This is a genomic window from Xenorhabdus sp. KJ12.1, assembly GCF_963876495.1.
In the GTDB taxonomy this organism is placed as follows: Bacteria; Pseudomonadota; Gammaproteobacteria; order Enterobacterales; family Enterobacteriaceae; genus Xenorhabdus; species Xenorhabdus stockiae.
Genome location: NZ_CAWNQH010000001.1, coordinates 22,574 through 137,916, shown reverse-complemented (window position 1 = coordinate 137,916; position 115,343 = coordinate 22,574). Strand labels below are relative to the sequence as shown.

Annotated in this window: 97 protein-coding genes, 2 tRNA genes and 1 pseudogene (1 of these 100 cut by a window edge); 43 read left to right on the top strand and 57 right to left on the bottom strand. The window is 42.9% G+C overall.

Annotated features, from left to right (window positions below; translation table 11 throughout):
• From pheT to AACS92_RS00550, 13 genes are all read left to right on the top strand, one after another.
• A protein-coding gene (gene pheT / locus AACS92_RS00610) for a phenylalanine--tRNA ligase subunit beta (protein ID WP_099108185.1) crosses the window boundary here: on the top strand, positions 1-1,990 show its 3' portion. The gene continues 398 nt to the left of window position 1, outside the view; 1,990 of the gene's 2,388 nt are visible here — the last part of the coding sequence; its start codon lies beyond the left edge, outside the window; it ends in the stop codon at positions 1,988-1,990.
• Positions 1,991-1,994: 4 nt separating this feature from the next.
• Positions 1,995-2,291: an integration host factor subunit alpha gene (gene ihfA / locus AACS92_RS00605; RefSeq protein ID WP_086953402.1), complete on the top strand. Its 297-nt coding sequence runs from the start codon at positions 1,995-1,997 to the stop codon at positions 2,289-2,291.
• A 65-nt stretch (positions 2,292-2,356) separates the two neighbouring features.
• Entirely contained in the window at positions 2,357-3,376 is a 1,020-nt protein-coding gene (gene btuC, locus AACS92_RS00600) for a vitamin B12 ABC transporter permease BtuC (RefSeq protein WP_099108184.1), read from the top strand.
• Between the two features lie 54 nt (positions 3,377-3,430).
• Positions 3,431-4,198 carry a vitamin B12 ABC transporter ATP-binding protein BtuD gene (gene btuD, locus AACS92_RS00595; RefSeq protein WP_099108183.1) on the top strand — a complete coding sequence of 256 codons (768 nt, stop codon included), beginning with the start codon at positions 3,431-3,433 and terminating at the stop codon, positions 4,196-4,198.
• A 152-nt stretch (positions 4,199-4,350) separates the two neighbouring features.
• Complete coding sequence (arnB, locus tag AACS92_RS00590) at positions 4,351-5,490, top strand: UDP-4-amino-4-deoxy-L-arabinose aminotransferase (RefSeq protein ID WP_099108182.1); 1,140 nt, start codon at positions 4,351-4,353, stop codon at positions 5,488-5,490.
• A 5-nt stretch (positions 5,491-5,495) separates the two neighbouring features.
• Positions 5,496-6,476, top strand: coding sequence for an undecaprenyl-phosphate 4-deoxy-4-formamido-L-arabinose transferase (gene arnC, locus AACS92_RS00585; RefSeq protein ID WP_099108181.1), 981 nt, complete (start codon positions 5,496-5,498; stop codon positions 6,474-6,476).
• A complete protein-coding gene (arnA, locus tag AACS92_RS00580) occupies positions 6,473-8,470 on the top strand; it encodes a bifunctional UDP-4-amino-4-deoxy-L-arabinose formyltransferase/UDP-glucuronic acid oxidase ArnA (protein ID WP_099108180.1) in 1,998 nt (665 codons plus the stop codon). Before arnC ends, arnA begins: the two co-directional genes overlap by 4 nt.
• 5 nt (positions 8,471-8,475) lie before the next feature.
• Positions 8,476-9,369: a 4-deoxy-4-formamido-L-arabinose-phosphoundecaprenol deformylase gene (gene arnD / locus AACS92_RS00575; RefSeq protein ID WP_099108308.1), complete on the top strand. Its 894-nt coding sequence runs from the start codon at positions 8,476-8,478 to the stop codon at positions 9,367-9,369.
• Positions 9,370-9,375: 6 nt separating this feature from the next.
• Positions 9,376-11,037 (top strand): lipid IV(A) 4-amino-4-deoxy-L-arabinosyltransferase, encoded by a 1,662-nt coding sequence (gene arnT, locus AACS92_RS00570; protein WP_099108179.1) that lies wholly within the window; start codon positions 9,376-9,378, stop codon positions 11,035-11,037.
• Positions 11,037-11,384: a 4-amino-4-deoxy-L-arabinose-phosphoundecaprenol flippase subunit ArnE gene (gene arnE, locus AACS92_RS00565; protein ID WP_099108307.1), complete on the top strand. Its 348-nt coding sequence runs from the start codon at positions 11,037-11,039 to the stop codon at positions 11,382-11,384. The genes arnT and arnE overlap by 1 nt, the downstream gene beginning before the upstream one ends.
• Positions 11,381-11,776, top strand: coding sequence for a 4-amino-4-deoxy-L-arabinose-phosphoundecaprenol flippase subunit ArnF (arnF, locus tag AACS92_RS00560; protein ID WP_099108178.1), 396 nt, complete (start codon positions 11,381-11,383; stop codon positions 11,774-11,776). The genes arnE and arnF overlap by 4 nt, the downstream gene beginning before the upstream one ends.
• Positions 11,776-12,261 (top strand): C40 family peptidase, encoded by a 486-nt coding sequence (locus AACS92_RS00555; protein WP_099108177.1) that lies wholly within the window; start codon positions 11,776-11,778, stop codon positions 12,259-12,261. Before arnF ends, AACS92_RS00555 begins: the two co-directional genes overlap by 1 nt.
• 77 nt (positions 12,262-12,338) lie before the next feature.
• Complete coding sequence (locus AACS92_RS00550) at positions 12,339-13,355, top strand: lipoate--protein ligase A (RefSeq protein ID WP_099108176.1); 1,017 nt, start codon at positions 12,339-12,341, stop codon at positions 13,353-13,355.
• 79 nt (positions 13,356-13,434) lie between these two features.
• Here AACS92_RS00550 and AACS92_RS00545 read toward each other — a convergent pair whose 3' ends face one another.
• Positions 13,435-13,800, bottom strand: coding sequence for a helix-turn-helix domain-containing protein (locus AACS92_RS00545; protein ID WP_099108175.1), 366 nt, complete (start codon positions 13,798-13,800; stop codon positions 13,435-13,437).
• 561 nt (positions 13,801-14,361) lie between these two features.
• On the opposite strand from AACS92_RS00545, the gene AACS92_RS00540 reads away from it, so the two are divergent.
• Positions 14,362-14,979: a hypothetical protein gene (locus tag AACS92_RS00540; protein ID WP_099108173.1), complete on the top strand. Its 618-nt coding sequence runs from the start codon at positions 14,362-14,364 to the stop codon at positions 14,977-14,979.
• Positions 14,980-15,065: 86 nt separating this feature from the next.
• Here AACS92_RS00540 and AACS92_RS00535 read toward each other — a convergent pair whose 3' ends face one another.
• The 7 genes from AACS92_RS00535 to ppsR all read right to left on the bottom strand — a co-directional run bounded on the left by AACS92_RS00535 (position 15,066) and on the right by ppsR (position 23,253).
• A complete protein-coding gene (locus tag AACS92_RS00535; protein ID WP_369800366.1) occupies positions 15,066-15,851 on the bottom strand; it encodes a heme ABC transporter ATP-binding protein in 786 nt (261 codons plus the stop codon).
• 8 nt (positions 15,852-15,859) lie between these two features.
• The gene (locus tag AACS92_RS00530; protein WP_099108171.1) at positions 15,860-16,861 is read right to left on the bottom strand and encodes a FecCD family ABC transporter permease; all 1,002 of its coding nucleotides are present in this window, start codon (positions 16,859-16,861) and stop codon (positions 15,860-15,862) included.
• On the bottom strand, positions 16,858-17,676 hold the full coding sequence (locus AACS92_RS00525; protein WP_099108170.1) for a heme/hemin ABC transporter substrate-binding protein: 819 nt from the start codon (positions 17,674-17,676) through the stop codon (positions 16,858-16,860). Before AACS92_RS00525 ends, AACS92_RS00530 begins: the two co-directional genes overlap by 4 nt.
• A complete protein-coding gene (locus AACS92_RS00520) occupies positions 17,673-18,746 on the bottom strand; it encodes a hemin-degrading factor (RefSeq protein ID WP_099108169.1) in 1,074 nt (357 codons plus the stop codon). The genes AACS92_RS00525 and AACS92_RS00520 overlap by 4 nt, the downstream gene beginning before the upstream one ends.
• A gap of 55 nt (positions 18,747-18,801) precedes the next feature.
• On the bottom strand, positions 18,802-20,811 hold the full coding sequence (locus tag AACS92_RS00515; protein ID WP_099108168.1) for a TonB-dependent hemoglobin/transferrin/lactoferrin family receptor: 2,010 nt from the start codon (positions 20,809-20,811) through the stop codon (positions 18,802-18,804).
• A gap of 371 nt (positions 20,812-21,182) precedes the next feature.
• Complete coding sequence (locus tag AACS92_RS00510; protein WP_099108167.1) at positions 21,183-22,229, bottom strand: 3-deoxy-7-phosphoheptulonate synthase; 1,047 nt, start codon at positions 22,227-22,229, stop codon at positions 21,183-21,185.
• Positions 22,230-22,389: 160 nt separating this feature from the next.
• The gene (gene ppsR, locus AACS92_RS00505) at positions 22,390-23,253 is read right to left on the bottom strand and encodes a posphoenolpyruvate synthetase regulatory kinase/phosphorylase PpsR (protein ID WP_193756827.1); all 864 of its coding nucleotides are present in this window, start codon (positions 23,251-23,253) and stop codon (positions 22,390-22,392) included.
• A 236-nt stretch (positions 23,254-23,489) separates the two neighbouring features.
• Between ppsR and ppsA the strand changes: the two genes are divergently transcribed.
• Positions 23,490-25,868 (top strand): phosphoenolpyruvate synthase, encoded by a 2,379-nt coding sequence (gene ppsA / locus AACS92_RS00500; protein WP_099108166.1) that lies wholly within the window; start codon positions 23,490-23,492, stop codon positions 25,866-25,868.
• A 503-nt stretch (positions 25,869-26,371) separates the two neighbouring features.
• Here ppsA and ydiK read toward each other — a convergent pair.
• Positions 26,372-27,439, bottom strand: a complete 1,068-nt coding sequence (gene ydiK / locus AACS92_RS00495) for an AI-2E family transporter YdiK (protein ID WP_099108165.1) — start codon at positions 27,437-27,439, stop codon at positions 26,372-26,374.
• Between the two features lie 206 nt (positions 27,440-27,645).
• Here ydiK and ydiJ point away from each other — a divergent pair, with 206 nt between their 5' ends.
• From ydiJ to AACS92_RS00480, 3 genes are all read left to right on the top strand, one after another.
• The gene (gene ydiJ / locus AACS92_RS00490; RefSeq protein ID WP_099108164.1) at positions 27,646-30,714 is read left to right on the top strand and encodes a D-2-hydroxyglutarate dehydrogenase YdiJ; all 3,069 of its coding nucleotides are present in this window, start codon (positions 27,646-27,648) and stop codon (positions 30,712-30,714) included.
• A 71-nt stretch (positions 30,715-30,785) separates the two neighbouring features.
• Positions 30,786-31,142, top strand: coding sequence for a hotdog fold thioesterase (locus AACS92_RS00485; protein ID WP_211284283.1), 357 nt, complete (start codon positions 30,786-30,788; stop codon positions 31,140-31,142).
• A 116-nt stretch (positions 31,143-31,258) separates the two neighbouring features.
• Positions 31,259-32,323, top strand: coding sequence for a L,D-transpeptidase family protein (locus AACS92_RS00480; RefSeq protein ID WP_099108163.1), 1,065 nt, complete (start codon positions 31,259-31,261; stop codon positions 32,321-32,323).
• A gap of 79 nt (positions 32,324-32,402) precedes the next feature.
• Here the strand turns inward: AACS92_RS00480 and AACS92_RS00475 are convergent, their stop codons facing one another.
• The gene (locus tag AACS92_RS00475; protein WP_099108162.1) at positions 32,403-32,642 is read right to left on the bottom strand and encodes a major outer membrane lipoprotein; all 240 of its coding nucleotides are present in this window, start codon (positions 32,640-32,642) and stop codon (positions 32,403-32,405) included.
• Between the two features lie 510 nt (positions 32,643-33,152).
• Complete coding sequence (gene pykF / locus AACS92_RS00470) at positions 33,153-34,562, bottom strand: pyruvate kinase PykF (RefSeq protein WP_099108161.1); 1,410 nt, start codon at positions 34,560-34,562, stop codon at positions 33,153-33,155.
• A 295-nt stretch (positions 34,563-34,857) separates the two neighbouring features.
• On the opposite strand from pykF, the gene AACS92_RS00465 reads away from it, so the two are divergent.
• Positions 34,858-35,076: a hypothetical protein gene (locus tag AACS92_RS00465; RefSeq protein WP_099108160.1), complete on the top strand. Its 219-nt coding sequence runs from the start codon at positions 34,858-34,860 to the stop codon at positions 35,074-35,076.
• A gap of 2 nt (positions 35,077-35,078) precedes the next feature.
• Here the strand turns inward: AACS92_RS00465 and AACS92_RS00460 are convergent.
• From AACS92_RS00460 to AACS92_RS00450, 3 genes are all read right to left on the bottom strand, one after another.
• Positions 35,079-35,155: transfer RNA gene (locus AACS92_RS00460), tRNA-Val, on the bottom strand.
• 34 nt (positions 35,156-35,189) lie between these two features.
• Positions 35,190-35,266 (bottom strand) — tRNA-Val (locus AACS92_RS00455).
• 160 nt (positions 35,267-35,426) lie between these two features.
• Positions 35,427-36,800 carry an MATE family efflux transporter gene (locus AACS92_RS00450; RefSeq protein ID WP_099108159.1) on the bottom strand — a complete coding sequence of 458 codons (1,374 nt, stop codon included), beginning with the start codon at positions 36,798-36,800 and terminating at the stop codon, positions 35,427-35,429.
• A 243-nt stretch (positions 36,801-37,043) separates the two neighbouring features.
• Here AACS92_RS00450 and AACS92_RS00445 point away from each other — a divergent pair, with 243 nt between their 5' ends.
• A complete protein-coding gene (locus tag AACS92_RS00445) occupies positions 37,044-37,688 on the top strand; it encodes a riboflavin synthase subunit alpha (RefSeq protein ID WP_099108158.1) in 645 nt (214 codons plus the stop codon).
• A gap of 73 nt (positions 37,689-37,761) precedes the next feature.
• On the opposite strand, the gene cfa is transcribed toward AACS92_RS00445, so the two are convergent.
• Both cfa and punC read right to left on the bottom strand, forming a co-directional pair.
• Positions 37,762-38,913, bottom strand: coding sequence for a cyclopropane fatty acyl phospholipid synthase (cfa, locus tag AACS92_RS00440; protein WP_099108157.1), 1,152 nt, complete (start codon positions 38,911-38,913; stop codon positions 37,762-37,764).
• A 352-nt stretch (positions 38,914-39,265) separates the two neighbouring features.
• Complete coding sequence (punC, locus tag AACS92_RS00435) at positions 39,266-40,444, bottom strand: purine nucleoside transporter PunC (protein ID WP_099108156.1); 1,179 nt, start codon at positions 40,442-40,444, stop codon at positions 39,266-39,268.
• Positions 40,445-40,580: 136 nt separating this feature from the next.
• Between punC and punR the strand changes: the two genes are divergently transcribed.
• Positions 40,581-41,489, top strand: coding sequence for a DNA-binding transcriptional activator PunR (punR, locus tag AACS92_RS00430; RefSeq protein ID WP_099108155.1), 909 nt, complete (start codon positions 40,581-40,583; stop codon positions 41,487-41,489).
• A 3-nt stretch (positions 41,490-41,492) separates the two neighbouring features.
• Here punR and purR read toward each other — a convergent pair whose 3' ends face one another.
• Together purR and sodB are read right to left on the bottom strand one after the other, a co-directional pair.
• Positions 41,493-42,518, bottom strand: coding sequence for an HTH-type transcriptional repressor PurR (gene purR, locus AACS92_RS00425; protein ID WP_099108154.1), 1,026 nt, complete (start codon positions 42,516-42,518; stop codon positions 41,493-41,495).
• A 530-nt stretch (positions 42,519-43,048) separates the two neighbouring features.
• On the bottom strand, positions 43,049-43,627 hold the full coding sequence (gene sodB / locus AACS92_RS00420) for a superoxide dismutase [Fe] (protein WP_099108153.1): 579 nt from the start codon (positions 43,625-43,627) through the stop codon (positions 43,049-43,051).
• 359 nt (positions 43,628-43,986) lie between these two features.
• Here sodB and AACS92_RS00415 point away from each other — a divergent pair, with 359 nt between their 5' ends.
• On the top strand, positions 43,987-44,328 hold the full coding sequence (locus tag AACS92_RS00415) for a Grx4 family monothiol glutaredoxin (protein WP_099108152.1): 342 nt from the start codon (positions 43,987-43,989) through the stop codon (positions 44,326-44,328).
• Between the two features lie 54 nt (positions 44,329-44,382).
• Here the strand turns inward: AACS92_RS00415 and rnt are convergent, their stop codons facing one another.
• Both rnt and gloA read right to left on the bottom strand, forming a co-directional pair.
• Positions 44,383-45,033 carry a ribonuclease T gene (rnt, locus tag AACS92_RS00410; protein WP_099108151.1) on the bottom strand — a complete coding sequence of 217 codons (651 nt, stop codon included), beginning with the start codon at positions 45,031-45,033 and terminating at the stop codon, positions 44,383-44,385.
• Between the two features lie 138 nt (positions 45,034-45,171).
• Positions 45,172-45,579, bottom strand: coding sequence for a lactoylglutathione lyase (gene gloA, locus AACS92_RS00405; RefSeq protein WP_099108150.1), 408 nt, complete (start codon positions 45,577-45,579; stop codon positions 45,172-45,174).
• Positions 45,580-45,832: 253 nt separating this feature from the next.
• On the opposite strand from gloA, the gene AACS92_RS00400 reads away from it, so the two are divergent.
• Both AACS92_RS00400 and slyA read left to right on the top strand, forming a co-directional pair.
• Entirely contained in the window at positions 45,833-46,072 is a 240-nt protein-coding gene (locus tag AACS92_RS00400) for a DUF1289 domain-containing protein (protein ID WP_099108149.1), read from the top strand.
• 679 nt (positions 46,073-46,751) lie between these two features.
• Entirely contained in the window at positions 46,752-47,189 is a 438-nt protein-coding gene (slyA, locus tag AACS92_RS00395) for a transcriptional regulator SlyA (protein ID WP_099108148.1), read from the top strand.
• A gap of 79 nt (positions 47,190-47,268) precedes the next feature.
• Here slyA and AACS92_RS00390 read toward each other — a convergent pair whose 3' ends face one another.
• A complete protein-coding gene (locus tag AACS92_RS00390; protein WP_099108147.1) occupies positions 47,269-47,742 on the bottom strand; it encodes an outer membrane lipoprotein in 474 nt (157 codons plus the stop codon).
• A gap of 334 nt (positions 47,743-48,076) precedes the next feature.
• On the opposite strand from AACS92_RS00390, the gene anmK reads away from it, so the two are divergent.
• From anmK to pdxY, 4 genes are all read left to right on the top strand, one after another.
• Positions 48,077-49,186: an anhydro-N-acetylmuramic acid kinase gene (gene anmK, locus AACS92_RS00385; RefSeq protein ID WP_099108146.1), complete on the top strand. Its 1,110-nt coding sequence runs from the start codon at positions 48,077-48,079 to the stop codon at positions 49,184-49,186.
• Positions 49,187-49,230: 44 nt separating this feature from the next.
• The gene (pdxH, locus tag AACS92_RS00380; protein WP_099108145.1) at positions 49,231-49,884 is read left to right on the top strand and encodes a pyridoxamine 5'-phosphate oxidase; all 654 of its coding nucleotides are present in this window, start codon (positions 49,231-49,233) and stop codon (positions 49,882-49,884) included.
• A 218-nt stretch (positions 49,885-50,102) separates the two neighbouring features.
• Positions 50,103-51,374 (top strand): tyrosine--tRNA ligase, encoded by a 1,272-nt coding sequence (gene tyrS, locus AACS92_RS00375; protein ID WP_099108144.1) that lies wholly within the window; start codon positions 50,103-50,105, stop codon positions 51,372-51,374.
• Positions 51,375-51,476: 102 nt separating this feature from the next.
• A complete protein-coding gene (pdxY, locus tag AACS92_RS00370) occupies positions 51,477-52,355 on the top strand; it encodes a pyridoxal kinase PdxY (RefSeq protein ID WP_099108143.1) in 879 nt (292 codons plus the stop codon).
• 142 nt (positions 52,356-52,497) lie between these two features.
• Here the strand turns inward: pdxY and fabI are convergent, their stop codons facing one another.
• The 7 genes from fabI to pspF form a co-directional block, all read right to left on the bottom strand.
• Positions 52,498-53,286 carry an enoyl-ACP reductase FabI gene (gene fabI, locus AACS92_RS00365; protein ID WP_099108142.1) on the bottom strand — a complete coding sequence of 263 codons (789 nt, stop codon included), beginning with the start codon at positions 53,284-53,286 and terminating at the stop codon, positions 52,498-52,500.
• Between the two features lie 184 nt (positions 53,287-53,470).
• Positions 53,471-54,280: a putrescine export ABC transporter ATP-binding protein SapF gene (sapF, locus tag AACS92_RS00360; protein ID WP_099108141.1), complete on the bottom strand. Its 810-nt coding sequence runs from the start codon at positions 54,278-54,280 to the stop codon at positions 53,471-53,473.
• A complete protein-coding gene (gene sapD / locus AACS92_RS00355; RefSeq protein ID WP_099108140.1) occupies positions 54,281-55,273 on the bottom strand; it encodes a putrescine export ABC transporter ATP-binding protein SapD in 993 nt (330 codons plus the stop codon).
• A complete protein-coding gene (sapC, locus tag AACS92_RS00350) occupies positions 55,273-56,160 on the bottom strand; it encodes a putrescine export ABC transporter permease SapC (protein WP_099108139.1) in 888 nt (295 codons plus the stop codon). Before sapC ends, sapD begins: the two co-directional genes overlap by 1 nt.
• The gene (gene sapB / locus AACS92_RS00345; RefSeq protein WP_099108138.1) at positions 56,147-57,112 is read right to left on the bottom strand and encodes a putrescine export ABC transporter permease SapB; all 966 of its coding nucleotides are present in this window, start codon (positions 57,110-57,112) and stop codon (positions 56,147-56,149) included. Before sapB ends, sapC begins: the two co-directional genes overlap by 14 nt.
• Entirely contained in the window at positions 57,109-58,854 is a 1,746-nt protein-coding gene (gene sapA / locus AACS92_RS00340) for an ABC transporter substrate-binding protein SapA (protein WP_099108137.1), read from the bottom strand. The genes sapB and sapA overlap by 4 nt, the downstream gene beginning before the upstream one ends.
• A 325-nt stretch (positions 58,855-59,179) precedes the next feature.
• Positions 59,180-60,196, bottom strand: a complete 1,017-nt coding sequence (gene pspF / locus AACS92_RS00335; RefSeq protein WP_099108136.1) for a phage shock protein operon transcriptional activator — start codon at positions 60,194-60,196, stop codon at positions 59,180-59,182.
• Between the two features lie 235 nt (positions 60,197-60,431).
• Here pspF and pspA point away from each other — a divergent pair, with 235 nt between their 5' ends.
• The 6 genes from pspA (at position 60,432) to tyrR (ending at position 66,062) form a co-directional block, all read left to right on the top strand.
• On the top strand, positions 60,432-61,103 hold the full coding sequence (gene pspA, locus AACS92_RS00330) for a phage shock protein PspA (RefSeq protein ID WP_099108135.1): 672 nt from the start codon (positions 60,432-60,434) through the stop codon (positions 61,101-61,103).
• A 44-nt stretch (positions 61,104-61,147) separates the two neighbouring features.
• Positions 61,148-61,369 carry an envelope stress response membrane protein PspB gene (pspB, locus tag AACS92_RS00325; protein ID WP_099108134.1) on the top strand — a complete coding sequence of 74 codons (222 nt, stop codon included), beginning with the start codon at positions 61,148-61,150 and terminating at the stop codon, positions 61,367-61,369.
• The gene (gene pspC / locus AACS92_RS00320) at positions 61,369-61,728 is read left to right on the top strand and encodes an envelope stress response membrane protein PspC (protein WP_099108133.1); all 360 of its coding nucleotides are present in this window, start codon (positions 61,369-61,371) and stop codon (positions 61,726-61,728) included. The genes pspB and pspC overlap by 1 nt, the downstream gene beginning before the upstream one ends.
• A gap of 120 nt (positions 61,729-61,848) precedes the next feature.
• Complete coding sequence (locus AACS92_RS00315) at positions 61,849-63,246, top strand: YcjX family protein (RefSeq protein WP_099108132.1); 1,398 nt, start codon at positions 61,849-61,851, stop codon at positions 63,244-63,246.
• Positions 63,243-64,352, top strand: a complete 1,110-nt coding sequence (locus AACS92_RS00310) for a YcjF family protein (protein WP_099108131.1) — start codon at positions 63,243-63,245, stop codon at positions 64,350-64,352. Before AACS92_RS00315 ends, AACS92_RS00310 begins: the two co-directional genes overlap by 4 nt.
• Before the next feature lie 135 nt (positions 64,353-64,487).
• Positions 64,488-66,062, top strand: coding sequence for a transcriptional regulator TyrR (gene tyrR / locus AACS92_RS00305; protein ID WP_099108130.1), 1,575 nt, complete (start codon positions 64,488-64,490; stop codon positions 66,060-66,062).
• Between the two features lie 49 nt (positions 66,063-66,111).
• Here the strand turns inward: tyrR and AACS92_RS00300 are convergent, their stop codons facing one another.
• The 20 genes from AACS92_RS00300 to tpx form a co-directional block, all read right to left on the bottom strand.
• Complete coding sequence (locus AACS92_RS00300) at positions 66,112-67,113, bottom strand: serine/threonine protein kinase (protein WP_169926582.1); 1,002 nt, start codon at positions 67,111-67,113, stop codon at positions 66,112-66,114.
• A 206-nt stretch (positions 67,114-67,319) separates the two neighbouring features.
• Entirely contained in the window at positions 67,320-69,977 is a 2,658-nt protein-coding gene (tssH, locus tag AACS92_RS00295; RefSeq protein ID WP_099108128.1) for a type VI secretion system ATPase TssH, read from the bottom strand.
• Positions 69,978-70,108: 131 nt separating this feature from the next.
• Positions 70,109-71,140 carry a type VI secretion system baseplate subunit TssG gene (gene tssG / locus AACS92_RS00290; protein WP_099108127.1) on the bottom strand — a complete coding sequence of 344 codons (1,032 nt, stop codon included), beginning with the start codon at positions 71,138-71,140 and terminating at the stop codon, positions 70,109-70,111.
• Positions 71,141-71,155: 15 nt separating this feature from the next.
• Complete coding sequence (tssF, locus tag AACS92_RS00285; RefSeq protein ID WP_099108126.1) at positions 71,156-73,030, bottom strand: type VI secretion system baseplate subunit TssF; 1,875 nt, start codon at positions 73,028-73,030, stop codon at positions 71,156-71,158.
• A gap of 26 nt (positions 73,031-73,056) precedes the next feature.
• The gene (gene tssE / locus AACS92_RS00280; RefSeq protein WP_099108125.1) at positions 73,057-73,611 is read right to left on the bottom strand and encodes a type VI secretion system baseplate subunit TssE; all 555 of its coding nucleotides are present in this window, start codon (positions 73,609-73,611) and stop codon (positions 73,057-73,059) included.
• A gap of 155 nt (positions 73,612-73,766) precedes the next feature.
• On the bottom strand, positions 73,767-75,587 hold the full coding sequence (locus tag AACS92_RS00275; protein WP_099108124.1) for a type VI secretion system-associated FHA domain protein: 1,821 nt from the start codon (positions 75,585-75,587) through the stop codon (positions 73,767-73,769).
• Between the two features lie 88 nt (positions 75,588-75,675).
• On the bottom strand, positions 75,676-76,167 hold the full coding sequence (locus AACS92_RS00270) for an Hcp family type VI secretion system effector (protein WP_099108123.1): 492 nt from the start codon (positions 76,165-76,167) through the stop codon (positions 75,676-75,678).
• Positions 76,168-76,332: 165 nt separating this feature from the next.
• Positions 76,333-77,835, bottom strand: a complete 1,503-nt coding sequence (gene tssC / locus AACS92_RS00265; RefSeq protein WP_099108122.1) for a type VI secretion system contractile sheath large subunit — start codon at positions 77,833-77,835, stop codon at positions 76,333-76,335.
• A 3-nt stretch (positions 77,836-77,838) separates the two neighbouring features.
• Positions 77,839-78,393: a type VI secretion system contractile sheath small subunit gene (gene tssB, locus AACS92_RS00260; protein ID WP_099108121.1), complete on the bottom strand. Its 555-nt coding sequence runs from the start codon at positions 78,391-78,393 to the stop codon at positions 77,839-77,841.
• Positions 78,394-78,474: 81 nt separating this feature from the next.
• Entirely contained in the window at positions 78,475-79,593 is a 1,119-nt protein-coding gene (gene tssA / locus AACS92_RS00255) for a type VI secretion system protein TssA (RefSeq protein WP_099108120.1), read from the bottom strand.
• Between the two features lie 5 nt (positions 79,594-79,598).
• On the bottom strand, positions 79,599-83,291 hold the full coding sequence (tssM, locus tag AACS92_RS00250) for a type VI secretion system membrane subunit TssM (RefSeq protein ID WP_099108119.1): 3,693 nt from the start codon (positions 83,289-83,291) through the stop codon (positions 79,599-79,601).
• A gap of 10 nt (positions 83,292-83,301) precedes the next feature.
• Complete coding sequence (locus AACS92_RS00245; RefSeq protein WP_099108304.1) at positions 83,302-84,528, bottom strand: DotU family type VI secretion system protein; 1,227 nt, start codon at positions 84,526-84,528, stop codon at positions 83,302-83,304.
• An 11-nt stretch (positions 84,529-84,539) separates the two neighbouring features.
• Positions 84,540-85,895, bottom strand: coding sequence for a type VI secretion system baseplate subunit TssK (gene tssK, locus AACS92_RS00240; protein ID WP_099108118.1), 1,356 nt, complete (start codon positions 85,893-85,895; stop codon positions 84,540-84,542).
• Between the two features lie 13 nt (positions 85,896-85,908).
• Positions 85,909-86,397: a type VI secretion system lipoprotein TssJ gene (tssJ, locus tag AACS92_RS00235; RefSeq protein WP_099108117.1), complete on the bottom strand. Its 489-nt coding sequence runs from the start codon at positions 86,395-86,397 to the stop codon at positions 85,909-85,911.
• Positions 86,398-86,557: 160 nt separating this feature from the next.
• Positions 86,558-86,947, bottom strand: a complete 390-nt coding sequence (locus AACS92_RS00230; RefSeq protein WP_099108116.1) for a DUF4150 domain-containing protein — start codon at positions 86,945-86,947, stop codon at positions 86,558-86,560.
• A 9-nt stretch (positions 86,948-86,956) separates the two neighbouring features.
• Positions 86,957-87,583 (bottom strand): DUF3540 domain-containing protein, encoded by a 627-nt coding sequence (locus tag AACS92_RS00225; protein ID WP_099108115.1) that lies wholly within the window; start codon positions 87,581-87,583, stop codon positions 86,957-86,959.
• Positions 87,584-87,597: 14 nt separating this feature from the next.
• Positions 87,598-88,662: a pentapeptide repeat-containing protein gene (locus tag AACS92_RS00220; protein WP_099108114.1), complete on the bottom strand. Its 1,065-nt coding sequence runs from the start codon at positions 88,660-88,662 to the stop codon at positions 87,598-87,600.
• Positions 88,659-91,238 carry a DUF2169 family type VI secretion system accessory protein gene (locus tag AACS92_RS00215; RefSeq protein WP_099108113.1) on the bottom strand — a complete coding sequence of 860 codons (2,580 nt, stop codon included), beginning with the start codon at positions 91,236-91,238 and terminating at the stop codon, positions 88,659-88,661. The genes AACS92_RS00220 and AACS92_RS00215 overlap by 4 nt, the downstream gene beginning before the upstream one ends.
• Positions 91,239-91,261: 23 nt before the next feature.
• The gene (locus tag AACS92_RS00210) at positions 91,262-93,430 is read right to left on the bottom strand and encodes a type VI secretion system Vgr family protein (RefSeq protein WP_099108112.1); all 2,169 of its coding nucleotides are present in this window, start codon (positions 93,428-93,430) and stop codon (positions 91,262-91,264) included.
• A gap of 672 nt (positions 93,431-94,102) precedes the next feature.
• The gene (gene tpx / locus AACS92_RS00205) at positions 94,103-94,606 is read right to left on the bottom strand and encodes a thiol peroxidase (RefSeq protein ID WP_099108111.1); all 504 of its coding nucleotides are present in this window, start codon (positions 94,604-94,606) and stop codon (positions 94,103-94,105) included.
• 165 nt (positions 94,607-94,771) lie between these two features.
• On the opposite strand from tpx, the gene AACS92_RS00200 reads away from it, so the two are divergent.
• Both AACS92_RS00200 and zntB read left to right on the top strand, forming a co-directional pair.
• The gene (locus AACS92_RS00200) at positions 94,772-96,397 is read left to right on the top strand and encodes a peptide ABC transporter substrate-binding protein (RefSeq protein WP_099108110.1); all 1,626 of its coding nucleotides are present in this window, start codon (positions 94,772-94,774) and stop codon (positions 96,395-96,397) included.
• A gap of 19 nt (positions 96,398-96,416) precedes the next feature.
• Positions 96,417-97,400, top strand: coding sequence for a zinc transporter ZntB (gene zntB, locus AACS92_RS00195; protein ID WP_099108109.1), 984 nt, complete (start codon positions 96,417-96,419; stop codon positions 97,398-97,400).
• 246 nt (positions 97,401-97,646) lie between these two features.
• Here the strand turns inward: zntB and ttcA are convergent, their stop codons facing one another.
• The 3 genes from ttcA to nhaB form a co-directional block, all read right to left on the bottom strand.
• Complete coding sequence (gene ttcA / locus AACS92_RS00190) at positions 97,647-98,588, bottom strand: tRNA 2-thiocytidine(32) synthetase TtcA (RefSeq protein WP_255398356.1); 942 nt, start codon at positions 98,586-98,588, stop codon at positions 97,647-97,649.
• Between the two features lie 152 nt (positions 98,589-98,740).
• Positions 98,741-99,259: a disulfide bond formation protein DsbB gene (dsbB, locus tag AACS92_RS00185; RefSeq protein WP_099108107.1), complete on the bottom strand. Its 519-nt coding sequence runs from the start codon at positions 99,257-99,259 to the stop codon at positions 98,741-98,743.
• A gap of 264 nt (positions 99,260-99,523) precedes the next feature.
• Complete coding sequence (gene nhaB, locus AACS92_RS00180; protein WP_099108106.1) at positions 99,524-101,074, bottom strand: sodium/proton antiporter NhaB; 1,551 nt, start codon at positions 101,072-101,074, stop codon at positions 99,524-99,526.
• A 360-nt stretch (positions 101,075-101,434) separates the two neighbouring features.
• On the opposite strand from nhaB, the gene fadR reads away from it, so the two are divergent.
• The 3 genes from fadR to dadX all read left to right on the top strand — a co-directional run bounded on the left by fadR (position 101,435) and on the right by dadX (position 105,091).
• Positions 101,435-102,157 (top strand): fatty acid metabolism transcriptional regulator FadR, encoded by a 723-nt coding sequence (fadR, locus tag AACS92_RS00175; RefSeq protein WP_099108105.1) that lies wholly within the window; start codon positions 101,435-101,437, stop codon positions 102,155-102,157.
• 543 nt (positions 102,158-102,700) lie between these two features.
• Positions 102,701-104,002, top strand: a complete 1,302-nt coding sequence (locus AACS92_RS00170; protein WP_099108104.1) for a D-amino acid dehydrogenase — start codon at positions 102,701-102,703, stop codon at positions 104,000-104,002.
• Positions 104,003-104,023: 21 nt separating this feature from the next.
• Positions 104,024-105,091, top strand: coding sequence for a catabolic alanine racemase DadX (dadX, locus tag AACS92_RS00165; RefSeq protein WP_099108103.1), 1,068 nt, complete (start codon positions 104,024-104,026; stop codon positions 105,089-105,091).
• 104 nt (positions 105,092-105,195) lie between these two features.
• Here dadX and AACS92_RS00160 read toward each other — a convergent pair whose 3' ends face one another.
• Entirely contained in the window at positions 105,196-106,071 is an 876-nt protein-coding gene (locus AACS92_RS00160; RefSeq protein ID WP_099108102.1) for a D-hexose-6-phosphate mutarotase, read from the bottom strand.
• 182 nt (positions 106,072-106,253) lie between these two features.
• On the bottom strand, positions 106,254-107,249 hold the full coding sequence (gene gapA / locus AACS92_RS00155; RefSeq protein ID WP_099108101.1) for a glyceraldehyde-3-phosphate dehydrogenase: 996 nt from the start codon (positions 107,247-107,249) through the stop codon (positions 106,254-106,256).
• 341 nt (positions 107,250-107,590) lie between these two features.
• Here gapA and msrB point away from each other — a divergent pair, with 341 nt between their 5' ends.
• The gene (gene msrB, locus AACS92_RS00150; RefSeq protein WP_099108100.1) at positions 107,591-107,998 is read left to right on the top strand and encodes a peptide-methionine (R)-S-oxide reductase MsrB; all 408 of its coding nucleotides are present in this window, start codon (positions 107,591-107,593) and stop codon (positions 107,996-107,998) included.
• Positions 107,999-108,119: 121 nt separating this feature from the next.
• Positions 108,120-108,401 (top strand): YeaC family protein, encoded by a 282-nt coding sequence (locus AACS92_RS00145; RefSeq protein ID WP_099108099.1) that lies wholly within the window; start codon positions 108,120-108,122, stop codon positions 108,399-108,401.
• Positions 108,402-108,525: 124 nt separating this feature from the next.
• Here the strand turns inward: AACS92_RS00145 and pncA are convergent, their stop codons facing one another.
• The 3 genes from pncA to sppA all read right to left on the bottom strand — a co-directional run bounded on the left by pncA (position 108,526) and on the right by sppA (position 112,417).
• Positions 108,526-109,161 (bottom strand): bifunctional nicotinamidase/pyrazinamidase, encoded by a 636-nt coding sequence (gene pncA, locus AACS92_RS00140; protein ID WP_099108098.1) that lies wholly within the window; start codon positions 109,159-109,161, stop codon positions 108,526-108,528.
• 61 nt (positions 109,162-109,222) lie between these two features.
• On the bottom strand, positions 109,223-110,242 hold the full coding sequence (gene ansA / locus AACS92_RS00135; protein WP_099108303.1) for an asparaginase: 1,020 nt from the start codon (positions 110,240-110,242) through the stop codon (positions 109,223-109,225).
• A 276-nt stretch (positions 110,243-110,518) separates the two neighbouring features.
• Positions 110,519-112,417 carry a signal peptide peptidase SppA gene (gene sppA, locus AACS92_RS00130; protein WP_099108097.1) on the bottom strand — a complete coding sequence of 633 codons (1,899 nt, stop codon included), beginning with the start codon at positions 112,415-112,417 and terminating at the stop codon, positions 110,519-110,521.
• Between the two features lie 167 nt (positions 112,418-112,584).
• Here sppA and AACS92_RS00125 point away from each other — a divergent pair, with 167 nt between their 5' ends.
• Both AACS92_RS00125 and AACS92_RS00120 read left to right on the top strand, forming a co-directional pair.
• On the top strand, positions 112,585-113,136 hold the full coding sequence (locus AACS92_RS00125) for an NAD(P)H nitroreductase (protein ID WP_099108096.1): 552 nt from the start codon (positions 112,585-112,587) through the stop codon (positions 113,134-113,136).
• Positions 113,137-113,287: 151 nt separating this feature from the next.
• Positions 113,288-115,216, top strand: a complete 1,929-nt coding sequence (locus AACS92_RS00120) for a DNA topoisomerase III (protein WP_099108302.1) — start codon at positions 113,288-113,290, stop codon at positions 115,214-115,216.
• Between the two features lie 17 nt (positions 115,217-115,233).
• Here the strand turns inward: AACS92_RS00120 and AACS92_RS00115 are convergent.
• Positions 115,234-115,343: pseudogene (locus AACS92_RS00115) on the bottom strand (IS982 family transposase); the annotation flags it as partial.

Sequence of the window (115,343 nt, the reverse complement as noted above, 5' to 3'; positions counted from 1 at the left end):
TATTATTGAATTACCAGCTGATGCGCCAATTGGTGCCGATTTGCGCGACTACATGAAATTGGATGATAGTGCGATTGAAATCAGCATTACGCCGAACCGCGCAGACTGCTTGAGCATTCAGGGCGTTGCCCGCGATGTTGCCGTTATCAATAAATTGTCCATGAATGAGCCGGAAATTGAGCCTGTTAAACCGGCTACAGATGCGACATTCTCTATTCGTGTTGACGCACCAGAAGCTTGTCCGCGTTATTTAGGGCGAGTTATCAATAACGTCAATGTCGAAGCAGAAACGCCACTGTGGATGCGCGAAAAACTGCGTCGTGGTGGTGTTCGTTCTATCGATCCTGTTGTTGATGTCACTAATTACGTGTTGCTTGAGCTGGGTCAGCCATTGCACGCGTTCGATTTAGAGCGTTTAGACGGTTCTATTATTGTTCGTCTGGCAGAACAGGGTGAAAAATTAACCCTGCTGGATGGAAATGAAGTGGAACTTTCTGCTGATACGCTTGTGATTGCTGATGAAAAGCAACCACTTGCAATGGCAGGGATTTTTGGCGGCGAATATTCTGGTGTTAGTGCAAAAACACAGCATATTCTGCTGGAGTGTGCTTTCTTTGCACCATTGGCAATTACTGGCCGTGCCCGTCGTTATGGTTTGCATACAGATGCCTCTCATCGTTTCGAGCGTGGCGTTGATCCACAGTTGCAATTTAAAGCAATGGAATACGCAACACAGTTATTAGTTGCTATCTGTGGTGGGGAAGCTGGTGAGATTATCGATGTTACCAGTGACTCTCATTTACCAAAGCCAGCAACTATTACACTGACTCGTAATAAATTGGATCGTTTGATTGGTCATCATATTGCTGATGAGCAGGTAATGGACATCCTGAGCCGTCTGGGCTGTCAGGTAACAGTTCAGAATGGTAATTGGGAAGCAGTAGCTCCGAGCTGGCGTTTCGACATGCAGATTGAAGAAGATCTGGTTGAAGAAGTTGCCCGTATTTATGGCTACAACAATATTCCTGATGTACCTGTACGCGCTGATTTGATTATGACTTCACACCGTGAAGCTGATTTATCTCTTAAGCGCGTCAAAACTATGTTGGTGGACAAAGGTTATCAGGAAGTTATCACCTATAGCTTTGTTGATCCGAAGCTCCAGCAGCAATTACACCCGCAACAGGAAGCATTAATTCTGCCAAATCCAATTTCGGCTGATATGTCAGCAATGCGCTTGTCTTTGCTAACCGGATTGCTGACGACAGTTGCTTATAATCAGAACCGTCAGCAACACCGAGTGCGATTATTTGAATCAGGTCTACGTTTTGTGCCTGATGAAAGCGCAGAATATGGTATTCGTCAGGAATTGATGCTTGGTGGTGTAATCACCGGAAATCGTTTCGATGAGCATTGGTCGATTGAAAAACAAGCAGTTGACTTCTTCGATTTGAAAGGTGATTTAGAATCCGTTTTAGAATTGACGGGTAAACTATCCGAGATTTCCTTTAAAGCAGAAGAACATCCTGCCTTGCATCCCGGACAAAGTGCTGGGATTTATCTGGGAAATAAATACATTGGTTACATCGGGGTCGTTCATCCAGAGTTGGAACGTAAACTTGACTTGAATGGCCGCACCGTGGTATTCGAATTGTTGTGGGACAAACTTGCGGACCGCATAATTCCTGAAATGAAGGAAGTTTCTCGCTTCCCATCCAATCGCCGTGATATCGCGATAGTTGTGCCGGAAAATGTAGCTGCAGAAGATATTCTGGTTGAATGTAAGAAAGTTGGCGTAAATCATATAGTTGGCATAAACTTATTTGACGTGTATTGTGGTAAAGGTGTCGCGGAAGGCTATAAAAGCCTTGCTATTAGCTTAATCTTGCAGGATACCTCGCGTACACTGGAAGAAGAAGAGATTGCTGCGACCGTTAGCAAATGCGTTGCTGCATTAGAACAGCGATTCCAAGCATCCTTGAGGGACTGAACTTATGGCGCTTACTAAAGCTGAAATGTCAGAAAATCTGTTTGAAAAACTGGGTATTAGCAAACGTGACGCTAAAGATCTAGTGGAAATGTTCTTTGAAGAAGTGCGTCGTTCTTTGGAGAATGGGGAGCAGGTTAAGTTATCTGGATTTGGTAACTTTGATTTGAGAGATAAAAATCAACGTCCAGGTCGTAATCCGAAAACTGGCGAGGATATACCTATTACTGCTCGTCGGGTCGTCACCTTTCGCCCTGGGCAAAAGTTGAAGAGTCGGGTAGAAAAAGCGTTACCAAAAGAATAAAATATGAAAAGGCCGCGATTAAGCGGTCTTTTTCTTGCTCTTTATCCTGAATATTTTCACTTCTCATGTTATCAAAACATCGTTTACCGATTTATTCTGTCTCTGAACTTCTCATTCGTCAGAAAAAACGTGACTACCGAGTAATAGCTCTCCTGCTTATTTTATCTATTGGATTATTTATTTTATCGCTGTCTGCCGGTGAAATATGGTTTTGGCCAACTCAATGGCTGTCTGATTCCGCCCAGTTGTTTATTTGGCAGTTGAGATTGCCCAGGGCATTGGCAGTATTTGTCGTTGGCGCCAGTCTGGCGGTGTCAGGTGCAGTTATGCAGGCGTTATTTGAGAATCCTTTGGCCGAACCCGGATTATTGGGTGTCAGTAATGGGGCAGGGGTAGTGGTTGTTTTTTTGATCCTCATTTTTCATGGTATTGCCCCATTATGGCTATTAAGTGCTGGTGCGGTTTTAGGGGCACTTTTTATGACGGCAATTCTGTTGGGATTTGCTAAAAAGCACCAAATGACCAATGCACGTTTATTACTAATCGGGGTTGCTTTCGGAGTAGTATTTGGTGCTGTAATGACATGGATGGTTTATTTCAGTACCAGTCTCGACTTACGCCAATTGATGTATTGGATGATGGGTAGTTTCAGTGGTATTGACTGGCGCCAAATATGGCTGGTGATTGCATTGTGCCCGCTGATCCTTTGGTTAAGTAGAACAGGAAAAACACTTAATTACCTTTCTCTGGGTGAATTACAGGCACAGCAATTAGGGATCTCGCATTATAAGTGGCGTAATTTATTTGTATCCGCAGTGGGATTACTGGTTGGTTTGAGTGTGGCGCTTGCCGGAGCGATTAGTTTTATCGGATTAGTCATTCCCCATATTTTAAGGCTGATTGGTTTGACGGATCATAAAACGTTATTACCTGCCTGCACATTAGCCGGTGGCAGTTGTTTATTACTGGCAGATTTATTCTCTCGTTTATCTTTATCCCATGCTGAAATACCGATAGGGGTTGTTACAGCAACTCTGGGAGCACCTGTTTTTATCTGGTTATTATTGAAAGCGCCACGGATATAAAAAGCTTTAAAAAATGATGGGGAAGTACCAAAAAACGAGAATAGGGAAGATAGTATGATTCAGCTACCGCTTTTAATATTGGATAATGTTACTGTCAACAACAGACTGACTTCGCTGTCTGCTTCCGTCAAGGCTGGAGAGAAAGTTCATTTGGTCGGGCTGAATGGCTCAGGAAAAAGTACTTTGCTTGCGGCTATTGCCGGTGTTTTACCTCATGATGGCACGATTCACCTTAACGGCAAAAAATTAAGTGATTATCGGCAGAGGGAACTGGCGCAGTGTCGGGCGTGGTTCTCTCAGTCGGTTTCAGCTCCCGCCATGCCTGTTTTTCAATATCTGGATATGTATCGCCCTGAGTCGGCCTCCCTGCCTGAAGGTGAAAAGGTATTACATGAAATTTGTCAGCAACTGAAACTGACGGCGTTACTGGCTTCAACGATTGGACAATTATCTGGAGGTGAGTGGCAGCGGGTGAGATTAGCGGGCGCTTTTTTGCAGGTATGGCCTGAACTTAATCCGGTAGGGAAATTGCTGTTGCTTGATGAGCCGACTAATAATCTTGATATCACACAGCAAGCTATTTTAGATAAATTAATTAACCAATTTTGTGTATTGGGTGGGACAGTTTTATTGAGTAGCCATGATCTTAATCACACTTATGAACAGGCCGACAATGTATGGTTGCTCGCTCGTGGTGAGTTGATTATGTCTGGTCGACCACATAATGTGATGAATGAAAGAAATTTATCCGAAATTTTTGAAGTAAATATTAGACATATCCAAAATACTGGCTATAAATTATGGAGGGTAGATCATCTCTAATCTTCAAAGGTAGAAATCACTTTGGATGATTGTTTTTTTCACTCTTTTTTTGTTGATTGCCCTCAGTTTGTTTGCTTGTTGATATTTTGTTTATGAAGTGTTCGTCAGAATGTCTTCCAATTATAATATGAGTCAGGCTACGCAAGGCGATTATGAATAATTCTTTACCATTCTCCCGTCCATCGATTGGGCGTGAAGAGATTGAGGCAGTAGAACAGGTTTTACGTTCAGGTTGGATTACTACGGGGCCACAAAACCAGCAACTAGAACAGAATTTTGCCCAAATGTTTGGTTGCAGGCATGCTATTGCCCTGTATTCTGCTACGGCCGGGATGCACTTGGCATTATTGGCATTGAAAATAGGCCCCGGCGATGAAGTTATCACACCTTCCCAAACCTGGGTTTCTACCATTAATATGATTTGCCTGTCAGGCGCTGAACCGGTCATGGTCGATGTTGATCGTGATACATTGATGGTCAGTGCGGAAACGGTTAGACAGGCGATTACTCCGAAAACTAAAGCGATTATTCCAGTCCACTATGCTGGTGCTCCCTGTGACCTTGATGCTTTACGTGTGGTTGCAGAAGAGGCGGGCATTCCCTTAATTGAAGATGCGGCTCATGCAGTAGGAACCCGCTATAAAAATGAATGGGTAGGTGAGCGAGGAACCGCTATTTTCTCTTTCCACGCTATCAAAAACATGACATGCGCTGAAGGTGGCATGTTTGTTACAGATAATGATGAGCTGGCGCAAAAAATCCGCAGTCTGAAATTCCACGGTCTGGCTGTTGATGCGTTTGATCGGCAGATTCAGGGCCGGAAGCCACAGGCTGAGGTCATTGAACCAGGTTTCAAATACAACCTGTCAGATATTCATGCGGCCATAGCGGTTGTTCAGTTAGGGAAACTGGCATCTATGAATGCCCGCCGTCGGGAGCTGGTGGCCCGTTATACCTCTGCTCTTCATGATTCTCCTCTAAAAATACTGAGTGTTCCTGAATATGAACACCAGCATTCTCATCACTTATTTATGGTACGAGTTGATCAAACAGTCTGCGGTATTGACCGTGACACTTTCATGGCTCGTTTGAAAGAACGCAATATTGGCTCAGGGTTACATTTCAGAGCGGCACATACACAAAAATATTATCGGGAACGCTATCCAACTCTGTCTCTGCCTGAATCTGAATGGAATTCAGCGACACTTTGTTCGTTACCCCTTTTTCCAGATATGAGTAACGACGATGTGGATCGGGTTGTTAATGCGGTATTGGAAATTATTGCGGAGTAAAAACAGTGGGATTTGAAGAAATTAGAAAAGTTTCGGTGGTTATTCCTGTTTATAACGAAGAAGAAAGTCTGCCTCAATTATTAAAAAGAACTATCTCTGCCTGCCAGCAACTCAATCAGGAATATGAATTAATTCTGGTGGATGATGGCAGCCGTGACAGCTCTGTGGAGATTTTAACCCGGGCAGCTGAAGATCCCGAAAGTTATGTCATTGCAATTTTGCTGAACCGTAATTATGGGCAACATTCTGCAATTATGGCGGGGTTCCATCAGGCAAGCGGTGATCTTGTTATCACACTTGATGCGGATTTGCAGAACCCGCCAGAAGAGATCCCCCGTTTAGTGAAGGTTGCTGAGGAGGGATATGATGTTGTCGGTACACGCCGTGCCAACCGACAGGATTCATGGTTCCGTAAAACGGCCTCTAAAATGATCAACGCAATGATAACGAAAGTGACGGGGCGCTCTATGGGCGACTACGGCTGTATGTTGCGTGCATATCGCCGCCATATTGTGCGAGCGATGTTGCAATGCCATGAGCGCAGTACATTTATTCCTATTCTTGCCAATACATTCGCTCGCCGAACGACTGAAATTGATGTAACTCATGCAGAACGCGAATTCGGTGATTCCAAATACAGTTTTATGAAGTTGATAAATCTGATGTATGACCTGCTGACCTGCCTGACGACAGCACCGTTACGGTTATTGAGTGTAGTGGGAAGTATTATTGCCGTAACGGGTTTTCTGTTGGCTGTATTACTGATCGCTTTGCGCCTGATTTTTGGTGCTATATGGGCTGCTGAAGGCGTCTTTACCCTATTTGCTATTCTTTTTATGTTTATTGGCGCTCAATTCGTCGCAATGGGGTTACTCGGAGAATATATCGGTCGCATATATAACGATGTTCGTGCCCGCCCACGTTACTTTATTCAAAAAGTGGTCGGAGATAAAAAGACCAACGATAATCAGGAAGAAAAAGAATGAAAGCAGTGATTTTTGCCTACCATGATATTGGTTGCGCCGGACTTAATGCATTAGTGAAAGCAGGTTTCGATATTCGGGCTATCTTTACACATGTAGATGATCCAAATGAAAATAATTTTTTCTCTTCTGTAGCTCGTGCAGGTGCGGATCTAGGTTTATCTGTATTTGCGCCGGAAAATGTGAATCACCCGCTTTGGGTTGAACATATTCGTGAAATGCAGCCGGATATTATCTTTTCATTTTATTATCGCGATATGCTCAGCCAGGATATTTTATCATTGGCAAAAAAAGGCGCGTTTAATCTGCATGGCTCTTTGCTACCAAAATATCGTGGTCGTGCCCCGGTTAACTGGGCTATCTTAAATGGTGAGACAGAAACCGGTGTGACATTACATAAAATGTCTGCAAAGGCCGATGCCGGAGATGTTGTTGCACAACAGGCCGTACAGATTGAGAAAACTGATACTTCATTGATCGTACATGGGAAAATCCGTGAAGCAGCAACTGAATTACTGAATGATATTCTGCCTCGCTTTAAAGCAGATAATTACCTTTCAATCCCACAGGATGAAAGTCAGGCTACTTATTTTGGTCGCAGAACCGCTGAAGATGGTGAAATTTTCTGGCATAAATCGGCTGAAGAGATCAATAACCTTGTCCGGGCAGTGACAGAACCTTATCCCGGTGCATTTACTTTTCTCGGTGAGCGAAAAATTACGATCTGGCGCTCAGCTCCACTGAATACAACACACGATAAACAGGCCGGAACAGTGCTCTCCACCGACCCGCTGGTTATTGCGTGTGGAACAGGCGCTCTGGAAATTGTTAGTGGGCAGAGCGAATCAGGCATCTACGTCCAGGGTAGCCGACTTGCTCAGGAGATGGGTATAGTTACCGGTGTTCAGGTTGGGCAGAAAGCCACCGCACAGACCCCCCGCCGTAAGCGAGTTTTGATTCTGGGAGTAAATGGCTTTATCGGTAATCATTTGACAGAACGTCTGCTGAATGATGGTAATTATGATATTTACGGCATGGATATTGGCTCTTCTGCGATAGAGCGCTTTATTGGTAGCCCTCATTTTCATTTTATTGAAGGTGATGTCAGTATTCACACTGAGTGGATTGAATATCACATCAAAAAATGTGATGTTATTCTGCCGTTAGTCGCCATCGCTACGCCTATCGAATATACCCGTAATCCACTGCGTGTATTTGAGTTGGATTTTGAAGAAAACCTGAAAATTGTTCGTTATTGTGTGAAATATAACAAGCGGATTATTTTCCCGTCTACTTCCGAAGTTTATGGCATGTGTGATGATAAGGAATTCGATGAGGACACGTCACGCCTTATCGTGGGACCAATTAATAAACAACGCTGGATCTATTCCGTATCCAAACAATTACTTGATCGTGTTATCTGGGCATACGGCGAAAAAGAAGGTTTGAAATTTACCCTGTTCCGCCCATTTAACTGGATGGGACCTCGGTTGGATAATTTAAACTCAGCACGTATTGGCAGCTCCAGAGCAATTACTCAGTTAATTTTAAATCTGGTTGAAGGCTCCCCGATAAAATTAGTTGATGGCGGAGAGCAAAAACGCTGTTTTACTGATATTCATGATGGGATTGAAGCGCTGTTCAGAATTATTGAAAACAAAAATGGCTTATGTGATGGGCGGATTATTAATATCGGTAATCCGACGAATGAAGCCAGTATTCGTCAATTAGCTGAAATATTGCTGAATAGTTTTGAAAAACACGAATTACGCGGGAATTTTCCTCCTTTTGCCGGATTTAAAAAAATCGAAAGCAGCAGTTATTACGGCCAAGGCTATCAGGATGTTGAGCATCGTAAGCCCAGTATTAAAAATGCGGAACGCCTGCTGGGGTGGAAGCCCACTATCGGTATGGAACAGACGATCGATGAGACACTGGATTTCTTCTTGCGTGATGCTGTGCAGGAACTGAAAAGGAAAAAGCAACATACAGGATAAATATGATGCAAAAAGTGGGCTTAAGAATTGACGTAGACACTTATCAGGGCACCAAGGAAGGTGTACCGCGTTTACTTAAAATTTTACAGCGTCATTATATTCAGGCCAGTTTTTTTTTCAGTGTTGGCCCGGATAATATGGGGCGTCATTTGTGGCGGCTGCTGAAACCTAAATTTTTGTGGAAGATGTTGAGATCAAACGCTGTTTCTCTGTATGGCCCGGATATTCTATTAGCGGGTACCGCTTGGCCGGGAAAGAAAATTGCAAAAGATTTGGGTCATTTGATGAAACAGACGATAGAGGAAGGTCATGAGGTGGGTCTGCATGCCTGGGATCATCAAAGCTGGCAGGCGAAAGTAGGTCGTTGGTCAGGATCAGAATTAGCAGAACAGATACAGCTTGGTGTTGATGCCTTAGAAAAGGAGACAGGGCAGGCTGTAACATGTTCGGCTGTTGCTGGCTGGCGCGCAGATGAGCGGGTGCTGGTGGCTAAACAGCAATTTGGTTTTGATTACAACAGTGATTGCCGTGGAACACATCCATTCAGGCCACTTTTGCCTGATGGAAGTTTAGGAACCGTTCAAATCCCGGTGACATTGCCAACTTATGATGAAGTTATCGGCACACAGGTCAGTGATATCAATTTTAACCATTTTATTCTGGATTCCATTCAAAATGCCCGCGGTGTTCCTGTTTATACCATTCACGCAGAAGTTGAAGGAATGTCTAAATCATCACAATTTGAGGCACTATTGGATATGCTGCATCAGCAAGATATTCAGTTTTGTAAATTAGGTCATTTACTACCTGAAAACCCGGAAACATTGCCAGTTGGGAGAATTGTTCGTTCCGATTTTCCTGGCCGTGAAGGCTGGTTAGGTTGCCAACAAGAGGTATAAAGAAATATGTCGAATGTTCGAATGAGTAGAGCCGGGGCCGTTTTAATGGCTCTTTTTTTTATCTTTACTTACTTGCTCCCTTTGAATGGACGTCTTTTATGGCAACCAGATGAAACTCGATATGCTGAAATCAGCCGGGATATGTTACAGCGTGGTGATTGGATCGTGCCTCATTTTCTGGGTATCCGTTATTTTGAAAAACCAGTAGCAGGATATTGGATAAATAACATTAGCCAGTGGATTTTTGGCGATAGCAATTTCGCAGTGCGTTTTGGCTCAGTATTCAGCATTATGCTCAGCGCATTTTTTCTTTATCGATTAGCCATGATGATGTGGCAGTGCCGTCAGACAGCCTTTATCTCCTGTCTGATTTATATCTCCATGTTCATTGTGTTTTCTATAGGGACTTATAGTGTTCTCGATCCTATGTTTTCATTGTGGGTCACGGCAGGAATTGTCAGCTGCTATTGGGCACTGAAAGCCAGCAGTAGCCGAGAGCGGTTTTTTGCCTGGTTTGTGCTGGGTATAACCTGTGGTATGGCTTTTATGACAAAAGGCTTTCTGGCATTGGTTCTGCCGGTGATCTCGATGATACCAGTCACGATATACCAAAAACGTTTTCTGGAGATGCTCCGTTTTGGTCCGATTGCCGTTATCGGCGCTGTTTTAATTAGTCTGCCATGGGTGATTGCGGTTGCTGTTCGGGAGCCTGATTATTGGCATTATTTTTTCTGGATAGAACATATACAGCGTTTTGCTTCCGAGAATGCACAACATGCATCACCATTCTGGTTTTATCTGCCGATAGTGATTTTGGGTGTCATCCCGTGGTTAGGATTATTACCCGGTGCATTATTTACCGGCTGGAAAGCGAAGAAAAATCATCCTGAAATGTTTTTTCTTTTATGCTGGTTCTGTATTCCTTTGATATTTTTCAGTATATCGAGAGGGAAATTACTGACCTATATCTTGCCATGTATGGGGCCTTTAGCATTGATGATGGCAAAATACGCCGTTGATAGTATGAGGAATGGCAAAATAAAGGCATTGAAGTTTAATGGGTTAGTCAATGTTTTCATTGGACTGATTGCAATACTGGCACTGGTATTTTTGGAGATATTTCCCAAAAATCCTCTTTATCAGTCTAATGAATTACATAAATGGGTATTAGGAATTTTGACATTTGCTGTCTGGGGTATCGTCGGATATTTCTGTTTCAGACATAACGGTAAGCACTGGCAATGGGCCGCAGCATGTTCAATTATGCTTAGCTTATCAATAGGTAGCGCACTGCCTGATAAAACGATTAATTCCAAACTTCCACAGGATTTCATCCAACAATACGAAAAAGAATTAGCAGAAAGTAAATATATTTTATCGGCATCCGTTGGGGTAGGGGCGGCACTGGCGTGGGAATTAAAACGCAATGATATCTATTTATTCCAAAACAAGGGTGAACTGGCGTATGGATTGGATTATCCAGATAGCCAAAACCGATATATAACACTAGAGCAATTCCCCGTTTGGCTGGCCAGCGCACGGAAAGATGGTCAGGTTGCCGTTGTTTTTTTATTATCGTCAAAAGGGAAACTGCCTGAGTTACCCAAACCGGATCTTGTACAGCGAAAATCCCGTTTTGTTCTTGTTATTTATAAGAAGCAACCATGATGAACAGTAGTGCAGGATTATTGATACTCGTTAGTTTATTAACCTGTGCAGGACAAATTTGTCAGAAACAAGCGGTTATCTGCTGGGGAAAAAAGACTCCCTATAAAACATCACTCGTGGCGGTATGGCTAGTGGCTGCTATGCTTCTTTTGGGAGCCGGAATGGTATTCTGGCTGCGATTACTACAATTTTTACCGCTCAGCATCGCCTATCCGATGCTGAGCATTAATTTTGTGGTAATAACATCGATCGGGCAATTTTTGTATAAGGAGAAAGTAGGGTTAAAACACTGGATCGGTGTTTTAGCCATTATGTCGGGGATCTTGTTAATGAGTCTGAATCAATGAAGGGGTATTTTTGGGGAGTAGCAAATGTTTTACTAGTTACGGGCGCGCAGCTATTTTTGAAGTGGGGAATGGCTCGGTTACCTGAACTATCCTTATTGCTACATTGGTTCAATATAGACTGGTTGTGGCTGAATCTTAATCCTTTGCTGGTAGTGATGGCAGGGCTTGCCAGTTACGCATTATCTATGTTCTGCTGGTTTTTTACTTTGAAATATCTGCCATTGAATAAAGCGTATCCACTGTTAAGCCTGAGTTACATTTTTGTTTATTTAATGGCGGTATTATTACCTTGGTTTAATGAAAATACCTCACCATTAAAAACGATAGGCATCTTGCTCATTCTATTCGGTGTTTGGTTTATTAGCAGGCCAGAAAGCAGGAGGGCTGATTGATGTCACTAAAAATCAGGCATTTATGTCTGCTACTGAGTCTGTTACTTATTGGTTGTTCTAACCCTGTTTCGCAATCGAATCTACCCCCATTGCGAGCAGCTTTGTCTGATCCAATTATGGTTATCGCAAAATTAAAAGAGCAGCTTGAACAATGGCAGGGGACACCTTACCGCTATGGAGGTATGGATCGGCGAGGGGTGGATTGCTCAGGTTTTGTTTATCGTACTTTTCATGATCGCTTTAATATCCTCCTTCCACGGACAACAAATCAGCAAACTCAACTGGGAACCCGGATCAGCAAAAAGGATTTGATGCCGGGTGATCTGGTATTTTTCAAAACCGGTAGTGGCGCTAACGGATTACATGTTGGGATTTATGATATCAATAATGAATTTATTCATGCCTCTACCAGCAATGGTGTTATGCGTTCCTCTCTTGATAATGTTTATTGGCAGCGTGTATTTTGGCAAGCCCGCAGAATATGACCACGACCTGAATCACCAATTTAATCTGAGCGTTATGATATCCTAAAGCATTGTTTTTCTTTGTCTGGAGACAAATAATGTCTAGATTACGATTGCTGCTGTCTGATTCTTATGATCCCTGGTTTAATCTCGCTGTTGAAGAATGTATTTTTCGGCAAATGTCACCAGAGCAGAGTGTTTTGTTCCTATGGCGCAATGCCAATACAGTTGTCATAGGGCGTGCGCAAAATCCGTGGAAGGAATGTAATACGCGGCGCATGGAGCAGGATGGTGTAAAGCTAGCCCGGCGCAGTAGTGGCGGTGGTGCCGTTTTTCATGATTTGGGGAATACCTGTTTTACCTTTATGGCTGGTAAGCCAGCCTATAACAAAGAGATTTCTACTCAGATTATTCTGGACGGACTAAAAAAATCAGGTATTCATGCGATGGTTTCTGGTCGTAATGATCTGGTTTTATCATCTCCGGAAGGAGAGCGTAAAATTTCAGGCTCTGCATATCGGGAAACTAAAGATCGCGGATTTCATCATGGGACGTTGCTGATTAATGCAGATTTGAACCGCCTTGCTGATTATCTCAACCCTGATCCTAAAAAATTACAGGCTAAAGGCATTACTTCTGTTCGTTCCAGAGTGGCAAACCTGTCAGATTTGTTGCCAGACATCACACATGAAAAAATATGTGCGGGGATCACCGATGCGTTTTTTGAGTATTTTGGTGAAGTGGTAGAGCCGGAAATTATTTCACCGCAAGAGTTACCAAATTTACCCAGTTTTGTTGATGTTTTTAAGAAGCAAAGTAGCTGGGAATGGAACTTCGGGCAGGCCCCCGCATTCAGCCATACACTGGATACCCGGTTTTCTTGGGGAGGTGTTGAGTTACATGTTGATATTGAGCATGGAGTTATCAGTCGTTGCCAAATTTTCACTGACAGTCTCGAACCCGCACCACTTGAAGTACTGGCAGAAAAACTGACAGGTGTGCTATATCAGTCAGAAGCTGTTGAGCAGATAATTCAAGCTATCAGAGAACAATACCCCTTACTGGATGCGGAGTTGCAGCAATTTTCATATTGGTTGGTGAATGAACTGAGATAGGAAATAATTGGCAGAGGTTAGACCTAAAAGAAGGTCAACAACAGGGATGTTGACCATAAAGAATGATAATGACTGTGAGTTATTCTTCGCAAAATAAGAATGTCTTTAACTCAGGTAATTTGCCATTTTCTCGAAATTTAGCGGGTGTGGTATTAAAGTGCTTTTTAAAGATCCGTGTAAATGTAGCCTGAGAACTGAAACCATATTGCAGGGCAATATCCAGAATCGGCAAGTCATCCTCGTGTAACGACTTGGCGGCTTCATGAAGGCGGCGCCGACGTACATACTGACCCAATGTACAGCCTTTCAATTCTTTAAAAATGCGTTGTAAATGCCATTTTGAATAACCACTTTTATGGGCAATGGCATCTATTTTAATACCTTCAGTCAGTTGAAGCTGATTTTCTAACCATTTAACAATATCGTTGATAACACTTTCTAACATATATACCTCCCACTAATGTGGGCTTGTGCTAAAAAAGAGTGATATACAAATGATAATTAATATTATTGGAATGGCTCATTTTAATAATATATTTTATAGCGTATACGCAAAATGTGCGATCTTAAATTAATAAGGATTAATTATATTTAATCCCTGATTATATCTCTGGATATTTTTTCTTCCGTTTTCATATAGCACTATTTTTCATATTGGACAAAATAGAGGCGAATACTTTATCTGATACTGTCTGAAAGGAATTTAAGGGCATGGAAAGTATAAAATATATTTCCGAACCAGATAAAATCAGCTTCTGCACTCATTACTGGGTGCTTTTTGGTTATATATACTCCGTCTTTCAAGTTGTCTCTTTGTTGGCTGTGCTCGTTCACCCCAGCCACCGTTTTTATAGGCATAGGTTATCTATGCTTTTGGGGGTTACTGAGAGGTTGATCCCTGCCTCTCCTTTGCCGTCACGATGCATCTTGAAATCCATTGTGTATATAAGGGTATGTGATTTTTGTGTGGTTTTGAATTTGTTGTTTTTCTTGGTGGGTATTTAGCATGTTTATCTTTTTAGCCAAAAAATTGATGTTTTTTATTTTATATGCACTGGTGATAGCGGGAACAACGGGTTTGTTATTTTTAGATGTTAATTATTTACATAACAATGTACAGGAAGAGTCACTTACAGAAATTTTTCAGGAGCTTTCTCTAATTATAATTGCGATTTTGCTATTTTATGAAGCAAAGAGAAATTCGAAATTACGGGCATCGCTTATTTTGATGGCTGGCTTTTTTAGTTGCCTATTAATCAGAGAACTGGATGTATATTTTGATGTTATTTTCCACGGAGCATGGGCGTGGTTTGCTATTCCTTTGGCTCTGGTCTGTATCAGTTACGCGGTCATGCAGGGTTCTAAAACTCTTACTGGGCTTGTGCATTTCACCCGTCATCAAAGTTATTCAATGATAATCTGCGGGCTTTTATGTGTATTAGTATTTTCCCGCTTGTTTGGTATGGGGGCACTCTGGCAGGAGTTGATGGATGAGCATTTTAATCGAGCAGTCAAAAATATGGTGGAAGAAGGCTGTGAAATGTTGGGTTATGCTTTATGCCTGATAGCGATATTGTGGTATCTACCATCGGCCCGTAAGAAACGGCTGATGGATATGAAGTAATTCTTCTCTGATATTGCATATCCGATGCGATTATTGAGGCAAGTTTTGCTGAAATTTGCAAAAGTTGCCTCTAAAAAGGGAATAGACTATTGACGGAGATAAATCTGTGGCTGATGAGTTTCAGGATGTTGCATAACGCCTAAATCAGCCCGATACCATTGTTTAAGAATATCATCACGCAGAACATCTTGCGGTGTACCTGAGGCGACTAATTCTCCTTTATGTAACAGAAGAATTTTGTCTGCGTAGAGTGCAGCCAGATTCAGATCATGCAATACACAACAGACAGCCAGAGGGTGCTGCCGGGTAAGGTTATGAACAAGCCGTAATGTGTGCTGCTGGTGGTAAAGATCCAGTGCTGATGTTGGCTCATCCAAAAACAAGCAAGACCCAGTAGGCTCTGGGTGCCAGAGCTGAGCCAATGTTCTGGCCAATTGAACCCGTTGCTGTTCTCCTCCGGATAGCTGTTGGTAATTACGATGTTTCAGCTCTTCACATTCGGTCAATGCAATCGCTTCATTGATAGCCGTTTTCTTATGGGTGCTTTCATGAGGAACACGCCCCATCGCAATGATTTCTTCAACACTAAAAGGAAAGGAAAGCGAGCTATATTGCCGCATTACTGCGCGAATACGAGCGAGTTTTTGCGGTTCCCAGTCAGCAAGGGAAGTGCCCTGTAACAGGCACTCACCACTGGCTGGCGAAACATAACCTGTTAACAGCCGTAACAGAGTGGATTTACCTGCGCCGTTAGGCCCAATAATTGCAACAACTTCCCCCTGATTAAGAGAAAGGGACACATCCTTGATAATTTGGCGTTGCCCGATGAAATAGTTCAGGTTTTTAGCTTCGAGCAAACTTTTTTGCATTATTGGCTCCATTACAAGCGGCCTCCTGATGGTTTAAGAATCAACCATAAAAAGTAAGGCGCACCGATTAAACCAGTGATAAGACCGACCGGCATTTCAGCGGGAGCCACTAGCGTTCTGGCTAATGTATCCGCAGTTAATAACAGGCATGCTCCACCCAATGCGGATATTGGCAGTAACCAAGAGTGATCTCCACCAAAGCGCAACCTGACAAGATGAGGAATGACAAGGCCGATAAAACCGATAACACCGCTCAATGCCACAGCGCAGCCAATCAGTAGGGCACTCAGTAGTAGTAACTGAAACTTAGTCCGTTGAACATTAATGCCTAAATAGTGTGCTTCTTCGTCTCCTAACTGGAGGAGATTCAGTTTTCGTGACTGGCTGAGTGTCAGCAGGCAAACAGGAATAATAATAGAAGCGGCAATAATCAGTGTTGGCCATTCAATCTGGTTTAATGAGCCCATCATCCAAATGGTGAATTGCCGTAATTGCTGATCATCACTGATATAGCTCAATACACCGATAAACGATGCGCACAGGGTATTGATGGCAATACCGGCAAGCAGCAATTTTGACATATTGCCGTGGTTGTATTTATTGAGTGAAAATATCAGGAATGAAACCAGTAAACTGCCGATAAAAGCAGCAATGATATGGGCGTATAATGCAATACCCGCAGGTAAGGAAAGAGGCACAACAATAGTCAATGCCACCGTCAGTGCCGCCCCACTGCTTATCCCTAATAGCCCGGAATCTGCAAGCGGGTTGCGGAATAGCCCTTGCATGACAGCTCCAGACATAGCCAGTGCACTTCCAACCAGAATAGCCAGCAAAATGCGCGGGAGGCGAATATTTAACCAAATCTGCCAGTGTGGGTCCTCCAAAGAGGACTCCCACAGCGTTTTAAAAGAAAGAGGCAATGCCCCCATGTTGGCTGAGCTGATTGCCAGAATAAACAGCAATACAGTCAGTAACATCAAGCCAAGGCTGGGGGATTGAGAACGACTCATTGCACTTTCTCCGCAGCCTCACGGACTTTTTTCATGACAGCGGGTGTCTCGATACCGAATCCGAGCAGGCCCATTTCATCCACAACGACGACCTGTTTTTTCTTGCCAGCGGGCGTGAAACTTATTCCCGGAAGTTGCCACAGTTTATCCATTCCACCCAAAGTTTTTAGCCCATCGGTACTGATAAGCAGCAAGTCAGGTTGGCTGGCGATAACACCTTCCTGAGACAGAGGACGGTATCCATTGAATCCCTGCATGGCATTTTGAGCACCAATGGCGTGAATAATCTGATCTGCTGCCGTTTTCTGACCGGCAGCCATTGGCATGATCCCGCCGTGACTCATGACAAACATGACTTTTGTTGGGATCTCTGACGTGGTGATTGTAGCCAGCTGTTGCTGATATTGAGTGATCAGCTCTTCACCACGTTTTTCCTGTTTGACCGCCTTAGCGACGGTCTTAATTTTTTCAGGAACGGCTTCTAACGAGGCTTTGCTTGTCACTTTAATGACTTTTACACCGGAATCTTCGATTTGCTTGAGTGCCAGAGAAGGTTGAGCCAGTTCGCTTGCGAGCACCAGTGATGGACGCATAGACAGAACGCCTTCTGAGCTCAGCATGCGCATATATCCCACATCAGGAATTGAAAGTATTTCCTGAGGATTTTTGCTGGTACTGTCTCTGGCAACAACATGCTGCCCTTCACCCAGTGCAAAAACAATTTCAGACACATCACCACCGATTGTGACAATACGTTCAGCAGAGAACGCACTGGCAGAGATGGTAAGCATAAATGTTAGAAGCCACTTTTTCATGCTACACAATTTTCCTTTTCTGGTTGCAGTTTAGGCAGAGCGGCAACCTGATCACGCCATTGTGCCTGCTCAGGAGTACCTTCAGTACGCTGACCATACAATTGGGCAATTTGGTTACCTTCAGCATCAAACAACTCAAGGCTGGTGACGAAACCATCTGTTGTTGGTTTACGTGTGATCCAGCTTTCAGCGATAGCACTTTCAATCAGATGCAATGTGAAATTGCGATTAAAAATGTTAGCCCACTTCTGGGAAGAGTTTTCTTCCTGATAAGGCATCAAGCGCTCCAGTTTACCAGTAAAAATCTGGATACAACCGCGGTTGCCGACGAAGATCATAATTTCATTTTGATCTTTGTGTGCAACTTCAAGGATCTGAGTCAGAGCGGAGTTATCTACACGATAAGCCAGATCATCTTTGACAGCATTGAAGATTTGCTGACGGTTCAGATTATGACGGCTCATCATAATGAAGAACTGGTGAACGTCAGTCATTGCACGCCATTCTTCATCCAACTGCACTTTCAGCTGTTCAGTCATTTCTGCATATTCAGGGGCTTTTGCCGGTTGAACTTCCAGAGCAGGGTTTTCTTCTGTCTGGTATTTTTCAATCAGTGCTTCCCATGCAGCCATATCTGTATTAGAGGTGGTGTACACTTTGTGCAACGCATCACCCTGACGATCAAAGAACTGAACGCTGTGACGCAGACCGTTCTTTGCTGGTTCTACCAGATAGAAAACACTGCTCCAGTGATCGAAAAATACACGCAAATCAAGTTCACGTGGATTGAGGATCAAGCCAACATGTTCGCTGAACTTGGTATTTTCGTAACGACCAACCTGCTCATGAACTGCGAAGTCATTACGGGTAATGGCTTTGGTTTCACCAACAGTTGCCAGTTCTTGCAGCAGAGTAGGAGCATCAACGTTCAGACGTTTCGCGTCGATACCGACACGACTGTGCAGTAATTCTCCTTCACTGACATTAAGATAAGCCGCCAGATCGCGTGCATATTTGGCTTTATTATCTGCTTTTGCCTGTTGGTAACGTTCATAAAGTGACTGATTCACAGTTGCTAGCTCCTTAAAAAAATGGGGTATAGTTTAAAAATAGTACTTTTATTATTTACCATTGGTAGCTGATGAACAGCTTGGCATTACGGCCACTCTGTGGAGCACCCAATGTTGAGTAATATTGCTTATCAAAAGCGTTGCCGAGCACGACAGAAGTTGTGACACCTTTTAGCTGGTTTTCGCCGTGGTAGCTGATATAGAAATCATTGACGCCGTAGCCTGACTGTTGGGAAGCATTTTTCTTCCCATTTTTATCTTTAAAATTAGTCTGGCTAGTGAATTTGCCTACCCAGCCAATAGATACGCAGGTATCAGAAAGAGGGATATCTAATGTGCTGGTTACAGCGTCAGGGCTTAGAGCTTCAATAGATTTACCTGTTTGCTCATCTTTACCTGTGGTGCGGTTATAAGCCAGATCCCATGAAAACCAGTCAGTGCCATAATTCATTGAAACATCCCAGCCCCATATTTTGGCTTTAGGGATATTGATCGATTCTGTAAATTTTCCATTCACAGCGCGAGAAATATAGTCTTTTGCTTTTGTGTCAAAATAGCTGGCTTTAAATTTCAGTCTGTCGTTGGGGATCAATAAATCATCGAAACGCAATCCGAAGCCATATTCCTGAGTTTCATTGCTTTCAGGGCGCAAATTCGGATTAGGTTTCCAATTATTTCCAAAGAAATGCAGGGAATCATCATACATCTCTCCCATGGTCGGAGAACGGAATGCCTGAGAATAGGATGCAAACAGCATTGACCAATCTGTAGGAGTAATGCTGATAGCGCCTTTTGATGACCATTTATCCGCATTAATATCTTTATATTTATCGTTTGATGCCTTGTAATTGTCATAGCGTGTACCAACGACAACTGAAACAGGCAGATCACGAATGGTTATTTCATCCTGTAACCAGCCAGATGCGAAACGGATATCTGCTTTTGGAAAGCCATTGAGATTATCATTGCTTGGTATTTGCTTCTGTTTATAGATTTCACTACCGTAAGTAAATTGGTGCGCAGCAAAATTAATTGCGCTGAAATGCGAACGGTTTTCCAGTTTTATACCGTAAGTTTCTTGTCTGCGGCCTTCAAAACCCTTTTCTTTCGTTTTGGCATTGATAGTGATATCGGAATAATAAATATCATTTCTCAGGTTCAGCCACTCATACTCTGACGGATTAAGTCTATAAGTTAGCTGCACATCGCGTTGGGTTGTGGTTCGTTCAGTCTTCTCTGCAGCTTTGTAGGTTTGTGGATTTTTCGGTTCATGAGCTTTATTGCGGTAATAACGTAATTCACTACCAATTGATTGGTTATCATCAATTTTCCATGTGCCTTTTGCCATCATATTGCCGATGTTTTCATCATTTTGGCCTTTTACACCACCGCCATAGCGAATATTGCCAACATCGCGGGTACTGAAAGTAAACAGGCCATCAAGATTCTCAGTTTTGCCAAAGGCAGCAGCGCCAAGCCCCCAGCTGTGATCTCCCGTTCCCGCCCGGCTGAAAACACGAAAACCGCTATTTTGTCCTTCCTGTAAGAGGTCTGCTGCATCAACTGTCTGATAGGCAATCACGCCACCTAATGCACCACTGCCGTAGAGCAGGGCGGATGGGCCACGAACGATTTCAACCTGTTTAATCAGCGCCGGATCAAGAAAAACACCATTAATATGCCCGGTATCAGTTCCCTGACGAACACCGTCAACCAGCATTAAAACCCCTTTTTGGGAGTAACCACGCAGGCTGATATCTTGCCCATTAGCGCGCCCGTAATCAGCGGCATTAATCCCGGGGATTTTACGCAGTAAGTCGTTAGCATTACCTGCAACTTTGCTGCTGGCTGAATTCCCTTCAACAACTGTTACCATCATTGGAGCTTCAAAACTGTCACGCTGATTGCCTGTGGCATAAACCGTTATCGTATCTTTATGCTTACTTTTTTCGGCTGTGTCTTTTTTGTCAGTTGGAATGCTGGCTGCGTGAGCAGAAGACAACCCTGTTAAAATAACAATACTTAATGCAGACAATTTCAGGTTTGGTGGCTGAATCCGGGACATGCAAGTTATCTCCATGATTTAATGGTGTTTTAAAACATACGAGTGGTTTTAATCCCATGACATGAATATGCCTTATTTTCAGGATTATGATTAAGTCAAAATAAGATTTTGTTTAAGGTTGAACCACGATGTAATGTCAAAAGGATCTGCTGTTGCAAAGGGGTAATGTGGTAGTACGGGTAGTCAGTTAGTATTTTCATAGCCAATATGAACAATAATTATTCTAATATTGAGAATAATTATCGTTTCTATGATGATTAACTTCAAGCTATTTTTTTATATAAGGAAGAATGGGTAATCTAAGGGCTTTTTAACAGGTTATGGCTTCCATTATGAACAGAAGCCAAAAATAGATACTAAAGAAGAGGTATTCAGCAACTTTTTTTAGCTGCTTCGGCCAGTATATGAAGGAACTCTTCTGTATCCTGCCAGCTAAGGCATGGGTCAGTAATTGATTGTCCATAGGTCAGCGGTTCTCCCAACATGATTTTTTGGGAACCTTCGACTAAAAAACTTTCCGCCATAACACCAGCGATGGCTGTTGAACCAGAATTAATCTGCTGGCTGATATCTCTGGCGACATCCAGTTGCCGACGGTGGATTTTCTGGCAGTTACTGTGGCTGCAATCAATGACTAACCTTTCCGGTAAGCGGAATTCACGCAGTTTCTGACAGGTTGCAGTAATATCTTCAGCGTAGTAATTAGGTTTTTTTCCGCCACGCATGATAACGTGCCCGTAGGGATTTCCGCTGGTTTGGTAAATTGTCATCTGCCCGTCTTTATCCGGTGACAGGAACGTATGTCTGGCACTTGCTGCACGTATTGCATCAATCGCAATATGAGTATTGCCGTCAGTACCGTTTTTAAATCCGACAGGGCACGAGAGGGCGGAAGCCATTTCCCGATGGATTTGGCTTTCAGTTGTTCTTGCACCAATAGCGCCCCAGCTAATTAAATCCGCAATATACTGCCCGGTCACCATATCCAGAAATTCTGTCGCGGTAGGCATTCCCAATTCGTTGATATTTATTAATAAATTACGTGCAAGTGAGATCCCTTTATTGACCTGACAGGAACCGTCCAGCATAGGGTCTGAGATTAATCCTTTCCAGCCGACAACAGTCCGCGGTTTCTCGAAGTAGGTTCTCATTACGATTTCCAGACTATGCTGATATTTTTCACGCAATACTTGCAGGCGTGATGCATAATCAAGGGCAGCATCGGTATCGTGAATAGAGCAGGGACCGATAATAACCAGTAAACGTTGATCGTTACCGTTGAGAATGGCTTCAATGCGTTTTCGTGACAGCGTCACATTTTGGCGTATTTTTTCTGATATCGGATACTGTTCAGAAAGGGTTTTAGGTGTTATCAGCTTATCAATAGAGCGGGTTCGTAGCTCATCTGTTTTGTACATATACTTTCTCGAATTCTACTTCATTTTGAGGCGCAGTCTGACGTGATAGAAATTACAATAACTCAGCCTCCGATAAATTCAACAAAACATTAACGTCAATTTAAGCGAAACGCTTGTGTATGAAATTTTAATGATGCCTGAATTATGCTGATCCTTTGGGTCAGAACATACGCCGTTTCAATCCCATACTGTCAATAATCTTGGCTGAAATCTCTTCGACAGAATAATTGGTGGTATTTAAGTAATTAATCTTATTTTTACGAAATAGAGCTTCAACTTCAGCAAGTTCGATACGACATTGTCGTAATGAAGCATAACGGCTGTTTTCTCTGCGTTCTTCACGGATGGCAGCCAGCCTCTCAGGGTTTATCGTCAGGCCGAATAATTTGTGCTGAAACGGTTTAAGGTCAGCCGGCAATTGTAGGTTATCCATATCATCAGCAGTGAAAGGGTAATTTGCTGCCTGAATACCGAACTGCATGGCAAGATAAAGGCTGGTGGGAGTTTTTCCACAGCGTGAAACACCCAGAATAATGACTTGTGCCTGATCGAGGTTACGCAGTGAAATGCCATCATCGTGTGCCAGAGCATAATCAATGGCTGCAATACGGGCATCATATTGACTCAGATTTTTTTTAGATAAACCGTGTGTACGGTGTAACTCTGGTTTTGGTTCCAGCCCGATTTCCTGCTGCAACGGTGCGACGAGAGTCTGGACAATATCCAGACAAAAGCCGTCACTGCGGGTAATGATATTTTTAACCTCGCTAGAAATTATGGAATAAAAAACCAGTGGTCTGATATTTGTTGCCTGATAAAGATTATTTATCTGGTTTCTGATTTCTTCGGCTCTTATTTTGCTGGTGACGAAAGGTAAGGTATAAGACGTCATCGTAATCGGAAATTGAGATAATACAGCATGGCCGAGGACTTCTGCTGTAATTGCGGTACCGTCGGAGATGAAAAAGACACTACGCTCCAGTGGCTCATTTTCTTGATTCTGCGGGAATGGGATCTCTATCATTGTATTTTCTTTTATTATTGGGTAGATGGATATATTAAAATATTGGCTGAATCGTTTTTATTGCAAATAATAACTACAGATAGCGTTTTGGATTATACCTGTAAAAAAATAATATTGCTGGGTTGATCGATTCACCTTTCCATATATAGCAATACATTGTGCTAGGCTATTTCCTGCTGTAAAGAGCAGCACTAATTTTCCGATTTGTACCTCCGAATGTAAAAAGGATAGTTTCAATGTCCAATAATGGCCTCACCCCATGTAATGTACTTTGGTATAACCAACTAGGCATGAATGATGTTAATCGGGTCGGTGGTAAAAACGCCTCGCTTGGTGAAATGATCACCAATCTGGCCGACCTTGGTGTATCTGTTCCCAATGGTTTTGCTACAACAGCACAGGCATTTAATGATTTTTTGGAACAAAGTGGTGTTAATCAGCGTATTTATCAATTATTGGATGAAATAGATGTTGATGATGTCAATCAATTAGCTAAGGCTGGTGCACAGATCCGTCAGTGGGTGATTGATACGCCATTTACAGCACAACTGGAAAAAGATATCCGGGAAGCTTACTTGCAATTGTCTGAAGGAGAGCCTGATGCCTCTTTCGCTGTCCGTTCCTCCGCAACGGCTGAAGACATGCCGGATGCCTCTTTTGCAGGGCAGCAGGAAACTTTCCTGAATGTACAGGGTATTGATGCGGTGATGGTTGCCATTAAACATGTCTTCGCATCTCTCTTTAATGATCGTGCTATTTCCTACCGTGTCCATCAGGGCTATGATCACCGTGGCGTGGCGTTGTCAGCAGGTGTACAGCGGATGGTACGCTCTGATTTGGCATCATCCGGTGTCATGTTTACGATTGATACTGAATCCGGTTTTGATCAGGTTGTGTTTATTACATCTGCCTATGGTCTAGGTGAGATGGTTGTGCAGGGCGCAGTAAATCCTGATGAATTTTATGTGCATAAACCTACATTAAAAAATAATCGCCCAGCGATAGTTCGACGTAATCTGGGTTCCAAAAAAATACGTATGGTCTATGCAGACAGCAAAGAACACGGTCAGCAGGTTCGGACAGAAGATGTTTCTGAAGTATTGCGTAATTGCTTTTCTCTTGCCGATAATGAAGTCGAAGAATTGGCAAAGCAGGCATTACTGATTGAAAAACATTATGGTCGCCCGATGGATATTGAATGGGCGAAAGATGGGCATAATGGCCGACTGTATATTGTACAGGCGCGTCCTGAAACAGTCCGTTCAAATCAGCAGGTGATGGAACGCTATCAGCTTAATGAACAGGGCAGTGTGCTGGTGGAAGGCCGTGCAATCGGGCACAAAATCGGTATTGGTACAGTTAAGGTTATTCACAATCTCAGTGAAATGGATCGCATTCAGGTCGGTGATGTGCTGGTGACAGACATGACTGATCCGGATTGGGAGCCAATTATGAAAAAAGCAGCAGCGATTGTGACTAATCGAGGGGGGCGCACCTGCCATGCTGCTATCATTGCCCGTGAACTGGGTATTCCTGCTGTTGTGGGTTGTGGCGATGCAACAGAACGCCTGAAAGAAGGTGAACTGGTCACGGTCTCCTGTGCGGAAGGGGATACGGGGTTTGTTTATCGAAATAAACTGGATTTCAGCATCCAAAGTTCGCAGGTTGATGAGCTGCCAGAATTGGATGTTAAGATCATGATGAACGTTGGTAATCCAGATCGTGCATTTGATTTTGCCTGCCTGCCGAATGAAGGTGTAGGGCTGGCACGTCTGGAGTTCATCATAAATCGCATGATTGGCGTTCATCCTCGCGCACTGCTTGAGTTTTCTGAGCAATCTCCTGAATTACAGGCACAGATTAAATCTTTAATGACCGGTTATGATGATCCTGTTGAATTTTATGTCGGACGCCTGACAGAAGGTATTGCAACGCTGGCCGCTGCATTCTGGCCTAAACGCGTCATTGTACGTTTGTCTGATTTCAAATCGAATGAATACGCGAATCTGGTAGGGGGAGAGTTATACGAACCGCATGAAGAAAACCCGATGCTTGGTTTCCGTGGTGCCGGTCGTTATGTTTCTGACAGTTTCCGCCAGTGTTTTGCTCTGGAATGTGAGGCCGTCAAACGGGTGCGTAATGTTATGGGATTAACAAATATTGAAGTCATGATCCCATTTGTACGCACAGTGGCGCAGGCCGAAGCCGTTGTATCAGAGTTGGCATCACAAGGCTTGAAGCGTGGTGAAAATGGGCTGAAAGTCATTATGATGTGTGAAATTCCATCAAATGCGTTATTAGCAGAACAATTTCTCGAGCATTTTGATGGTTTCTCTATCGGCTCAAATGATATGACTCAATTGGCATTAGGCTTGGATCGTGACTCAGGTGTTGTCTCCGAATTATTCGATGAGCGTAATGATGCGGTGAAACAATTACTTTCTATGGCTATTCAGGCGGCCAAGCGTCAGGGGAAATATGTTGGTATTTGCGGTCAGGGGCCTTCAGATCACGAGGATTTTGCCGAGTGGTTAATGAAAGAAGGAATTGACAGCTTATCATTAAATCCTGATACGGTGGTGAAAACCTGGGTTTCTTTAGCAGGAAATAATTAATAAACATCTAATTCAGACATGAATTAAAAAGCCTGTTAAAAATATTTTCAGGCTTTTTTCTTTATAAGACGATCTTTTTTAATGCAAAGGTTATTTTATATAATTCCAACGAGAATTTTTTCCAAAAAAAAAGCCTATCATGGGCTGACAGGCAAAGACTACACACAGCAATATATATTACTTCACACATCTCAGTTTGTGGCGTTTACAAACTAAGACTGCTATTCATGGGAAACATAGTTTCGATGAAATGAATACTAATTTAATAAATCAGTTTATTCATTAAGAATTCTCTTAATAAATCAGAATTGGAAAAATAAATTTAAAAAGCAACTTTCTCGTAACAAATTTTCTGAGATTATTTACTGTTGGAATTAATATGAGTTTTTTATAGGCAAGAGATAATACATTTACTTTAATGATAATTGCGCGGAAAAATAATTCTCCGCGCTTTGTGTTTTATTATTACATATGAGCTTTTTTGAAATACAGCTTAGTGACTTCTATTTAATTTCGGGTTTGGGCACTTCATCCATCCATGCCAGCAATAGGCTGTAAGAAACAGCCAGTACAACCGGCCCGATAAATAAACCAATTACGCCCAGCGAAAGTATGCCGCCAATGACGCCGGTAAGAATTAAAACCATAGGTAAATCGGCACCCAGACGAATAAGGAAAGGCCGAAGAACACCATCCATAGTGACCAGGATTAAACTCCAGACCACTAAAATTGTTCCCAGAGTTGTTTCGCCTGTCCAGTAAAGCCAGATAATAGACGGAATAAGAACTAACAGAGGCCCTAACTGTGCAACGCAAAGTACGAACATCAGAACGGTCAGAACCATAGCATAGGGAATACCTGCAATTGCTAGCCCAATACCGCCTGCGATGGCTTGTACAAGGGCAGTTACAACTACGCCAAGGGCAACGGCGCGGATAGAACGGGCAGCCAGTACAACAACCGCATCGCCCCGTTTACCTGCCAGTCGGATGGCGAAATGGCGAATCCCCTGCATCACGTGTTCACCTTTCCAGTAAAGTAGAACACTGAACAGTACCATTAAGGTCAGATGGAATAAAAACCGGCCGGCATTGGCAGCCTGAGCAAAAAACCATGTGGCTGCTTTTCCGATATAAGGCGGAATTTTAGCCATGAGCATATTACTGCCCTCAGAGATGATGTTCTGCCATTTAATATATAAATCCTGACCGACGACCGGAATTTTATTTAGCCATTCCAATTGAGGTAGGTGCATATTGGATGGAGATTTTGCCCATTCAATGAGTGGTGCGCTGTTTTCCAGCAGGTTGCTGACCAATAATGCTATAGGGATAACAAATAATAAAATGAGCAGTAACGTCATAATGGAAACTGCTATCCAACGTTTTCCCCATAAACGTCGCTGTATTTTTTCCATTAGCGGCCAAGTTGCGATAACTACCATTCCTGACCAGATGAATCCTAAAACAAATGGACTTAAAACCCAAAAGCTGGTCGTAATGAGCAGTAAAATGAAGAACAGTACAAATAGCAGCTTGGGTAAATCCTGATGTGGTTGCGATTTTTCCATGAAATGATTTCTCTCGGCGATTAAAAATACTGTCGGGATCCACAATGGTAAATAAATATAACGTTATTTCACATGTTGCTCAAAACTGGCAAATATTGTGATATTGTTAAAAGCCTGCCTGTTCAGATCCCTGTCTGAACCCGACAATGAAGGTAGTATATAACTATAGCAATGTGGACAATTATTAGAAAAGGGGCAATGAGCCAATGATCCCACGTATACCACAAGCCCCCCGAGTCAGTGAACTGGTAAAGGAATATTTGACTGTACTGAAAGAAGCCGGTTTTACAGGTGATACTGCCAGTAATTACGCTGATCGACTCACTATGGCGACAGATAATAGTATTTATCAGTTGCTACCACAAGCGGTTATCTTTCCCCGCTCAACTGCTGACGTTGCACTGTTGGCAAGAATTGCGGGAGAAGAGCGCTTCCATTCGCTGACATTTACCCCCCGGGGAGGCGGAACGGGTACGAATGGGCAGGCACTCAACAATGGCATTGTTGTGGATATGTCCCGTTATATGAAAAGAATTCTGGAAATTAACCCGGAGCAAGGGTGGGTTAAAGTTGAAGCCGGAGTTATCAAAGATCAGCTCAATCAATACCTAAAGCCTTTCGGCTATTTCTTTTCTCCTGAATTATCAACCAGTAATCGTGCGACATTGGGTGGGATGATCAATACCGATGCATCCGGTCAGGGTTCGCTGGTGTATGGAAAAACGTCAGATCATGTACTTGGTGTTCGGGCTGTTCTACTGGGTGGAGAAATGTTTGATACCCGCCCAATGAATACAACATTGGCGGAATCGATTGCGAAAGAAAATTCAACCGTTGGGCATATCTATAAAACCGTACTCGAACGCTGTCGTGAACAACGGGAATTAATTATTGAAAAATTGCCAAAACTTAATCGGTTTTTGACGGGGTATGATTTACGCCATGTCTATAGCGATGATCTGCAATCTTTTGACCTGACACGCATCTTAACCGGCTCTGAAGGTACTCTGGCTTTTATTACTGAAGCAACGTTAGATATTACGCCGTTGCCAAAAGTCAGGCGGCTTGTAAATGTAAAATATGATTCTTTTGATTCAGCCTTGCGTAATGCTCCATTTATGGTTGAAGCGAAGGCACTTTCTGTTGAAACAGTGGATTCTAAAGTTCTCAACCTTGCACGGGAAGATATCATCTGGCACTCAGTAAAAGAGCTGATTACCGATGTGCCTGATAAGGATATGCAAGGGCTGAATATTGTTGAATTCAGTGGCAATGATGAACAGCAAATTGATCAACAGGTTAGTACGCTCTGCCAGCGCCTTGATGAACTGATGGTGAACAATCAGGCCGGGATAATCGGTTACCAGACTTGTCACCATTTAGATGATATTGAACGCATTTATGCGATGCGAAAAAAATCTGTTGGTTTACTTGGCAATAGTAAAGGTGCAGCCAAACCCATTCCATTTGTGGAAGACACGTGTGTTCCTCCTCAGCACCTTGCTGATTATATAGCTGAATTTCGCCAGCTCTTGGATAGCCATCAGCTTAATTATGGTATGTTCGGCCATGTGGATGCAGGTGTTTTACACGTGCGGCCTGCATTGGATATGTGCGATCCTCAGCAGGAAATGCTAATGAAGCAGATTTCCGATGAAATAGTTAATTTGACAGCCAAATATGGTGGATTATTATGGGGAGAACACGGAAAAGGCTTCCGGGCAGAATATAGCCCCGCTTTCTTTGGTGAAACCTTGTACAATGAACTGCGTCGGATTAAAGCTGCATTTGATCCGCTTAACAGGCTGAATCCGGGAAAAATCTGCCCGCCAATAGGCATTGATGCTCCCATGATGAAGGTTGATGCGGCCAAGCGAGGCACTTTTGACAGAACGATCCCTGTTAATGTCAGAAGCACATTCCGTGGAGCAATGGAGTGTAATGGCAATGGCCTATGCTTCAATTTTGACGTTAAAAGCCCGATGTGTCCTTCAATGAAAATCAGCCAGCATCGGATCCATTCACCCAAAGGCCGGGCTACTCTTGTCAGGGAATGGCTGCGGCTTTTGACGGAGCAGGGGGTTAAACCTGAATTACTGGAGCATGGGCTTGGCCAGTCGCGTCCCAGCCTGCGTGGTTTGATTGAAAAAACACGTTATAGTTGGCAGGCATGGCGGGGAGAGTATGATTTTTCACATGAAGTAAAAGAAGCGATGTCAGGCTGTCTGGCCTGTAAGGCCTGTTCGACACAATGCCCGATTAAAATTGATGTGCCATCATTCCGTTCCCGTTTTCTGGCTTTGTATCATAGCCGTTATTTACGCCCGTTGCGTGATCACATCGTCGCTAACGTTGAAGACAGTACTCCATTAATGGCAAAAGCACCCCGCGTATTTAATTTCTTTCTGCGGCAGCCATGGGTGCAAAAACTCAGCCAGCATACTATTGGTATGGCTGATCTGCCTCAGCTTTCCTATCCGACATTACAGCAGCAATTGGCAGGACACTATGCGGTGGGAACGACACTGGAACAGCTCGAAACCTTATCTTCATCTCAGCGTAAACAGCATGTACTTATTGTTCAGGATCCTTTCACCAGTTATCACGATGCAAAAGTGGTCACTGATTTTGTGCGACTGGTTGAGAAACTTGGATATCAGCCAGTGTTGTTACCGTTTTCTCCCAATGGAAAAGCGCAACACGTCAAAGGTTTCTTAAATAAGTTTGCCAAGACAGCCCGGAAAACGGCTGATTTTCTGAATCGGGCGGCACAATTGGATATTCCGATGGTGGGTGTCGATCCAGCCTTAGTTCTGTGTTATCGGGATGAATACAGGGATATTCTCGGTGAACATCGGGGTAATTTTAATGTCCAATTAGTTCATGAATGGCTGGTTAATATATTGCCAGAAATTATTCCAACAGAAAAACGTGACAATGTAACACCTTGTCATGACTGGTATCTGTTTGGGCACTGTACAGAAGTGACAGCGTTACCTAACAGCGGTAAACAGTGGAGTGACATCTTTCACCATTTTGGCGGTAATTTAAATAACGTCAACGTGGGGTGCTGTGGTATGGCTGGAACGTATGGTCACGAAAAAAAGAATCTCGAAAACTCGCTTGGTATTTACCGGCTTTCATGGGCGCCAGCATTGAACAACCTTGTTTTAGAGCATTGCCTTAGCACCGGTTATTCATGCCGTAGTCAGGTGAAGCGAATAGAAGGAAAAGTACTTAAACACCCATTACAAGCTTTATTGGAGATAGTGTAGTGATTCAGAAACAACAAATTTGGAAACGTAGTGCAGATGTCAACATGCTAAATCAATTGAGAAATGACTGCATGTTAGGATATGTTGGAATAGAAATAACCCAGCTTGGTGATGATTTCCTTGAAGGCACAATGCCGGTTGATCAACGAACTAAACAGCCATTCGGGATTTTGCATGGTGGGGCATCTGTGGTGTTGGCAGAATCACTGGGTTCACTCGCTGGCTATCTTTGCTCAGAAGGTGAACAAAAAGTTGTCGGTGTCGAAATTAATGCGAATCATATTAAAGCCGTGCGTGATGGTATAGTTAAAGGAGTCTGCAAAGCAATCCATCTTGGACGTTCTCATCAGGTCTGGCAGATTGATATTTATAACGGACAGCAACAATTATGTTGCACATCTCGTTTGACTACAGCGATATTGTCCTAATATTTGGTATATAAAAGCAGTTTGCTTAGTTTTTATTGTGGCAAAGGGGGGTAAAATAGCCTTATGTGAGGCTATTAATTAACCACTGGCATTCAAATATCATTGAGGAAGTGTGTATGAAGCGATTTTTGACTTTTATCAGTACTTTCTTGATCGGCATGTTGTCGTTCTGCGGGATAGCTAATATGGCTTATGCGGTGGAATATCCGCTACCACCTGCTAACAGTAGCCTGATTGGTGAGAATTCCATCTATGTCGTACCTAATGATGGACTTCCGCTGGAAGCCATAGCCGCTAAATACCAAATAGGTCTGTTGGCGATGTTAGAAGCAAATCCTGGTGTTGATCCGTATTTACCTAAAACCGGAACCAAGCTGGTCATCCCATCACAGATGTTGCTTCCCAATACTCCCCGTCAGGGTATTGTTATTAATCTGGCTGAAATGAGGCTTTATTATTATCCGAAAGGGAAAAATAGTGTCATTGTGTATCCAATCGGCATCGGGCAGCTTGGGCGCAATACGCCAACAATGACAACTTCAGTCAGCCAGCTTATTAAAAATCCTACATGGACGCCTACTACAAATATTCGTAAGGATTATGCGAGTCGAGGGATTATCCTGCCCGCTGTAATACCCGCCGGGCCAGATAATCCAATGGGCGATTTTGCTTTGCGTCTGTCCGCTGGGCGAGGGGAATATCTGATACATGGCACCAATGCCAATTTTGGTATTGGCATGCGTGTTAGCTCCGGTTGTATACGTTTACGTCCTGATGACATTAAAGCGCTTTTTCACAATGTTCCAAGAGGAACCCGTGTTCAGATTATTAATGAACCGATCAAATATGCAGTAGAGCCGGATGGAAAACGCTATGTTGAAGTCCATCAGCCTTTGTCAAAAACAGAATCGGATGATCCTCAGACCATGCCAATTAAACGCACGGAAGGGTTATTAAAATTTATTGGAAACAAGGGAACCAATGTTGTTTTGGTCGATCAGGAAATTATTCGTCGTTCTGGAATACCAGTAGCGGTAAATGAGAAAGGGCTTTCATCCAGTCACAGGGAAAAAGAGATATCACAGTTAGTGGAGGAGCGTGAAGACGAAACTCTGAACGTTCAGCCAGTTAAACTACCTCCGTTGAATCAGCCCACACCAGTCTATCAGACTAAGTCCTGACCTAAGCTGTAGATAATCCAAGATATACATAAAGAATGGCGTACTTATTAAGTACGCCATTCTTGAAAATGCTACAAATTTATTTTTTGTAGGAACGAACTTGGTTGTCAAGACGTTGGTTAGCACGAGCTGCTTCGTCTTTAGCTGTTTGTACATCAGAACGCATTGAGCCAACTTCGTTGCTCAGTTGGTCAACTTTGGAACCCAAAGTTAGAACCTGAGAAGAAAGCTGGTCAACCTTTTTAGCCGTGCTTGTACAACCTGCTAACATCGTAGAAGCGAGAATTACTGCGCCAAGTACAATTTTAGTACGATTCATCACAATACCCTCTAGATTAAGTTAATCTTCAAGTAGCTATCTAATTATTACACAAACTTTTTTAGAAAGAGAATAAATTTTGTCCGGATAAACAAATTCTACTGTTTTTCGCTCTAAAATAAGTTAATAATTTTTAGATAACTACAATAAAACGGTAATGAGAGGAATAATTAAATCAGAAAAATCTCAAACATTACGTGATGTATCTTCCAGTTTTTCACTGTACTGATGTAATAAACCAATAATATCCCATTGCCTATTTTGTTATTTTGACACATTTTTCTCTGGCAGAATCCGTGGGTTAAGTGAGTAAAATGCTTTAAGGATGCGTATTAGCGTCAATAACTTTAAAATAATTAGTGTATTTATTATACATCTTTTATTGCTGTTTTTTGCGCTTATTACAGGAGCACATTTTTTATTAGCGGGGAAGGGACAAAAATATGGAGGGATTATTTATAAGTGCAGATCGCTCAATTACCGAGCGATCTGCTTTGTAATCAAAAATAATTACAGTACATGAACAGAAGATGTATTTGTTGTGCCGCTTGGTACTAATGCACCGGATACCATCACAACGATATCACCTTTACTTGCCATACCGCTGGCTAATGCAGCTTCTTTACCGATACGGTAAAAGTCATCGGTAGAGGCAATTTCTTTGACAACCTGTGTAGAAACGCCTTTAACCAGCAATAACTGGCGGGCAGTGATTTCATTGGTAGTTAATGCGAGGATCCGTGCATTAGGGAAGTATTTACGCACAGATCTTGCTGATTTACCGCCATAAGTTGCAACAACGATCAGAGGGGCTTCCAGTTTTTCTGCAATTTCTACTGCGCCACGGCAAACCGCTTCAGTTACACGTAACTTCTGTGTTTTGGTATTTTCAATCCGGCTGCCCATAACGCGATCTGTACGTTCACAGATAGTAGCCATGATGGAAACGGCTTCAACTGGATATTTTCCTTTCGCACTTTCACCAGAAAGCATTACTGCGTCAGTTCCGTCCAGAATTGCGTTGGCAACATCACCAGCTTCGGCACGGGTAGGGCGTGGATTTTTGATCATGGAATCCAGCATCTGAGTCGCAGTGATGACAACTTTACGTGCAGAGTTACATTTCTCTATCATCATTTTCTGCGCGAAAATGACTTCTTCTACCGGAATTTCAACACCCAGATCACCACGGGCAACCATGATACCGTCTGAGGCTTCCAGGATCTCATCAAAATTGTTCAGACCTTCCTGGTTTTCAATTTTAGAAATAATCTGGATATGTTCACCACCATGAGCTTTCAGGTGTTCACGAATTTCCAGAACATCAGAACGCTTACGGATGAATGAGGCAGCGATAAAATCAACACCCTGTTCACAGCCAAAGATGAGATCTTGCTTATCTTTTTCTGCCAGCGCAGGCAGGTTGATAGAAACATTCGGCAGGTTGACGCCTTTGTTTTCGCCTAAGTCACCGTTGTTCAGAACTTCACAGATAACTTCAGTGGCGGTGATCTGTTTTACTGTCATGGCAATCAGACCATCATCGACCAAAACTGTATTACCTACAGATAAATCGGCTGGTAAGCCTGAATAGGTTACGGCAACGCGCTCCTGATTGCCGATAGTGGATTGATCAGTTGTAAAGGTGAAAGTCTGGCCAGCTGTCAGGGAAACATCGTTGCCATCTTCCAGCTTCATGGTACGGATTTCAGGGCCTTTAGTATCCAGTAAGATAGCTGCTTTTTTACCGGTTTTTGCAGTGACTGAGCGGATATTTTTAATACGCTGACCATGTTCTTCGTAGTCACCGTGAGAAAAATTCAGGCGCATAACGTTCATGCCTGAGTTAAGCAGTTCGGTCAGTTTTTCTTCGGATTCAGTTTTTGGCCCGATAGTACAAACAATTTTGGTTTTTTTCATGACAATCTATCTACTACTGGTTTTAATGGATTAAAAAGAGTGTATTACCAACCATTGACATTATATGCCAGTGTCACTTGGCTCTGTTAGTCTGGCATTTTAAGTTGCGCAACATACATGGAAAACGGATGGCAGAAAAGTGTCAATTGGTTGTTTTTCATCAAGCCAGGCATGTATTAACCATGTGGATTTAGAGCGATTAATCATCTGCAATTTTTTCTGGATTCGGTAAATTAATTGGCTGAAACCATTCAACTAATGACAGGACCGTATTATAGAGGCTAATTTCTGTGAAATGAATCAAAAAGTGATTCTTGAAAAAATTTATCTGAAAAGAACAAAAAATGAGCATATTCATATCAGAAAAATCAGAGAGTTGTTGCGCAACAGTGAAAAAATAATTTTTAGTAGCTTGAATATTGTGGATGGAAAAAGTGTTTTTATAAAAAATTCGAGTGGTTATCAGAAAAATAGCAAAGGTATTGCAGATGATAAAAATGAGGATATCAAGTGATATGGTGCGTCCGAGTGGACTCGAACCACCGACCCCCACCATGTCAAGGTGGTGCTCTAACCAACTGAGCTACGGACGCACATAAATTTGAGTTGCTATGCCAACCAGAGATTTGGTGCGTCCGAGTGGACTCGAACCACCGACCCCCACCATGTCAAGGTGGTGCTCTAACCAACTGAGCTACGGACGCAATCTAAATTTCTATAGGTGACAACGGGGACGAATATTAACGATCGCTGAGCTATCTGGCAAGGGAAAAAATGCAAATTCGTGTTTAATTGCTCGCATTTACATCTTTTAGTGTGAATTTGCAGCTTTTTTCCCTTGAGATATTAATTTAATGGACTAAATTAACGGGTAGAACGAGCGAGGACAGCATGATCAGGCTGCTTTTGTAACCACAAAATCCGGTAGCCAATCATAATTGCTGCAACGGTCAATCCGATAATAAACCCAATCCAGAAACCTTGTGGACCCATAGGTTCAGTAACAAAATTGGTCAATGCTAGAATGTAGCCACTTGGTAATCCGAACATCCAATAGGCGATGAAAGTGATAACGAAAATAGAGCGCGTATCTTTATATCCACGTAATACACCTGAGCCAATGACTTGAACAGAATCTGAAAGCTGGTAAATAGCAGCAAATAGCATCAGATTAGATGCTAATATGACCACTTCAGGATTATCGTTATACATCATAGCAATCGGTTCACGGAATATTGTCGTGAATGCGGCGGTTATGCTAGCAATTATTAACCCGAGCGCAAGACTAGTATAAGCTGATACTTTGGCACCTTCAGTTGATTTCTGTCCGAGGTTATAACCCACCCGGATAGTGGCTGCGATACCAAATGACAGCGGGAACATAAACATCAGTGAACTGAAATTAAGCGCGATTTGATGCCCTGCAACATCCACTACTCCAAGAGGTGAGAGCAGTAAGGAGACAACAGCAAACAATGTCACCTCAAAGAACATAGCCAGACCGATAGGCAATCCCAGCAGAGTAATGCGTTTTTGTGTATGCCAATGAGGACGAGAAAAACTCTCAAATGTATGAATATCTTTCTGGGATGGTGCGTGTTTAACATAGGTAAGTAGTAACAGACACATAACCCAGTAAACGCTCGCGGTTGCAACCCCACAACCTACACCACCAAGTTCTGGTGCACCAAACTTACCGTAAATGAAAATATAGTTGACAGGGATATTCACTAATAGCCCGATAACGCCAATAACCATCGCTGGTTTGGTTTTTGACAGCCCTTCACACTGGCAGCGTAAAACCTGATAGAACAGGCAACCGGGTGCTCCCCACATAATTGCATGGATAAAATCGATGGATTTTTGTGCCAGAATGGGATCGACATTATGCTGCGCTTCTATAATAAATCGGCAGTTATATAAAATCGTCATTACAAAGATAGAAAGAAATGTCGCCAGCCAAAAACCTTGTTGGATCTGGCCTGCAACATTTTTTCTCTGACCTGAGCCATTCATATGGGCAACTATCGGCGTTAAAGCCATCAAAATCCCTTGAGCAAGCAAAATCGCTGGCAGCCAGATTGATGTCCCTATAGCAACAGCGGACATTTCTATTGCACCTGCTTTACCGGCCATGACTGTATCGACGACTCCCATCGCAGTTTGTGAAGACTGAGCGATAATGACGGGGATCCCCAGAGCGAGCAAACTACGCGCTTCATTTAAATATTTCTGCACGTACTACACCTTTTAATTGAAAAATTGACGATAGAAAAAACAAGGAATATTTCTGCGAGCAAACAGAACTGTTTGAAAAGCAACCTCTTGTTAACATAGGTATTGTATAGGACTCATTTTACTAATCCAATCATTGTTTGATATTTAGTCTAAATGAGGAATAACATTACACGTGAAATAGTGTTTAAAAGAGATTAGTGGGTTACACTAACTTATTATGCAAAACGATGAAAGAGGTTCCCCATGTTTACAGGCATTGTTCAGGGAAAGGCGCCTATAGTTGCTATTGAAGAAAAAACACATTTTCGGACTCATATAGTCAAATTTCCGGCTGAATTATTACCTGATATTGAAACGGGAGCTTCCGTTTCTCATAATGGCTGTTGTCTGACTGTCACAAAAATTGATGGTGACTTGATTAGCTTTGATTTGATGAAAGAGACGTTGCGTCTGACTAATCTTGGTGAGCTTAAGATTGGTGATTTAGTTAATTTGGAAAGGGCAGCAAAATTCGGTGATGAAATTGGCGGGCATTTAATGTCCGGGCATGTGATTACAACAGCTGAAATTGCGAAAATTTTCACTTCAGAAAATAACCATGAAATATGGTTCCGTATTTATGACAAACAATTGATGAAATATATCCTGCATAAAGGATTTGTTGGCATTGACGGGATTAGTCTGACCATCGGAGATGTAGTAAATAATCGTTTTTGTGTTCATTTGATACCGGAAACGTTAGAGCGCACAACATTGGGTAAAAAGCGTATCGGCCATAAAGTGAATATTGAAATTGATCCACAGACTCAGGCGATTGTAGATACTGTTGAACGTTTCATGGCGCAGAAAGAACAAGAAAAAGTATTATCACAGTTGGAAGGTAATTAAAATTTTGCAGAAAAAAGCTACAGTTTTCACTTCTGTAGCTTTTTAATGGTATTCCAAACCCACGAGTAAAATATTAACGCGGAACTCTTAATCCATTTTCAATTCCACGTGGGCTGAACATAACCTGCCATAACTGGATATCTCTGGCGCGAAATGCCCCGGCGCAGGCATTCAGATAATAACTGAACATTCGTTTGAAGCGGGGGCTATAATTATGAGCTATTTTATCCCAGTTTGTAATAAAACGTTCATACCATGCCATCAGAGTACGATCATAGTCAGCTCCGAAGTTATGCCAGTCTTCCATCACAAATTTCCCGGTACTGGCTTTGGCAATCATTGCAATCGATGGCAAATGCCCATTAGGGAAAATATATTTACCGATCCACGCATCGACATTCACTTTATCCCGGTTGGAACCAATGGTGTGCAGTAAGAAAAGACCATCAGGCTTCAGATTCCTACGTACTACGTCGAAATAGTTAGCATAATTTTTGGAGCCGACATGTTCAAACATGCCGACAGAAACGATTCTGTCAAACTGGAGGTTTAGATCCCGATAATCTTCAAGGATAATTTTCACATCCAGATCTTTACAGCGCTCCTGAGCATATTTTTGTTGCTCCACTGAAATAGTGACTCCAGTGACGGAAACGGAATAATGTTTGGCTGCGTAAGCGGCTAATCCGCCCCAACCACAACCGATATCCAGCAGAGTCATACCCGGCGATAACTGTAATTTTTCGCAAATCAGCCGAAGTTTATTAGACTGAGCTTCTTCCAGTGAATTCGCATCTTTCCAGTAGCCGCATGAATATTGCATATTGGGATCAAGCATGAGTGTAAATAGATCATTACCCAAATCGTAATGTTCTTCCCCTACAATCCATGCCCGTTTAGGGGACTGTAAATTAAACAGGCGGGAAGTCATAACCATCAAAATATCCTTAAAATTTTTTGGAATTTTGTGTTCCAGACCAGCCCGTAATATTTTATAAAAGAAAACATCTAAACGCTCACAATCCCACCAGCCATCCATATAGCTTTCGCCTAATCCTAAAGATCCCTGTTTCAATACTCTTTTATAAAAATCAGGGTTTTTGACTTGTATGTCAAAAGGGCGTTTTCCATTAATTTGAATACCCGCCTCCTGAAGCAGGTCATTCGCAATCCTATGCCACTGGTTAGTGATTTTTTTATTTTCTTCAACGAAAGATGAACTCATATACTCTCCAACATTTATGTGGTGGAATTTTGAGGTACCTCTTTGTTACTGGTTATTTATGCTTCCCGGGATTTGTTTTCTTGCCGTTAAACTGCATTTTGAAATCCGTAGGAATATTGAAACTAATCAGAAAATGACTTAAAGGCAGTTATGCCGTTCGTCCGTGATATAAAAGAGAGCTTCATTGCTCTTCTAAACCTCAAATTCCGAGTTTTTAGAATAATGAATCCATATGAGTATATGAGTGAAATAATATTTAAACAATAAGCAAGAAAAAGGCCATATCATCATATGGCCATTCGTTGAGAATATTCTTAGGTATTATATTGTAGAGTAACTAATTGATTGATAATTAGTTAACAATATCATCCTTTCTCTTTTGTAAATAATAACCTATCACCATTGGGATAATGGTAGCTACCATCACTGTTGTCGTTGATAAGAGAGGATTTTTCATAAACATAGCAACAAGCATACTGGCAATAAAACAAAGACCTAATTGTAAAGCATTTTGCAATGCGGCAGCTTTACCGCTGTCTTTCGGATAAACGGAAAGAGCATTTGCTACAGCAATCGGATAAGAAGCGCCATTCATTGCTGCCATAACACAAAAAGGAATAAGAATAACGATGAAAGAAGGATAGAACCAAGCAGCTAAATAGATAAGTATCATGCTTATGGCATAACCTGCCAATAAGATAGGGAATATAGTTTCACTTTTAACTTTTTCTAACAAAATACGGCAGCCATACCCACCCACCATAAATGCCAAAGTTTGTGGAATATAACTTAAACCGATATCTGTCGCGTCATAACCCATACTATTCAAAATAGTTGGTGAACCTGTTAACCAGGCAAAAAAGCCGGCGCTACAGGAAGCATAAATCAAAACATTGCCGCTAAAAACTGATGACTTCAATAAGGTGAAGAAAGAAGCACTATGATTATCTGCGCTGGTATCAATGGGAACACGTTTGTTCGTCAGAAAAAGTGTAGGTATCAGTAGTAACAGCGTTACAACCATCAAGACAAGAAAGATAACCCTCCAGCTTGTGTGTGACAGTAACCATGCGCCTAATAATGGTGCAAGGGCAGGGGAAAGCGCAACTAATGGCATAATCATAGCGAAAACACGTTTCGTGCGTTCAGCATCATATCTGTCGACAACCAGAGCCTGCCAGGAAACGGCAGCAGAGCAGACCCCAACAGCCTGAATAAATCTCAGGACAAGTAATTGAGTCGCATCTGTTATCCAAAGTATGCCCAGACAGCTGAGGCAAAACAGGGACAAACCGATAATCAGAACAGGCTTTCTTCCCAGACGGTCGGAAAGTAATCCCCATAAAAGCTGAGCAACGGCAAAACCGCCGAGAAAAATGCTAAGACTTGCACTGATGGCACCTTTTGATGTGTTTAAATCTTTACTCATAGCATCAAAGGCGGGCAGATACATATCAATGGCTAAGTAGCCGAGCATACTCAGACCAGCAAGATAAAACATAAATGGAAGAGAGTTTTTATTTGTTGTCATTGTGTTAATAAATCGCGTTAGTCAATCGGTGTGGTAATTGATAAAGAAATATGGAGCTTATTTTATATGGCGTGATTTTTGATTGTGAAACGGTATTATTTGTACCATGCTATGAAAAAAATTAAAAGGAAGAAACATGTGGTCTGAATATTCTCTGGAAGTTGTTGATGCGGTGGCAAGAACAGGAAGTTTCAGTGCGGCTGCATCAGAGCTTCACCGTGTGCCTTCTGCTGTCAGTTATACGATAAAGCAACTTGAAGAATGGCTGGCAGTTTCTCTGTTCGAACGCCGTCACCGTGACGTAGAGTTAACTGAAGCAGGAGCTATTTTTGTTAAGGAAGCCCGTTCTGTTATCAAAAAAATGAATCATACCCGGCACCAATGTCAGCAGGTAGCAAACGGATGGCGAGGACAACTCAGTATCGCTGTTGATCAGGTTGTTAAACCAGAACGGACACGTCAGCTTATTCTGGATTTCTATCGTCATTTTCCGGATATTGAGTTATTTATCTATCCCGAAGTTTTTAATGGTGTATGGGATGCGCTGGTGGATGGGCGTGTTGATGTTGCTATTGGAGCAACACGTGCTTCTCCGGTTGGTGAGCGATACAGTTTCAGGGATATGGGTTTTATGCCATGGCTGTGTGTTGCCAGCCCTAAGCATGAGCTGGCGTTCGTAACGGAAAAATTAAATGATGACCAATTGCGGCCTTATGCCAGTTTATGTCTTGAGGATACATCACGAAGCCTGCCTAAACGTGATACATGGGCTTTAGATAATCAGCGGCGGCTGGTTGTTCCTGACTGGGAAGCGGGGTTATCCTGTTTAATGGAGGGATTGTGTGTGGGAATGGTACCTAAACACAGGGCATTACCGCTTATTCGCCAGGGAAAATTGAGTGTGCTTGAGCTTGAGCAGCCGTTACCTGATAGTCCGTGCTGTCTGACATGGTCACAAAAAAGCCATTCACCTGCATTAAGCTGGTTGCTTGAATATCTTGGTGATAACACAACGCTTAATGCTGAATGGCTACAAGAAGACTAACTGTTAGCGACGATAATCAATAAAAGGACCATCGGCAACAGAGCGACGCTCTACAAGACGTGGATGAACCTCGATGGTTTGAGCATCTTCACGTTTATTGATAATCCTATCAAGTAGCGTGGAGAAAGCCATTTGTCCCAGCCGTTCTTTAGGTTGATGAATGGTTGTCAGTGCTGGTGTGAAATAGCGTGCATTACGGATATTGTCATAACCAATGATGGAAATATCCTGAGGAACGCGTAAACCCATTTCATCGGCAGCACAAATAGCTCCCATTGCCATCACATCCCCGCCACAGAACACAGCGGTAGGGCGATGTTTCTGGTTTAAGATCTTACACATTGCCTGATAACCTGATTCAGGCTCAAAATCCCCCTGAACAACCCATTCATCCCGAATAGTGATATTGGCTTCTTTCAATGCCTTGAGAAAACCCTGATGACGTCCACCCCCTGTATTTCTGGCTAATGGGCCGGGAATGGAGGCAATATCACGATGCCCACGTTCAATCAAATACCGGCCAGCTAAATAACCACCGTGGAAGGCATTATCAATAATGGCATCCGTAAAGTCCCCTCTGGATTCCCCCCAATCCATGACAACCATAGGAATATTGCGATAATCCTCCAGCATCCCCAGCAACTGTTGAGGATATTCTGAACACATAACTAATAAACCATCTACACGCTTTTGCGCCAGCATCGCGAGATAAGCTTTTTGTTTGTCGAGGTTGTTATGGGAATTACATAAAATCAATGTATAGCCTTTGCTATAACAACTATTTTCGACAGACTCGATTATTTCAGCAAAATAGGGTGCTTCACTTGAGGTTGCCAATAACCCGATAGATTTTGTGTGGTTGACTTTTAAGCTTCGGGCAACGGCACTGGGAGAATAATTCAGTTCCTTAATGGCAGCCCATACTGCGGCCTTCGTATCTTCGGCGACGAAACGGGTTTTATTAATAACATGGGATACGGTTGTGGTTGAAACACCAGCGCGTTTAGCCACATCTTTAATCGTTGCCATGATAAAAAGGACTCCTGACCTTTTGGTCTAAATTTGTATACCCTTTATCTGGATATAGAACTTTGTTAATCATTTGCCAGTATTATATTTGTATATAGGAAGATAACTGGCAATAATTTAGCGAGAAACCGTGAATTTTGTCTGATCTAGCTCAAAAGTGAAAGCAGTAATCGATGCTATAAAGTATATGTATTAAATATCACAGTGCGATTTTTAATCTTTGAGATAAATAACCACTTAAAATTTATGATGTTGCTGAGTCTTAATTTTCACGATGAGGATGGTTTATGGATACAGATCTGAAATTGGGATTATTGACTGCCTGTAGTGCGTTAGTCATGATTGTTTTTCTGGCGAGTCTCTGTTTGATCGCTTGAGTCCGGAAATAACCTTAAGTCCAGAAATAATATTGTGGTGAAACGCCATCTATTTTTTCAAGGGGAAGTTTTTCACGATTCAGAAAGTATCCATGGATGAAACATGTGTGAAGAACCGGAAAAACTTACCCTTGTATTTAACTGATAGGCTAATTAAGCCAGATTTTCTTCCACAAACTGCCAGTTAACCAGAGCCCAAAAATGCTCCAGATATTGAGGACGTGCATTGCGGTAATCGATGTAATAAGCATGTTCCCAAACATCAACAGTCAGAACAGGCTTATCTTCACCAGTCAGCGGAGTTGCTGCATTGGAAGTATTAACGATAGCCAGGCTACCATCAGTTTTCTTGACCAGCCATGTCCAGCCGGAGCCGAAGTTTTTCAGGGCTGCATCAGTAAATTGCTGTTTGAATTCAGCAAAAGAGCCGAAAGCTTTGTTGATTGCTTCTGCAACTTTGCCGGTAGGTTCACCACCACCGTTTGGTGACAGGCTGTGCCAGTAGAAAGTGTGGTTCCATACTTGCGCAGCATTATTGAAGATACCGCCATCAGAAGTTTTGATGATTTCTTCCAGTGTTTTTCCGGCAAATTCTGTACCTTTAATCAGGTTGTTCAGGTTCACAACATAAGCATTGTGATGTTTGCCGTAATGATATTCCAGAGTTTCTGCTGAGATATGAGGTTCTAAGGCATCTTTAGCATAAGGTAATGCTGGTAATTCAAAAGACATTGCATACTCCTTTTAATATCGGGTTTTTGGCTTTATAAACCATGATTCGTAAAGTATTAATCATGGATAGAGCAAATTTAAGCTTATTATCATGTTGCTATTTTAGTGATTATCTTAACAACTTTTCTGCTAAATAACAGGGAAAAAGATGCGATTTAATGATGAGCTGATGTAGAACTGTTCAGTTTTAATGGATTAAATATTTATAGGGGATGGAAATCTCAGCGATTACAAAATGTTGTTCATGATAAAAATTTGTAGCAGCACGTTCGCTGTAGAAAATCAGCACCAGAAAGTGGTATTCTGAATCAATCTTTTCTGATGCTGATAAACAGCACCTGCGGTTTAAGGAAGTAAAAATGACGACAATTGAGAAAATCGAACGCCAAATTAATGAAAACCCGATTTTGCTGTACATGAAAGGCTCACCGAAACTGCCAAGCTGTGGTTTCTCTGCTCAGGCTGTTCAGGCTTTATCTGCTTGTGGTGAACGTTTTGCTTACGTGGATATTTTGCAAAACCCGGATATCCGTGCTGAATTACCTAAGTATGCTAACTGGCCGACATTCCCTCAGCTTTGGGTTGATGGTGAGTTAGTCGGGGGATGTGACATCCTGATGGAGATGTATCAACGCGGTGAATTGCAAACATTGATTAAAGAGACCGCAGATAAATACCGTGAGCAAGAAGACAGCCAGTAATATTTGATAACCATTATTGGAGCTAAGAGCCTAATAAAATAGGCTCTTAGTTTATCAGACTTCGCCGTCCGGAGTGGCCATAGGCCAACCACCTAGTCGCTTCCAGCGATTAACCAATTCGCAGAAAAGCAGACTTGTCCGATCTGTATCATAGAGAGCACTGTGTGCCTGATTACTGTCAAAGGGGATTTCTGCTGTAATGCAGGCTTTTGCCAGAATAGTTTGACCAAGCACCAAACCACTCAGTGCAGCCGTATCAAACGTGGCAAAAGGATGGAATGGATTACGTTTTAAACCAGAGCGTTCAGCCGCTGCCATAACAAAATTGTGATCAAAACTAGCATTATGAGCAACTATAATGGCGCGATTGCAATTACTCCCTTTCATACCTTTACGGACCATCTTAAAAATGGCATGCAGCGCAGTATATTCGCTGACGGCACCCCGTAATGGATTAGTCGGGTCAATACCTGTAAATGCCAGCGCGGCGGGATCAAGATTGGCTCCTTCAAAGGGCTCAATATGGAAATGCAGCGTATCAGCCGGCGCCAGCCAACCTTCTTCATCCATTTTTAACGTCGTTGCAGCTATTTCAAGTAAAGCATCTGTCCGCGCATTAAACCCAGCGGTTTCTACATCAATAACAACGGGATAATAGCCACGAAAGCGCCCACTGAGCATGTTTTGATCTTTTATATTAGACATCTGATTTTATTCTTAACTTCAGGATAGCGGATATTATGACAAAATTTATTAAGCATTGCAGAAGTAATATCTACCTAGTGGAAACGAAGGGCATGTTAAAGATGCCCTTGTATATGGAGACTTGCATATGGAAAATAGTTAATGGCCTAATGCACTACTGGCGCTTTTATTTTCAATAAGTTCGATTTTATAACCGTCAGGATCTTCAACAAAAGCGATAACAGTTGTTCCGCCTTTCACTGGCCCCGCTTCACGAATGACATTTCCCCCGGCAAGTTTGATACGCTCACACGTTGCCGCAACATCATCAACACCTAAAGCAATATGGCCGAATGCTGTACCCATTTCGTAGCTATCAACATCCCAGTTATACGTTAATTCGATGACCGCACCTTGGCTTTCATCAGAGTAACCTACAAAGGCGAGGGAATATTTATACTCTGGATTTTCACTCGTACGAAGTAGACGCATGCCCATTACTTTAGTATAAAAATCAATCGAACGTTGCATGTTGCCAACACGGATCATTGTATGAAGTAGACGCATGATTACCTCTTATGTTTATGGTTTTATATCAAAATATTAATTTTACGAAATAGCAAAAGAGCAAAATTTCGTGCTCTGACCCCATTGTTTTTTAACTATATATGGTAAACATAAGGTAATTCAATGCGTCCTTTCACCTTTGTTTTACTCGCTACTATTTTGTAATCCATTATTTGATGTGAGCTGGATCTAGATAGTGTTGCAATTCTCTCAGAGATAATCGTTTAGGTAATTTTGTATACAGGAGGATGACATGGCTGAGCAACTAGAGTTTTTTGTTATTCCTAATCCTTGCAAGGGGATTTGTGAATCTGGTCCGCGTGGTTTCTGTCGAGGTTGCTATCGTAATAGAGAAGAGCGCTTTATGTGGATGAAATTATCTGATGGGCAAAAAAGAGAAATATTGCGGCTATGCCATGCCAGATATCTGCGGACACTGAAAAATAACGGTCATGATGAAGTTGTTCCATCAAAACAGCTTGGGTTATTTTAATTCACATTTTTAACTGTTAATGAAACTTTCTTATATGAATAATATTTCATATTTTCATTATGGTTAAGAACTTTTTCCATGATAAAGTGATATTTTATTCATATTACCTATTTTTTATTTGATATAGGTCATTTAAAAATATTACAGAGATTGACTAATTAAACCCTTAAGGTAAAGGTTTCTTATCAAATAATTAATTATTGAACAATAATCGCGCTAATTGGTTATCTGTTTGTTTTTAATGAACTTTATTATCCACTTAACGCTAACTGTAAGATAAAAATGATATTAATGTAAAAATATATAGATTAGTATTTGGATGGCGGTTATTCTTATAGAACTTTAACCGAGCGGTATTGTGTCTATTTTTTGGAGTTTGTATCTGTTTCGTTGATATTTAAAATCTTAATAGTTAAGTTGGAGGATTATTTTATACAGTTTATATCGTTGGTGGATTAATGCGCGATTTTGTTTGGTGCGCCGTAAAACTTCGCTCTTTAGGGCGACGAAGATGTCAACTTTAAGTAACAAGCCAACGCGATACTAATTAAGTAATTAGCGAAATATCTGACTCTACTAATGTGAGCAAGATATAGGATGCGTATCCATTATTCATATGAATAAACTGATTGGATAATTCATTGATGTTATATGAGTCTCTAATTATAAGGAGGGGTAATTGGAATTGACATTGGGATCAGACCTGGCACGTTTAGTTCGTGTTTGGCGCGCTTTAATTGATCATCGTTTGAAGCCGTTGAAATTAACTCAGACACATTGGGTTACTCTTTACAATATTAGTTTGTTACCACCGGAGCAGTCACAGATACAACTTGCAAAAGCAATTGGTATTGAACAACCATCCCTGGTAAGAACTTTAGATCAATTAGAAGAAAAGAAACTCATTACAAGGCACACATGTGCTAATGATAGGCGCGCTAAAAGAATCAAATTAACAGAAGAGTCAGAAAATTTTATCAGAGAAGTGGATAGTGTTATTGGTTCGACGAGGAAAGACATCTTGGAGGGAATTACTCATGACGAGTTAATTCTACTTGCTTCTGTAATAAAAAAAATCGAAAAAAATATTAGCCAATTACATAAACAGGTAATATAAAAATTAATCGATAAAAAGAAAATCGCGGGCCATATTTTGGTGATCCGCGATTTTTTTGTTTAAATATACTTTAACCCTATTAGATAGGAGAGACCGTTGTTGAATCGCCACTATCGGCAATTTTGATACGTTGCCCTTTACTGAATATAACTTGATCCTGTTTTTGCACCACAACAATATTTCTTCCGCTGTCAGTACGGATTTCCAATTCGACACCTTTTGTTTGATCGATAGCACCTTCAATTCCTTGACCTGCCATTCCACCGACAATAGCTCCAGCAGCTGTTGCAAGCCTCTGTCCTCTACCGCCGCCAACCGAATCACCTAACAATCCCCCCAATACTGCTCCGCCAATCGCTCCTAGCATGTTTTGGTTGCCAGCCTGAGAGCCTTTTATAGTGACCGGACGGACGGACAAAATAGTCCCGTAGGTTACGTTTTGAACTTGTTTGGCCTGATCAATTGAGTAAGTATCACTAGACAGTGCTCCCATGTCAGCACATCCAGATAATGTTGTTACTACAACTGCACCAACCAGGAAACGTTTGAACATAGTTACTCCTAATTTTAATGCCTCAAGAGAAATCTGGTAATAATCCTACAATCAAGCATTCGGCTACAATGATCAGTAACAAGTATAATAATTTTACGAGTTACTTATTCTATACATTAATAGCCGCTCTATAACTATATAATAAATTTCTACATTGAACGCCAATAGGAATAATTCCTGACCAAAAGTTTAGCATGTTTTGTGAAGAGCTCTCCAAAACTCAGATTTTATCTCTTATATTCTGAGTGAAACATATATAGTCCAAATCAATGTGTTTTATAGTTACACAGGTTTATTTACAGATGTAATCCATTCTTTAAATAGGGGAATATTTATGAAGTCAGGACGTTATATTGGTGTGATGTCTGGCACCAGTATGGATGGAGTCGATGTCGTTTTAGCAGAAATCAGTGATAAAGCTGTTATACAAAAGGAAAATTACAGCCATCCGTTTCCTCAGGAGCTTAAGCAAAAATTACTGGCTATTTGTCAGGGCCAGCAAACCACATTATCAATAGTTGGGCAACTCGATTATGAATTGGGAACGCTTTTTGCTGAATCAGTCAAAGGGTTATTAAAGAAAACCGGATTAACTGCGAATGATATCACTGCAATTGGGTGTCATGGGCAGACTGTATGGCATGAACCGGATGGTGAAAAGCCATTTACGATGCAAATTGGTGACAATAACCGTGTAACGGCATTAACCGATATTACAACAGTAGGTGATTTTCGCCGCCGTGATATGGCTTATGGCGGTCAAGGAGCACCTTTAGTTCCTGCTTTCCATATGGCGGTATTGGGCGATCCAACGGAAAGGCGTGTGATCTTGAATATTGGCGGAATTGCGAATATTTCCGCTCTTCTGCCAAATTCTGCGGTTAAGGGATATGATACCGGGCCGGGTAATATGTTGATGGATGCCTGGACATGGCGTCATAAACAGCAGTCTTATGATAAAGATGCACAATGGGCAGGAGAGGGTAATGTAAACAAAGCCTTGCTCCAGAAGATGCTTTCAGACCCCTATTTTGCACGTACTGCACCAAAAAGCACCGGGCGGGAATATTTCAATATGGCATGGCTGGAAAAACAGCTGGCTGATTTCCCTGATGTCAGTCCGGTCGATGTACAGGCCACTCTTGCTGAACTGACAGCTGTTAGCATTGCTGAACAAGTACTGTTAAATAACGGTTGTGAGCGCTTACTGGTTTGTGGCGGTGGAGCCAGAAACCCACTTATAATGCGTCGGTTATCTGCTTTGTTGCCTGATACTGAAGTTGCAACAACAGACAAATATGGATTAAGTGGTGATGATATGGAAGCGCTAGCATTTGCTTGGCTGGCATTCCGTACCATGTCTGGGTTGTCGGGTAACTTGCCATCGGTGACTGGTGCTGATAGGGAAACAATTTTAGGTGCAATTTATCCTGTTGCTGGCTGATAACAATGTTATGCTGAAACTCACTTAGAAATAGAGAATTAGACATGTCAGAACATAATGATACTCATATAGCAGAGCTGCGCCGTGAATATATGCGTGGTGGGTTACGGCGAAAGGATCTTACTGAAGAGCCGATGGTTCTTTTTGAGCTTTGGCTGAAACAGGCCTGTGATGCTGGGCTTAGCGACCCAACAGCGATGTGCGTAGCAACAGTCGATGAGCATGGGCAGCCTTATCAGCGTATCGTTCTATTGAAGCATTTTGATAACCGCAGTCTGGTTTTTTATACCAATCTTGGTAGCCGCAAAGCGAAACATTTAGCCCAGAATAACCGTATCAGCCTCCATTTCCCCTGGTATCAGCTTGAACGTCAGGTCAGCTTTCTGGGCAAAGCCGAACGTTTATCACCTCTCGAAGTAGTGAAATATTTCCATAGCCGCCCGAGAGACAGTCAGATTGCAGCCTGGGCTTCACAACAATCTTCCCGTATTTCTGCCCGAAGTATTTTAGAAGGGAAGTTTTTAGAGCTGAAGCAGAAGTTCCAGAATGGCGAAGTGCCATTGCCCAGTTTTTGGGGTGGGTTCCGGGTTGAATTTGATTCAGTAGAGTTCTGGCAGGGGGGAGCAAGCCGTCTGCATGATCGTTTTCTATACCTGCGTGAAGGAGATGAGTGGCATATTGATCGTCTGGCGCCTTAACTGCATTAATTACCGTTTTTAATACTGGCACTTATAGTACTGGCGTTTTATGCTATAGCACGCGATTTACAGCGAATCGCGACAATTAGACAATGATATATGCCTGATAGATTGCAAGTTGCAGTGCGGTAGTATTAAGAACAAATGATACACCCGATAAAGCTGCAACTTGGAAGATGAAGGATATAAGTAAAGAATACAAACCAATGGAGTCATTGATGTCTAGCAATAACCTGATTAAACAACTGCAAGAGCGGGGCCTTATTGCCCAGGTAACGGATGAAGAAGCGTTAGCGGAAAGACTGGCGCAAGGTCCGGTCTCTCTCTATTGCGGCTTCGATCCTACCGCTGACAGCTTGCATTTGGGCCATCTGGTTCCCTTGCTGTGTTTAAAAAGATTCCAACTGAATGGACATAAACCGGTAGCTTTGGTAGGTGGTGCGACAGGTTTGATTGGTGATCCTAGTTTTAAAGCGACGGAGCGCAAATTAAACACAGAAGACACGGTTAAAGAGTGGGTTGAGAAAATTCGTAACCAAGTTTCTCCGTTCCTGAGCTTTGAAGGTGAAAACGGTGCAGAATTGGCCAATAACTATGACTGGTTTGGCCAAATGGATGTCCTTTCTTTCCTGCGTGATATTGGCAAGCACTTTTCCGTTAACCAGATGATCAATAAAGAAGCGGTTAAACAACGCCTGAACCGTGATGATGTTGGCATTTCGTACACTGAGTTTTCTTATAACCTGTTGCAGTCTTATGACTTTGCTAACCTGAATGGAAAATATGGTGTTGAATTGCAGATTGGTGGTTCTGATCAGTGGGGCAACATTACATCAGGTATCGATTTGACTCGTCGTTTACATCAGAAACAGGTATTTGGTCTGACAGTACCTTTGATTACTAAATCTGATGGTACTAAATTTGGTAAAACAGAAGGTGGAGCAGTCTGGCTGGATCCGAAGAAAACCAGTCCATACAAATTTTATCAGTTCTGGATTAACACAGCTGATGCAGATGTTTACCGTTTCCTTAAATTCTTCACTTTCATGGACATTGAAGAAATTAATGCATTGGAAGAAGAAGATAAAAACAGTGGTAAAGCTCCGCGTGCGCAGTATGTTCTGGCAGAAGAAGTCACTAAACTGGTTCATGGAGAAGCTGGTTTAACGGCGGCGAAGCGTATCACAGCGAGTTTGTTCTCTGGAGCAGTCGCTGATTTAACCGAAGATGACTTTGCACAGTTGGCACAGGATGGTATGCCAGCGATTGAGCTTGAGAATGGTGCTGATTTACAGCAGGCACTGATCGCTGCTGAGTTTGTACCTTCCCGTGGGCAGGCTCGTACTATGATTAGTTCTAATGCTGTTTCTGTCAATGGTGAAAAACAGTCTGAAGCGATGTATGTATTTGCGGACGAAGATCGTCTGTTCGGGCGTTATACTTTATTACGTCGTGGTAAAAAACATTATTGCCTAATTGATTGGAAATAATTCATAAAAGTATTACTAAGGGCAACATCATTGTTGCCCTTAAAGTATCTGGCTGTTTTATAACTCATTTACGGTTCTTAAAATAACAAATCAGGCCTAATCATGAAAAACATTCTTTCAATTCAGTCTCATGTCGTTTTTGGCCATGCAGGAAATAGCGCATCTGTTTTTCCGATGTGTCGTATGGGAGTGAACGTATGGCCATTAAATACAGTCCAATTTTCTAATCATACTCAATATCCACAATGGCGTGGCTGTGTGATGCCACCAGAACATCTGGCTGAAATCGTGCAGGGAATTGGTGAAATTGATAAATTGGCATCCTGTGATGCTGTTCTCAGTGGGTATATTGGTTCTGCGGAGCAGGGAAACTATATCCTTGATATTGTAAAGCAGGTGAAACAGGCTAACCCTGAAGCATGGTATTTTTGTGATCCTGTTATGGGCCACCCAGAGAAAGGATGTATTGTGGCTCCGGGAGTTTCTGAATTCCTCAGTGAAAAGGCATTGCCTATCAGTGATATCATTGCGCCTAATTTATTGGAGCTTGAAACATTGGCGGCAATGGAAATCAAAAATGTGGAGCAGGCGGTATCAGCAGCCCGTCAGCTATGCCAAAAAGGCCCAAAAATTGTTTTAGTCAAACACCTCAGCCGAGCAGGTTATCAGAAAGATAATTTCGAAATGTTGCTGGTGACTAAAGAAAATAGCTGGCATATCAGCCGTCCATTGATTGATACCGGTGAGCGTCAGCCCGTTGGAATTGGTGATTTAACCAGTGGCTTATTCCTTGCTAATTTGTTGAAAAGCACATCGCTGACAAATTCGGTATTACAGGCAGCGTTGGAGCATACGACAGCAGGTGTTTACGAAGTTATGCTGGAAACGCAAAAAAGCGGAGAATTTGAATTACAGCTTGTTGCTGCCCAGGATAAGATGGTGACTCCAGCCCATAAATTCAAAGCCATGCAAATCGATTAAGTATAAAAGCAGTTAATATCTTTATGCTTCCGGCAAATTTATACCGGAAGCCGTTTCCTATAAGTAAACGGCGTAGCGAAAAATAAGCCCAAAGATAAAACTACCTCTGGGCTTATTTCATTATATCAAATGATTATTGAAATTATTTCAATTCCAGTTCGTTCATGGCAGCGATGCTGAAGCCGCCATCAACATGCAGGATTTCACCGGTAATACCACCAGACAGGTTAGAACACAGGAATGCAGCCGCATTACCTACGTCTTCTGTAGTGACGGTACGGCGGATAGGTGTGACTGATTCACAGTGTGCCAGCATCTTACGGAAATCTTTGATACCGGATGCTGCCAGAGTACGGATTGGGCCTGCGGAAATGCCATTAACACGAATACCTTCAGCACCCATAGCATTCGCCATGTAACGCACGTTTGCTTCCAGAGAAGCTTTTGCTAATCCCATCACGTTGTAGTTAGGGATTGCACGCTCTGCACCTAAATAGCTTAAAGTTAGCAGCGCTGAGTCAGGATTCAGCATACTACGACATGCTTTTGCCAATGCGACGAAGCTGTATGCGCTGATATCATGTGCAATTTTGAAACCTTCACGGCTGACGGCATTAACGTAATCGCCATCAAGTTGTTCGGCAGGGGCATAACCGATAGAGTGAACAAAACCATCGAATTTCGGCCATACCTTACCCAGTTCAACGAACAATGTGTCGATACTTTCATCTTGAGCCACGTCGCATGGCAGAACGATGTTTGAATTCAGAGATGCTGCGAATTCTTCGACACGAGGTTTCAATTTGTCATTCTGGTAGGTAAAAGCCAGTTCTGCACCTTGTTCGTGCATTGCTTTCGCAATTCCATAAGCAATAGACAGTTTGCTGGCGACGCCAGTAATTAGAATGCGCTTGCCGGTCATGAAACCCATATCAGTTCCTTATTGTTCTTAATGTTCAAAATACCAGAGTTAATAGTGTAGTGTATTAAAAATATAACCTACATAAATCGGGTATTCGTTGTTAGTAAACGGAGGAGATTCTACCACGCCGGAGAAAAATGTGTTGAGTTTCCACTGCTGTTCCGATGAGTGAATAAAATCTGCTCAGTAAAAATCAAGTGATATCCTGTCTCCAGGCTTCGGTAGACAGAGGTTCACCAAAATGGCTGGATATCAACTTGCGGGTGATATCGTGTAACGGAGAAGCCAGCACTTCAGCAGTATTACCGCGCTCTACGACTTCCCCCTGATGCATAACCAACACTTGATCACTGATGTGTTTCACCATACCAAGATGTTGAGTGACATAAATATAAGCAATACCATGTTTCTCCTGTAATTCCAGCATCAGATTAATAATCTGGGAACGCATCGACATATCAAGAGAAGCGAGGGCTTCATCAGCAACAATAACCTGAGGTTGTAATATCAGTGCCCGTGCCAGTGCTACCCGTTGTTTCTGACCAGATGCCAGCATATGTGGGTAATAGTTGGCATGATCTGGCAGGAGACCAACCTGACGTAGTGTCTGATTGATGCGTTTTTCCCGTTCAGAAGGTGGCAGCTCTGTATTCAGAATTAAGGGCATATCCAGAATCTGACCAATACGTTGGCGGGGATTTAATGATGTGCTCGGATCCTGAAAAATCATGCGAATGAGCTGGCTGCGATAACTATAATCGCCATAAATCAGCTTGTGATGATTAATTAATATTTCACCTGATGTCGGTTCTATTACACCTGACAGCATTCTGGCTAGTGTGGATTTGCCAGAACCGTTTGCACCAATAATTGCCAATGTTTTTCGTGGTTGCAAGGTAAAACTGACTGGCTTTACTGCATTAAGATGATGGCGCCGGAACAAGCCTGTACGGTAACGGAAAGTTTTTGTCAGATTTTTAACTTCCAGTAATGTCTCGACCATTTATTGTTCCTCCATGTTCAGGGGGAAGTGACAGGCGAAGGTATGGCTTTTGCTGCCGCGTAACCGCGGTGCTTCAATACAGGTTTTCTGGGCATAAGGGCAACGAGGCCCGAGACGGCACCCGATAGGCAAATGTTCCAGTGACGGAATGACGCCCGGCAGTGTATTAAGACGGCTTTTATGGGGTAGAGAGCTGCCGAAATCAGGAATAGACCGAATCAGTGCCTGTGTATAAGGGTGGTGAGGAGTGACCAGCAGTTCATCCGGTGTAGAGCTTTCTACGGTTTGTCCGCAATATAACACGTTGATACGTTTCACTAATTTACTCATCATTTGCAAGTCATGGCTAATCAGCAAAATAGTCATATTGTTATTCTGATTCAGGCTCGACAGCAGGCGGAATATCTGGGCCTGCGTTGTTGGTTCCATCGCATTGGTCGGCTCATCCGCGATCAGCAGTCTTGGCTGATTGGCAAGCGCAATGGCAATCATCACTTTTTGGCACTCTCCGTCAGTTAACTCATAAGGATAAGAGTTCATGATGTCGTGATGATCCTTAATACCCACCCGGTGGAGCAGTTCAATAGCCCGACGTTTTCGCCAGTTGAGACGTTGCCACCAACGGCCTTTAAATGTCCAGCCGGGGATAGACTGAATGAGTTGCTTACCAATACTTTCTGACGGGTCGAGACATAACTGAGGTTCCTGAAATATCATTGAAATATTGTGACCAATGACTTTACGACGCTGTCGCGGCGTCAGGCGTAATAAATCAATATCGTTGAACCGGAAGCGGTCTGCGGTAACGGTAATGTTATCTTTTGCAACCCCACAAATTGCCTTGGCGATAAGGCTTTTACCAGAACCAGATTCACCAGCCAGCCCGAGGATTTCACCTTCTGTTAATGAAATACTTAATCGGTCAACGGCTTTAACGGGGCCTTCTGACGTCATAAATTCAATGGTGAGGTTACGAATATCAAGTAGCGGCATTATTCGACTCCTGCATTAATGGCACGGTGCAGGCCATCGCCCAGTAAATTAACCAGCAGAACGCTCAGCATGATAGCTGCTCCCGGTAACATTACAGTCCAGGGGGCTGTGTAGATAAGCTCCAGTGATCCGCCGAGCATAGCGCCCCACTCAGGTGAGGGCAATTGTGCGCCAAGATTGAGAAAACCCAGAGCAGCAATATCAAGGATGGCGATCGAGAAAGTACGGGTTAACTCGTTTACTATCACAGCGGTAATATTCGGAAAAACAGCGTAACGTAAAATATGATAATTTGAAGCGCCATCCAGACGAGCAGAGATAATATATTCTTTATCCAGTTCATCATGCACAGCGGTATAGGCTGCCCGCACAATTCTTGGCAGTAATGCCAGCCCGATAGCGATCATTGCATGTTGCAGGCTGGCTCCCATAAAAGCAACGACAATGATGGCTAATAACAGTGAAGGTATGGAAAGTAGGGTGTCAAGAATGTGATTCAGGATCGCAGATTTCAGCCCGTGTGTGATGCCGGCAAGACTGCCGATAACTAACCCGACAATTGCCGCCGCGCTAGTCACAACCAGCGCAGCACCAAAAGTGGAGGAAGTACCAATCAGTAACCGACTGAATATATCCCGCCCCAGATCATCTGTCCCGAGAAAGAAGGCAACATTACCGTAGTGTGACCACGAAGGGGGCATCAGCTGGTCAATAAATTGTTGGTCAAGCTGATAGGGTGCAAGATGGCTACCAAAAAGACTTAATATAATTAAAATCAGTACGCCGTAAAAACCGGTCATTGCCAGTGCATCGGCATAGAAAAAACGCCAAATGACCCTCAGAGGCGATGGCGCTTTCTTTTCACGGTAAAAATTATCTAATGGCATACCATTCCTTATGTTTTAAAGGATTAGCCATCGCGCCAATAATATTAGTCAGCACGTTGACCGAAATAACTAAAGTACCTACTACCATTACACCTGCTGAAATTGCGGAGTAATCCTGCTGGCGGATGGCACTGATAAGCCATTGTCCCAGCCCCGGCCAGTTAAACACCTGTTCTGTCACCATAGCTAAGGTCAGCATGGTTGAAAACTGTAGTCCCAGCTTGGGAATAATAGGGGGCAGGGCGTTATGCAATAAGTGGCGACGTATAATGGTTAATTTTGATAGCCCGCGAGTCGCTGCTGATCTTATGTAGTTTGATGCTGAAATCTCTTCTGCGCTATTACGCATTAAACGAATAACATCAGTCATTGGCGCGACAGACAACGTGATGACAGGTAATATCATATGTAGTATTACATTCATGATCATCTCGTTACGATAAGGGCTTTTTGACAACCATGCATCAATCAGGGCAGAGCCTGTTACAGGCTCCATTCGGTACAGTAAATCAATCCGCCCTGATACCGGTAACCAGCCCAGATGCAGTGAAAACAAGAGTGTAAGTAACAAGGCTAACCAGAATACCGGAATGGAAAAACCAAACAGAGCAAGTGTGCTGATAATTTTATCTGCTTTTTTATTACGCCATACGCCGGCAACAATCCCTAATGGAATGCCAATTAATAGAGCCAGAGTGAATGAGAGTAGACAGAGCTCAAGCGTTGCCGGAAATACCTCATAGAGTTGGTCAACAATTCTCTCACCATTGATGCTGGAAATGCCAAAGTCCCATTGCAGTAATCCATGAAAATAGAACAGGTAAGCATCAAGCAAAGATGCGCCGCTTAAAGGGCCGTGAGGCGTAAAATACATCAGACTGAAGCTGATCAGTGAGAGAAAAAACAGTGTCACAATCAGCAGTAGCAAACGGCGCAATATATAAATAATCATTTGCTTCCTTTTTTATTTTCAGCGGGTGTATTTCCGGTGGATGTCTTTTCAGAAGAAGTAGAGTGTTCCTGTTCCCGATGGACACCGGCGAATGAGCTATTTCCAAACGGACTCAGAACTAATCCTTTAATGTTATAACGAAATATCTGTGATCGCATTGGGTATGCCAGTGGCAGTACAGGTAATTGTTGAGCAAGGATCTGCTGAGCAATATGATAACTTTTTATGCGAGCTGCTAACTGTTGATCTAACAGCGCTTGATGGATTGCATTATCAAAAGTTGCGTCACACCAACGGCTCAGGTTTGTCTGAGATGCGATAGCTGCGCAGCTAAATAGCGGGCGGAAAAAACTATCGGGATCATTACTGTCAGTAGACCAGCCTGCTAATGTCATGTCATGAGATTTATCCATGAGCTGGCTTTCCTGAAAACGGCCTTCAAGGGGGCGGATAGTCATTTTAATCCCAACATGCGCTAAATCTGCCTGAATCAGCTCTGCCATTTTCAAAGGGCTTGGGTTATAGGGTTTCGACGTGGTGGGAACCCAAAGTGTCAGTTCCAGACCATCTAACCCCAGTTTATTCAGTATCTGGCGGGATTTTTCAGGATTATATTCGGTAATTTCTGCCCGGTTATCATAAGCCCATGATGCCCTTGGTAAAATAGAGGCGGCAGTTTCAGCCGTACCATAATAGATGGCTCGCATCAGTCTTTGATTATTAATGGCATAGGCAATGGCCTGACGAACTTCCAGTTTATCCAGAGGTGGCTTACTGGTATTGAAAGCAAGATAGGCAATATTCATTCCTGAACGCAGGGTCAGACGCAGATTGGGGTCATTGTGGAGTATGTCCCATTGGTTGGCTGTAGGATAGGCTAATACATCACACTCACCTGTGAGCAGTTTGGAGATTCTGCCAGTACCACCTGCCCCGATATCTACAACAACTTGTTCCATCAGCGGCTTGCCTTTCCAGTAGTTATCATGTCGGATAAGACGGACAAATTGCCCCATTTGATAATCTTCCAGCATGAATGGCCCGGTTCCTACCGGATTCCAGTCAATTTGTTCCTCTTTATTTATGCTATGCAGTTTTTGTCCGTATTCTTCAGACAGTATAGGCGAATAATGCGTCGCCAGATGCCAGAGAAAGGAGGCATCAGGGGCGTTCAGGCGGAACTCGACAGTGTATTTATCAATTTTTCGGATGTCCTGAATGGAATCACCAAATTGTAAACTATCAAAATAGGGATAATGCCCACCATTAACATAGTGATAGTCATGTTTTTTATCGAATAACCGGCGGAAGCTGAAAACAACATCATCGGCGTTCATGGTGCGGGTCGGAGTAAACCACGTTGTTGACTGGAACGCGACATTATGGCGCAAATAGAAGCGATATGTTGCTCCGTTATCCCGAACTTCCCAACGAGAAGCTAATTCAGGAATTAGCCGATAGGTCAGGGGATCTACTCCCAACAGGCGGTCATAAATCTGGGCAGCCAGAGTATCCACGGTCAGGCCGCTGATAGCCATCTGCGGGTTAAACGTACTCAGATTGCCGTTGACGCAATAAATAAAGCCATGCTGCCGTATAGTTGCCGGAGCATAGGATAGGCTTTCCGACGACTGTCTGTAAGCAACTTTGGCTGTGGCTTTAGTCGTTTCTGGAATTGCTTTCTCAATAGCCAGAGCGGGAGTTGAAAGCAATAATATGATCCAGTAAATCAAATAGCGCATATAAAACATCAATTATGGGAAAAGTCTGGCTATTGTAACTTAATTAGCCCTTTCTGCTCAAAAACAACAACCAGATCACGCGGGTGAGAAAAATTCTCAATAAAACGCTTTACAAATATAAGTGATAAGCATTATCATTCTCATCGTGCTGTTGAGATATGTATTTTATGACCCCAGTCTGAGATCTCAATACGCATGACATTGCTCACATTGCTTCCAGTATTTTTTATTAGCCAGCTCGGGTGCTGGCTATTTTTTTATCTGTTATTCCCTTGCCGCAGTGCTCCAGCTCGAAAATTATTGGGTATATCATTTATTGAATTTTTTAATCTGCCACACTGATGCTGTGTTTTTTTATTAACCCGCGTAATTGATGGTATGTCAGGCTGAGTTTTGCTGCTGCTTTTTTCTGATTGAACTGGCTTTCTGCTATTGCCTGTATAATTAATTGCTTTTCACAGTCATTCTGCCATTGCCTTAAATCGAGTGGTAAATCAGGTAGAGTGCGATTATCAGTCTTATGTTTGATAGGTGAATCGTTGGCTGATTTTTGTGCATGAGTTTCTGAAGATACGGCAAAGGGATTAATAATGATGGTGTCTAAGGCATTTTGATTATCCCCATTACGGTAGATGGAGCGCTCTATCACATTTTTCAGTTCACGGACATTGCCGGGCCAAGAGTAAGCAAGTAACTGTCGCTTTGCTTTTTCAGTCAATCCGGGGAAAAAAGGAAGATTCAGTTCCTGACACATCTGAACGGCAAAGTGTTGAGCCAGTACCATAATATCCTGCTGTCTCTGGCGTAGTGGGGGTATCTGAACAACATCAAATGCCAGCCTGTCCAGTAGGTCTGCCCGGAATTTCCCGTTGGCGGCCATAGCCGGTAAATCTTCATTGGTAGCACAAATCAGCCGAACATCGATCTGTAAAGACTGGTTACCTCCTACACGTTCAAGATATCCATATTCAATGACTCTTAAGAGTTTCTCTTGTACCTGCATTGGCGCGGTCGCCAGTTCATCAAGAAACAGAGTTCCGCCATCCGCTCGCTCAAAACGCCCCTGATGTTTTGAACGTGCTCCGGTAAATGCGCCTGCTTCATGGCCAAATAGCTCTGAATCAAGCAAATTTTCGTTGAGAGCAGCGCAGTTCAGGGAAATGAAAGGGCCTTGCCATCTGGGGGAAAGGTAATGCAAACGGTGAGCAATTAACTCCTTACCTGTTCCCCGTTCGCCTAATACTAAAACAGGTTTATTTAATTTTGCCAGTGCAGAAACCTGTTCCAGAACCTCAATAAAATTGTTTGCTTCCCCTAATAGGTTATCAGTGAACTGATTCATGATTTCTCCACTAACAAATCGTATTTTTCGCCAATTATTGGTTGATTTAACCACATTAAAATATTGTAAGAAAAAAGCAAATAAAAATTAATTTATATATTTCAATGTGATAATAAGAAATAAAAAGTTGGCATGTATCTTGTATTTAATTGAATGCCTTACCTTGTATCTTATACATTATTTAACAGTACACAGGCATAACATACATACATTCTAATGAAAGAGGTTTATGACTATGGGTATTTTTTCTCGTTTTGCTGATATCGTTAACGCTAATATTTCTTCTCTGCTGGATAAAGCAGAAGATCCGCAGAAAATGATCCGCTTGATGATTCAGGAGATGGAAGATACGCTGGTGGAAATACGCTCAACATCTGCGCGTACGCTGGCTGAGAAAAAACAGCTTCTTCGCCGTATCAGCACCGGAGAAAGCCAGATTGAAGGCTGGCAGGAAAAAGCTGAACTGGCATTGAGCAAAGATAAAGAAGATCTTGCGCGGGCAGCTCTGATTGAAAAACAGAAAGTCAGCCAGTTAGTTGAAACACTGAAAAATGAGCTATCGATTCTGGATGAAACCCTTGATCGCATTAAAGGGGAAGTGACTGAGCTGGAAAATAAACTGATAGAAGCGCGTGCACGACAGCAGTCTCTGACGCTGCGTCATCAGGCTGCGGCTTCTTCCCGTGAAGTCCGTCGTCAGCTGGACAGCGGTAAAATCGATGAGGCGATGGCTCGCTTTGAACAGTTTGAGCGCCGTATTGACCATATGGAAGCAGAAGCGGAATCAGTTGGCCTTGGGAAAAAGAAATCTCTGGAACAGCAGTTTGCAGAACTGAAAGCGGATGATGAAATTAGTGCACAACTTGCTGCTCTCAAAGCTAAAATGAGTGCTAAAGATCCACAATGATAGAGAAGACTATTCGTATATCCGTTCGCAACTAAGGAAAGGTAATGGCTTATATATTTCTGGGGATCCCGCTGATCCTATTTGTACTCTTCGTGTTACCTGTCTGGTTATGGCTGCACTATAACAACCAGAACAGAGGGAAACTGGAGAGCAATGAAATTCAACGTTTGGAGCAGTTGTCAGAAAACGCCCGGCGTATGCAGGAACGTATCAAAACGCTGGAAGATATTCTTGATGCTGAGCATCCAAACTGGAGGCAGTCATAATGAGCAGTTCTTACCGGGGGAAACTTTATCGTTTACCGGAACAGGGCGTGATCAAAGGTGTTTGTGCCGGGTTAGCGAACTATTTTGATGTCCCTGTTGCCCTTATCCGTACCATTGCCATACTGTCGATATTCTTTGGGTTATCTGCCATAACGGTAGTGGCCTACATTATCTTGTCCTTTGTGATGGATCCTGCACCTGTGGGATATCAGCCAGAGGAAACAAGAGCACCATCAACCCGGAAAATACTGGATGAAGTTGATTACCAATTGAGAGCAGGAGAAGAGCGCCTGCGTCAAATGGAACGCTATATTACTTCTGACACCTATAATGTACGCAGTCGTTTTCGCCAGCTCTAGGCCAGAAAAGATTTAAATAAGAACGGCGGAATACCACAGAAACTGCTGGCCCCTTGCCCGGTTGGGTGAGGGGAGACCGGTTTGAAATTACAACATTATAGTGTCCGACTCAGGAGAAATATGAAACGGCTGCAAAATGAGCTGACGTCACTTGTTAATCGAGGAATAGATCGTCATTTACGGCTGGCAGTAACAGGGTTAAGCCGTAGCGGGAAAACAGCATTTATTACTTCTTTGGTCAATCAGTTGCTGAATGTTCATACTGGTGCCAGATTACCACTGTTTTCTACCGTACGTGACGGTCGTTTATTAGGTGTGAAACGTGTACCACAGCGGGATTTGGGTGTTCCCCGTTTTGCCTATGATGAAAACATTGCTGCTTTGCACAATCCCCCGCCGTATTGGCCGATACCGACCAGAGGCGTGAGCGAAATCCGCCTTGCGCTGCGTTATCGTTCAGAAGATTCTTTACTCCGCTATCTCAAAGACACCTCAACACTTTATCTGGAAATTGTCGATTATCCCGGAGAGTGGCTGCTGGATTTACCTATGCTGGAACAGAGTTATCTGGCATGGTCACGGCAAATGCATGGCTTACTGAAAGGAAACAGGGCTGAGTGGGCTAAGCCGTGGCTGGAATTATGTAAACAGTGTGATCCATTGGCACCAGCGGATGAAAATCTGCTGAGCAGAATTGCACAGGCCTACACAGATTATTTACACCAATGTAAAACAGAAGGTTTGCATTTCATTCAGCCGGGGCGTTTTATTCTGCCGGGAGATCTGACGGGAGCGCCTGCCCTGCAATTTTTTCCGTGGCCGGATATTGACGGAATTGGAGAACCTCAATTACTGAAAGCGGATAAACAAACTAATATCGGTATGTTACGTGAACGATTTAATTATTATTGTGATCACATCGTAAAGGGCTTTTATAAAGAGCATTTTCTGCGTTTTGATCGGCAAATCGTTCTGGTTGATTGCCTACAGCCATTAAACAGCGGCCCGCACGCTTTTAATGATATGCGGCTGGCACTGACCCAACTGATGCAAAGCTTTCATTATGGTAAACGGACGTTATTCCGCCGTTTATTTTCCCCTTGCATTGATAAGTTGATGTTTGCGGCGAGTAAAGCAGATCATGTCACAGCAGATCAGCACGTTAATCTTGTGTCGTTGCTTCAACAGCTTGTGCAGGAAGCGTGGCAGAATGCAGCATTTGAAGGGATCAGCATGGATTGTGTTGGTCTGGCGTCTGTTCAGGCAACTGAAAGTGGCATTGTGATGCACGAGGGAGAACAGATCCCGGCTATCAAAGGAAATCGCCTGTCAGATGACAAACTACTGACATTCTTTCCGGGTGAGGTGCCACAGCGTTTGCCCAGTAATGATTTCTGGCAGAAACAGGGCTTTAATTTTGAATCATTCCGGCCACGTCAGGTCAGTATTGATGCACCATTACCCCATATCCGTATGGACAGCGCGATGGAGTTTTTATTGGGAGACAAACTGACATGACAGACACTTTAAAATCAGAGGATAAAGATTCTGCTCCTTTAAAACCAAGAGTGGATTTTGATGACCTGTTATCAGCATCTTCAGAACTTTCCCTGAAATCCCAGCAAGAATTTAATGAACAGGAAAGTGAATTCTATCCGGCTCTGCCAGAATTAAATACGGAAGAGCAGGAGAGTGAGCTTGAAGGTGCAGTGAATGCGGCCCTGAAACCTAAACGCGGCCCGTGGCGGAAAATATTTTCGGGAGCTTTACTGTTATTGGGTTTCAGTGTTATCGCTCAGTTTATTCAATGGATATATCAGTCATGGCAGAATCAGGACTGGATTGCACTGGGTGTAGCAGCCGCAGGCAGTATGATTGTTTTTGCCGGAATAGGTGCTGTTATCGGTGAATGGCGTCGTCTTTATCGTTTGCGTCAGCGGACAGAAGAGCGTGATATCGCAAAAACATTATTGCAGAGCCACGGCATTGGCAAAGGACGACAGTTTTGCGAAAAAATGGCTGATCAGGCAGGTATAGGCCAGCAGCATCCGGCGTTACAGCGTTGGCAGAGTGCGATACATGAAACGCACAATGATCGGGAAATGGTCATATTATACAGCAAACTGGTTCAGCCTGTGCTGGATGAGCAGGCTAAAAAAGAGATCCGCCGTTCAGCGGCAGAATCTGCGCTGATGATCGCAGTCAGCCCACTTGCCGTGGTCGATATGGCTTTTATTGCATGGAGAAATATTCGTCTTATTAATCGAATTGCGGCAATATATGGGATTGAATTGGGTTATTTCAGCCGAATTCGTTTATTTCGGTTGGTATTGTTGAATATTGCTTTTGCTGGGGCATCAGAGTTGGTCAGGGAAGTGGGTATGGACTGGCTGTCGCAGGATATTGCCGCTCGGCTTTCAGCCCGTGCTGCACAAGGCATTGGCGCTGGGTTGCTTACTGCCCGGCTGGGAATTAAGGCTATGGAGCTGTGCCGCCCTTTACCCTGGATTGATGGCGATAAACCTAAATTAGGTGATTTCCGGTATCAGTTAATTAGCCAGCTAAAAAGTACACTGGCGACTAAGCCGAAAACTAGAAATGAAGCCAAAAAGTCAGGCTCATAACTCAGATGATACTGTCATTTAAGCTTGACACTCTGTCTTACTGTCAACTTTAACTGACAGGGGGCTTCATCTATCGCACAGTAACGAGTAATATTTCAGGCGGTTATGAACATTGTGTAAATAAGGTCGGAATAAATGCGATTGGAAGTTACTTGTCAGGATCGAATCGGACTGACTCGCGAGTTACTTGATTTATTGGTTTTAAGAAATATTGACCTGAAAGGAATTGAGATTTCTCCTGCTCGTCGTATTTACCTTAATTTTACTCAAATTGATTTCAATACCTTCCGCTTGTTAATGGCGGAAATCCGTCGTATTAATGGCGTGATGGATGTCAGGACGGTGGCGTTTATGCCATCAGAGAAAGAACATCGGGCGATGCGTACATTACTGGAGTCTGTACCGGACCCGATTTTGTCCGTTGATATGAAAGGAAATATTGATTTAGCCAATCTGGCATCACAGTCATTGTTTGGCATCAGTAAAGAAAAAATCAGCCAGAAAAATATCAGCCAGCTTATCAGTAATTATAATTTTCTCCGTTGGCTGGAAAGTGAACATCCCGAATCTCATTCAGTCACGTTAACCATCAAAGAGAAAACCTATTTGATGGATGTGATCCCGATGCCGCTGACTGATGAAAACCAGGAAGTTAAATGTGTCGGGGCGGTCATTATGCTGCGTGTCTCCACGCAGGCAGAGCCTGCCCAGAAAAAACGCATCGTCAATGATGATCTGGCTTTTGAAAATATTGTTGCTGTCAGCCCGAAGATGGTTCATGTCGTTGAGCAGGCCCGTAAAATGGCTATGCTGGATGTGCCGTTGTTGCTGATTGGTGATACGGGGACGGGGAAAGATGAATTTGCCAAAGCTTGTCATTTGCGCAGTTCAAGAGGAAAACAGCCTTTTCTTGGCTTAAATTGTGCCTCTATGCCGGATGACGTAGTCGAAAGTGAATTGTTTGGTTATGCAGCAGGTGCCTATCCTAACGCAACGGAAAGTAAAAAAGGCTTTTTTGAGCAAGCAAATGGCGGTACGGTTCTGCTGGATGAAATTGGTGAAATGTCACCCCAGATGCAGATTAAATTATTGCGCTTCCTTAACGATGGAACATTTCGTCGGGTGGGGGAAGATAATGAAGTGAAAGTGGACGTCAGGATCATCTGCGCCACTCAGAAGAATCTGGTTGAGTTGGTACGGAAAGGGGAGTTCAGGGAAGATCTCTACTATCGGCTTAATGTATTAACTATCACATTACCGCCTTTACGGGAACGTCAGGCGGATATTATGCCACTGACGGATTATTTCGTGACCCGTTTTGCCAAAGAACAGGGTGTAGAAAAACCAAAATTTGCTCCTGATCTGGAACAGTTCCTATGCAGCTATTACTGGCCCGGAAACGTGAGGCAGCTGCGCAATGCCATCTATCGGGCATTGACGCAGCTTGAAGATAACCAGTTAAGCTCACAGGATATTCAGTTACCGCATTTAGAAGCAGAAACTTCATTTATCAGCGAGGATATTCTGGTTGGTTCTTTGGATGAAATCAGCAAACGTTTTGAACGCTCTGTCCTGACGCGCCTTTATCGTCACTATCCCAGTACTCGTAAGCTGGCGAAACGGCTTGGGGTTTCTCATACTGCAATTGCGAATAAATTGCGTGAATATGGGTTGAGTGGAAAGAAACATGCTGAATCGGGTGACGAATAATTTTTTGGTAATGAAATATACAGATTTCTTGTGGCATAAATTTCCCCTTTTATTCTTGCTCTGAATCTTCTGAAGGTGGGCAGGTGGTAAGGATATTTTGTAGAGATGAGGAGAAGTTAGGAGGGAAACAGGTTTGGATGATAGGGGATTTTATCATCGGGATTAATTTAGAAATAGAGGATGGCCGTTCTGCTATTTTTATTGCCAACATACAATCTATGGTATGTAGAAATGATAAAGAATAACCGGTAAGACGCCGTTCCGTTAAAGGCTGATAACGATCTTCAATATTGCGTACTATGCTTACCGGTGGTGGTCTCCCGACAATCAAAGTATGTAATACTGCCCCCAGCGCATAAATATCACTCCAGGGGCCTTGTTGCCCCTCTTCATTGGCCGTGTATTGTTCACAGGGTGTGAACCCCGGCCTGACCGTTATTTCTTCTTCGTCAGATAAACGTTCTGCTATTTTCCGGGCAGACCCTAAATCCAGCAAAACAGGTAATCGGTCATTCTGAAGTAAAATATTATCCAGCGAAATATCACAGTGTAGATAGCCAGCTTGGTGGAGGGTGTTGATGGCATCAAGCAAAGGAGACAAAATATGGCACAGCCAATTCTGTGTCACTATCTTTGCATACTTGGCCTGTAATACTTTCAGGGTTATGCCATGGTAAAAAGGAGTGGCGATATAAGCGGTGCTGTTCTGTTGCCAGAAACGTATGAAGCGGGGTAGGCACGGATGGTTAAAGCAAGTCATGATATGGGCTTCACGCATAAAACTGTGAAGCCCGACTCTGAATCTTTCCTGTAAATTTGGGTGGCGTAATTTTAGTTTCAAATCATTACGGCGAACCACAATCATGGATGGCAGATATTCTTTTATGGCAACTGCACACTGTTTGCTGTGATCCCAGGCTCGGTATACGATACCAAATCCTCCTTTACCCACAACTTTTTCAATTTCAAACTCATTGAAACAGTATCCAATGGGTAATGCCTGTAATAATGGATGCTTGGTCTTAAGAGAGTTATTGTAAGAATTCTGCATAATAGATGGCCTCTTGAACCTCATGTTCTATTTTTTGTCGAATTTTCAAGTTGCCTCTTTATTGGCTGTGTTTATTTACTCCGAACATTTAGTCCTCCTGTTAAATTATGTGGGAGTGTGACATGGTTGGTATGAAATTATTTATACTCTTGAGGAAATGTTTATAAACTACGCATGACAAATTACACATGGATATCATGCAGGATCTATATATCATTAGAAAACTGGAATTTAAGTTCTCCCTGTTCGAGCGACACCTGTAATTGGTTATATTGTTCACCATGGGCGCAGGCAGATAGCAGCTGCTGGCTTATCTGAGGCAATAGAGTATTGGTTAAAATAGCATCTACCGTACGACCGCCCGACTCAACTTCGGTACAACGACTGACAATATTTTCAATCATGGCTTCATCGAAAGTGGCAGTAATACCATGATTTTCCAGCAATCGTTTTTGTATGCGTCCCAGCTGTAAATAAACGATACTGGTCATGACTTCATCATCTAATGGATAGTATGGAATGACTAATAAACGCCCCAGTAAAGCGGCAGGGAATGTGTTTAATAGCGGTTTGCGTAGTGCTGAACTGAGCTGCTCCGGCTCAGGTAGTGTATTACTCTGTTGGTAATGCTGGTAGCACATTGAGTTGACTAAATCAGCGCCGACATTCGATGTCAGAATAATAATCGTATTACGGAAGTCAATATGGCGGCCTTCACCATCTTCCATCCATCCCTTATCGAATACCTGAAAGAAAATTTCATGGACATCAGGATGCGCTTTTTCAATTTCATCCAGTAATACGACACTGTATGGACGACGGCGAACTGCTTCGGTCAGGACACCCCCTTCACCATATCCGACGTAACCGGGAGGAGCACCTTTTAATGTTGATACAGTATGTGCTTCCTGAAATTCACTCATATTGATAGTGATCAGGTTTTGTTCACCACCATACAGAGTTTCCGCCAGAGCGAGTGCGGTTTCAGTTTTACCGACGCCAGAAGGCCCGCACAGCATAAAGACCCCTACCGGTTTATTAGGATCGTCCAGTTTTGCCCGTGAAGTGCGTACTCGGTTTGCGATGGTTTCTAACGCATGATACTGACCAATAACACGCTGGTTAAGGGTATCAGCTAATTGCAATACAGCTTCAATCTCATCTTTCATCATGCGGCTTAAAGGAATGCCAGTCCAGTCTGAGACAACAGCGGAAACAACATTACTGTCTACTGCGGCAAAGATAAGAGGCTCTTCACCCTGTAACATTTCCAGTTGTTGTTGCAGCTCAGCCAGCTCCGTATGAAGAGTAATTTTATCATTATTGCTTTGTTCTTCATCGTCTTGTTCTTCATGTAACTGAAGACGTAGTTGGATAATTTTATCTGTCAGTAACAGTTCCTGTTGCCAGCGTGCTTCTAGTTGCTCTTGTTGCTCTGCCAGCGTTGCTAATTGGCTGAGGATATTTTCTGCCCGCTGAGGATCGCCCAAACCAACTTTGGATTCCCGTTCCACTATTCCCAGTTCAACATTCAACGAATCTATCTTATGGCGGCAGTTTTCCAGCTGCGGGGGTTCTGCATGCTGGCTGACTGCCACTCTGGCACAGGCGGTGTCCAGTAATGCGATGGCTTTGTCCGGTAACTGGCGGGCAGGAATATAACGATGGGAGAGATGTACTGCTGCATCAACCGCTTCATCCAGTAAAAGAATACGATGGTGTTTTTCCAGCGTATTGACCAGACTACGCAGCATTATCAGAGCCTTGGTTTCATCAGGCTCATGTACCTGAACAACCTGAAAACGGCGGGTCAGGGCCGGATCTTTTTCGATATATTTTTTATATTCTGACCAAGTTGTAGCGCCCAGTGTCCGCAACTGTCCCCGTGCTAGTGCTGGTTTTAATAAGTTAGCGGCATCGCCTGTACCTTGTTGTCCTCCGGCTCCAATCAGAGTGTGAATTTCATCGATAAACAAAATGATGGGTGTCGGGCTGGATTGGACTTCTTCAATGACTTTCCGCAGACGGGATTCAAACTCTCCTTTAATACCCGCACCGGCCTGTAACATACCGATATCCAGTAGCCAAAGCTGAACGTTCTTCAGCGGGGGAGGTACTTCGCCAGCCACAATTCTCAAAGCCAGACCTTCAATGACCGCAGTCTTACCAACGCCAGCCTCACCTGTCAGTAATGGGTTGTTTTGTCTGCGGCGCATCAGAATATCAATAATCTGGCGGATTTCTTCATCGCGTCCTGATACAGGGTCAATTTCACCATTACGTGCCCGTGCTGTTAACTCCTGTCCATATTGTTGCAAAGCTGAGCCTGTTGCAGCCTGTGGTGGTGCTCCCTGAGTTTCGTTTGATGATATTATGCTTTCCTGAGCCTCATCACTGCCATCAAATATATTGTTAAAATTATCGATCAGGGTATCGGCATTGATATGATCAAACAGAGGAGAAATTGCTTTCAGTGCATTGCGAAGATTGAAAGTTTTTAATATGCCTATCAGTAAATGCGAACTACGGATCTGAGCAACACCAAATTTCAGCGAACCGTAAACCCAGGCTCGCTCTACGGCATTGTCAATATGTTCTGAGAGATCAGAAATGGCACTGGCACCACGAGGCAGGCGATCCAGCGCAGCAACAATATCTTTGGTCAATGCAGATTCATCCAGCCCTAAATGGTGGATAAGTTTCTGTAAATCACTGTTTTGTTGTTGCATGATTTGGTGTAGCCAATGGACCAGTTCAACATAAGGGTTACCACGTAACTTACAGAAAGCAGTGGCACCTTCTAATGATGTGAACAGGGTCGGGTTGAGCTTACCAAAAAGTACGGAACGGCTGATTTCTGACATAGCATATAATCCGTGATGTTGTCGTTGATAATGTTTAGGTACGTAAGTAATAACGAGCGCTTAAATAACAACCAGTTATTAGAGAGTAAAAGGCAAGAAGAGGTATGTTGGTCGGGAACGTGCAGGCAAAACTAGGGGTTGTAGATTAAATCATCACGATGGATTTTCTGCTCCATCTTCCCAAGCCAACTGCTTAGCCCTAGTTTTACCGGATCTGACAGATGGATACTCTGTATATCTGTACGATGAAGTACCAGCTGGATATCCCATGCATACTCAATCCCAAGATATTGACGTACCCAGTCACGTAATTGTTGTGACTTCGGTTGGTTTGGCAGGAAGTCTTCATACTCTGATATTGTCAGTGGGCCAAGTTTGATGCGGAATTTATACTGAACATCATATAATGCAGTCCCTAAAAAGGCTGACTGTCCTAAACGTGGCATGTTGCGCCCGGCTTTTAACCGGGCCTGATCCTGAATCTCAACTTCCAGCCATTGCGGAATATTTTGTTTAATCTTTAACGGAATATTGAAGTAGGTGAACAGTATTTTTTTCAGACCTTCTGCACCATGCCCCTGACGAGATAAATGCCCTGATAATAAATAGCGGGCATGTTCATGAATAGAATCTGCGTTTTTCTGGGCAGGTAAACCCATACCAACCAGACAAGCGAGATAATGGCAGAAACGCTGATTATCCTGACGATCGAGCGATACTGTAGACTGGGCATTCGCCCAGGCCCGATAAAATAATTGGATTAACCTATTGTGAAATAAATTAGCGAACGCCGTCAGCGTCGGATCCTGATAATTATACTGTCGGGCATAGATATATTCGGTAATGTGAGTCGGTAGGGGGCCGTTTGGCCCGAATAAACCAAAACTGTAAATCAGTACATCATACTGTTTTGAGTTTTTCCGTTGTTTTGCTTCGGAGATAGTAGAAGGGGCGAATATCATTGATGCCTTTTGCCCTAACCGCAGTAGGTCGTATCGCGGTAATGGGGATGAACCCAGCATATAATATTCCCCGGATTGCGCATCTATCCGCCGCAGGGTCTGGAACAGATCGAACTGCCACGGCGTCTGGGTGAGTTCTTGCCAGAAATTATCAGGTAGACGGCTTATGCTGTGAATGGCGACAGCACCTGTTTCACTCATCGTCATTTCCCCCCATTATAACAGTTGTTTTTTTCCCATTCGGGCCGGCCAGTAACCGATTTTGCCTCGTTGCTGGCTATAGAGTGTCATTTCAGTGAAGGAGTTCATGGTAACCAAATGGGAGAAGAGTCGTTCCAGAACACTACCCAGTAACCAAGGGCTGGTTCCGGCAAACTCCTGCTCATCGACTTCCAGTTCAATTCCGACACCACGGGCAAAAACGATTGGGCCGGGTTCTGGTACTCTGCGATGAATTGTTTTCAGTGAACAATGGCGAATACCATTAATCTGACGGGCGGTGGCCGGCTCTGAAAGATTGGCATAAAGACTAAGCAATTGCCGTAATGCCTGAGTACCTTGCTCATCATCCTTATCCATGAAATTCAGGTAATTGAGCTGTAGCTGACTGATTAATTTCCAGGAAACTGAACCCTGTGCCAGAGCCGGATGTGGTATGGTCGGCCTTTTAAGAAATACAATCTGGTTGATTGGAATGGAATCAAGCATGACAAAACTATCGATATCCTGTTGCCGCAACATTGCAGATAAATCACGGTTGGTGCACATCACATCCGCAGTCAGAAATTTGAGTTCATTCGGCCAGGGTGAGTGTTGTTCATCAACAATGGAAACAAATGATTCCGTACCAAGGTAACTGGTTCGGGTTCCATAATGCAGGGAGTGCTCAGACAGAATACGGGGGTCACGACGAAGGGAAAAATAGGCGCCATAATTTCCTTTATCATCACTGAAAGTTGACCAAAAAGGTCGGAAGATCTGAGTTTCCCGTCGCTTGATATCTGCACCGTGCAGGCGTTGTACTGAAAAAATTTCATAATCCAGTGGTCGGGTATTATCAACCACTAAATGGTACTCATTAGTGCTCTCTTTTAGCGTGACCCGTTCAGTCAGTTTAGGAAACAGGTTAATGACAGGAGTACTGTTCAGGGCTAAGTAAGAGGCATCAACCAGATGCTCTAAATCCTCATCAATTTTGTCCAAAAGTAGGATCAGTTCAAACTCACTCTCTTTTTTAGTCTCTTCCAGCAAAGATTGCATACCGCTAATGCTGAAGAACTGAAAACGAGCCGGAAAAGCAAAATACTCATGCAGCTGTCGATAACCGCTGAACGTGCGTGGATCATTGGGTAATAATGACTGTTCATCATCAAACCCTTCGTGATGCGGGGAGATATCAGGTAATACCTGATACTGGGGGGTATCACCGAGAGTCTGGCAGATCATTCCGACGCAATGTTCCATCAGCAATTCCTGCAATTGCTGAGCCTGAATATCTGGCCCGGAAAGAAAAAAGATCAGTTTATTGAGTTCCAGCTCACTGAGGAAGAATTTTCCTTTGCAGGTGAGATGAATACGTAACGCACTCACTGCACCGCACTGATGAAGATTTAAAGAAGCCAGCGGAATATTGGCCGGAATTTTTCCCAATTCAACTTTTTGCAAGTGCAGGGGTTGCAGAATAACATCCTGTGCCGTGCTGTACTGAAGCGTAATACCGTCTTTTTTCAGTGACTGACAATGCATGATAGTCCCGCGTGGTACTAAAAATCCGTGGCTGATATCCCCTTTACTGGTATCGGGCTGAAGTTCGGCAATAGACATTGACGGTGTGGGGGCCAGATAATTGGGGCACAACATCTCCAGTAATTGTTGGGAAAAGTTCGGAAACTCCGCATCCATTTTCAACTGAATACGGGAGGTCAGAAAAGCGAAACCCTCCATCAGCCGTTCAACGTAAGGGTCGGTCACATCAATGCCATGCATCCCCAACCGGTTGGCGACTTTCGGATAACGCTCGGCAAATTCTTTGCCCATCTCACGTAAATAGATCAGTTCACGATTGTAGTATTCAAGCAGTTTGCTATCCAAAATGTATTCTCCCGTTTTTTGCCGGTTTACCCAGCTTCTTTAATAGTGAAATAGCCGTTTTCTAAATCAATATCACTGTGAAACAGGAATTCCAGTGGCCAGGGAACACACCATAAAAACCCTCTGATCTCGATGGATAATCTGTTGTATAAAGTCAGTGAGTGGGTATCTGAAACACAATTAACTTCAAGACCGTCGGGAAGAATGCGGGGTTCAAAGATATGTATCGCTTTAGTGATCTTATGCTGGATATCCTCCCATTCGATTTCAGACATGAGCTTACCGGCCAGAGGCTCCAGGCCAAAGTTATAGACGGAGCGACGGATTTCTGGGAAAGGGGAAAGGTTCTGTTCGGATTCGCCGTTGATACTATTGAGTAACCACTGTAAATCCCGCAGAAGATTCTGGCGTAATATATTATGTGATATCAGGTGATTACTGGTTGCCTCTTTTTTCTTATCCGGTTCATTATCGGTGAGCCTGTCCAGCAGGGAAGGCCGCATTTTGTCTCTGGCAGTGATGTGTCTGGTATTACCCGGACGATGATAGCCACTATGTATCAAAGTCGTATCGTTATTCATGGGGAGCCTATTAATTATTAGCAGTGATGATAGTTAGTCGTGATATATAGATAACTATGGGCAATAGGATTGATATGCTGAAAGGTTTGTTCCCGTTGTCTTTCAGGTTATAAGCTGAAATTCATGGGATATTTGTATCTGAGGAGTTGATAGTTTTATCCGGTCTGTTTTTTTATTTTTTTCTGGGAATTTTTATAATTATTTACTTCGTTTTCATAGGCCAACAGGAAGTTCTTACCAAACAGGCCGGAATTGTGCTCAAATTCACTGGCTGTTTTTTGATAATGCTTAGTAAGAAACTCCCATAAAGATGCTTTATAGGTTGATGATAATGACAAACGTGGCATGCCGCCTTCGTCCCGTGCTTTTTGTTCAAGAATAGTGGGGTGAAAGAGTTGCAGGATATCTACCGTAATGGCTCGCATCCCGGCAATCATTCCCAGTTGGTGCGCTTGTAATTCGATTAAAATATCGCGGGTTGCCTGCTCAATAGACATAAATCCCGGCATATGATCACCAAACATCTGAACCAGTACTGATTGACCAGAAGGTAATAATTTAAAGGGATTATTGGTATCTGATAACATTTGGGTTATTCCGGCTTCGGCTTCCCGTTTCAGTAGGGTACGTGAAGTATTTAATGCAACAAGCCCCTGAGATAACTGGCTGATAAGCTGGCCTAACTGATACATACGGTGTTCATCAAACTGTGGCTGGCGAAGATTTTTGAGTCCCATACCTTCTAGTAGGGCCGCCAGTAATTTTCCTTCCAGTTTGACACCTTCTGTGACATGTTCATCGGATTTATAGCTGATGGGATCGATATTCAGCCGTTCATAAATAGGGTCATCATTACTGATATGTGGTGGTGTGTTAAGTTGCTTAATCTGCTGATTAATATAAGTCTGATGACTCTGGTTAGTCTGCTTATTAGGTGGGTTAAAGAAGGTATCTTCTCCCATTGTTTCTTCTGTTTCTGTGCCGAACTGGTTTGTGACTAAATCTTGGTTTATTTCTCTGGATAGCTCTTCTGTTGTGAAGAGCGGAGGTAAAGGAGAGAATTGAGCTTCTGATTGTGTATTATGATCAGATGCAGATTGTGTGACAGAAACCGATTTAGGTTCGGCAATTTTGGGATGATCAGGAGATGTTAGTGGCGCGGCAGTGCCTAACATCAAATCCAGAGGGTCTTCATTTTTAATATTTTGTTTTTGTTTAACATTCTGGTCAGAAAATAACGCCAGTGGATCAACTTCACCTTCCTTATCATTGTGCTCAAGATCATATTCTTTATCATTCTGGAGTAAGGTTGTCGGCGTATTATCATTAAGAATATCTTCCTGCCGGAAGAGGGGATCTGAATTGAACATAGTCACGGGATCTTTCGCCCGTAGCTGTAGGGTATCTAAATCAGCGGTTGTTTTGATTTTTGCTAATGGATCAATGGGATTACGTTCATCATTTTCTTGTTGGCTGGAGGGAAACAGCGGGTTATGGTCATTTCCATCTGATGATACCTGATGCTTGTCAGAGGATGTCGGAGTATCAGGGATCGTAAAAATTTTTTCAAGGCCATCCCAGACTTCACTGGGAATACCCTGCGTATCCGATTCAGAGGGTACACTGGTAGCGGAAATATCAGTTTGTAATTGTGCATTTTGGTAGGGATCAATGACCTGAATCTGATAACTGCCAATATTCAGTACGTCACCATCGCGGATTTCAACCTGACGATTCGGAGCCACAGGGATTGTATTCAGCAAAAGCTCAGTTGCAGAACCCAGATTGGTGATCCGACATTTGCCATCTGTATTGATGGATACAATAGCCTGAACACGGGCAATGCCCTGCTCAGCATCAGGTAAAACCCAACTATTATCTTTACAGTGGCCGATAGTTCCTCCCGGAGGAGAGAATTCATAACTCAGTTGTGTTGGCTGGCTTGTACTGTTGTTTTTAACAATGGTGAATCGCATAAGCGTGGATCCTTATTGTTGATAAGGATAATGTGGATGAGGATAACCTCCTTGTTTCAAGGAGGTTATCAGTAAAATCCACGGTGTATTATTCCAGTTTATTAGTGTAGGAATCCCAGGTGTAGGTAATTTCAGCACCTTTTTTACCCTGGAAGTCTTGTGGGAAGTAGCTTTCTTTATGTTTTTGGAAGGCAAGCTGAACGTCACAATAGAAATTACCATCTCCGTATACAAGTCTGGCGTCTGCGACCACAGCTTGTGTCAGGGTCAGTTCATACCAGGACTCTTGTGTTCCGCCTTGCCGACGAACATTGAGTTTAACTTCCTTAATATGTTTCCCTGAAGCAACGTATTTGCGCAAGGTTATGGATGATTTATCAAACAGAAGATTTAAATGGAGTTGGCTAACTTGAACGATGCCTGCACCCAAACCAGTCCCTTGATTAGATTTAGTGACATCGTTCATCAGATCTATTTTAAAGGAATGGACGGCTGTCCAGTCTTTATGTTTTTCATCACCTGATTCACCTTTAATATCAGTGAAGAAAATATACGCATCGGGCGTTGGAAGAGTAGACATAATTTTTCGCCTTAATCTTAATTAAAGTTTAATGAAGGAATTGTATGTAACATTGGCATCCCATTGATGTTTATTGGGATACACATATAGAGGGAAGGGTACTGCTACATAAAGATAACTAAAGTAGTGATATTGGGTTTTGTGTTGAAAAATAATTGATTAGTATCATGCTCCTTTTAGTGAGGGTAATTTTGAAACCAGGCGTAGAGAAACTGTCAGGCCTTCTAATTGATAGTGAGGTCGCAGGAAAAATTTAGCCTGATAGTATCCTGGGTTGCTCTCAATCTCTTCGACCTGAACTTCTGCGGCTGCCAGTGGTTTCTTGGCTTTAGTGAACGGTGTTGAATTGACTGGGTCACCATCGACATAATTTGTGATCCACTCATTCAGCCAGCGTTCCATATCACTGCGCTCCTGAAATGTCCCGATCTTGTCACGGACGATACATTTCAGATAATGGGCAAAGCGGCAGCAAGCAAACAAATAGGGCAGACGAGCCGAAAGGTTGGCATTCGCAGTTGCATCAGGATCATAATATTCTGAGGGTTTTTGTAGTGATTGCGCCCCAATAAAGGCGGCCATATCGGTGTTTTTGCGGTGCAGGAGCGGAATAAAGCCATTTTTGGCTAATTCAGCCTCACGGCGGTCACTGATGGCAATTTCGGTGGGGCATTTCATATCCACGCCGCCGTCATCAGAGGGGAAAGTATAACAAGGCAGGTTTTCCACAATGCCGCCGGATTCTACGCCACGGATAGAGGTACACCAGCCATACAGTTTAAATGAGCGGTTGATATTAACGGCCATCGCATAAGCTGCATTCGCCCAGGTATAATTTTCGTGGGTAGGCCCATCGGTATTCTCTTCAAAATTGAAGTTATCAACGGGATTTGTCAGAGCACCATAAGGTAAACGGGACAGAAAACGCGGTAATGCTAATCCGATGTAACGGACGTCTTCTGATTCACGTAAACTCCGCCAGGGGGCGTATTCCGTATTCTGGAAGATTTTGGTGAGATCCCGTGGATTAGCCAGCTCCTGCCAGGAGTTCATCTGCATCACACTGGGTGCGGCTCCGGCAATAAACGGGCAGTGTGCTGAGGCGCTGATTTGCGATATTTGGCGCAATAGTTCAACGTCCGGTGCCGTGTGGTCAAAATAGTAATCTCCCACCAGACAGCCGAAAGGTTCACCACCAAACTGGCCATATTCCGCTTCATAGATTTTCTTAAACAGTGGGCTTTGATCCCAGCTGATACCCTTAAAGCGTTTTAAGGTGTTACGGAGTTCTTTTTTGGACAGACACATCACACGGATTTTCAGCATTTCATCCGTTTCCGTGTTATTAATCAGATAATGCAGACCCCGCCATGCGCCTTCGAGTGTCTGAAACTCATCATGGTGCAGGATATGGTTCATTTGCTGTGAGATTTTGGTATCAATTTCGGCAATCAGTGACTGGATGGTACGATAGGTATCACCAGAGAGCGTCACGGTATTTTCCAGTGCCTGCTGCGCCAGTGTTTTGACCGCATTTTCAACGGCACTACGGGTCTGATCACTTTGCGGGCGGAATTCCTTACCGAGCAATACACTTAACTCATCAGCCGTGTACTCTTTTAGCGTCTGCTCTTGTTGAGACAAGGTTTCTTGTTCGGTCGTGCTCATCAATTACTCCTTATTTTCAGTGTCTTCATCTGATCCTGGCGTGTTGTCTTCAGATGAAATGCTGTCTTCAGGTTTTGGCGCTTCCGCCAGTGATTTCAACAGGGCCGGGTTTTGCAGTATTTCGGCAATCAGTTGTTCTGCACCAGTTTTACCATCCATATAAGACAGCAGGTTCGCCAGTTGGGTACGTGCTTCCAACAGATTAGCCAAAGGCTCTACCTTTTTAGCGATAGCATCTGGCTGAAAATCCTCCATTCTTTCAAAAACCAGTTCAACATTCAGTTTGCCATCACCTGTCAGGGTGTTATCAACCTGAAAGGCAGCCCGGGGTTTGATTGACTTCATGCGTTCGTCAAAGTTATCAACATCGATTTCCAGAAATTTCCGGTCAGTAATTTCTGGCTGGGCTTCTGTGGATTTCCCTGCCAAATCAGCCATAACCCCCATGACAAACGGCAATTGAACCACTTTTTCTGAGCCATAAAGCTCGACATCGTATTCAATCTGGACACGGGGAGCGCGATTTCGAGCTATAAATTTTTGTCCGCTGGATTTCATGACAAATTCTCCAATACTGGCTAGATAGATTAAGGGGTGAGTGAATAATTCGTTGAGTCTCTGAATAGAGGTTATAAGCGGTTAGTAGGTATCATTTTGGTCTGTATCTGTACTGGGATTATCAGCATAGCCAAAAATGATGGCGAGCTGATGTAACCCTTCTGGTGCAAGATTAGAAATAATGTCGATAAAGTTACGATCAATCAGCTGCTGAATGCGGTCAATCATCATCGGAGCGGGGTGGCTCGGTTCATGTGTGATGAAATAAAGTTTCACTTTTTCCAACAGCATACGTACTTCTTCGCGATTGTGAGCTTCCACTTCATACCAGTCGAATGAGGATAAGTCAGCTGATGGTACGGGGATTAGCGTATTTTTTACTGAAGTAGGTGCCGGTTTACTCACTGATTCAGGTTCAGGAGCGGCTTTATCACTATCAGTCACAGGAGCTTCTGCTGAGGCTGGTGGTTTTAACAGACTGAACTCAATCACCGTATTCAGGTGTTTTAACAGCAGAGAAAATTCAGGTGAATGGCTGGCGGATAAATGCCGGTTAATCAGTTCAGACAGAGCTATGACGTGATCATGAATAATCACCAATATAGATAGTTCCGGGCTACTCGATTGCTGTTTTAACTCCTTTAATAAACGTGTACGCCCTCCTGTATAGCCACTAATTTCGGTTATTGACCCGTCGAGCAGTGAGTAGACATCGCGGAATGATAACTCCTGCAAAACGTTTTTCAGCAGAATGGAATTCTGTACTTTCAGGGTCAGAGGAGAGCCGTCCTCAATATCTGCCAGCGTATTGAGACGGAATAAAGGATCGTATTCACCATCAAACTCCAGTTTTGGCCATACCTCATCCCAATAGCGTTCCAGTGTTTGTCTAAGGAGATACAGACCATCGGCATATCCGGATAATCCCCGCGCTTCTACCCATGCATGCATCAGAGCGATAATAATACGCAGATCTTTAGTCCGGGACAGCAGTAGGTTTGTGGCCTGTTTTTCTACTTCCAGCCAATTAGGGGGTTCAGCCGGGATCAGGAAATCACCGAACTGCTGTTCTGTTTTGCCAACTAGACTTTGCTCTAATAGCAGAAAATCATCATCGTATTCGAGATTCTCTCCGCAAGGAGACTCGCTGCTTATTGGCGCAAGTAATGCATCGATATTCGTACTGTTTTCATGGCTCATGGCGTTTATATGCTCTTCATATTCGGGCAGGAGAATGCAGGCAGTTTAAACGGACTGAAAATACTGCTTGGTGTAAATGCCAGTACAACAGTATGGCCTTGGATATTAAACGTGGCCTGTAGAGCCGAATCATCATGATGGGCAGAGCTGCTATGTGAGACTTGTTTTGCTTTATCCAGCAATCGGTTCAGTGCCCAGGGGCCGGAAGCGGATAAGGTGGCGGTTGTGCCATCAACTAGGTTTAGTTGAATACTGGCCTGATTAACCCCGGTAGACCCCGGCCAGTTGATGAGTTGTGAAACCTGAGGGCCGTGGCTGTACTGCAATTGTTGCCCTCCGACATTCAGAACCATGCTCAATATTTGGTTACCCATACTGATCGGCTGAACCATGACAGTAAATGACGGGGTAGGAGTACCGTTCCCAAAGAACGTATCACTGATGATCTTAGCCTGTTGGAAAGGCCGGAGTAATCTTGTTCCTCCCGGCAGAGGTTTGCCATCCACACCCGGCATAAAGCGCCATTGGGGCTGGGATGTATCGACTTTTCCCTCTAAGTTCTTTTTGTAAAAACTGTCCATCATCCCTTTTTCGGGGGCAAACATGCGAGCCATATCATCTGGTTTAATATCGACATGTGCCGTAGCTACCAGCGGATAACGGTTTGTGATGGCTTGGTTGCAAAACCCGCCGATTTCAGAGCTGAGCTGTTTACCGACACTTCTCATATCGCTGATTTGTGCATCACTGCTGGCACCGATTGCCAGTGAGGTGATCATATTCCTGAACGGCATAGGCAGTCGCTCTGATGCGGTCTGTAGTTGAGTGATAATATTATTGGGAGGAAAAGTTGAACCGGTATTCACGGCATTTTGTACTGAAGTCAGGTATTGGTATAAGTCACCGATTTTTTTCAAAATATCATCGAAAGGTATTTGCGGGTTTTTTCCGTCCGGATTTTTCGCTAAATCGGTAATTTGCGCAAAATGTGCTTCTAACATATTTTCCGGTGAGGGTTGCCCGTTATTTTGCAAAATCATCTGTTGGGGAGCCAGGTTAGCCAACCTATTGGCTTTATTAGCTAAATTACTGGTCTTACTGCTTAGGCTACCCAGTTTTGCAATATTCTTGCCTTTATTCATCAGGCTATTGAGCGGATCATTCAAGGTTAGATTTTTACTGATATTGATCAGAAGAAGACGCAAGGGTGAAACTGAAGATGAAAGTAAGCGCGCAGTGTTAGCCCGCTGCGTTAAATCATCGATATGGTTTAAACGAATATCACCCAGAAATTTATCCCATTGATAAATATAGTCATTAACATAAATTTGCCGGACAGATTGTTCAACTAGTTTAACTGGCTGTTTTTTGGCGTAAGAACCCAGCACCCAACTGTCTTGTATATAGGAATTGGCAATCAACGGTTCCATATCTTTGATGATTTTATGATAACCCGCTGGCGTAAACAGCCCGGGAACTCCATTGGTTATTGGTTCATTACTGATATGAGAAAAAGCCAGATCAGCCTGTGGACCGGCAAGGGTAACTAAATTGACCGGTTCTAAATCGGGATTGTCCAGCAGAGTGCTTTGTAGTCTGGCGTAGGTTCGTACTGCAAGAGGTGTACTGCTGATGAATGCCTGCTTGCTTTCAACCAGTGAGCTATCAAAGACATAGGGTGATGTAACCGGCTGATTATCCAGTAGCTGGCCGAGGTGCCAGTCCAGCTGTTTGAATTGTATCTCAGGAGTATCGGGTGCTAATTGTGCCTCCAGATACTGCATTACCCAGTTACGCAGAAATTTACCGTCATAATGGTTGGGTTGATATAACATCTGATAGGCCTTTAATGCACTATATGTTTTATCGATATCATTATTACTGACCTGTTTTAGTTGATCGGTGATAAGCCTTGCTACATGTGGCAGCAGTAATGATTGTAGTGCTTTCGTATACAGGTCATGTCTGGCATCGTTGACCAGTTCACCTGTGTACAAGCCCATGCGATAAGATATCGGTGGATCGTCCAGCGAAAAATGCTGACTTTGGGCCAGATTGGCCAGCGTGTTCAACATCGGTAATAAGTTATAGATATTATTTGCTTCATTAGCATTATTCGTGTTTTGCTTTAGTTCATCGCCCAGTTTCGTAATCGACGGCATTTTTGCCTGAATTTCAGCAAGATAATTTTCATTATTGTGATAACTGGTCAGAAATAAGGTGGTTACCGCGATCAGGATCGCTATCAGTGTCATATAACCTAACCAGTTAACCAGACGATTCTTGTATATCCACCAACGGTTATAACTGGCAAGCCCGGCTTCCTGAAAAATGCCTTCCAGTAAGTTTTTCAGAAAGTACGGCTGCTGGGCCTGAGAGGGATAGTGCATTCCTTTATCTTCACCATTGCCCCATGACATCGAAATACTGTTGTTATCAGTCGGTAACTGGACATTTTGATTAAATTTTTCCATCACAGAATCAAACGGAATTCCTTCCTGTTTACCGCTGGTGAAATAAAGCCCTCTGGGATAACTGGGAGCTTCAAATCCGGATCGGGCGAAAATTATCTCAAGATACTGGGCAATATACGGATGCAGGGCAGCAAACTCTTGGGGAAACAGATAACTTTCAGCAGATTGTTGTGGATTGGATTCATTCAGCAGAATATAGGGTAATTCAGCATCCAGTCGCCGTTGTAACTGATGGAATTGTTCGTCAAAGGTAGCATTGATGTTCCAATCCATTTTTTCGTTCTGTGGAAAGGTCAGTCCCCAAATTTGCTCGCGTGATGCTTTATCAAGGTGCGTAAAATAGGCAGTGAAGCCTTTTAACAAGTCGGTTTTAGTAATAAAAAGATAGACAGGAAATTGGATCTTAAATTTTTCATGTAATTCCGATAAGCGCCTGCGAAGCATATAGGCGTGGTTATCACGGGCTTCTGTCGATGGATTCAGCAGATCCTCCACACTGAGGGTCAGGATAACTCCATTAATAGGCTGACGTGTGCGGTATTTCTTCAACAGCTTGATAAATGTTTTCCATTCCCTGAAATTGGATTTTTGGACAGTGTTATCCTGAATCGTATAGCGCCCGGCGGTATCCAGCAGAACGGCATTAGTCGTGAACCACCAGTTACAGCTATTACTGTCCTGCATGCTGTGCAGGGCAGCTCTGCCGAAATAATCTAATAGTGGAAAATTCAGACCGGAATTCGATAGCGCAGTTGTTTTACCTGAACCCGGTGCCCCGATGACCAAATACCAGGGTAATTGGTACAGATACTGGCGGCTGAAAAAACCTCTCAGGGTGGGTTTATTTTTACCATTCAGGCCGGAAAAATAAGCCTTTCTTAATAATTTTACAGCATCAGAAAAACGTTCTGACAGGGACAGGTGTTGTTCATTTTGTTGTTTTTCCTGCGCTTTTTCGGATTCGCTGCCTTTGATAATATTCAGCTGATTAGCCAGTTTTTTATTCAGCCAAGTCCGGTATAAGTGAGGGACGAGTAAACTAAAAACCCAAAAAAAGTAAAGAGCGATAATGGTGGCTACCCGTATTGTAAATGATTTAAATGGTACAACATCACCAACAGAAATAATGGGCCCCCAGAAACCGATAATGCAAGCAAGTATCGTTATTCCGATAAAACTCCATGTCAGTCGGCTGGTGATAATGGAAAGGAGCACATTCAACATCTTAGTTTCCTCACTTTATTTGAGCATCAGGAGAAACTAACAGCGTGATTTCTACTCGTCTGTTTTTAGCCCGGTTAGCGGGGGTGTTATTGGGTACCAGAGGATCGCTTGCACCTTTTCCCTCTGTTTTGACGCGTCCCGGCTGATCCAGATAGCGCTGGAGTTCTTTTTGGACAGATTTGGCTCTGGCCAGTGATAACGCGTAATTAGAGGCAAAAGATGATGAATAAATGGGCACATTGTCGGTATATCCGACCACCAGAATTTCACCTTTGTAATGATTCATCTCTTCTGCAATACGTTTGATAACATATAAATAGTTTTTCTTGATGCGAGATGAACCAGACCTGAATACACCATCACCCTCCAGTGTAATCACACTCTTATCATTCACGGAGACGGTTAACAGTCCGGCAGATATTTCAGCTTGCAATCGGCTTCTTAGATTCAGTTTTTCCTCTTTCACTGGCGCAGGAGGTGGCAGCGGTGATATTTTTCTGTCGGGCACATTGGGCAGACTGGTCTGGTAGATAGAGGATAAAACCGGGGTAGTGATATTACCCAGTCGCCAGTTCAGGCTGATATACAGGATACAACCCAAAAAACACAGAAATAGCAGACAAACCCACATAGGTAAAAAAGGTTTCCAGGCTTTATTAGGTTTTTTGAGTAACTGCAAATTAGTTGACAGCTCGGCCGGATAATTGCCCCGGATTGAATGGATCAACTGGTACAGACGTTGTTTTAGTGTTTCCAGCTGAGAACGACCGTTATCCATGATGCGGTAGCGCCCTTCAAACCCGAGCTGGAGACAAAAATTAATCAATTCCAGCAGAAATAAGTTTTCTTTGGGGCTTTGTGATAGTTTAGCCAGAAGCTGAAAGAATTTTTCACCTCCCCAGGTTTCATTATGAAACGTGACCAGTAACCCACTACCTGACCAGACACTACGGCTTCCCCATGGAGTCAGTGCGGCCGCTTCATCTAAGGCGGTGCACAAACAGTAACGCGCCCCGATAATAACTTCATAGGGCTGGTTTGCCTGTTGACATGCGACTTCAAAGCGTCGTATTTCATCGATCAGATGCTGCCGTAAATTTGCGGGATCCGGGTGGGAGGTGGTATGCCGGATTTTTGGGATCGTATTCAGCAGAGGATTGGCCGCAGCCACCAACGGATTTTCACTGGTGTCATCAGCAAGCCATATCTGATCAGTATGAAGAGCTTCTTGTCTCATCATAGGTGTCGTTACCTTTGTTTAGACTGTTTAGGCTGGTTACGGACAGCCCAAAACTCCATATTTAAACCGGGAAACTCACCCGCCAGGTGTAATGCAAAGCCACCGGCTTTATCCATTTGTTTCCACAAATCACCCTCTTTTTCTAGTTCGAAATAGACATATCCTGAATGCCAGGGAATTTGCCTCGGCACGGATGGTAAGGCTCGTATTGCAATACCGGGTAGCTGCAACTGCACTAATTCACGGATACGTCCGACAGGGGCAATTTTCATCTGAGCCGGGAAGTGGCTCATCAAGGTTTCATTAGTGGTCTCAGCATGGACCGCCAGAATAAAGCTGAATGTATTCACCATATTGGCATTAGGTAGTGTGGCGATATTCAGACCATGAGAGTATTCGGTGAGTGGTAACTGAATAGCGTGTTCTTCCAGAATGATGGACAGCCCCTGACGCAGATGGAACATAAGCTGATTAAAACTCAGGGTCAGATTATCATGATCATAGAGAGGAAGATTTTCATCAGGAACACGGCTTTGGGAGAATGTCGCCAGCTCAGTGGCAAATTGCAGCCATTCGCTGAATAATCTTTCCGGATGCAATAGTGATAAATTGTGTGCGTGGTTTACCTGACCACTATAGCGATTTACAAGGGACAGTAAGAGAAAATCCATGATTTCAGAGTCATTATGTCGCCCCAGTTGTAATAAACGCTGGCTTATCTGCTGGCGGCGCTGTTCCAGTAACCCCTGAATATCGGTTACAAACCCGGCTACTTGCGGGCTGGCATAACAGTTGAGCAGGGGAGGAATGAACTGTTGATCAAGATATATTTTATTATCACTGGTTCTATTCACTACGTGAACAATCTTCAATGCAGTCCATTCTGGTGTTAAATCAGATTCCGCCATCAGGCGCAGGCGCATTTTGCCGAATTGTAAAGCAGCACTGCCCACTGACATGGCATTAAAGTCATTGACTTCAGTTTCAAAACTGATAAAACGCGCCAGCGAATTTTTCTGCTCACTGAAAATGACTTCTTCTCTGCCCCGCCGAAAGTGGGGAAGCGCCAGCATGACATTAATATCGGTCTGATTTTCAGAGAGTTGTAAAGGTTCTGGTGCGTCAGCGCCATCAAAACTGAATGGAGTTCCATCCGGAAAAATACCGCTCGCAGAGGAAAGCATAATTTTCCCCTGATTGAGAAATTCCTGATTCAGTTCGAGAGTCAGAAAACCCCAATAATAAGGCAGTTGGGCTTTCCCCCAATCACGGACATAGGCTTCAAGATAGCTTTCAGCTTGCTGGAAGTGATGAGGGCGTAAGAACATCCCTTCTGTCCAAATGACTTTTTCAGATTTATTCATGATTTTCTTCAGTTCATGCAGCACAAGTTAAGTCAGGAGTTAAACCAGAGCCAGTAACTTTAATGCACACCTGTAGTTTGTCAGGTGCAGAACGCCAGAATTTGTAAAACGGAGGCTTTGCTGGTACCGATACCGGAAGAGCAATACGCCATTTCTTTCCATCTAATTGCCTGTATTCGGCAACAATTCCAATGTAATGAATTTCTGGCTGATTCTGTTCCAGTAGATGACGGACATGTTCGGTAGGGAGGATAAAAAACCGATCCTCATTGACTAATTTATCCCCCAGTGCTGCTTTCGCGTTGCCCTGAAGTGAAAAAAAGTCTGCCGACATAAACTCTTCTTTTGATTTCAATAGCATAACGTCAATCTTCAGTGGAGCTGAATCATTAACATTTGGTGCAATATTAAAAACTAATTGGTAAGGAGGTAATTTTTCTGGCTGCTGTGATGAGCAGCCTGCCATGATTAATAGAAACGTTAATAAAATTCTTTTCGTCATCCAGCAGTTATCACCCAACAGTTAATTAAATACAACTAATTGAATACAAGGTATTTATTAAAATATTTCGTTTTTTGCAGTACAAAATATAAGGTAATAAATTTCATGAATTATTAATAATTTTAGTATAGCCAGTATGGAATAAAAGAAAAGTTGGGTATCAGGCTGATAAAATCAGCACCTTGGTTTGGCTTGGTGTAATACGACAGCCGACAGAGTTGGTCGAGTTCTGCATTGACATGCTGGTTAGTCGCGTCACGGGAGCGCCTTTGATTAACAGAGTATTCGCCCCTAATGTATGCCGTGCCGGTCCCATCACCGTACCGGAAGCCACACCAGTATTAACGCCGGCGTTATCGCCCATAGTCATGGGATAGATTGTCATCAGATTATGGGCTGGTGCTCCTGCAAATAAAATGTTCATGGCATTCGTAATACCAGTAGGTCCCTGAGCCATATTGGGATACGGTATAGGTGTTGAAAAAGGGGGAGTCATACAGACATCAGGGGTAGCCAGATCCATCCCCCCGCTTTGAGTATTGGCAAACATAATATCTCCTTAACCAATATGAATTTGTTCAGCATCTATTTTGGTAATGGCTTTTGCTGACATCATGGTATTTTGGGCATGCAGACGCAGGTAGTTTTCAGCCTGCATATCTAACTGACCCGCCCGTACTTGCTCTGTCTGTGTGGTATGACGAAACAGGCGGTGACTGAGTTGTGTAACGGTCTGCCAGACTGATTCAAGTTTATTGCCAACCAATTGGGTCACTGACACCCAGGCAGAGAGAGATTCACCCGTGTATTGCATTTTCTTGATATGGCATTGACCATCGTTGGCATCAATATGCAATCCTTCGCTGTTTAAATGTAAATTGCCATGAGGTGCAATAGTCAAATCACCGGGTACGCTGATTTCTGCCGATTGTTGTTGTTCAGGGCGTTCTAATATAGCCAGCACCCAGAGTTTCCCCTCCACTTTTGTGAGTAAGACGGTATCACCCAGTTCAGGTGTCAGTAAACAACTGGCAGCCCGTCGGCAATGCCATCCCCGGCTGTGGCTTTCCACCATCAAGCTACCATCCTGAAGGCGGTTGATAACCTGTCCGGCAACCTGTTGTGAAGGTTCATCCGTAAGCAAAGGTGAAGAAAGTGTATAGGACGCGTAAGAAAGTTCTGACATTTTAGTTCTCCTGATTAAATCTTGCGTTGTAGCTCCCACTCTTCGGCGGCAAACAGTTCAGGATCATTTTCCAGAATGCCATTACGATCGGAGAACAATGCCCCAGCCTGTTCAGCACGATGAAAAAGTGTTCGCATAAAATGCGTGGTACGAAAATCACTGTTGCTGACATTGGCGTAGGAAAGATCGGCATAGGTCATGTCAGCACCGGTAAACTGGGCATTGACGGCATGAACTTTGTGCATAATGGCCTGTGTTAGCTGGCTTTGTCTGAAGTCAGCGGATTCGAGACAGGCACTGACAAAAATAGACTGGATAAATAAGCCGTTGCTGCAATGTGCCCCAGTCAAATCCGCTTCGATAAATAGGGATTGGGTCGCGTTAACATTCGATAATACTGCCCCCTGTAACCCCGCTCCTTTGAAGTTACAGTTGGTTAATCTGGCATGACTGAAATTCACGGCTTCAAGCTGACAACCGGTAAATTGACATTCCTGAAATTGTTGTTGTTGATAGTCCTGACCACGCAGGTCACATTCAAAAAAAACCGCTTTCGTGAATTTACTGGCAGAAAAGTGCGTTTTCCGTAAATTCTGGCGAAAAAAGGTAACCAGAAAAAGATCGCTGGAAGTGATGCGGGCCTGATCAAGCGATGAGTCAATAAAGGCAATTCGCTTAAGATCGCTGTGATTGAAATCGGCTTCTTGCAGAATACTTGAGGTAAATTGAGAGTCGTTCTGTATTGTTTCTGTAAAGCGGGTTTTCTTTAAATCACATTGATTAAACAGGCTGTTAGTTATGTGACTTTTATCGAAGGTGGCACTTGCCAGACTGCACTGTTCAAAAACACTATGTTCGAAGAGAGTGGAATCGAATGTTGCCTCTTTGAACTGACAGGCAGAAAAAATGGTATCTTTCAGTTGAGCGTGGGAAAAATCAGTACCGGAAAAATCGACTTCTTTGAATATTCCGTCGGTTAAATCCCGCTGGGCCAGTGAGATATGTGCCAGACTGACTTTTTCAATGATGTCACCCTGTTTGATTTTTGCGATCAGTTCATCTGCTGACAGTGAATTCATATCACTTCCTTATCGCGTTTAGGTAAGGTTTTGATACCTTGCAGATAGGCACCTTCAAACTGGGTTGAATCATCAATGATAGACTGAGACATATCGGCCCGGAATAAATTCGCGCCGCGTAAATCAGTACCATGCAGGCTACATTTCTGCATCAGAGCACCCATCAGGTTGGCATTATTCAGCAGAGCCTCCCGAAAATCGGTTCTGATGAAAATACTTTTTGTTGCATTCAGATGTTGCATATCTGCTGACCGACAGTCAGCTTCACTCAAATCGCTGTTATTCAGTATAGCGGAATGAAATCGGGCCTGAACCAACGGCATCTGACGCAAATTACACTCAGTCAGTATTGCCTGAGTAAAATCAGCCTGATTAAGCGTACTGTTCATCACAAAAGCACAATTCAACAGGCTTGCCGAACAGAACCGGATGTGATTGACTTCCGTTTCTATCCATGAACAACTTTCACATTGTGCTTCATCAAAAACGGCTTGTTCCAGTTTACACTTAAGAAAAGTGACTTTATTCAGTGTTGCGTGATTAAAGCTGAGAGCGGGTAATTCCAGTTCTGTCAGTGTGCAGTTATTCCATTGTGAAGAGTGAAAATCACCATGTGTAATAAAAACCTGTCTCAGTAAAAGATCGGTGAATGTGGAGTGGTTGAATTGACAGTGATCAAATAGGGCTTCCTGCAATTGGACCTCTTTGAAATCGGTATTGGAAAAGTCACTTCGCTCACATTTAGCCAGTACCAGATTCGCTTTATCCAGTTTCACACCAGACAGGGAAGTATGGCAGAATTCTGCTCTGGCCAGCATTGCTTCACTGAAATCCACTTTATCCAGTTGGCTGTGATTAAAACAGGCACTTTCCAATAATGCGCCGGAAAAGTTTGCGCCACGTAGATCCATGTTAGATAAATCTGCACCAGTAAAATCCATGCCACTGAAATTACCACCTTGTGCCATAATTTTTTGTGCCCGTTTGCGGATGATTTCTGATAATTCCCCCTTCAGTCGCAAAGCAGGACTCTGGGATTGCACCGACAAAAAATAGGTATCACGTAGCGACTGTTCAATTTGTGCCAGTTCTTGATCGTTCAATCCGGTGTGCTGCTGTTGCTTACGCAATATATCCCGTGTTGAATAAATTCCTTCCGGTCCTTTGGTATTACTCTCTGGAAGAGATAAATACGTATCGATACCTTGTTCTTTTGCTTTGGCGGTTATCTCTGCTTGTTTCAGTTCGGCTTCGGCTTTTTTTTGATTGGCCTCCTGTTCGATTTTTTCCACGAATTCTGGTAGTTCATCCAGCCGGGGACTGGTTGAAGGTACTGCGACCGGAGGAGTGGGTGGGATCATTGTATTGATATCATAATCCTGCTCAGCTAAACGTGCAGCTTGCTGTTCATGGAGGAGCTTTTGACGCCTAAGTATCGATTCCTGTATCGGGCTGCTTTCTACTGAGGACTCTGTATCTATCCACGGGCCGATAATGTCCTCAGGAATAAGATCTTTTTCCCTGAACGTGTACAACACTCCTTTTTCTTTGTCCGTGCGCTGTTTGGCCACCGCCAGATAATGACTGGCGGGTAGTAGGCTATCCTGATGTTCCAGCGCGGATATCATCTGTAAGACATCGGCTGCATCATCTTCATTTATCCGTGTACTTCCGTGCCATATCAGGAGCATTTGCTCCAGATGAGGAAAGAACCATACGGTTGTCTGGCGCATGACAATTTCTTCGTCAATCTCTTCATTAAGACGTAACCGTCTGATAAAACAGCGCACATTCCATGCTGGCAGACGACCTTCCTGCACCGGTTTTTTCGGATGCATGTTCTCAATCCGCCATGCAGCTTTAATCGGCAGGGCAGGCAGTTGCTCCCACCACTGATCTTGTGGTGCGGCATTAAATAACCGCCAGTCAATATCATGGGCATATCCCGGAAATTCGTTTTCCAGCCACTCCTTATCATATTGCTTACCGATGCGTTCAAACCGGCGTGGCCATGTAAAATCCAAAGGGCAAAAACTAGCGGGTTCGGGAGTATCTTCCGGAGATAACAATTGTTTTTGGAAGGCTTCAATATTAGGTAACTGATGAATTTTAGTGCCGTTTTCTAATATTTCCGGCGTGAAACCAATACCGTGTGGGTTATCATCATAACCTTCTCCTCCAAAAGCCCGACTCCAGTCCAGTCGCATTTGTTCAAAGACTTGAGGTTTTGAAGAAGTACCTCCCACCCAGTAACGATCACCAAAAACAGCCAGTTTTTTTTCCAATTGATCAACTTTAATACGCACATTACAGGCGGTTTTATCAGTCTGATGATGGGTATAGGCATAACCTGTCGCCAGAAATTCAGCACAGGATTTAGGCATGGCAAGATCAATAATACCATTACAGGTTTTCAGTTCTTTTTCTGCCAGTTGCCAAAGCTCCGGCTCCGGTCTCAGACGGGGAGTTGTGCCCATATCAGTCAGAGCCATCACAGTGACGCCGAGATGATTTTTCTGCATCCAGCGATAAGGCCGATAAAGTAGACTTAAGCGTAGTGGTTTGATGATTTTCATTGAAATATTGAACTGTTAAATTATTAGGTAAACATATGTAGGGCAGAATTGAGGAGTCGGATACTTGATTGTGCAATAGCCATCGTTTTTTTGCTTATCTCCAAATCCTTATCAGAAATATCACATCCTACTGTACTCAGGTTTACCACCGTGTAGTTCATGGAAAATGTAGTGATTGAATTACTAAAACCGGTGATGCTATTAATCACTCCGGTGTTGCTTTGTTGCATTCCAGTACTGGAAATGCCATATCCTTTGAAGTCTATGCTGCAAGCTTTAGCAGAAAATATAGACGTTGGGCAATCCACAATAACATTAGTATCACTCTTGATTGTGATGAGGTTAGGGCTGTTGATTAGCGTTGTTCCGGTAATATTTTGAGTCCAGTTTCCATCAATTTTGGCAGTTAAATTGCCTGTGAGTTTGTAGGTATCTCCACCATCGATTTCGGTGTTTCGCCCTTTTTTAATGGTTCGTTGCTGCCCTTTATCAATCGTTAAGGTATCTTTGCCGTTGACAGCCGTATCCCGATTATCTTTGTAGGTGAAATTCGCTTTACCTGTCACCGTATCTGTTTGTTCTTTTTTAATTTCCGTAGTACGCTTCCCATCAATTTTGACTGTCTTATCTTTTTCAACGGAGATATTCATATCCCGCTCTGCGTGCAGATCAAATAACTCTTTATCCGGTTCATCATCCATAAAAAGATAGTTAGCCTGATCATGCTTACCATTTTTGGTATTTGACATCACACCACTGCGAGTTTCATGTTTGGGAAGTTCCCACGGCGGCATATTTTCATTGTTATAAGTACTACCGATAACAAAAGGTTTATCCGGGTCGCCATTGACAAAACTGATAACAACTTCTTCTCCCACACGGGGAACGTTGATACTGCCGTATCGCCAGCCAGCCCAACGCGTTGCCACACGTATCCAGCAGGAACTGGTATCGTCTTTTTTATCTGTTTTATCCCAACGGAATTTCACTTTTATCCGGCCATACTTATCAGTCCATATCGGTTTATTTTTAGGACCTGTTACGACCGCAGTTTCAACACCGGTTGCTTTTGGCCAAAGCGTGATGGCTTGTGGTTTCCAATGGACATTGGAGGGGATAGCTTCAAACTGAACAATATTTTTGTCAGGCTTATCATCATCACTATCATCGTCATCACTATCACACTCAAAGACTGAGCCATAATCGGATTCATAAAATGAATATTGTGCTCCGGTAATCAGATAATCATTGTAATCATCCCCTTTGATACTATTAGGCAGAGAGAGTGTGAAAGTGTGGCCCGGAGCCATTCCCAGTACATTGCCTGTTCCATTAATCAGCTCACTTTGTGCTTCTGAAGCCTGTTGAAGTATACGGACATAAAACTGCCCCTGATCACCTTTTATAAAGCGTCCCGGCCACATAAATATCTCTGTACTATCAACAGAACTGAGCGAAGTTTGAGTGAGAGACTGTAATTTAGCCCGGGGCTTACGAAAATCGTAGTCATCAGTACTGAAACTGTTGGGGATAGTCGAACTGCTAATATTCCAAGTATAGATATATTCTTGGTCCAATTTCCTGAAGATGCTACCGACACTGAAATATTTAATCGTGTCATACCCCGGCATTGGATAATGCATTTGGGGCATATCGACTAATACCATAGTGTGGTTGCCATTCTCATGTTTAAAGTAATAATAAATACCTTCATGCGCCATTAGACGATGAATAAAATCGAAATCAGTTTCGTTATATTTAACGCAATATTCCCATGGGCGATAGTTTTCTATGAGATTATCCTCAAAATTAACATTGGCACCCTGTAATACTGTAGTGACAATCTCAGGTACGGTTTTTTCCTGCCAGATGCTATAACCGGATTTCTTTTTTAGTTCCGAAAGCTTAGGCCTTACTGTAGCAGTATATAAATAAAGCCTGTCATCATATTTATAAAATGGCGAATAAGAGATTTTTTCTATATAGCCACTTAAATATCTTGTTTGTTTTGACGGGGTTTTTATTTCTACGGTAAGTACAGTATTATGAAGCGATATAGGATCAGATAATCTATTTTTACTCAGTAATTCGACCTCAAATTCATAAGGTTCCGATAATCTTTCTATTCCTTTAAGTGATTTAAAGTATAACTCTTCGCCGGATGAAGTATGTGCGATAAACTGTCTTTCCATAATATGGACTCGCTTTTATGCAAAGCTACCGCCTATTCCGGCTGGATGCGGGAATATATGATAGCTGGTGGAACTTACTGTTGTGAGGCATTTCGGATATATAATAAATATGTAGCTGTTGGTTTCTGATATTGAGTTAAGCACAATAGTCAGAATGTGTAATCACCAGAGAATGTTTTATTTAAGGAATATATAACTTGTGTTTATATTTTGTCTTTATAAAAAGAAATAACCCAATGTATTACTTTGTTTTTATTGTATAAAATAATTTTAGATTAGTTAGATAGGAGATTATAAGTAATTATATTAAATTAATGAATTATGTCGGGTAAACTTTTTTCTAATATCATAAAACATGGTTAATTAAATTAGGATAATGTATCTATATTTAAGATAACCTTAAAAAGAGAAATTACTGATAATTCATTTATCGTTTAAATAATTTATTTATCGTTTAAATTAATGTGTTATATCTAATAAATAAAAAGATAAAGTTAACAAAGTGATAAAATTGAGGGCGGCGAGGGCAATGAGTGAATAGGCTGCTATTATCTGTTTAGGTTATATTTAAGATGTTTTAAAATAAGAATAGAGAGGAGAAGTGGTGGGGAAAAAAAGATAAAATTGGCGGTAACAACATAATAATTACCGCCAGAGGTTCTTTATAACGAATTATTTCAGTGCTGCTAATGCGCTGTCATAATCAGGCTCGTTAGTAATTTCATCTACGAGCTGGCTATAAATAACATTATTGTTTTCATCCAGAACAATGACAGCACGTGCAGTCAATCCACCTAATGGACCCTGGCTAATGGCTACACCGTAATTTTCCTGAAACTCACCACCACGCAGTGTTGATAGAGTGACAACATTCGAAAGGCCTTCAGAGCCACAAAAACGGGATTGTGCAAAAGGCAGGTCTGCTGAAATGCAAAGTACGACAGTATTGTTCAGTTCACCGGCATGTTGGTTGAATTTACGTACAGAAGTTGCACAAACGCCGGTGTCAATGCTTGGGAATATATTGAGTACCTTACGTTTCCCTACATATTGGCTCAGTGCCACGTCAGTAAGATCTTTAGCTACCAGCGTAAATTCTTTTGCTGTTTCACCTGCTTGTGGAAAATGCCCAGCTACGGTGATATCGCTACCTTGGAACTTGACGGTTTGTGTCATGGTTTTATCCCTCTATATAAGTAAACTGCGGTGCCAGTGTAATGGAATAGTGCGATCTTGCCCACAAAAATAGCTGTAATATTTATAAATACTCATCTATTGTTTAATTAACAGTGTCTTATAATTTATTTTAGGATAATTATTAGACCAAAAGAGTAAATATTTATGCACAATTTTACCTTGTTCCCTTCTGTATTACTGATGACAGGGCTTTCCTTACCTCTTTCTGTTTATGCTGCTGATGTTCCTGTAGGAACTCAGTTAGACCCTCATCAGGAGCTGGTTCGCCATTTGAAAGATGAACCAGCATCACTTGACCCGATTAAATCCTTCGGCTTAATAGAAGCGCAGGTGTTGCGTGATTTACTGGAAGGTCTCGTTAATCAGGATGCCGATGGTAAGCCCGTTCCGGGAGTTGCGATTAACTGGAAGACGACAGATAACAAAACATGGATATTTACGCTACGACAGGATGCCCGCTGGTCTAATGGTGACAAAGTCACCGCCTCTGATTTTGTATATAGCTGGCAGAGGCTGGTTAATCCTAAAAATGCTTCTTCATTTTCTTGGTTTGCTGCTCTGGCAGGAATTCAGAATGCCCAAAAAATTATAGATGGTAAATTACCCCCGGAAAAATTAGGTGTTGAGGCTCTTGATGCTTATACAGTAAAAGTTACGCTGGATCGCCCAGTGCCTTATTTCCCTAATATGACTACTCACTTTAGCCTTTATCCGGTGAATAAACAGAACGTTGAAAAATACGGTAATGATTGGACCAAGGTAGGCCATTTGGTGGGTAACGGCGCTTTCATGCTGACGGGGCGTGTAGTAAATGAAAAAATTGTTCTGTCGCCTAACCCTTATTACTGGGATCACAAGAAAACAGTACTGAAAAAAGTGACGTTTGTACCAATCAATCAGGAATCTCATGCGGTTAACCGCTATCTGGCAGGGGATTTGGATATTACTGAATCTTTCCCTAAGAATATGTACCACAAGTTACTGCATGATATTCCGGGAGAGGTGTTCACTCCGGATCAATTGGGAACGTATTACTACGCATTTAATACTCAGCGTGCACCGACTAATGATATCCGTGTCCGGCAGGCGCTTGCCATGACCATCAATAAGAATCTGGTTGCAGAAAAGATATTAGGCACAGGCGAAAAACCTGCATGGCATTTTACACCTGACGTTACGGCCGGTTTTCATCCAGAAAAAAGTCAGCAACAGATTATAACTCAGCAGGAAAGAGATAGAAGAGCACGATTACTGCTGAAAGAAGCAGGTTATGGCCCTGATAATCCACTAAAACTTTCTTTGCTCTATAACAATTTAGAGAATAATCAACGTATTGCCATTGCAGTCAGTTCAGAGTGGAAGAAAAAACTGGGCGTTGAGGTGAAGTTAGTCAATCAGGAATGGAAAACTTACGTTGATAACCGGAATACCGGTAATTTTGATGTAGTCCGGGCATCATGGACCGGAGATTATAATGAGCCATCAAGTTTCTTATCACTTTTGACATCAACACATAGCGGAAATTTGGCCAAATTTTATAACCCAGCTTATGACGCTTTGTTAAAAGAGGCTAGTCTGGAAACAGACGATGCCGCCAGAAACAGGGATTATAATCAGGCTGAAAAAATGATTGAAGAACAGGCTCCGATTGTTCCTATTTATCAGTACACTAATGGTCGGTTAATCAAAAAATGGTTAAAAGGATACCCGATCACCAATCCTGAAGATATGGCGTATAGCCATACTATGTATATCATTAAAAAACATTAAATGTTGAACAGGAGAGGATGTGGAAACGATTTATGGCTCAGCATTTAAAGATTCAAACGCTGTGTATGCCTGCCAATTGAATGGGAAGGGGGGGATTACAGGTTTTAGCGAAAATGTATCTGCGACGGTAGGGCAACCATTCTGGCAGCATCTTGATTATAAAAATCAAGCTAGTTATCAATGGATTATGAAAACTAACCAACTACCAGTTCCGGTAAAAGAAGGGCTGGTGGGTGAGAGTATTCGGCCCAAACTCATTCGTACCGGTGAGGGGGCGATGATTATGTTGCGGACAATTAATCGCAATGACAATGCCCGCTCTGATCACTTGGTATCGTTTCGCATCTACATTAATGACAGGATAATTATTTCCAGCAGCCATAGAAAAGTCTATTCGGTTGATCAAGTTCTGGCTGATTTAAATAATGGCGTAGGAGCAAAAAATACAGGGCACTGGCTGGTTGAAATCGCTGATGCTATCACTGACGAAGTGAACGATTTTATTGAAGAGTTACATGACAGCCTGATTGAGTTTGAGGATAACATTCTGGAACAGAAGATCCCCGGACGAGGTGAATTAGTGTTATTACGCAAACAGTTGATTGTTCTTCGTCGGTATATGGCACCCCAGCGAGATGTTTTGACACGACTGTCCAGTGAGAAGTTGCCGTGGATGAGTGACGAGGCTCGTCATCTGATCCAGGAAGTCTCTGATCGTCTCGGGCGTGGGCTGGATGATTTGGATAGCTGTATCGCAAGGACAGCGGTCCTTGCCGATGAGATTACTTCCATTATGGCGGATGCGATGAACCGTCGTATTTACATGATGTCATTGTTAACAATGATATTCTTACCAAGTACTTTTTTAACCGGTTTATTTGGTGTTAACCTTGGCGGGATCCCCGGAAATAAGGATGAATTTGGCTTTGGTTTATTCAGCCTGCTGCTGTCGTTATTGATAGCGGGGTTCGCATGGTGGTTAAAGCGAAGTAAGTGGTTATAGGAAAAATTGCGATTGCCGTGAGTTCTGAACCGAATGTTCATTGAATCTGATGGTTAATTTCATGCGGATTTGAGATATATCAATAATCAGTATCTCAAGTTGAGGCACTATAACCCTGCAGGTGAATACAACGTTGAGCGATGAACGTTGTGCTCCATGATTGTAGTGTTTCTCATATTGAGTTTTATACCGATTAAAATTGACATTATGCCGATACTAAAATCCTTAGCATCGGCTATTTTTTTATTACTTTATTTCGATAACATCCAGCCGATCCGCCTGAAAATCAATTTGTTCATCAGGGTCAATAGCAGGTTGTACGGGTAACTCCTCCCGATCAAAAGCCAGGTCCCCTCCAGCAATAATTTCACTGTCGTGATTAATGCTTTTGAAGTCGAACAGATTAAAATCGCTGAGATGTGATGGAACCACGTTCTGTACCGCTCGGAACATAGTTTCAATGCGTCCGGGATAGCGTTTGTCCCAGTCACGCAGCATATCCTTGATAACCTGGCGTTGCAGATTTGGCTGTGAGCCACACAAATTACAAGGGATAATGGGAAATGCTTTCGCTTCTGCGTAGCGTTCGATATCTTTTTCCCGGCAGTAAGCCAGCGGGCGTATAACAATGTGTTTACCATCATCACTGATTAGTTTAGGTGGCATGCCTTTTAATTTGCCGCCATAAAACATATTCAGAAAGACAGTCTGCAGGATATCATCACGATGATGCCCCAGCGCGATTTTGGTTGCGCCCAGTTCAGTAGCGGTGCGGTATAAAATACCACGACGCAGTCGGGAGCACAGAGAGCAGGTTGTTTTTCCTTCCGGGATTTTTTCTTTGACAATACCGTAGGTATTTTCTTCGACAATCTTATACTCGACGCCCAGTTCATCCAGATAAGCCGGAAGGATGTGCTCAGGAAAACCTGGTTGTTTTTGATCCAGATTGACGGCAATAAGCGAAAAGTTAATAGGGGCACTTTTTTGCAGGTTCTGCAAAATAGACAGCAGGGTGTAGCTGTCTTTGCCACCAGAAAGGCAGACCATAATGCGATCGCCTTCTTCGATCATATTAAAATCTGCAATGGCTTGCCCGACATCACGACGCAGACGTTTTTGTAATTTATTAAAATTATACTGTTCTTTTTGAGTATTCATTTCTGGTTGTTCTTTACTGTTTCTGATGGCTGTTCGACTAAAGGCCCTTAAAAAAATTACGATGATTTTATGGCGGAGAACATGAAAAGGAAACAATAATAGCGGATAGGAAGGGATTATCAATTAGAGTTAGCGAAAAAGGCTGCTTTCCCCGCGTAGGAAAGACAGCCTTTTTGTTCTTAATACTTATATTTCAGCCGGAAAAACTGGCTGATCAGAACCAGAACACCCACTAATAAATAAGCAGCAAAGACACCAATCAGCCATTGCGGCATATCCAGTGTCAGAAATGACCATTGTTTTATTGAACAATCTCCAAAAGCCTGAAACACCGAAGGCAGCCATTCATTTAACGGCAGCCATGACGGAAATCTGACAAAAAATTCACAGGTATTAAAAGGGCTGGGGTATAACTGCATCATGGTATGATCCCATGCCAGTTGTAATCCGTGCCATGAGCTATAAAGCCAGAGTAAAATAGCCAGCCAGCGCAGCGGGGTTTTGGGGGCGATAGCTCCCAGCAGGGCCGCCCCGAAAATACCGAATAGAGCAACACGCTCATAAATGCACATTACACAGGGTTGTAACTGCATAACATGTTGAAAGTAAAGAGCAACAAACTCCAGTAAAAGAGCTGTTAACGCCATTAACAACCATGCGCTTCGCCCTTGGGAACTCCATTTTAGAAAATGTAACATTCTTCTTCTTCCCGTATCATATATATAGGTAGCCGTTTATTCTGCGTTTCTTAAATCACAAAAGAATCAATTTAAGGTCAATTATGTTGTTTTTTTAAATTATACCCATCCTCTTTCAAATTGCCTTTTTGTTGGCGGTGCAAATTCGTTCCTGTACCGCCGGAGGCAGCATGAAATCGACTGGATATTCGAAGGGATAAAAAAACCGGATAGGGGGATTTTACACCCTATCCGGCAGAATTCCTTAATAATAAATATAAGGGATTATTGTGGGATAACCCAACCAAGTTTTACAAGATATTCAGTAGCAGGCAGTAGCCAAAATTCAACACACAGCAGACCCACAAGAGTCATCACAATTGTGTAAGGTAGAGCCATTAGCACCATACGCCCATAAGACAGGCGGATCAGAGGCGAGAGCGCAGATGTCAGCAGGAACAGGAAAGCAGCCTGTCCGTTTGGTGTCGCTACGGATGGTAGGTTGGTTCCTGTATTAATGGCTACAGCTAAAAATTCATATTGCTGCTGTGAAATAAGACCACTTTTAAGCGCAGTCAGAGCTTCATTAATATAAACAGTACCTACAAATACGTTGTCAGATACTGCGGAAAGCAGACCATTAAACAGATAAAACAGGGAAAGTTGTGACGCTGGTGAGGATTGCAGTACAAACTGAATAAATGGGGTAAATAGTTGTTGATCAATAATGACCGCAACCACAGAAAAGAAGACTGTCAATAATGCAGTAAACGGTAAGGCTTCCTCAAAGGCTTTACCTAAAGCATGTTCTTCCGTGATACCACAAAAAGCAGTAGCCATAATAATCACTGACAGGCCAATCAAACCGACTTCAGCTAGGTGGAATGCCAAAGCAACAATCAGCCAGATGCCGATTAAAGCCTGAACAACAAGCTGAGCTTTTTCCTGACGGGTACGTTTTTCACCGGCTTTTTTCGCATAGTCTTCCAAAACAGAGCGGACACGCTCAGGTAGTTCGGCACCGTAACCAAACAGTTTGAAATGTTCAACCAGCAGACAAACCAGTAATCCACAGATAAAAACAGGCACGGTGACAGGAGACATACGGATAAAGAATGTCACGAAATCCCAGCCAACATGTTTTGCGATGATCAGGTTTTGTGGTTCACCGACCATCGTCATCACACCGCCTAATGCTGTACCGACACCGGCATGCATCATCAGGCTGCGCAGAAATGCCCGGAACTGATCCAGTGTCTGTCTTTTATCTTCATTATCAATAAATTGATCATCGTTAAGATCTGTACTGCCATTATTCTGGCTGGAAAGATAACGATGATAAATAGAATAAAAGCCAACAGATACGCTGATAACAACGGCTATAACTGTCAGGGCATCAAGAAAAGCAGATAAAAATGCACTTGCCAGACAGAAGGCCAGAGCCAGCATTTTTTTGGAACGAATGCTCAAGAGTAGTTTAGTGAAAACAAATAGCAGAAGTTGCTTCATGAAGTAAATACCGGCAACCATGAAAATCAGCAGCAGAATAACTTCCAGATTATTGCTGATCTCATGCCCTATCTGTTTTGGTGAGGTCATGCCGATAAGCACAGCTTCAATAGCAAGTAAACCTCCCGGCTGCAACGGATAGCATTTTAACGCCATTGCCAGTGTGAAGATAAATTCCACAACGAGCATCCAGCCTGCAACGAAGGGGCTGACATAGAAAAAAACCAGTGGATTGATGATAAGAAAAACAACGATAGCCAATTTGTACCAATCCGGCGAATTGCCGAGAAAGTTTTTCACCACTGCACGTCGGATACTGATTTCCATTATTATTAATATTCCTCTTCTGTGGATACATGGGACATTTCTAAAGCACAACATACCCGTTGTTTTTCAGTTACCTCTCTGTTGGTTGCGCTCGTTTATTCCAGTCATCTAGTGATTATGCCTCTGGGAGACGCTTCCTGACTGTTTTGATGCAACTTGAAATACATTGGGTATCGTACGCTCTAACTGGTGGTAATTTAAGGGGATAATCTCATAATTAATTGGGTAATAATTATATTTTTTTATGACCTCTTTCACTCTTTCATGGTTTATTTATTATGTAACTATGTCGATCTGGCGCATTCTGGTATGATCAGTACCTATTATTAGCCAAGAAAACAGTTTTGGAATAGTTTAAATATGGTAATTAAGGCTCAGAGTCCTGCGAGTTTTGCGGAAGAGTATATCATTGAAAGTATATGGAATAATCGTTTTCCACCAGGCTCCATTCTGCCAGCAGAGCGTGAATTATCTGAATTAATCGGTGTCACTCGTACCACTTTGCGTGAAGTATTGCAGCGTCTTGCTCGTGATGGCTGGTTGACTATTCAGCATGGAAAACCAACAAAGGTCAATAATTTCTGGGAAACATCAGGTCTTAATATTCTGGAAACTCTGGCACGTTTAGATCATGATCGTGTGCCTCAGCTGGTGGATAATTTACTGTCAGTGCGCACAAATATTGCGGCCATTTTTATCCGTACTGCATTCAGACATAATCCGGAAAAAGCACTGGAAGTTCTGGCTGAAAAAGATAAAGCAGAAGACACTGCGGAGTCTTTCAGTTCTGTGGATTATGATATTTTCCGTGGCTTAGCATTTGCGTCAGGAAATCCTATTTATGGGTTGATCATTAACGGATTAAAAGGGCTTTATACTCGTGTGGGTCGTTATTACTTTTCGAACCCAGAGGCTCGTAAACTGGCGCTGAATTTCTATCAGCAATTGAGCGTACTGTGCCGGGAAGAAGCCTACGATAAGATCATGGAATGCGTACGTAATTATGGTAAAGAAAGCGGAACCATTTGGCATGAAATGCAAGGCATTATGTTCAATGACTTAACAGCAGCACGTCAGAATTAATCAAATTATATCTTTTCCAATTATCAAGTTGATTTTCTAATCTAGCTTATTCTTTAAAGGCGAACTGCTTTGTGTAGTTCGCTGCTTCCCATTTTTTCATAATTATATCTATGAAGAGGTGTTTTCTTATCTCCTCATAAATGGTGAAAACCCACTCAAGCTGTAAAATTCAAATTTTTAAATTATTATACTGTTCAGTTCACATTGGTTCGGGATTTAATTCTTAATTATTGCATTTTTTTGAATTAATATAAATTCGAATATTGTGAACTTAATGTTGCTTTTTTACCGTAAAAATCACTTTTTAGAACACTTATATAATCAATTAATAGCATTTAATCCTTTTCTATTTGATTGTATTTTAGATTGTTTTTTTGTTTATCATCTGATAATAAGAAAGTTTTTTATCATGATTTTGTAATGGAATTGTGATTTAAATCCTAAAATTCAATTAATCATTTCATGGTCTATTATTCTGTGTTGGATTTTTCTATTTAGCATATTATGCTTGTCTTCGTGTATTTCTTATCAGCAGGTGGCAGAATGAAAGTCCTTATTTTAGGCAGTGGTGTTATTGGCGTCACCAGCGCCTGGTATCTGGCTCAGGAAGGTCATGAAGTGATCGTCGTGGATCGTCAGCAGAGTGCTGCTGAAGAAACGAGTGCAGGCAATGCCGGGCAAATTTCACCCGGGTATTCAACTCCCTGGGGTGCTCCGGGTATTCCGTTAAAAGCGTTCAAATGGCTGTTCCAGCGCCATGCTCCGCTAGCTATTCGCCCTGATGGTTCATTATTTCAGTTGCGCTGGATGTGGCAAATGCTACGCAATTGCGATGCTGACCATTATGCGATGAATAAAAGCAGGATGGTGCGTTTGGCTGAATATAGCCGTGACTGTATTAAACAGTTGAGAGCGGATACAGGTATTCGGTATGAGGAGCGTCTTGGGGGAACATTACAACTGTTCAGAACTGCTAAGCAGTTTGATAGCGCAGCCAAGGATATTGCGGTATTGGAGCAGGAGGGTGTTCCTTATCGATTATTGACGGCAGAACAATTAGCGTCAGTAGAGCCGGCTCTTGTCCACTCTTCCCATAAATTAACGGGGGGATTGCAACTTCCTAATGATGAAACCGGTGATTGCCAGATTTTTACCAAAGAATTAGCCAAAATGGCAGAAAAAGCAGGTGTCAGATTTATATTTAACAAGCAGGTTAAACAAATTCTGATGGATGGCGATAAGGTTAGCGGTATTCAGTGTGATGATGGTGTTATAACCGCTGATCAGTATGTGATAGCGATGGGGGCTTATTCCACCGAATTATTGAGAGGTCTTGTCACAATTCCGGTTTACCCTATGAAAGGCTATTCGCTGACAATGCCGGTAATGGATGAAACTCGTTCACCGACTTCAACGATACTGGATGAAACTTATAAAATTGCTATTACGCGTTTCGATAATCGTATCCGGGTTGGCGGTATGGCAGAAGTCGTCGGTTTTAACTTGGACGTACTAAAAAGCCGTTGTGAAACACTAAAAATGGTCGTTGATGATCTTTACCACGACGGTGGCAATATTGCTGAAGCTTCATTCTGGGCTGGGTTACGCCCGATGACACCGGATGGCACACCTATTGTTGGCCCGACGAAATACGCTAACCTTTATCTGAATACCGGACATGGCACATTAGGCTGGACGATGGCCTGTGGTTCAGGAAAGCTGTTATCTGACTTAATCTCAGGCAAAAAAACTGATATTGCCGCGGATGATCTTTCTGTATTCAGATACACCGATGGGTTTAATACCAAAGTACTTCGGGCGAAGCATCGCTTACATACTGCGTAAAGTAAATTAGAAGGGGTCAATATGCCACGTCCTATTTTGGCGACGATCCACCTTGATGCATTCCGCCATAATCTGGCAATGATCCGTCAGAAGGTCGGTCACAGTAAAATTTGGTCGGTAGTGAAAGCGAATGCATATGGGCATGGGTTGGACAGAATATGGCAATCACTCACGCAGACGGATGGTTTTGCTCTGCTTGATATGAATGAAGCTATTTATTTGAGAGAACAGGGGTGGCAAGGGCCTATCCTGTTGTTGGAAGGTTTCTTCAAAGCCGAAGATTTGCAGATAATCAATAAATATAATCTGACAACGGCAGTACATAGTCGCTGGCAGCTTCAGGCAATAGAAGAGGCAGAATTCGATAAACCTGTAGATGTCTACTTAAAACTTAACAGTGGCATGAACCGTCTGGGTTTCACTCCCGATGAATATCCACAGATAGTATCAATGGCAAATGGGATACAGAATATCAGATCAGTCACTTTAATGACCCATTTTGCGAATTCCGATAATGAAATGGGTGTTAGTGAGCAATTTACAGTGGTTAAAGAGCTCAGAATGGACGATCTTTCGCATTGCTTGGCTAATTCTGGCGCCATTCTATGGCACCCGCAAACGCATCGTGATTGGGTCAGGCCGGGGATCATTCTATATGGGGCGTCTCCCAGCGGAAAGTGGCGTGATATTGCAGATTCGGGATTGAGACCTGCGATGAGTCTGAAAAGTGAAATTATCGCGGTCCATGAACTGGCTAAAGGGGTAAAAATTGGTTACGGCAGCCGCTATACCACACAGTCTCCAACCCGAGTGGGTACTGTTGCATGCGGTTATGCTGATGGCTATCCTCGTCATGCATCAACAGGAACACCTGTTGTTGTTGATGGTATCCGCACCCGTGTGCTGGGAGCGATATCAATGGATATGATGACGGTGGATCTGACACCATGCCCAGAAGCCACAATCGGTAGCTCTGTTGAGCTATGGGGAGCAAAATTACCCGTGGATGAAGTCGCAGAGTTTGCTGGAACGATAGGTTATGAACTGTTGTGCGCTTTAGCCAGACGTGTTCCGGTGGTTGTTGATTAATGATAAAGGGTTTATTATTTTCTCAGGCATTTTTTCGTACCGCTTCCATGCAGTTTGAATCAATGCCTGTTCATCCCATTTTAATTCTGACCAATAAGTTATGTTCAGCTTGTCTGGCGGCAACGAAGGACGACAGATAGCTTGCCGGGGTTCCCGTTTTTAGAATACAAGGGGCTACTGATACGAGCAGTTTCAACACAGACCATAGTTTTATAGCCTTCGTTCTCCATATCTTGCATGCTGCCTGATAATTCTGCTCCGGGATTCCAGCAAACGATATCACTGTGATGATAGTGATGAATCTCGATGGTACGCTTCCATTGTTTATCATTAAGTAGGCTGAAATCTTCTGGCTTGGTGTAAATACGATCGGTTCGCCCTTGAAACGTGAGTTTTTCACTAGTCGATTGCTGTTTTTTGTTGGTTATCGAATCGATAAAGTGACTGCCTAATCCACTGACCTGAATTTTCTCTATATCGCTGATATTAAAATAAGAGTGGAGAGCGCATGTGGTTTGATAATCTCCGTAGGATTCCAGCTCTATTTCACAGGTTTCACCTAATTTAAAGCGGGCAATAAGTGTAAACTCATGTGGCCATAGTTGTTTGGTATATTCGCTGTTTTGTAGTGTGAACATCAAAATGACACCATTTTCATGTTCATGATGCCCTTTGAATTCCCATGGTAAAATCCGGGCAAACCCATGACTCGGCGTGTCCTGAGGCCCAAACCACGGCCAACAGATGGGGATACCACCACGGATGGCTGTTCCTGCACGGAATTTTGTATTATTGCTTAACCATAATACTGGCTTTTCACCACTGGGCTGCCACGCCATAAGGTGCGCACCCTGAATACTGATTGCGCTGCGGACTTTCGGGTGACTAATCACAATTAATGGAAATCCATCAATATCCCGTTGACTGATATGAGGAGATATCTGCTTTACAATTGGCAAAGAGAAAATTTTATCAAGCATCATCATGACCTTATATAAACTTGTATTGATGGTTAATGAAGGCAAGAATAGCTTATTGTGAAAGAGTGGTAAAATAAAAGCCACCGTAAAAGGTGGCTTATTGAACAATGATTATACCTGTTATCTTTCAGGTTGAGATTTTGTTGTCTGCAACCTGAAATTTATAAGGTAGACAGGTTCAGTTATTTAGAAATGTGTGCGACCAGATCCAGAACTTTGTTTGAGTAACCTGTTTCGTTGTCATACCAAGAAACCAGTTTTACAAAGTTATCGTTCAGTGCGATACCTGCTTTTGCGTCGAAGACAGAAGTCAGTTTTTCGCCGTTGAAATCGGTGGATACAACGTCATCTTCAGTGTAACCCAGAATGCCTTTCAACTCGCCTTCAGCAGCTTCTTTGATTGCTTCACAGATTTCTTTATAAGTTGCTGGTTTTTCCAGACGGGCAGTCAGGTCAACAACAGAAACGTTAGGAGTAGGTACACGGAAAGACATACCAGTCAGTTTGCCGTTCAGTTCAGGAATAACTTTACCTACTGCTTTTGCAGCACCGGTAGAAGATGGGATGATGTTTTGTGCCGCACCACGGCCACCACGCCAGTCTTTTGCAGAAGGGCCATCAACAGTTTTCTGAGTAGCTGTTGTTGCGTGAACAGTTGTCATCAAACCTTCAACGATGCCAAATTTATCGTTGATAACTTTAGCCAGTGGAGCAAGGCAGTTAGTTGTGCAAGATGCGTTGGAAACGATGTCTTGACCTGCGTAAGCGCTGTGGTTAACACCCATAACGAACATTGGGGTATCGTCTTTTGAAGGACCAGTCAGGACAACTTTTTTCGCGCCGGCAGCGATGTGTTTACGCGCAGTTTCGTCAGTCAGGAAAATGCCGGTTGCTTCAGCAACAACATCAACACCTACCTCGTTCCATTTCAGGTTAGCTGGGTCTCTTTCAGATGTAACGCGGATGGTTTTGCCGTTAACAACCAGATGACCGTCTTTAACTTCAACTGTACCTTTGAAGCGGCCATGGGTTGAGTCGTATTTCAGCATGTAAGCCATGTAATCTGCATCTAACAGGTCATTGATTGCAACGATTTCAATGTCAGAACGCTCTTGTGCAGCACGGAAAACAATACGGCCAATACGACCAAAACCGTTAATACCTACTTTGATAGTCATAGTATTCCACCAGCTATTTTTTAGTGAATTAAAAGTTGTTTCTAAAGTTACCAAAATCTTGCCAGTCGTCAAGCGGAATCGTGTCAACAATTGAAAAAGATCAATTTAAAAACCACTATCTGGATATCCGTTGTACAACTGTAACAATCTTTACGCTCACCATTATCGGGGTATAAGGAGATATTTAAAGTTACCATTAATGAGATATGTGAGATTTATCACAATTAGTAAAGTAAATCATCATGTTGAATGGGTTAAAATGCGATTTAACAGTTTAATATTTGCTTTTTGTTGTTTTCGGTACCTTTTGTTGAAAATACTGGCCTTAAAAGGTGGTTATCATGGCTAAAGATATCTCTTCTCCTCTTGAGCAGCTCAGTGAAATGCAGCGTTATGTGACGCAAGAAGCAGGTACAGAGCCGCCATTTTCAGGAAAACTGTTGCACAACAAAAAAAGTGGTATTTATCATTGCCTGTGCTGTTCTCAGCCACTATTTGTTTCCGACACAAAATTTGATTCCGGATGTGGGTGGCCAAGTTTTTATCAGCCGATTAATGATAAATCCATTAATTATATTGATGATTATTCTTATGGTATGCATCGGATCGAGGTGCGTTGCAGCCATTGTCAGGCACATTTGGGGCATGTTTTTCCTGATGGCCCTAAACCTACAGGAGAGCGTTTTTGCATTAATTCGGCTGCGTTACGCTTCATTGATGAAGACTCAGGAGAAGAAACCGCCGGTTAATATGATAAGTGGCGACGTTTTTTGACCAAATATGATGCGAATTGGCAAGTGATATAGAATCGATTCAGCCAGAGATGTTAGTATATAGTTTTAAGGAAATAATAGCCTTAAGGAAATACCGATGAATGTAGATGATTTACTTTCTGCCATGACACCTGAGATTTACCAGCGACTGGTTCAGGCTGTCGAATTAGGGAAATGGCAGGATGGTGTTCCATTAACACCAGAGCAAAAAGAGCATAGCCTGCAAATGGTCATGCTTTGGCAAGCCAGACATAATCACGATCCGGAACATATGACGATTGGCACCGATGGCCAAATTGCCGTAAAAAGTAAACAAGAACTGAAAGCAATGTTTCAGTCAGAGATGGTTGCCAGATTGAAGCCGCAATCAGAAGAATGAGCCAGTAGATTAAATCGGTAGCCTCGTTCTCCCTATTGATTGAGAATAAAGAACGAGGCTAATCTGATTTAGGATATGTAGTTATAGTGGTCAGCGGTTTAAAAATATTTTTATGCTTGGTACGTTAAAAAAGGGCAGCTATCTCCTTCAATGAAATAAATTTGGCACCTTTAGCTGCCATTTCCTCAATAGCCTGCTGGCTGTCATCCGCGTGAATATTAACCCCCCGGCAGCCTTCCGTAATAACGTAAGTTTCATACCCGTGTGCTAAGGCATCTAATACGGTGAATTTTACGCAGTAATCGGTAGCGATACCAAGAATAAGCAGGCGATTGATATGTTGCTCTGATAGCCAGCCATGTAATCGGGTTGCATTTTTACGATCGTTATCGAAAAATGCGCTGTAACTGTCTATCTGTGGATTTTCACCTTTACGGAAAATCTCCTGGATAGCAGCTTGGTTTAAGGCTGGATGGAAAGCTGCGCCTGATTGCCCCTGTACACAATGTACAGGCCACCATATTTGAGGGATACCGTTTAGCACACCTAATTCACCAACTGGCTGGCCTGAATTTACTGCAAAACTCATATGATTAGACGGGTGCCAGTCCTGACTTGCAATGATGCTGACATTGTACTGCTGACACAATTGAATAGCTTCATTTGCTACGGTGATAACTTCTTCACTCCCTTTTACCGCCAGTGCGCCACCTGTACAGAAGTCATTTTGTAGATCGATAAGTAATAGTGCGGTTTTCATTCTATTCCTTAATTCATACTTTCGTCTTATAGTCTGCCCGTTAATATTTTGAATATGCTTATTATTTGTCGGAGTAACTCAATTCTCCGCGTAGATTTTGCTGCATCAGAGAGCGAATTTCTTCGGTTGCATAGTGCTGGCTTAACAGGTAGTGAAGTTTTGTCAGGGTTGCTTCAAATGTCATATCGTAGCCGCTGATCACACCTGATGCAGCCAGTGCATGACCGTTAGCATAACCTTCCATATTGACCCTTCCGGAAATACATTGTGTTAAGTTGATTACAATGATTCCTCTTTCAGTCGCTTCTTTTAAGATTCTCAATAAATCAGGGCGTTGAGGAGCATTGCCGACACCATAAGAACGCAAAATCAATGCCTTGACAGGCTGCATCAGGATATTTTCAACCACTTGGCTCGACAGCCCCGGATAGATAGTGACTACGCCAATTGGTTGTGAGCTGATTTGATGTACAACAAAATCGCCGTGACCAACGGGCAGTGGAGCGGTGTTAAATGTCCGGATATTGATACCGGCTTCGATAAGCGGAGGGTAATTAGGAGAAGAGAAAGCATCAAAACCGTCAGCATGGGCTTTGACAGTTCTGTTCCCTCGATACAATTTATTGTTGAAAAACAGGCTGACTTCATTGACGGGATAGTTGGCTGCCAGATACAGGGCATTGAGCAAATTTGTCTGACCATCTGAACGCAGTGCTTCCAATGGAATTTGTGACCCTGTCACGATAACTGGCTTGTTAAGATTTTCAAACATGAAAGAGAGGGCTGAAGAGGTAAAAGCCATGGTATCTGTGCCATGCAGGATCACAAAACCATCGTAATCATGGTAATTTTGATAAATATCACTGGCAATAATTCCCCAATCATCTGGACTCATATCAGAAGAATCAATAAGGGGATGATGTTCACGGATCGTGAATGTTGGCATTTCTGGGCGGTGAAACTCGGGCATTTTTGTCAGCTGTCGCTGTAAATGACCGGAAACGGGAATATAACCATTGGGGGAATGCTGCATCCCAATGGTTCCACCCGTATAAACAACATAGATAGATTTCTTCTGCATGGTCGTAACCCAGTAGCGGTAGTTTAAAATTCTCTGCCGATTATAGGGGGTATAAGGAATAAAAAAAGCCTGATACTGGTATATATACACTTCGTCTTTCAAGTGGCTTCTTTGTTGGCTGCACTCGTTCACCCCAGTTACCGTTTTTATAAACATACGGTTATCTATGCTCCTGAGGATGAACTCCCTTGCCGCCGCGACGCATCTTGAAACCCATTGTGTATGGCAATCAGGCTTTATATTTAATTGTGATTATCACGTTCTGGTGATGAATTCTCAGCGGATATCACTACAGTTCAGGCAATAAGCATAAATATTTTGCGGGTCATTCATGCGGCTATAAAATACCGCCTGCTTTTTCATATCCTGTGCTGCCTGAGCAAATGGAGCTGGCAACATTGACTGTAAAGTATTTGGCATAATTGCCTGTGCTGATGAAGAAAATTCCAGCATCAGTTTCTCAGTAAATGAAAGTTCAGGCTGCATCCAGCTTAGCGATACTGTTTTAAGGCCTGCCAGTTCAGCGGCTTTCTTAACAGCGTCATCGAAATCGCCTAGCTGATCAACCAGACCATTCTTTTTAGCATCACTACCACTCCAGACACGGCCTTCAGCGATTTTTTCAATTTCAGCAGTTGTTTTGTGGCGAGAATTTGCTACCAGCCCGATAAACTGGCTATAGCCGTTTTCAATCGACATTTGTATGACTTCAGAAAACAGAGGATTTATCCCTTTTGTTGTAGAAATGTCAGCCAGTGGGTAAGTTGAAACACCGTCTGTATTTACGCCAAGATAATCCAGACTTTTTTCAAAAGTAGTGATAGCACCAAAAACACCAATTGAACCAGTTAAGGTGTTCGGGGAGGCAATAATATAGTTAGCCGGTGTGGAAACCCAGTAACCGCCTGATGCAGCAAGCCCTCCCATGGAAACAACAATCGGTTTTTGATTGATTTTTTTGCCATTTGCATCAGTACCTTCCCGAATGGCTACCAGTTCACCGCGGATAAGTTCAGATGCACTGATACTGCCGCCGGGGCTGTTTACTCGCAAGATAATGGCTTTAATATTAGGGTTCAGGCGTGCTTGGCGTAGTTGTTCTGCGATGGTATCACTGCCAGCTATACTGCCGGATTGTTTGCCATCCATGATTTCCCCTTCAACCACAATCACTGCAATATTACCATCGTTCTGATAAGCATCTTCGATGGGTTTTTTAGCAATATAATCATTGATAGTGATGTAGTTGAAATGCTGGTTTTTCTTATCCCAGCCGAATTTTTTTTCCAGCTTCTGCTCAATGACATTCAGAGGTGCGATTCTATCTACCAGACCGTTCTGGAGAGCATAGAGAGCACTGTTTCCACCTGCTTTACGGAGTTTTTCAATAAATACTGAGGGTTCAGGAAGTACCTGACCGATTGGTATTTTTCTATTGATGGCAATATCTTGTCGGTAATTATTCCAAAGTTCATTCAGCCAAAGGGAATCCGCTGTGCGAGCAGCATCCGACATATCATTTCGCATCATTGGCTCTACAGCTGATTTGTATGTACCGACACGGAAAATATGGGTAGAGATTTTCAGGTTTTCTAATAATGATTTATAGAACAAATGATTATTTGAATAACCTTTAAGTGAGACACCGCCTTGAGGGGTAAGGAGTATTTTGTCAGCATAGCTGGCTAAATAGTATTGTGGCTGGCTGTAGTTCTGCCCAATAGCTATAACGGATTTACCTGAGCTTTTAAATTCGTTGATGACTTTGCCGATATAAAGCATCGATGCCTGATCAGCCCCTGCAAAATCATCCAGTTTTAACACCATACCGGTAATTTTAGTGTCATTTTTTGCCCGTCGAATACTATCAACAATATCAAATAGCGAAGTTTGTTGAATGCGGCCGCTGGAAGGAGAGACAAGATCCCAGCCCAGTTGATCCAGCGGATTACGAGCAGATACCCGATCAACGATAGTACCAGATAAATTGACGTATAATGCTCCACCATAATCACTATCATCTGCGGGGAACTGTTCTTTATAAATAAGAACGCCACTGGCAACTAATACAATAAATACAATAAATAATAGATTGGAAATAAATTGGCGAGCGAAGTTTAGCAGTTTCCAACTCCATTTAAGTAGCCCTGCTATAAGCCTCCATAAAGTATGCATACTATCTCCGATGATGAGATCAAATAAGATTATCCTAATCAGCTAACTGATAAATGTCAGCCAGAAATCACGAAAATGACTGAAAAAATAATATTTACACTTTCATTCGGTAACGAATAAACAGAGAATGTCCGGTCGTGATAGATTATCTTATTCAGGAGGAAACTATGAAAGCCTTGGAACTTTTATTGAATCGTCGTTCTGTTGCACGTTTAACTACTCCGGTCCCTGCGGGGGATGAATTGCAGAATATCCTTGCTGCCGGGATGAGAGCACCAGACCATGGAGCATTACGTCCCTGGCATTTTATTGTCATGCAAGGGGAAGGAATTGATAAATTCAGTAAATTGCTCAAACAGGCAGCAATTAATGGTGAAATGGGTGAAGATGTGGCAGAAAAAGCAAAAAATGCCCCTTATCGCGCACCGATGATTATCACTGTTATTGCTAAAGTAGTTGAGCATGTAAAAGTGCCAGAATGGGAACAGGTTGTAGCCGCAGGCTGTGCAGTACATGCCATGCAAATGGCTGCCGTGGCTCAAGGGTTTGGTGGAATATGGCGTTCTGGTTCTTGGACAGAAGATTCAACAGTCAGAGCCGGACTGGGATGTGAAGAGCACGACAAAATTGTTGGGTTCCTCTATCTGGGTACACCAGAGCTTAAATCACCAATGAAAGTATCTTCACCAGATTTAACTGATTTTGTCAGTTATTTCTAAAAATTACTGTTAGAGTTACTAGATATATCATTACCTGATGTGGTGGATAGGATAAACACCACTACATCAGCTTATCCCATTAATTTATTGCCTAGGTGAACTGAATTAACCACACTCAGACAGGGCATTGATTGAAGTTGTTACAAATTCCATGCGTCTTTTTATTGCTGAAAAACCTAGCCTCGCACGTGCTATTGCCGATATTTTACCGAAACCTCATCGTCGGGGAGATGGGTTTATTGAGTGTGGTGATAGTCAGGTTGTTACTTGGTGTGTAGGTCATTTGTTAGAACAAGCTGAGCCAGATGTATACGATAGCCGTTATGCGCGCTGGGTCTTGGCTGATTTGCCAATTATTCCTGAAAAATGGCAGTTAAAACCACGAGAAGCGGTTGCTAAACAGCTCAATACGATTAAATCTCTTCTGGCAAGGGCTGATGAAATTGTTCATGCCGGAGACCCGGATCGCGAAGGGCAGTTGCTGGTGGATGAAGTGCTGGATTTTTTGCAACTGGAAGACAATAAAAAGCAGAATGTCCAACGTTGTCTGATCAACGATTTAAATCCTCAGGCAGTTCTTAAAGCTGTCGAACGTCTGAGGAGTAACCGGGAATTTATACCACTGTGTGTTTCAGCTTTAGCCAGAGCAAGGGCTGATTGGCTTTATGGGATCAATATGACCCGAGCTTATACCTTATTAGGTCGGAATGCTGGTTATCAAGGGGTTCTATCGGTTGGCCGAGTGCAGACTCCTGTACTAGGCTTGGTTGTTCGTCGTGATGAAGAAATAGAACATTTTGTACCAAAGGATTTCTTTGAGGTTAAAGCTCATATTATTACCCCGAAAGAAGAGCGGTTCACCGCTGTATGGCAGCCCAGTGAATCCTGTGTGGATTTTCAGGATGAAGAAGGGCGAGTTATTCACCGGCCTTTAGCAGAACATGTAGTAATGCGCATTATGGGGCAGCCTGCCTATGTTTCTGCCTATCAGGATAAACGGGAATCAGAAACAGCGCCTTTGCCATTTTCTCTTTCTTCATTACAGATCGAAGCAGCCAGACGTTTTGGCCTGAGTGCTCAGGATGTTCTGGATATTTGTCAGCGGCTGTATGAAACCCATAAATTGATTACATACCCGCGTTCAGATTGTCGTTACCTTCCAGAAGAACACTTTGCGGGTCGTCAGGCTGTTTTAAACGCTATTTCGGTACATGCCAGCCATTTGTTGCCTCAGGATGCGCTTGATACGGAAAAAAAGAATCGTTGCTGGGATGATAAAAAAGTTGATGCACATCATGCAATTATTCCCACAGCGCGAAGCAGTCAGGTTAAGTTAACAGAAAATGAACAGCATATTTATGGATTGATAGCCAGACAGTACCTGATGCAGTTTTTCCCGGATGCTATATTCCGGAAATGCACAATTGAACTGGATATTGCTGGTGGAAAGTTCATTGCCAAGGCTCGCTTTCTGGCAGAAGCCGGCTGGCGAACCTTATTAGGTAACAAAGAGCGTGATGAGGAAAATGAGGGTACACCACTGCCGATTGTAGCTAAAGGAGATGAACTATTATGCGAGAAAGGAGAAGTCGTGGAAAGGCAGACTCAGCCACCACGTCATTTCACTGATGCCACTTTATTATCAGCTATGACCGGGATCGCTAGATTTGTTCAGGATAAAGTGCTGAAAAAAGTGTTACGGGCAACAGATGGTTTGGGGACGGAAGCAACAAGAGCCGGAATTATTGAATTATTGTTCAAGCGGGAATTCCTGTATAAAAAGGGACGATATATTCATGCAACACCAGCAGGCCGTGCGTTAATCCATGTTTTACCCGATATGGCTGTCTTGCCTGATATGACCGCGCATTGGGAATCCAAACTGACTCAAATCAGTGAGAAGCAATTCCGTTATCAGGATTTTATGTCGCCTCTTCATGAAACATTGCAACAATTGATTTGGCAGGCAAAGCAGTATAGAAATTTGAAAGCCTTCAGGGATCTGCCTCCTGCTCCTGTGAAAGGGAAAAAAGGTAAAGGTAAGCAAGCTAAAACCAAGCAGACAAATAAAGCTGAATAATTTAACCCCAATTCCGCTTAAGCTATTGCTGAAATATCTTCTTCTGAGTAGAAAATTTTCAGTGATGGCTTTTTCTCTTTAAGGCAGTAAGCAATCAATCCCGTTAAAATGGTTAACAAAAAACCGG

Excerpts from the sequence above, each read along its gene's own strand:
- ihfA (WP_086953402.1), top strand. The coding sequence starts at position 1,995 with ATGGCGCTTACTAAAGCTGAAATGTCAGAAAATCTGTTTGAAAAACTG.
- btuC (WP_099108184.1), top strand. The coding sequence starts at position 2,357 with ATGTTATCAAAACATCGTTTACCGATTTATTCTGTCTCTGAACTTCTC.
- btuD (WP_099108183.1), top strand. The coding sequence starts at position 3,431 with ATGATTCAGCTACCGCTTTTAATATTGGATAATGTTACTGTCAACAAC.
- arnB (WP_099108182.1), top strand. The coding sequence starts at position 4,351 with ATGAATAATTCTTTACCATTCTCCCGTCCATCGATTGGGCGTGAAGAG.
- arnA (WP_099108180.1), top strand. The coding sequence starts at position 6,473 with ATGAAAGCAGTGATTTTTGCCTACCATGATATTGGTTGCGCCGGACTT.
- arnD (WP_099108308.1), top strand. The coding sequence starts at position 8,476 with ATGCAAAAAGTGGGCTTAAGAATTGACGTAGACACTTATCAGGGCACC.
- arnT (WP_099108179.1), top strand. The coding sequence starts at position 9,376 with ATGTCGAATGTTCGAATGAGTAGAGCCGGGGCCGTTTTAATGGCTCTT.
- arnE (WP_099108307.1), top strand. The coding sequence starts at position 11,037 with ATGAACAGTAGTGCAGGATTATTGATACTCGTTAGTTTATTAACCTGT.
- arnF (WP_099108178.1), top strand. The coding sequence starts at position 11,381 with ATGAAGGGGTATTTTTGGGGAGTAGCAAATGTTTTACTAGTTACGGGC.
- AACS92_RS00555 (WP_099108177.1), top strand. The coding sequence starts at position 11,776 with ATGTCACTAAAAATCAGGCATTTATGTCTGCTACTGAGTCTGTTACTT.
- AACS92_RS00550 (WP_099108176.1), top strand. The coding sequence starts at position 12,339 with ATGTCTAGATTACGATTGCTGCTGTCTGATTCTTATGATCCCTGGTTT.
- AACS92_RS00545 (WP_099108175.1), bottom strand. The coding sequence starts at position 13,800 with ATGTTAGAAAGTGTTATCAACGATATTGTTAAATGGTTAGAAAATCAG.
- AACS92_RS00540 (WP_099108173.1), top strand. The coding sequence starts at position 14,362 with ATGTTTATCTTTTTAGCCAAAAAATTGATGTTTTTTATTTTATATGCA.
- AACS92_RS00530 (WP_099108171.1), bottom strand. The coding sequence starts at position 16,861 with ATGAGTCGTTCTCAATCCCCCAGCCTTGGCTTGATGTTACTGACTGTA.
- AACS92_RS00525 (WP_099108170.1), bottom strand. The coding sequence starts at position 17,676 with ATGAAAAAGTGGCTTCTAACATTTATGCTTACCATCTCTGCCAGTGCG.
- AACS92_RS00515 (WP_099108168.1), bottom strand. The coding sequence starts at position 20,811 with ATGTCCCGGATTCAGCCACCAAACCTGAAATTGTCTGCATTAAGTATT.
- AACS92_RS00510 (WP_099108167.1), bottom strand. The coding sequence starts at position 22,229 with ATGTACAAAACAGATGAGCTACGAACCCGCTCTATTGATAAGCTGATA.
- ppsR (WP_193756827.1), bottom strand. The coding sequence starts at position 23,253 with ATGATAGAGATCCCATTCCCGCAGAATCAAGAAAATGAGCCACTGGAG.
- ppsA (WP_099108166.1), top strand. The coding sequence starts at position 23,490 with ATGTCCAATAATGGCCTCACCCCATGTAATGTACTTTGGTATAACCAA.
- ydiK (WP_099108165.1), bottom strand. The coding sequence starts at position 27,439 with ATGGAAAAATCGCAACCACATCAGGATTTACCCAAGCTGCTATTTGTA.
- ydiJ (WP_099108164.1), top strand. The coding sequence starts at position 27,646 with ATGATCCCACGTATACCACAAGCCCCCCGAGTCAGTGAACTGGTAAAG.
- AACS92_RS00485 (WP_211284283.1), top strand. The coding sequence starts at position 30,786 with ATGTTAGGATATGTTGGAATAGAAATAACCCAGCTTGGTGATGATTTC.
- AACS92_RS00480 (WP_099108163.1), top strand. The coding sequence starts at position 31,259 with ATGAAGCGATTTTTGACTTTTATCAGTACTTTCTTGATCGGCATGTTG.
- AACS92_RS00475 (WP_099108162.1), bottom strand. The coding sequence starts at position 32,642 with ATGAATCGTACTAAAATTGTACTTGGCGCAGTAATTCTCGCTTCTACG.
- pykF (WP_099108161.1), bottom strand. The coding sequence starts at position 34,562 with ATGAAAAAAACCAAAATTGTTTGTACTATCGGGCCAAAAACTGAATCC.
- AACS92_RS00465 (WP_099108160.1), top strand. The coding sequence starts at position 34,858 with ATGAATCAAAAAGTGATTCTTGAAAAAATTTATCTGAAAAGAACAAAA.
- AACS92_RS00445 (WP_099108158.1), top strand. The coding sequence starts at position 37,044 with ATGTTTACAGGCATTGTTCAGGGAAAGGCGCCTATAGTTGCTATTGAA.
- cfa (WP_099108157.1), bottom strand. The coding sequence starts at position 38,913 with ATGAGTTCATCTTTCGTTGAAGAAAATAAAAAAATCACTAACCAGTGG.
- punC (WP_099108156.1), bottom strand. The coding sequence starts at position 40,444 with ATGACAACAAATAAAAACTCTCTTCCATTTATGTTTTATCTTGCTGGT.
- punR (WP_099108155.1), top strand. The coding sequence starts at position 40,581 with ATGTGGTCTGAATATTCTCTGGAAGTTGTTGATGCGGTGGCAAGAACA.
- purR (WP_099108154.1), bottom strand. The coding sequence starts at position 42,518 with ATGGCAACGATTAAAGATGTGGCTAAACGCGCTGGTGTTTCAACCACA.
- sodB (WP_099108153.1), bottom strand. The coding sequence starts at position 43,627 with ATGTCTTTTGAATTACCAGCATTACCTTATGCTAAAGATGCCTTAGAA.
- AACS92_RS00415 (WP_099108152.1), top strand. The coding sequence starts at position 43,987 with ATGACGACAATTGAGAAAATCGAACGCCAAATTAATGAAAACCCGATT.
- rnt (WP_099108151.1), bottom strand. The coding sequence starts at position 45,033 with ATGTCTAATATAAAAGATCAAAACATGCTCAGTGGGCGCTTTCGTGGC.
- gloA (WP_099108150.1), bottom strand. The coding sequence starts at position 45,579 with ATGCGTCTACTTCATACAATGATCCGTGTTGGCAACATGCAACGTTCG.
- AACS92_RS00400 (WP_099108149.1), top strand. The coding sequence starts at position 45,833 with ATGGCTGAGCAACTAGAGTTTTTTGTTATTCCTAATCCTTGCAAGGGG.
- AACS92_RS00390 (WP_099108147.1), bottom strand. The coding sequence starts at position 47,742 with ATGTTCAAACGTTTCCTGGTTGGTGCAGTTGTAGTAACAACATTATCT.
- anmK (WP_099108146.1), top strand. The coding sequence starts at position 48,077 with ATGAAGTCAGGACGTTATATTGGTGTGATGTCTGGCACCAGTATGGAT.
- pdxH (WP_099108145.1), top strand. The coding sequence starts at position 49,231 with ATGTCAGAACATAATGATACTCATATAGCAGAGCTGCGCCGTGAATAT.
- tyrS (WP_099108144.1), top strand. The coding sequence starts at position 50,103 with ATGTCTAGCAATAACCTGATTAAACAACTGCAAGAGCGGGGCCTTATT.
- pdxY (WP_099108143.1), top strand. The coding sequence starts at position 51,477 with ATGAAAAACATTCTTTCAATTCAGTCTCATGTCGTTTTTGGCCATGCA.
- fabI (WP_099108142.1), bottom strand. The coding sequence starts at position 53,286 with ATGGGTTTCATGACCGGCAAGCGCATTCTAATTACTGGCGTCGCCAGC.
- sapF (WP_099108141.1), bottom strand. The coding sequence starts at position 54,280 with ATGGTCGAGACATTACTGGAAGTTAAAAATCTGACAAAAACTTTCCGT.
- sapD (WP_099108140.1), bottom strand. The coding sequence starts at position 55,273 with ATGCCGCTACTTGATATTCGTAACCTCACCATTGAATTTATGACGTCA.
- sapC (WP_099108139.1), bottom strand. The coding sequence starts at position 56,160 with ATGCCATTAGATAATTTTTACCGTGAAAAGAAAGCGCCATCGCCTCTG.
- sapB (WP_099108138.1), bottom strand. The coding sequence starts at position 57,112 with ATGATTATTTATATATTGCGCCGTTTGCTACTGCTGATTGTGACACTG.
- sapA (WP_099108137.1), bottom strand. The coding sequence starts at position 58,854 with ATGCGCTATTTGATTTACTGGATCATATTATTGCTTTCAACTCCCGCT.
- pspF (WP_099108136.1), bottom strand. The coding sequence starts at position 60,196 with ATGAATCAGTTCACTGATAACCTATTAGGGGAAGCAAACAATTTTATT.
- pspA (WP_099108135.1), top strand. The coding sequence starts at position 60,432 with ATGGGTATTTTTTCTCGTTTTGCTGATATCGTTAACGCTAATATTTCT.
- pspB (WP_099108134.1), top strand. The coding sequence starts at position 61,148 with ATGGCTTATATATTTCTGGGGATCCCGCTGATCCTATTTGTACTCTTC.
- pspC (WP_099108133.1), top strand. The coding sequence starts at position 61,369 with ATGAGCAGTTCTTACCGGGGGAAACTTTATCGTTTACCGGAACAGGGC.
- AACS92_RS00315 (WP_099108132.1), top strand. The coding sequence starts at position 61,849 with ATGAAACGGCTGCAAAATGAGCTGACGTCACTTGTTAATCGAGGAATA.
- AACS92_RS00310 (WP_099108131.1), top strand. The coding sequence starts at position 63,243 with ATGACAGACACTTTAAAATCAGAGGATAAAGATTCTGCTCCTTTAAAA.
- tyrR (WP_099108130.1), top strand. The coding sequence starts at position 64,488 with ATGCGATTGGAAGTTACTTGTCAGGATCGAATCGGACTGACTCGCGAG.
- AACS92_RS00300 (WP_169926582.1), bottom strand. The coding sequence starts at position 67,113 with ATGCAGAATTCTTACAATAACTCTCTTAAGACCAAGCATCCATTATTA.
- tssH (WP_099108128.1), bottom strand. The coding sequence starts at position 69,977 with ATGTCAGAAATCAGCCGTTCCGTACTTTTTGGTAAGCTCAACCCGACC.
- tssG (WP_099108127.1), bottom strand. The coding sequence starts at position 71,140 with ATGAGTGAAACAGGTGCTGTCGCCATTCACAGCATAAGCCGTCTACCT.
- tssE (WP_099108125.1), bottom strand. The coding sequence starts at position 73,611 with ATGAATAACGATACGACTTTGATACATAGTGGCTATCATCGTCCGGGT.
- AACS92_RS00275 (WP_099108124.1), bottom strand. The coding sequence starts at position 75,587 with ATGCGATTCACCATTGTTAAAAACAACAGTACAAGCCAGCCAACACAA.
- AACS92_RS00270 (WP_099108123.1), bottom strand. The coding sequence starts at position 76,167 with ATGTCTACTCTTCCAACGCCCGATGCGTATATTTTCTTCACTGATATT.
- tssC (WP_099108122.1), bottom strand. The coding sequence starts at position 77,835 with ATGAGCACGACCGAACAAGAAACCTTGTCTCAACAAGAGCAGACGCTA.
- tssB (WP_099108121.1), bottom strand. The coding sequence starts at position 78,393 with ATGAAATCCAGCGGACAAAAATTTATAGCTCGAAATCGCGCTCCCCGT.
- tssA (WP_099108120.1), bottom strand. The coding sequence starts at position 79,593 with ATGAGCCATGAAAACAGTACGAATATCGATGCATTACTTGCGCCAATA.
- tssM (WP_099108119.1), bottom strand. The coding sequence starts at position 83,291 with ATGTTGAATGTGCTCCTTTCCATTATCACCAGCCGACTGACATGGAGT.
- AACS92_RS00245 (WP_099108304.1), bottom strand. The coding sequence starts at position 84,528 with ATGAGACAAGAAGCTCTTCATACTGATCAGATATGGCTTGCTGATGAC.
- tssK (WP_099108118.1), bottom strand. The coding sequence starts at position 85,895 with ATGAATAAATCTGAAAAAGTCATTTGGACAGAAGGGATGTTCTTACGC.
- tssJ (WP_099108117.1), bottom strand. The coding sequence starts at position 86,397 with ATGACGAAAAGAATTTTATTAACGTTTCTATTAATCATGGCAGGCTGC.
- AACS92_RS00230 (WP_099108116.1), bottom strand. The coding sequence starts at position 86,947 with ATGTTTGCCAATACTCAAAGCGGGGGGATGGATCTGGCTACCCCTGAT.
- AACS92_RS00225 (WP_099108115.1), bottom strand. The coding sequence starts at position 87,583 with ATGTCAGAACTTTCTTACGCGTCCTATACACTTTCTTCACCTTTGCTT.
- AACS92_RS00220 (WP_099108114.1), bottom strand. The coding sequence starts at position 88,662 with ATGAATTCACTGTCAGCAGATGAACTGATCGCAAAAATCAAACAGGGT.
- AACS92_RS00215 (WP_099108113.1), bottom strand. The coding sequence starts at position 91,238 with ATGAAAATCATCAAACCACTACGCTTAAGTCTACTTTATCGGCCTTAT.
- AACS92_RS00210 (WP_099108112.1), bottom strand. The coding sequence starts at position 93,430 with ATGGAAAGACAGTTTATCGCACATACTTCATCCGGCGAAGAGTTATAC.
- tpx (WP_099108111.1), bottom strand. The coding sequence starts at position 94,606 with ATGACACAAACCGTCAAGTTCCAAGGTAGCGATATCACCGTAGCTGGG.
- AACS92_RS00200 (WP_099108110.1), top strand. The coding sequence starts at position 94,772 with ATGCACAATTTTACCTTGTTCCCTTCTGTATTACTGATGACAGGGCTT.
- dsbB (WP_099108107.1), bottom strand. The coding sequence starts at position 99,259 with ATGTTACATTTTCTAAAATGGAGTTCCCAAGGGCGAAGCGCATGGTTG.
- nhaB (WP_099108106.1), bottom strand. The coding sequence starts at position 101,074 with ATGGAAATCAGTATCCGACGTGCAGTGGTGAAAAACTTTCTCGGCAAT.
- fadR (WP_099108105.1), top strand. The coding sequence starts at position 101,435 with ATGGTAATTAAGGCTCAGAGTCCTGCGAGTTTTGCGGAAGAGTATATC.
- AACS92_RS00170 (WP_099108104.1), top strand. The coding sequence starts at position 102,701 with ATGAAAGTCCTTATTTTAGGCAGTGGTGTTATTGGCGTCACCAGCGCC.
- dadX (WP_099108103.1), top strand. The coding sequence starts at position 104,024 with ATGCCACGTCCTATTTTGGCGACGATCCACCTTGATGCATTCCGCCAT.
- AACS92_RS00160 (WP_099108102.1), bottom strand. The coding sequence starts at position 106,071 with ATGCTTGATAAAATTTTCTCTTTGCCAATTGTAAAGCAGATATCTCCT.
- gapA (WP_099108101.1), bottom strand. The coding sequence starts at position 107,249 with ATGACTATCAAAGTAGGTATTAACGGTTTTGGTCGTATTGGCCGTATT.
- msrB (WP_099108100.1), top strand. The coding sequence starts at position 107,591 with ATGGCTAAAGATATCTCTTCTCCTCTTGAGCAGCTCAGTGAAATGCAG.
- AACS92_RS00145 (WP_099108099.1), top strand. The coding sequence starts at position 108,120 with ATGAATGTAGATGATTTACTTTCTGCCATGACACCTGAGATTTACCAG.
- pncA (WP_099108098.1), bottom strand. The coding sequence starts at position 109,161 with ATGAAAACCGCACTATTACTTATCGATCTACAAAATGACTTCTGTACA.
- ansA (WP_099108303.1), bottom strand. The coding sequence starts at position 110,242 with ATGCAGAAGAAATCTATCTATGTTGTTTATACGGGTGGAACCATTGGG.
- sppA (WP_099108097.1), bottom strand. The coding sequence starts at position 112,417 with ATGCATACTTTATGGAGGCTTATAGCAGGGCTACTTAAATGGAGTTGG.
- AACS92_RS00125 (WP_099108096.1), top strand. The coding sequence starts at position 112,585 with ATGAAAGCCTTGGAACTTTTATTGAATCGTCGTTCTGTTGCACGTTTA.
- AACS92_RS00120 (WP_099108302.1), top strand. The coding sequence starts at position 113,288 with ATGCGTCTTTTTATTGCTGAAAAACCTAGCCTCGCACGTGCTATTGCC.